This is a genomic window from Pseudomonas sp. BS3767 (assembly GCF_900099665.1).
Classification (GTDB): domain Bacteria; phylum Pseudomonadota; class Gammaproteobacteria; order Pseudomonadales; family Pseudomonadaceae; genus Aquipseudomonas; species Aquipseudomonas cerasi.
Window position 1 is genome coordinate 336,601 of the sequence record NZ_FNCX01000005.1, and the last position, 115,343, is coordinate 451,943.

The following is a 115,343-nucleotide window of genomic DNA, read 5'->3' on the forward strand; positions in this document are numbered from 1 at the left end:
AATAGGGAGAGTCCTGCAGAAATGCTTCGTCCGCCGCCAGCGCCTGCTCCAGACCTTGCTCGATACGTTGCGGCGCCACGGCGGCAGTCGGGTCGACGCTGCGCCAGCCCACGCCTGGCTGCCAGTATTCCACCCAGGCATGCGCATCGAACTGGCGAACAGTCAGGTACTGCCCGTCGGGGTTCAGCTCACCGCCCTGATACCCGGCCACCACCCGCGCCGGAATGCCTGCCGCGCGCAGGACAAAGGTCATGGCACCGGCGTAGTGGGCGCAAAAACCCTGACGACTGGCAAACAGGAATTCATCGATGCTGTCATTGCCCAATGGCACCGGTTTGAGGGTGTAGTGAAACGGCTGATCGCTGAAGTAGCCGAGCAGCGCCGCGACCATAGCGTCTGGTGTGGTGTAGCGCCGGCGCAGTTCATCGGCCCATTGCCGCGCCTGATCATTGCCCTTGGCAGGCAGTTGCAGGTCCTGACGCTGGATCTGCTCGCTGGACAGCGGATCACGGACGCTCTGCGGCCATGAGTTGACGGCGTACAACAACGACTGCTCGATGGGGCGTCTGCGCTGCAGGCGGAAGTCGCTCATCTGCCGCACGTCCGGCAACGTGGTTTCTGCCACGTCGAGGCTCGGCAACCAGGGCCGGCCGCTGGCTTCCATGACAACGCTGTAGGCCAGCGGCTCACCGCGTTTCTCCCACTGCGCAATCTGCACGGTCTGGGCACGTGCCGACTGCGACCAGCGACGTCCATCGAACTGCTCAAGGGTCAAACCGCGCCAGTAAAGCTGATTGCGCGCCGGGATCGGCCCCTCAAAACTGGCGCGGAACACCAGTGCAGGCGATTTGCTCAGTTCCGCCATGTCGCCGGGTGCCATGTTGTCCGACAGGCCGGTGACGCCTTTGTTACTCGGCTGCGGCAGCGACCAGAGCGGGTCCAGGCGCGGAAAGAATAGAAACAGCAGGAGCATCAATGGCAGTGCCTGCGCCATCAGCTTGAACGCCAGCTTGAGCGTGTCCGCCGACCTGCCGGCCAGGTCTGTGTGTTGCAGGCCGATCAACGCAGCCAGCAGCGCGCTGACCGGCAGCAGACTGAAGAGCGCCCACAGCAGGTTGTCTTCGAACAGATAGCCAACCGCCACGCAGAAGAAACCGAGGAAAATCAGCACGCGCGCGTCACGGCGACTGTTCATTTCCAGCATTTTCAGAACGAATGCAGCCACCAGTAACGCAGCCCCGGCATCCAGCCCGACCAAGCTGCCGCGCGCCAGATAAACGCCACCTGCGGTGCCCACCAACAGCCCGGACTTGACCCAGGTGCCAGGCAAGCGCACGCGCATCCGGAACGCCTGCACGCGCCACACCGTACAGCCGAGCCAGAGGATCGTGATTGACACCGGCACATGCAGCGCGAACGGCAACACCACCAGTGCCTGCGCCACCAAGAGCCAGGTGAGGCTGACGCGCGGAATGGGCGCGGATTGAACTGTCTTGACCTTGTCGTTCATGATCGATGGCCGTACAGCGCAAGGGCGCGCAGACAGACTTCGCGGTGTGCATCGCCGCTGTCCACCGCCGACAAAAAGCCCGGTAACCGCAGGGCAAACGGCTGCTGCCGCTGCGACAGCTCCAGCACCCAGTAACACAGGCGCGACAGGCGCTCTTCGATATCGCCGCCCAGCGCCATGAAGTCCAGGCACAGGTCATGGCCACTGAGGTCGGTGAAATCCTTGATCAGCAGCCCCTGCCCGCGGGAATACGCTTTCCAGTGCAAGCGACTGCGATTGTCACCCGGCTGGTAACTGCGCAAGCCCTGATAATCATCGACACCGGCCCCTTGGGTGGCATGGCCATCGTCCTCGGCATGCGGCTGCACGCCCTTGAGCAGCGGCATGGTCCCGGACAAGGGTCGAGGGTAGATCAAGGCGCTCTGCTCCAGGTCTAGCCAGCTCCAGGCGCGAAAGATACCCAGCGGAAACACACTCTCGATGCGCAGCCTTGGCGCACGCAGCCAGCCGCGCTTTTCGGCGGGCAGAGTCAGTTCCAGGTCGGTCAGCCCACGGGGCTGCACGTCGCCTGACTGCAATGCTGTCGCACTCCAGCCCAATCCCAATGCCTGGTGGGCCTGCCCGGCACTTTCCAGGCGCAGGCGCAATTGCACCGGCTCGCCGACGAATACCGAACGCGCCACGCCCGCACTCAGAACCAGACCGCTGATGTTGCGGTAGGTGTGCAGGATGGCCAGCACGCCTATCGACAGCAATAGAAAGGTCAACCCGTAGGCCAGGCTATTCTGATAATTGATCGCCACCAGCAGCATAAGCACCAGCACTAGCGCGTAAATCATGCCGGTGCGTGTCGGCATGATGAAAATGCGCCGGTGGTCGAGGGTAATGCGTGACGCTGGAGGAATTCGCCTCGACAGCCAGCGTTGCCAGAGCGGTTTGAGCGGTTCGATCAAAGCACGGGCACCTCGCGCAACAGCCATTGAACCAGCGCACCGCCGCCATGCCCGGTCGGATCGCTGCGTTCACGCAAACGGTGTCCGATAACCGATGGCAGCACCGCCTGCACGTCTTCGGGAATCACGTACTCCCGCCCCAGCAACATCGCCCAGGCCCGTGCTGCGGCCAGAATCGCCAGGCTCGCCCTGGGTGAAAGTCCGTACGCGAACTGCGGCTGACTGCGCGTCGCCTCGACCAGTCGCAGGACATAATCAACCAGCGCGTCACTGGCACGCACCTGCCGCGCCTGCGCCTGGAGCTGGCCAAGCAGGGCGTGATCCAGAATCGGTTGCAGACGCGGCAACAGCTCGCGGCGCGACTCGCCCAGCAGCAGGGCTTTCTCTGCGGCTCTGGCCGGGTAGCCCATGGAAATGCGCATCATGAACCTGTCCAGTTGCGACTCGGGCAACGCAAAAGTGCCGCCGGAACTGAACGGGTTCTGGGTCGCGATCACAAAGAACGGATCGGGCAACAGACGCGTCGCGCCTTCGATGGACACCTGCCCTTCTTCCATCGCTTCCAGCAACGCGCTCTGGCTCTTGGGCGTGGCGCGGTTGATCTCGTCGGCAAGCACCAGCTCGGCGAAAATCGGACCGGGATGAAAGGTGAACTGCCCACTGTCCCGATCAAATATCGAAGTCCCCAGGATGTCACCTGGCAGCAGGTCAGAAGTGAACTGAATACGCTGATAACTCAGGCCGAGAATTTTCGCCAGCGCATGACTGAGGGTCGTCTTGCCCATCCCCGGCAAGTCCTCAATCAACAAATGCCCGCCGCCGACCAGACACGTCATCGCCAACCGTACCTGCGCCTCCTTGCCCAGCACCACCTCATTGATCGCGCTCAGGCACGCATCGAGTTTTCTACCCATCGAAAGCCCCTTCCGGCAACTGCTTCATGACTGTGGGACTGCAAGCGATGCCAGTGTCCGAACACTTTAAAGTGAGCGTAGGCCGTTTCGCCAGAGTTGGTTAGGCCTACCGTCTCGCCAGACTGAAAGATTTGTGACGCAGAGCGTCACCAACGGCATTCCACGCGGAGCGTGAGGAACGATAGCCATCAGCTCCCGGGCCGTGCCTTTAGCCAAATGGCCTAAAATGCTTTTCGAGCGCGATGGCACAGACGACGCAGAGTGCGACGTCAGTGACAGGGAAAAGGAACCCGACGAAGTCGGGCCGGAAACGGAGCTTGGGGGTTTGCTTACTTTGGCCCCTCAAAGTGAGTCGCCGAGGGGCGAAAAGGCGACTTGAGCCAGATGGAGAAGTCACTGAAACCACAGAACAGCTGCGTGACGCAGAGCGTCACGAACTGCATGCCAACGCATTGGCACGATAGTCATTTTCCGGACGCCCCATTTTCAGGGGCTTTACTGGCCTCTTCGCGAGCAAGCTCGCCCCCACGGCCTTCGGCCAGAATCAAGAGCAGACCTGTGTATCGTCAGGTATCAACGGCCAGCGCGGGACTCGCGGATGTAGAAGCGGGCTTTCTCGGACTTCTCGGTGCAGCCTTCAAACGCCTCGAACTGCTGCTGAGTCTTGGCACCCGTCAGCAGCGACAGGGCCTTGGAGTAACTGACCGTTCCGGCGAAGCCTTCAGCCTTGGCCAGATCAAGCTCATGCCAGGCAGCGTCGAGCTGAGTGGCACAGCTGTCGCGATATCCAGTCTTGCCAGCACAACCTGCAAGAACCAAAACAAGCAATGGCAGACAGATAAGGGCTTTCATGCGGGTGTTACCTCAGAGTGAACAGGGAGTGTGCGGCTTTGACGGTGCGGGGCAGTAAAAGTGCCGCAGCACGGGGCTATGCTCGCTTTTTTCATCTAGTGATCAGCCAGCAGACGATACCCTATTCCAGGCTCGGTGAGGATGAACCGCGGAGCGGTCGGATCGTCCGCCAGCTTCTGCCGCAAATGCCCCACCACGATACGCAGATAGTGACTGTCTTCGGTGTGCGTGGGCCCCCAGATATCCTTGAGCAACTGCTGCTGGGTAATGACCCGCCCGGGATGCCGCGCCAACTGCGCCAGCACCGCGTATTCCTTGCGGGTCAGCGCCACTTCCTGGCCGTCGAGCAGCACACGCCGATAGACCAGGTCCACGGTAAGCGGCCCGAACTCAAGCGCAGACTCGGGCTTTTCGCTGCCCGACGCCTGCCTGAGCAGCGCCCTGATTCGGGCCAGAAACTCCTGAATGCCAAACGGCTTGGTCACGTAATCGTTGGCGCCGGCGTCCAGCGCCTGAACTTTCTGAGCCTCGCTGGCGCGCACCGAGAGCACCAGCACCGGCACTCCCGACCACTCGCGAAACTCACTCAGCACCTGCTGGCCGTCCATATCCGGCAACCCAAGGTCGAGCACCAGCAAATCCGGTTTGTTCAGGGCAGCTTGAGTCAGGCCCTCAGCGCCAGTGGCGGCTTCCAGCACCTTGTAGCCCTGCGAAACCAGACTGATGCGCAGGAACTTGCGAATCTGCGGCTCATCATCGATGACCAGAATGGTGGTCGCCTGGCTCAAGCGGATTCCTCCAGTTCTACGTCCGGCTGCGCCTGCAGCGGCAGAAACAGCGTGATGCGCGTGCCCAGCCCGTCAATGCCGTCCTCGACCGTGAGCCGTCCACCGTGTGCGCCGATCATGCCCTGACAGATCGCCAGGCCCAACCCTGTGCCCTGCCCGCCCCGATCGCCGCGCGCGGCGGTGTAGAACATGTCGAAAATCTTCGCTCGCTCATCCTCGGGAATGCCCGGGCCTTCGTCACTGACCGAGAAAAACAGTTCACTGTCGACCACACCGGCTGCTACCTGCAAGCGCCCGTCGACGGGTGAAAAGCGCGCAGCGTTCTCAAGCACATTGACCAGCGCCTGCTCGATCAGCGCCGCGTGCACATACAGCAGCGGCAGCTCGCCGGTCACCTGGGTGCTGACCTGCAAGGGCGCCAGTACGGCACGCAGCCGGTTGAGCGCGCTGCCGACGATATCGGCGGGCGACACCCAGTCGCGGGCGAGCTTGAGAGCGCCATGCCCCAGACGCGTCATGTCGAGCAGGTTCTGGATATAGCGGTCCAGGCGCTCGGCTTCGTCACGGGTACCCTCCAGCAGCTCGCGGCGATCCTCCAGTGGAATGGCTTCGCCCAGAGCCAGCAGGCTGTCGATGCTGCCGCGCATCGAGGTCAGCGGGGTACGCAGGTCGTGGGACACCGAAGCCAGCAAGGCGCTGCGCAATTGCTCGGTTTCGCCATGCAGACGCGCCGCCTCGAGTTCCTGAGCCAATTGCGCACGGGCCAGTGCCTGCGCCAGTGGCTGGGTAAGCGCGGCCAGCAGACGTCGATGCTGCGCGGTAAACGACTGGCCTTCTCGCGCGCAGACTCCCAATAGAGCCAACGGCCCTTCTTCTGCGGTGATCGGCCACCACCACCAGCGCCCGGATGGCAAGGTGCCGGTGCCGCTGCCCGCGGGTTGATCGTGCTGCCAGGCCCAATCGGCAGCAGCGCGCTCGGGCTCCGAAAACGTCAGTGGCCCACCGGTTTCGACCACCCAACCGCCCTGCCCGTCGCGATCGACCAGGCACAGATGCAGTTCCTTCCAGCCGGAAAAATGCTGTTCGGCGGCGGCGAGCACCGCCTTGCGATCCGTGGCGGCGGTCATCTTGCGCGACAGGTCGAGCAGCTCGCTGGTCTGTTCCTGGGTATCGCGCAACGCCTGCAACTGCCTGCGCTGGCGCGCCGCGAGCTTGCCGGTCAAGGCCGACATCAACAGGAAGAACAACAGCGTCAGCACGTCTTCTTCGCGCTGGATGTTCAGGGAAAAACTCGGCGGAATGAACAGAAAGTCATAGGCCAGGAACGATAACCCGGCACAGGCGAGCGCTGGGCCCATGCTGCTGCGCACGGCGACCAGCAATACCGCAGCAAGAAAGATCAGGGATATGTTGGGCAGCGCCAGCACGCCTGCAACGCCCCAGGCGACCAGACTGGCGATCAGCGTGGCGACGAAGGCCAGACCGTAATCGAACCACACCACTTCGTGAGCCGGACGGGCACGCGGCGGCTGATCAGGTAGTTCCTCGCTGTCGTCGAGCACCGAGATTTCCAGCCCGTGCCCTTCGCGCAATAAGCGTGCCGCGACGCCGCCACCAAACACGCGACGCCGCCAATGCCGTCGCGACTGGCCGACCAGCACCACGCTGGCGCGCCGTTCGATGGCATGCTGCACCAGCGTTCGGGCGACCTCCCCGGCGCGCAGCGAAACCGCCTCGCCACCGAGCCGCTCGGCCAGTTGTTGGGCGCTTTGCAGACGCGCGCGAGACTGCTCGTCGAGGGTTTGCCCGTCGTCCACATGCACGGCGCTCCACGGCAGATGGCGACGCTGGGCAACCCGACTGGCGTGACGCACCAGACGCTCTGCATGGATATCACCGTCGATGCCCACCAGCATCCGCCCACGAACTGCCGGGGCCGACTGGCCCAATTGCCGGTAGCCCTGCGCCAGATCGTTATCGACCTGGGCAGCCGCCGTCTGCATGGCCATTTCACGCAGTGCAGTGAGGTTGGTCTGGGTGAAGAATGCGTCGATGGCCGCGCGTGCCTGCTCAGGCACGTAGACCTTGCCGTCGCGCAGGCGCTCCAGCAGTTCGCGGGGCGGCAGGTCGATCAGCACCAGATCAAAGGCTTCCTGCAACACCCAGTCCGGCAGCGTTTCGCGCACCTGCACGCCGGTGATGCCGCGCACCTGGTCATTCAGGCTTTCCAGGTGCTGGACGTTGACGGTGGTGTACACATCGATGCCGGCCGCCAGCAGTTCCTGAATATCCTGCCAGCGTTTCGCGTGGCGACTGCCGGGCGCGTTGGTGTGCGCCAGTTCGTCGACCAGTACCAGGCTCGGCGCAGCCTTGAGCAGCGCGTCGAGGTCCATTTCTTCGAGGGTCATGCCGCGATACTCAGTGCGCAGCAAGGGCTGTTGCGGCAGACCGTTGAGCAGCGCCTCGGTTTCTGCGCGGCCGTGGGTTTCGACCACACCCGCCAGCACCTTCACGCCTTGGCGCAGCTGCGCGTGAGCCGCCTGGAGCATGGCGTAGGTCTTGCCGACGCCTGGCGCGGCACCCAGAAACACCTTCAGCCGCCCGCGCCCCTCGCGGGGCAACTGGGCCAGCAGTGCGTCAGCTCGACCGGAATCACTCACGTTGGTTACCACCCTCTTTCTGATCAGCTACAGCTTAGTGAATCTGCTGCGTACAAGGCGTACTTTGTTACAACTGCGCGTTGCGCGGTGCAGACGGTAACTGATTCAGGCTCATATTCAAGGCCAATACGTTGACCACGGGTGGGCCGATCAGCGGACGCTGAGTATTGGCGTCGATCAGCGCCTGAACCTTGTCCAACGGCAACTGGCGCGCCGCTGCAACACGACCGGCCTGCCAGGCAACCGCTTCAGGCGAGAGGTGCGGGTCCAGTCCGCTGCCGGAGGTGGTCAGCAAGGCCATTGGTATCGGTTCCTGAGAAGCGTTGGCCAGTTTCGCAGCGTCCTCTTTCACGCGAGTCGCCAGCGCCGGATTGCTCGGGGCAAAGTTACTCGCGCCGCTGGCCACGGTCGCGAATGCGCCCGCCGAAGGACGCGACTGGAACCACTCATCGCCGGTGAACGACTGGGCGATCAGCGTCGAGCCGCGCACCTTGCCCGACGCGTCATACACCAGGCTGCCGTTGGCCTGCGCCGGAAACGCCACTTGCGCAACCCCGGTGACCACCAGTGGGTAGGCCACGCCGGTGATCAGGCTCATCAACACGATCAGGCTCAAGGCCGGACGCAATACATTGGACATCTGCACATCCTCAATCAGGTGAGGCTGCACGCCGACCGGCATGCAGCACAGGCTTCAAACAAGGCCGAGTGCGACCAGCAGCATGTCGATCAGCTTGATGCCGAGAAACGGCACAACGATGCCGCCCAGGCCATAGATCAGCAGGTTGCGACGCAGCAAGTGAGCGGCGCTGGCCGCCTGCACACGCACGCCACGCAGGGCCAGCGGAATCAGTACGACGATGATCAGCGCGTTGAAAACGATGGCCGAGACAATCGCGCTCTGCGGGCTGGCCAGCTTCATGACGTTGAGCACGCCCAGTTGCGGGTAGATCGAGGCAAACAGTGCGGGCAGTACCGCGAAGTACTTGGCCACGTCGTTGGCAATCGAAAAGGTGGTCAGCGCACCGCGGGTAACCAGCAGCTCCTTGCCGATCTGCACCACGTCCAGCAACTTGGTAGGGTCGCTGTCGAGGTCAACCATGTTGGCCGCTTCGCGCGCCGCCTGGGTGCCGTCATTCATCGCCATGCCGACGTCGGCCTGCGCCAGTGCAGGTGCATCGTTGGCACCGTCGCCACACATCGCCACCAGACGCCCTTCGCCCTGCTCCTGGCGAATGCGCTCCAGTTTTTTCTCCGGCGTGGCTTCGGCCAGCACGTCGTCGACACCGGCCTCGGCAGCAATCGCTGCGGCAGTCAGCGGGTTGTCGCCGGTAACCATCACGGTACGGATACCCAGTTTGCGCAGCTCTTCGAAGCGTTCGCGAATACCTGGCTTGACCACATCCTTGAGATGGATCGCGCCCAACAACCGACTGTTGGCGCAGACCAGCAGCGGTGTGCCACCGGTCTTGGCAATCTTGTCGACCTCACGGGCCAGTACAGGCGGCAGCTCGCTGCGCTGCATGTTGATGAAAGCCAGCAGCGAATCCACCGCGCCCTTGCGGTACACATGGCCCTGATAATCAACGCCGGACAGACGTGTGTCAGCGCTGAACGGCACGGCCGTCACCGAGCTCAGGGTCGGCTCGTTCATCGGGTGCAGGTTGCGCAGAAACTCGACGATGGATTTGCCTTCTGCCGTATCGTCGGCCAGCGAGGCCAGCAAAGCACCCTCGCCCAGCTCCTTGGGCGTCACACCCGGTGCAGCGTAGACAGCAGCGCAGCGACGGTTGCCGAAGGTGATGGTGCCGGTCTTGTCCAGCAGCAGCACATGCACATCGCCCGCGGCTTCCACGGCGCGACCGGACTTGGCAATCACATTGAGGCGCACCAGGCGGTCCATACCGGCAATGCCGATGGCCGACAGCAAACCACCAATGGTGGTGGGAATCAGCGTGACCAGCAGCGCCACGAGAAATACCAGCGGCAGGCTGCCACCGGCGAAGTGGGCGAACGGCTGCAAGGTGATGACCACCAACAGGAAGATCAGGGTCAGGCCGATCAGTAGAATATCCAGCGCGACTTCGTTGGGGGTCTTCTGCCGTTTGGCGCCTTCGACCAGCGCGATCATGCGGTCCAGCGTCGATTCGCCGGGGTTGGCGCTGATGCGTATCAGCAGCCAGTCGGACACCAGCCGGGTATTGCCGGTCACGGCCGAGCGGTCACCACCGGATTCGCGGATCACTGGCGCAGATTCGCCGGTAATCGCGGCCTCGTTGACGGCCGCGATGCCCTCGATGACTTCGCCGTCACCGGGAATCATTTCGCCGATCTCGACCCGCACCACGTCGCCCTTGCGCAACTCGCTGGCATTGATGATGCGCAGGCTGCCGTTGTCGTCCCTGATACGAGCCTTGAGCCCTTCGCTGCCCGCCTTGAGGCTGTCGGCGCGCGCCTTGCCACGGCCTTCGGCCAGCGCTTCGGCGAAGTTGGCGAACAACACGGTGAACCACAGCCACAGAGCGATCTGCACGCAGACCGAAGTCGGCACCTGCGGGTTGGGGATCACGCACAGCACGGTGGTCAGAATGGCGGTCAGTTCCACCACCAGCATGACTGGTGAACGCTTGAGCTGACGCGGGTCGAGCTTAACGAACGCCTGCACCAGCGCTGGACGCCACAGGGCCGCGATTCCGGTTTTTGCCGATTCGGCGGCCTGCGATTCAGTAGATTTCGCAGCAGCATTTTTTGCGGGATTAATAGGTAAGTTCATGATCGGTTCCTCAGAAACCCAGGCTCAGGTGTTCGGCAATCGGCCCCAGTGCCAGGGTCGGCAGGAAGGTCAAGCCACCCACCAGCAGAATCGTGACGGTCAGCAGGGTGACGAACAGCAAGCCGTGGGTCGGGAAGCTGTTCTGGCCCTGCGGCGCGGTCTTCTTCATGGCCAGGCTACCGGCCAGGGCCAGCACCGGCAGGATGTAACCGAAGCGGCCGATGAAAATCGCCAGGCTGAGCATCAAGTTGTGGAACACGGTGTTGGCACTGAAACCGCCGAACGCCGAGCCGTTGTTGGCCGTGGCCGAGGTATAGGCGTACAGCAACTGACTGAAACCGTGTGCGCCAGGGTTGCTGATCGCACCGGCCGGGCCTGGCAGGCTGGCAGCAATCGCGGCCAGCACCAGCACGCCCACCGGCATCACCAGCAAGGTGGCGACCAGCAGTCGGACTTCCTGCGCTTGCAGCTTCTTGCCCAGGTATTCCGGGGTACGGCCAATCATCAGACCTGCGAGGAACACAGCGATCAGTACGTTGAGCAGCATGCCGTTGAGGCCGACACCGACGCCGCCGAAGATCACTTCGCCAACCATCATGTTGACCAGCGCGACCATGCCGGTCAGCGGGTTAAGACTGTCATGCATGCCATTGACCGAGCCGTTGGAGGCCGCAGTGGTAGCGACTGACCACAGCACCGTGCCGGTGGTGCCGAATCGGGTTTCCTTGCCTTCCAGCGGTGCGGTCTGTTCGACACCGGCGATGTTCAGTGCCGGGTTGGGCTGGTACTCGGCCCACAGCGAGACCGCGCCGCCGATCAACAGCAGCGCCAGCATGCAGCCGAGAATCGCGCGGCTCTGGCGCATGTCCTTGACGTAGTGACCAAAGGTGAACACCAGTGCAGCCGGGATCAGCAGGATCGATACCAGCTCGAACAGGTTACTCCAGGCAGTGGGGTTCTCGAACGGATGCGCCGAGTTGACGCCGAAGAAGCCGCCGCCATTGGTGCCCAGTTGCTTGATCGATATCTGACTGGCCGCAGGGCCCATCGGCAGGCTCTGGTCAGCGCCTTGCAGGGTCAGTGCGTCGATGTAGTGGCCAAAGTTCTGTGGCACGCCCTGCCAGACCAGAAACACCGCCAGCACGATACTGATCGGCAACAGGCCGTAGAGCGTGGCGCGGGTCATGTCGGCCCAGAAGTTACCCAGGCTCTGCGACGAGCGACGGCTGATACCGCGACACAGCGCGACCAGCACTGCCAGGCCGGTCGCGGCGCTGACGAAGTTCTGCACGGTCAGGCCGACCATCTGGCTCAGGTAGCTGAGCGACGCTTCGCCGCTGTAGGCCTGCCAGTTGGTGTTGGTGATAAAGCTCATCGCCGTGTTGAAGGCCAGCGACCACTCCATGCCCGGCAATTGCTGCGGGTTGAGCGGCAGCATGCCTTGCAGCATGAGGATGGCGAACAGCACGACAAAGCCCGCCAGGTTGAACGCCATCAACGCCCAGGCGTATTGCTTCCAGGACTGTTCGGTTTTCGGGTCGACGCCGGAAATCCGGTAGCAGGCGCGCTCGACCGGCCCCAGCACCGGGCTCAGCCAGGTGCGCTCGCCTTCCATGACCCGGTAATAGAAACGTCCCAGCCACGGCGCGGGGGCCAGCAGCAGGACCAGAAAGGCCAGGATCAACAGATAATCGTAACTGTGCATGATCACTCCTGACTCTGGTCGGCGCGCAACAGCGCCACCAGCAGATAGATGAACAGCCCGACTCCCATCAGCAGAGAGATACCATCCATAACGCTCATTGAAATTTCCCCCATCAGGCAACACCGGTACGGCGCAGGCCGCGTGAGGTGATTGTCCGCAGGCAGGGTGTAAAGGCGCGAGATCGACAGGCTGGCCGGGGCGTAAAGAAGCTGTAAAAAAGCGCTACAGCCTTGACGGCGCAAGGCGTTCACGGCCCTGCGGCGCTGTCATTTATGTCAGGTTCGCGTTAGGGGATGCAGGGGTATCGTGGTGCGGCGATCTTCAGGGAAAGGACTTCACCATGCTTCGCGACAATGGAAAACCACCCGGCATCACGCCGCCTTCCCAAGCCACACCCGCCACTGTCCAGTTGACTGTCAAGGAACGACAAGTCCTGCAATGGGTGGCGCTCGGCAAATCCGCCTGGGAGATATCCCGGATACAAGGCTGCTCGGAAGCGACCGTGCACTTTCATACCAGCAATATCCGCCGCAAGTTCGGCGTGACGTCATTGAAGGCGGCGCTGGTGATGGCGATCAGGCAGGGGGTTATTTTGGTGGAGTGATGCAGACACATAAAAAAACATAAAGATAACAAGCGTGGCTTTAACAGCCACGCTTGTCTGACACAGCTAGTTGAAACTATTGATTGAACCTGTCACCAGGATGAGGTGTTCCAACGAGCTCTCGTCTTTTACGTCCATTCCCAAGTCCTGTAGCTGCTCGACTTCGATAATTATTGATAAACCGAATTTCTCTCATTGCTTCAGCAAACGCTCCGCTGTTAATTTTATTGTTCTTTTCAATTTTAGCACTCAGCCTCTTGGCCGTTTTTCTGGAAGGTCGCGTTATACCCAAACGGCCAACATTGTTTTGTGCATAGTTTCTTGCCAGATTTGCTTGTTGAGACTCAGCTCCTGCCTGATAAAGCTCATCAATCCCGGACGTGAACCAAGACTGACGCTGTATTGCCTCTTCGACACCAGAGCCTTTTAATCCACTCGCAGCAGGAGTTATTTTTGTTTGGAGAGCCTCTTGAAGAGTCGTAACTCTGCCTGCTTTATCGCTCGCAATTTTATTAAGATTACTGACATCATTATTATCAATAGGATAAAAAGCCCTCTTAGACTTACCCCTTAAAAACTTGAGATCTCTTGGAATCTGCTGTGCGAGCTCAGATTTTGTAGTTGCAACCTTACTAAATTTTCTGACAACAGCTTTGAACAATCCAGAAAAAATACCATGCCCCGACGGATCCACCCTGTTCACCGGATCGCCCTCGACATACGCATACCCATTCACCCCACCCTCCCCAAACGGACTCCAGCTATCAGGACTGTTGAAGCGCATCAACACCGGGCTGTAGGCCCGATAGCCATTACCCAGCATTTGCCAGCCGGTATGCGCCTCGGCCAGTTCGCCGTTGAACCCCAGTCTGCCGTGCGGTGGACTTTCGCCGCTAGCGTGGCCGTAGGCCGTATACCACCTCCGATTGATCCCGTTGGCATCGACTTCACCGAGCACGCTGTCACTGTCGTTGGTAGCAAGCAGCACCGTCCGATCACTCTGCTGTTCGGCCAGCAGGTAGTCGTCGCCACGCATGAAGGTGCTCTGGGCATGGCTACCGAGTTGATTGGCCAGCTCTCCGTCACGATAGAAGCGCAGATCCCTGTCCGCTCCGCGGGTCTCCCCTGTCAGTTGGTCCTGGGGGTCATACTGGTAGTGAATGCCGGCTGACGGCGTGCCTACTTCGATCAGGCGGCCGAGGGGATCGTATTTGAGCGTGCGCCCGGCTTCGTCTATGTCCAGATTGCCGTCCAGGTCATAGCGAAGTTTGATTTCAGCCGGGTAATATTGATCATTGCTGTTCGTTACCCGGCTCAACTGCACGGGATCGTCACCTTCGTAAAAATACCGGGCATTGTTGGTACCGCCATCGAAGCGGGTCGTGACAACCGTCAGGTTGTTCGCGCCATCGAAAATGAAATTCTGCGCGAGCAGGGTCCTGCCATAGGGGTCCACCGGCCGTTGAGTTCCCGTGCATTGGTATTGAATCAGGCGACCGGACGTATCGTAGCGGTAGGTTTCGTCACGGAGTATTTCCGTGCCCTGGCTCAGGGTACGCTGGACCATGTCATCCACATCGTCATAGACCTGAACCATCTGTTGCTCGACACCGTCGAGGTCAAACGTACGCTTTACTTCCCGACCCAGGTCATCATATTCAAGGCTGATCGCGACGGTTCTTTCGCGGCTGCTGTCGGCTTTGTCGGTGGTGGTGATTTTTGCGAGGCGACCAAAGACAGTGTCGTAGTCGAACGTTGAATAGACCTCACCCAGCGAGGTTTCGTAAAGACGACCGCAGTTGTCATAGCGATTGACCTGCTCCTGTCCCAGTACGTCGGTGTAAGACAGCAGCAGACCCTGTCGGCTGTAGCTGTAGAACATGTCGTAGGTTTTGCCTGCCGAGGTACGCTTCTCGCTTTTCAGCGATCCGGTACTGTAATACGTGCGATCCAGTGTCTCGCCCTGCTCCGAGGAATGAATCAGACGAGCATTCTGCTCATCGTAAGTGTAATCGGCAGCCACACCCGGCTCCGCAATCCGGGCCGGCCCCGACTCTTTCAGCGGATCGACTTCGCGAGTGGTTTCAGGTTCAGGCACAGCTTCGGACTGCACCCTGCGCCACGGCTCATCGCCGACCTGGGGCTTGTATTCATAGTCGATTTTCCGCTTGCTGGGCAGGGTTACCGTTTTGGGTTGCAGCAGACCGGGGTCGTAAACAAGCGTACGTTTACGCCCACCGGTGACAGAACTGACCAGACGATCCAGCCCATCGAACTCCTGCTCTCCCAGCACAATGCTTTTGCCGTTGTGCTCGATGCCGATACTGACGGGCAAGTCTTCGCTGCTGTAGCTTGCATAGCTGCGACGCACGATGGCCCGGCTTGGTAATGTGGACTCGATCACCCGATCGAAGACGTCGTAAACAGAGGTGGTGCGCCGCCCGCCGTTTGCCTCCCCGACAATTTCCTCGACACGGCGGCCAAGGCCGTCGTAATGGTACTGGCTCAGGCTGACCGAGTTTTCAGCCTGATCCTTTCGCTCGCTGCGGGTCGGCTGTTCGAACAGGTTCATCCAGGTCTCGGCGAACTCGCTCTTCCCGCCACCGTTGCCTTCGATCCAGCTACGCTGAATCGGGCCCTGCGATTGCGCCGTACCAATGGGGTCGGTCTCTTCGAACGTCTTGACGTTATCCGGGCCGGTGACGCAGCGCTGTTCGCCCCAATCGTCGTATTCGAAGACGCTCTTGATCGCCAGATCCTGCTGGCCCAGCCAGTCGAACTCGGTTTCACTGACCATGAGCCCCCACGCATCGTAAACAGCCGCGTAGGTCTGGCGAGGCTTGCCGGCGCGCGCAGGGTTATCTGCGTCATCCCGCTCCTCATAGACGACTCGGTTGAGGCCATCGAAATGACTGCAGGTTTTTACCCCCTTGACGTCGATGAGCGTCTGCATGGCCCGATCAGTCGCCTTGGCACATAGCTGATACTCGTAACTTCTGGTCGCCCTGTAGGTTTCATCATTTGGTGCCACGGTTTCACTCAGTACACGCCGCAGGCTGTCGTAGACGTAGCGAATTTCCACATTGTTGTCATCGCGATTGAGCAAGGGTTCGCCGTTGAGCAGAGAATCCTCCAGCGTGATGACCTTCTTCGCGCCATCGAAGCCGGTCACGGTCTGTACGGTTTGCAGCACCATCGCGGCGTAACGGTTGCTCTCAGGGGAACCCTTAACGAAGCGCTCAGCGAAGCCATCAGGCGAGCCTTGGGCCGGGGTCTCGAAGGAGCGCTTGAAGATGCTGTAGGCATACGCTGTGCTGGTCACCTTCCCGCCCATGATCACTTGCTGCAGTTTGAGCCGACCGTGCAGGGCTGCGTTGCTCGGCTCATCGAAGTATTCATAGGTCGTGCGTTGCTGTTCCTGCTCAGGGGCCTGCGTCAATAAGGTCTCGCTTTGCGGTGCAAGCCATTCCTGTCGCTGGCCGCCATCCACCGCAGGCAACGCCAGGTAGCGATAGCGGGTGACAAGGACCGGTGCCTTGCCGTAGCTGGACAAGGCCGGGATGACCTTGCTGCTTTTCATCCAGCGGACGAAGCCTTCCGGGTCTGGCGGGCATCCGTCCTCACCGGCGGCCGGATACCACTCACTGACCTCGACCACACCGTTGGCCTGAGTCTGAGTGAGCAGATTACCGTGCTTGTCATACGTGCTGCTGACAGTCTCGCTGCGCGGCACACTGCCGTCTGACGACAGCCGCCAGGTGGTCTGTACCTCTTTGGGTAACTGACAATAGGCAGGCTGAGTCAAAAAGGATTCTCCCGGCACGATGTAGTAACGAGTGTCCACCTGCTTGACGGTGAGGTTCTTGCGCGTGGTTTCTCGAGTGAGCAGGTGAAACTGGTTGAAGGTCCGTTCGATGCTGCGCTCGGCATCAGCCTTGCCCGCGACCTGGACACGCCATGTTTCGGTCGACGAATACTCGTACGGCTCCGCCCCGAGGTATCGATACAGATTGTCCAGACCATTGTCTTCCCAGGCGATATCCAGCCCTGCGCCCAGAAAGTTGCGCTCGCGCCCGGCGCTGTCCTGGTAAGTGTAATAAACGTCCATTTGCGCCTGACCCAGGCCGGGCGTCGTGCGATGGCGCGTGACTCTGGGCAGAGCGGGACGTGCCGCCCTCGCAGGAAACTGATGGCCGCTGTCGGTATAAAAGACCTCTTCCCGACCGCCAACGGGTGTTTCCACCGACGTGATGCATAAATGCTCACGGATCGTGCTGTATGCAAAACGCCAGGAAGCAGCATTGTCGGTCGGCAATTCGATACGGTTGACATGGTGATTCGATCCGGCCAGCACCATCACGAAGGTCGCATCCGGGCCCTCGCCAGTGGTTATGCGCAGCTTCACCGACGTTGCGTCGCGGCTGATGCCGAGCAGGACCTGACCCGAGTCATCCTTGATTTCGCTGAGCATTTGATGCACGCCGAAAGAGGCATAACCCAGCGTGACACTGTGGCCTTCAGGGGCAAATACGCGCACCGGCAGCGCGACTCTGTTGGTGCCGCTGCCGCGCATTTCAAGCTGCTCAACCAGACCGGACTTGTGCATCACCCGGTAGTGGTTATCGTCCTCCTTGTACAAGTGGAAGCTGTCGATTTTCTTTTCCGACATCAGCATCTGGCCGTTGCCGGTACTATCGACCTTGAATGTCTCGCCGCTGCTCAGCGATACGATCTGGTTACCAGGATCGTACTGCGACAATGGCAGGTTCCAGCCAAGACCAAAGCCGCTGTCCAGGCGGTTGAGAGGGTTATAACTGAGTGCCAGCGGCATGCCCGGGCCACGCAATCCGTTGGTCTTGACATCGGGCAGGGTGATCGCCACCGTGTATTGCCCGGTGCGGGGGTCAACGCCGCTCTGTACATAACTGAGAAAGTTGAACGCGTTGGAGTGTACGGAAGTCGATGCTGTCATGTTCCATGAACCTCGAACGTTATGTATTAAGATAACCGCCGCCCACGGGGGCGACGATTAAGCAGGCCTGACAAGTTCAGTTGTACTAACGACTAACTCGATACATCGACACGGACGCAGGACAACTTGCCTTTTATATTTTCATCACCGTCATACGCCTTGATCATAACAACGCCGCGACTGACGATGGTGCCGACCGGTTTGCTTCTGAGCTGGTCGATGGATATCCATTTTGTTGTCAAGGGGTCGATATACGTCTCGAGCCCAAATACCCAGCCTCCCGAATCATTACAGTCTCTGGATTCCAGGTAAATCTTCATGGCTGAGCGCACATTATCCAGCTTGATAAAACTCATCTCATCGTTCGTGCACGAATGATCGCGCTCGTTGAGATAAACCGTGTCGTCCTGGGCGGTAAAGGTGCAGTTCTTGCCTCCGCCATCAGCGTTTGCTGCGAGCATGATCAGTCGAACCGCCTGTGCCTGGGGCTTTGGCACGGGGCTGTGGGACGGGACGAGCGTACAGCCTGTCAAACCCGTAAGCGCCATGCAGGCCAAGGTTTTACTTAACGCATTCATGATAATGACTCCCTGTCAGTGTGTTGCATCAATGCCTCATTCGGGCAGCGTTTCCGAATAGAAGGTATGCATGAGACGGTTGCGCCTACCGGCGCCGTCGGCCAGAAAACCGATTCGCCGTTTATGGGCATTGCCTTGCTTATCGACCAACAGAACTACCAGTTCACCCGTCAATTTGTCGCGTGCGGGGTCACCTTCCGGGATGTATTGAAGGCCCCGGAGGCGGTGCAGGCTGATGACCAGTTTGCCGGCCTCGAATACGGACATCTTGACGTCAATGTCCAACGACTTAATATCGCCCATCACGTCCTGAAGCGCGTCGTCGAAGTGCACTTTGCTTACATCACCGGGAACCGCCGGGTCGTCGAAGATAAATCCCGTCCAGCTGAACATGACTTCGTTTTCCTGCTGGCTCTCCCAAAGAATGATCGACGTATTGATCACATCACTGTCAGGCTCGGAGGGCAGAAACTTCAGCGTCTGGAAACTCACCCATTGCTGGGTATCGGGGTTAATGGCAGCCAGCGTCCAGTAATCAGTAGTTTCGAACTGGTAATCGAAATGCACATCCTCACCGAAGTCCGGAGGCCCCTCCACCGGCGGCTCAACCGGAGGATCTCCGCCATCCCCATGAGCACGCCGCGGAAGGAAGGTGTAATTGCGGGAATCGAACGTTGGCAAGCGTCGCGGCGTTATTTCAACCGTGCTGTTCACATCTTCATACCGCACAGAGGTCCACCAAAAGCCGGTAGCGTCGGCCCGGAAGGTCGCGTGGAAGACGCCGACAAAACCCGTTTCCGCCCGACTGTGCAGGTAGAAGTCCTGCACGACTGGCCGTTGCGCATCCAGGCCCGATTCAGCAGCGGAGATGCCGGTCCCGGACAGCTCGAAACGGTTATGTTGACTGCGCACGCGCCACGCCTGCTTATCGCCCTCGGACATGCCGTCGAGAGGGGGGAGTACTGACTCGATATTTTGGCCGGTTTCATCGTCTACCAGACGCATGGAGGCCCTTTCAGTGGGACTCAGCTCGTACTCGATTTCGTTGTCCGGCATCACCTGGGTCTTGACCTGCAGCCTGATTTGCTGATAACCGTTGGGGTACAGATTACCTTTGGTATTGTCAGGTGATGACGAGCCAGGGACCGTGATGGTAAACATCGACATTTCGGTCCAACTGCCTTCATCGATGACCTCGGATAATTCGATGACGCTATAGCCGCACGCCAGAACCACCCCGTTGTTCACCACTTCACAGCTCACCACGCTACTGGCGACAAGCGTCTGATCGGGAGGCATGAAAAGCCCCTGCCGATCAACAGTGCCTGGCCCCCCCACCACCTTCCAGCGTCGCTCAAGCCCGGGCAGCAGTGCGCGGTCATCCTGTAGCTGCACCGCTACCTTTGGCCGTGCTCTGGGTACGAAAGCCGGCTCGACACGCAGCATTTGCTGCCCGTTGGCAACAAGCACCGTTGCGATGCCAAGGTCATTGCCCGACGCTTCTATCTGTTGCACGGCCAGCGCTCTTTTCCCGGACCTGGCATCCGGACTGAAAAGCGCGCCCTTGCCGGCCTCACTCAACCTGCCAAGCTCGGAGCCCAGCAACGCCCAGCTCACCGGGCTGCCGTCAAGCGTCGAAGCCGCCAGCGAGACCGTTTGCAGCGCAGCCCCCCCTGGCACTACCGTTACACGTGGCGCCAACTCCATGCTGCGTGATACCACACCCACCAGCGCCGAGACCTTGACGACAGCGCCTGACTCTTCATACGTGGCTGTGATTACCACGCGCAGCGCGTCATGGCCGATCGCCTCAATACCCGCCGCCGTGTAGACGCCGCTGGAAGAGATGCTGCCGCTTCCGGCAGCCAGGTGGCTTTGAATGCTTAATGCACTCCAGCTGGTGGCCGGTATTTCTTCGCCTTGCGGGTTGCACAGGACAAAACGCTGCGTCTGCCCGGCCGTCAGGGTCGAGAACAGGGGTGTGATACTGGCCTGTTTCGACCGAAGGCCGCCAAACAACAGCAGGTCATCCGGGCGGTGCTGCTCAAGTGGTTCGAATACGCATCCACCGGTGAACTTCAGGCTGTCCGCCACCTGCAGGCCTTCACGCTCGATCATCGACTGAGTCTCCTGCGAGAGCATCAGCACCGTGCCGTAGGTTGACTGACCGTCTGCCCCACGATCATCAGGTATCGGATAAACGAAATCATCTGTCGGCGGAAACACGCCTTCGGCGTCGCTATCCTGCGCGTGCATGAACAGCACAAGCGCGCCATCACCGGTCGTGTCCATGCGCGCATCGCTTGAACGCGGCGCGGCGCGGGCAACAAGCCGCAAGCTGCCTGGAGTCTGAACATGGTAGCGATTGAGCTGTGCCTGCAGCACTGAGAAAACCCGGCGATGAAGCGCAATGTCCTTGAACGCCTCAGCAAAGAAATCCGCCAGTCGCTGGTTGATCGCCTCATTGACGCCCCCCAGACTACAGGCAACGCCAGCCCCGCCGGCCAGATCGAGCAGCACATGCCCCTCCTCATCCACGAAGAGCTCGACAGTCATCGCCAGCCTGAAGCCCATGGGCTCGCTGATGATGAAGCTGCCGGACACGGTAGTTACACTCCCCTCCGGCTGATGCAAGCCGCTGTAACGGCCAGACACGATGTTCATCGTGACGAGGACACTGCTGGAGCCCGGCGAGTCAGGCAGAAACGACAGGACCGGCACGCCCAGCTCGACCTGTTTCAGACGAACAGTGTCGCCTTGTCGCTCATCCACCACGATGTCGCCGGTGAACAACGGCAAGAAGGCCAGATCCTGATAGCGCTCGATGTATTGTTGCTCTATATGCCGGTTGAGCTCGCTGCGACTGACTGCCGCGACGGCTCCCCAGCCTTGGGTCAAGGTACCTGCACCCGCTCGCTGCACAATACCGCTCAATGAACGGGGCATTGCGTTAGCCGCCGTGCCCCCCGCTGTCCCGGTCAGTGCCTGCAACACACCGGAGGAACCACTCAATGGCAGCGGCAGAATCAAGTGCCCGGCCATTGTGCCAAAAACCTCGTCTTCAAATTCTGCAAACACGACAACGTAGCGTTCGGGTGCTTTGGCATCACTGCTGTACACACCCGTGGCGTCTATAGAGCCCGGCCCATCAATACTCCAGGTGACTGGAAGGTCACGGCCATTGACGACGACTTTCAGCTCGGCACGCTGATCATTGACGCTGGCAAGCGTTATGAACAGCATCGGAGGGTGGCGAACGACCAGTACCTGAATCGATTGGGTGTGCTGATCGTCGCTGACCGTTATTGTGTCAAGGACATAGGTATTCCCTGCCCCCCCTGCACCGGCGACGTAAAACTTCTCATGCGATGCATCAACGCCGTCCTCAAGCGTCCCGCTTTCTCCGGCTACCGGATCGACCACCGTCCATTTCAGGCTGGTTGCACGCGAACTGCGTGCTGTAAGCGCTACCCGCTGACCGTGATTACACACCTGAATCAACGGGCTGACGCTGACGCTGCTGGTGAGCACCGTCACCACAGCGGTACTGTAATGCCCCGACACCGGGTCCATCGCCTTGATCAGTACACGCTGAAAGCCCTGCTTTGCGGGCAGCGCTGCGGGCGCCGTATACCGACCCTGCTTATCGATTTCTCCCAAACCTTCAGTACCGTCATCCGATGGATCTTCCAGGGTCCAGACGATGCCCGACCGCGCAGGCTGGGTGGTCAATTGCAGCGCTTCTCCCGTAGCGATCAATGCCTGGTGCCCGGCGATACTGAACGTCGACGCACCGGGATCGATGCGACCGAACACGACCTGGTCATAAGGCAGGCGCTTGAGTACAGGTTGCAACACTTGCTCGTCGGGCAATAACCAGCCGCCCAGAAAACGCTCGGCGCCCGTTGCATCCAGGGTTTTGCTCAACCCTTGCAGCAACGCGTGCTTGACGGTGTAGGCCACGAAACCGTTGACCTGCTCCAGCTCCCCGGCACTCAGGTTGTCCAGTGTTCCTGGAACGGCGCTGACTTCATGGTCGAACAGGTAAGGTGTATAAAGATGCCCTTCCACTGCCTGACCATCCGACCCACCTTCGGTCAGATGAAACTCATGCCTGAGGCTGATGTTGAAGGTAGCGTTGTGCGATTGCCATTCATCGCTGTCCAGCGCTCTGTAGCGAAAGCCCAGCGTGCAGGGAAATTCCCAGGTCTGCGTGGTCTGGGCGTACTCGAAGTCAATGGTCAGGGGATGCTGGGCGTTGAAGGCCTGAACGCTGAACGGTTCCGATTCAAAGACGAATTCCGCGCTGCGATATTCTCCAGCCGGAACTGCAAACGTGCCGGCCTGAGCGACCATCCGCTGCAGCGGTTTATCGTCCGGAACGCTGAAGCTGAAGTCAGGCGCTTGCAGCATTTGTATCACCGCATGGCCAAAGGCAGCACGGTGCAGTGCGTGAGAGGAAAACACAGCGGTCGCCGAGTACGACTGCTGAGCATCGTTGGGAATCAGGTAACGGAAGTCGGAGTCGCCACCCGGAATCCCGCCCGTCACGCCGTATTCCATGGTCGCAAACAGCAGCAACGCGCCTTTTTTATGGACCGATACAGCATCGGGGCTTTCAAGCTGTGATCGCACATCGATTCTACGTACATTGAGCAATTCGTTGCTCTGCTCGTTGAAAATACCCAGCCTGAACTGCTGCTCATGATTTTCCGGGTTGCTGAACCAACCCTGAAAAAAGTCGCCGATCTTCTCTCGTTCGGTAGAACCGCCCGGAAAATCCAGTGAAAGGTTTTCAGCCAGACCAAGGTCCACCACCAGATCCGCGCTTTGACTGCTCAGTTCCAGATCGAAATCCAGGCCTGGCGCGTTCAGTGGGTCGTAGGCTGCGATTCTGTGAACATTGTGCTGCCCTTGAGCGTTCTCTACCACGGTATGCAAACCGGCGATAACCGGAATGCGCCAGGCCAGCAGCGAATGCTCCAGAACGCTGTGCTTGAACGACAAGCCTGGTGGCCCGAGAACGCAGCCCGAGAAAATATGGCAATCATGTGTATCGGGAATCGTGATACTTCCGTCCGGCACCGGACGCGACATTCCCTGGGCCAGACTCTGTTGGTAAACCTGGTCGAGGAGCTCGTTGACCTTGTCGCCATCCAGAGCAATGATCGCGTCCCAGCCTCTGAGACGCGTGGTATTTTTCATCCATGCCAGCAGACTTTCCGCTGAATAACCAGCCATGACATCACCTCCTGTGATGTTGATATACAAAGACCGATGCGCATTCGGTCAGGACGCCGGTACTTCTTTGCCCTTCATCAATTCCAGCTCCGGGGCAAACCCGCCCACCGGTAGCGGCAATATGATATGCCCCTCCATGACGTCAAAGACTGGATGATCGGCCTCGGCAAAAATAAGCACAAACCGGTCAGTCGACGATATGTCGGGGGTGTACAAGCCGTCACTGATGCTCCCGCTCCCGGCGCCTACTCTCCATTTGACGCCAGGCAGCGCAACGGCATTGGCAAACGCTTGCAGTTGAACCTGATCGGCACGAATGGTCACAACGTCCACGGGCTTGTCGACCTTCGCAACCTCCAGAACTTCAGAAACCTCCACGGTTTTTACGACTTTCACCGTTATCAATGGGGTCTGATGCTTTACCAATACCCACGACGAAACACTCGCCTGCCCGCCGGTCACGACTATCTGATCCAGAACATAGGTTTTGCCGGGCACCTTGTGCGCCGCGACGTAACGGTGATCACCATCAGCCAGTGCACTGCCCTCCAGAACACCGCTTTCGCCGGGAACCGGATCCTTGAGCGACCAGTGCATTTCTTCTGTGCCGAGCGAACCTGCCTCAAGCTCCACAATCTGCCCGGCGTCACACACCTGAATCAACGGATTGACGGTGATCGGGTTGGTCACGATCGTGACCAGCGCCGAACTCTGATAGTTGGAGTTCATGTCAGTGGCCGTCACCCGAACACGCGTGAACGCAAGCTCGGTCAAAGAGGCTTCTGGCGCGTAATATCGGCCGGTGCCATTGATGGCACCGAAGTTCTGCGCATCGCCCTGCAGACGTTCGACACTCCAGGTCACATTCGCACCCGGCGGTTGAATAGAGAAGGTGGTGGAACTGTCGACCACCATCAGATGCTCCGCCGGGCTGACGACAAAGTCTGCCCCGGAGCTGTTGATGCGGCCGAAGGCGGCTATGTCTCTGGGCCCACGCAGTACATCAGGCACAATGGCTTCGTTGAAATTGAGATCGATACTGTCCCGGATGAACGAACTGATCGGCACACGAGTAGCGAGTTTGCGTGCCAGTGCGGCTTTGATGTCGGACTCGAACGGGTCCTTGTTCAACTTCTCAAAATTGCTTTTTACCGCCTCTATTAAAAACAGTAATGAAAAGCTGTTTGCTGGTGGAGGGATCTCCACGAAAGTCAGGCCATCGATGATGGTGTTTATCGTGAGGCTGGGGATCAAAACCAAGTCGTTGTTTTCTTCGGCGAAGGTATAAATGCACCGTACATCGACCGTGACGACCTTGCTCATGACCAGCAGCGCCCCATGGCCTGGCAACGTAAGCACAACGCCGGGGGTTGCTTTGGACTTCCAGGTCAATGCCACCGTGCCATCGGCAATGAGCTCCACAGACAAAGGCGTGCTCCCCAACGCATCAAGCCAGGTCTCGGTTTTGTAAACATTTGCCAGGACTGACACGCCATCGATTTGAACCTGGACATCCTGGCTGCTCGACTCGGACGTCTTCAGTCTCCCCGACGTGGCAGTCGCCTTGACCAGTCGGCCGGAGCCATCATGAACAGGTTTGAACACCACGCCTTCAATAACCGAAGCAATGGTCTTGGTCACTTCACCTATGAACAGTGCCGCCTTGAACGTACGCTCCGCACTGAACAACACGGTGGCCGAGTAATCTTTCCCGACATCATCCGGTATCAGGTATTGGTACTCTACCGGGATGTCGCCGCCTTCCTGACTGCCTTCCAGACGAATGAACACCAACACGGCCCCGTCGCCGTAGTTGGCGGCATGCGGGTCGAGAGATGCAGCGGGATTGGTCTGGGTGCGCAGTTTGAAAGACTGTGGGTGCATCAGATTATTCGTGCCACGCTTGATCACGCCAAGCGTCCATATGCGCTCCTCGTCCGGCAACGCATTGAACAAGGCTTTGAAAAAAGCTCCGCCGAGTGCCCGGTCAGTCCTGTCAGCCGCGAAGGTAAGAATGAAATTGTCACTGTCCTTGAGGTCGAGCCGCAGCCGGCCATCGCTCTCGATATTGCCCGGGACCCTTTCCAGCGCGAGATCCAGTGTCAGCTTCGGACCTTGCAGCGCATCGATATGGATGACCCTGTAGGCTTCCCAATTATCGACGTTATTCTTCATCGTCAATTGGGTTCCGCCCAGGATCGAACAGGTCAATGTCGCATGAGACTGACCGAGGTTATCGTTCGAGAAGGCCAGCCTGGGCGCATCCAGAATAAAATTGTGAATGCATTCTTTAAACCCTTCGCTCAGTCTCACCTCTCCGCTCACAGGCTTTAGATAGGTATCCGACGAAAAACGCGCGACATACTCCTGAAGCAACAGGTTATTCACCTTGCCTCGGGCCATTGCAGCGATGGAGTCCCAACCCCACATCACATTATTGTCGAGGTCTTTCATCCACTCGGTCAGGTGGTTCAGCGTGTTATTGGCCATGGGGTTACGTCCGTGTATGTGTGGGGTCATGCCAGTGGCTGTTGCGTCCTGCGCCAGCCTGCCGGCCTATAAAAAAAGACCGTCCAGTACGATGAAATCAATAGACGGAAACTGTGTGTAATTCGCCCCGTCATCAAAGCTGACTTCGACCGTGACGATGTTGGTCAGACTCTTTCTTTGCAGACTGTCCAGGAAATCCCTCGGGATGATCACCGGCACCTGCCTGGCATCGTATTCCGCCTCAGTGAGCGGTTCGGCGGCGCCGGTACGTAGCCCGAGCGCTTGTGGCGAACCCGACTGGGACAAGCCAGTAACCTTGATTCGTACCCGTTGCCCGGGTGCCATGTAGGCCCAGGATGCCAGCTCGAGAAGCGCACCTTCCGGTGGCACACAGTCAAGGTAAAGCAGGGTATCGGTAACGCGTGGTCGCATGATCTGGATATATGGCCAAACGGGGCCCAGGCCTCTGACTTCCAGCTTGAAGACTGGCGAAGTGCCTGATTGCAACGGTGAAACGACGCTGTAATAGACGCTCACCCACTTGTCCATATTGGCCGGGACCGCTGTGGACGGGATGATGAACAGGTGCGGGTTGTCTGGCGAAGGATCGGCGATAAAGCTGCCCGTGCCTGTATTGCCCTCCCAGTGCATCTGTATCGTGTAGTCGTCGCCGATGAACACATCTTTCGGTATGCGAATTTTCACCCCGCTCAGCAGCAACGAGGCATAGATATAGCCCACTACTCCCCATTCTTCAGCGCTCTCGATCTGGGCGTCGTCGATAACGGGCACAGGAAGATCGAGCGGACGGCTCAGCGTTACCTTGAGCGGCAACGAGCTGGCGGCATGGCCCGGTCGCGCATACTGATACATCAGCTCGATGTTCTTGCCGTTATTGGCAGAAAGCCAGGCCTTCGCCAGCGAGAACTGCAGCACGCCACTGTCGATATTGGATATGTCGGCCCTCAGGGTCTGCACCAGCTGATTGCCGCTGGAGATGTAAACCACGACATCGTCATTGATCTGCATGCCGAAAGGATCGATCAGCAGGGTGATGCCGCCAGGGAAGGCTTCCGGGTCCAGTGAGCCGCCGCTGAAATCCTTGATCTTCAAGGCCGGCAATAACGCCAAGGAGGGTATGACCATGGCCAGCGACTGGGTGACCGAAACCGTTGTCAATGCGGGATCGCCGTACTCGATGAGGTAGCTCATCAGCGCGAAGCCACCCGTTTCAATTGGCACCAGTTCGTTAGTCGGTATCGACCACTGCAAAGGCTGGCCCACCTCTTCCAGCGCCAATACCCGGGACAGGATAACAGGGAGCGCGAAACTGCCGTCACTGTAATAAAGATCCAGTGTGAGGGTCACTCTGTCGCCCTCGCGCATGGCCAGATACGACGGCGTCACGATCGACAGCTCAGAAAGATCCCACAGCAGGCCGGGGTCAAGCTTCAGATCGTGAGACTCCTTGCATTGCGGCACCCCCAGCCCGGCGGCGGCTGACGGACGTTTGCCGACATAGAAGAACAGGCGCTGGGATTCCTCGATGCTGCCTTCGACTACATACGAGTAAAACACCCAGCCCTGGTCAAGCCTCATCAGCAACGGGTTAGTGATCATCAGCAGCATACCTTCAGGCTGCAGCCCCGCGACCTCGATCAAATCGTTGACGTAGTCGTCCACTTCGCCCAGGGCGCCGCAACCTCGCCAGTTGGGCATGAACCGATCGCCGTTCTTGATCCCTGGGTAGTCGATCCAGGTGGTCAGGTCGGCACTGCCCAACTGATCCAGATCGAGGTAGTTCCCGGGCTGCTGCAAGTCAGGCACCTTGGGGGCGGGGAAATTCAGCGCCATGAGTGAGACTCCTTTCTCGTTTCCGCTGAAATGGGTAGGTCGCAAGGGTTGACCCTGCAAGTGCGGATAGGACTTTTTTTACGCCGATGCCCATCGGTTGCCCACTAGCACTACTGCTAGGTTGTTGCCCGGGTAAGGACTGTTAGGGTTAGGCAAGACTTCCAGCCACACGGACGCCTCAGGGCGTTCAGGCTTGGGGGTCGTCAATGACCAGAGCGCAAGGACTGCACAATCGTCAGACACCGCTGCGCTTGGCACGCATCAATCAGCGAGGTCCGCTCCATGGCTGCTTCCACTTCCGTGCACTCCAACGCGCTCAATTTCATGAGTTGTCTGAAAAGCGGCGTCGACCCACGCACCGGGCTTTACAACATATCGATCAGCATGCCCGATCTGCAGAGCAATGACCTGCGCGGGCCAGGGTTCCGACTCGACCTGTCCTACAATCAGCTCAATACGCTGGACAGCGGCTACGGCCTGGGCTGGAACCTGCAGTTGTCGCAGTACGACCCTGCCACCCAGATCCTGTCCCTGAGCACAGGCGAGACCTTCCGGGTCGACGGCACCGGCAGCAACGGTCTACTGACGATGACCGAGAAGAAAATTGACACCTTCCACTTCTACAAACAGGACGATACGTCTTACCGGGTGGTGCACAAATCAGGTCTGATGGAAATCCTCAAGCTGCACAGCAGCGGTAATAAAAAAATGGCCTGGGCGGTAAAGATCATCGCCCCGTCGGGACACAGCATCGCGCTCGAGCACACGGTGTTCAACAGCAGCACCTACAGACTTGCTTCGATCACTGACGACCTGGGTCAGACGCTGTTGGCAATTGCACGCAGCAGTACATCCGTCGAGCTGAAACTGCATCCGTACGCGGGCACTGGCGGTACTCCACTGGCGCGCTTTTTGATGACCCTCACCGGCACAAAACACGTAACGTGCATCACCCTGCCCACCGAGAACAATGCGTCGTGGCGCTTCGAATATGCCCTGAAGAACGGCAATCAGTTATGCATCAACCATGTAGAGACGCCCTCTGGAAGCAGCGAAGAAATTTACTATCAGGATGAAGGCCATGCGTTTCCATCCAGCGCCGCTCGCCAGCCCATACCCAGAGTGACAAGACACATCACCGATCCCGGCCTCAGTCAGGCAAAGGTCGATGTGCGATATACCTACAAGGACGGCCAGCAACGCTCACGAAATTTTCTCGGTGCCGGGTTGCCCATCGCCTGGAAAGACGACGGCCTGGACAACCTCTATAAATATCTGCAGGAGTACAACTATGTCTGTACCGAAAGCCTGTGGGTCGACAACAAGGCCGTGCGCAGCATAGAGCGCACCTTCAACCGCTTTCACTTGCAGACCCGCGAAGTCACCACCCAGAACAAAAACCAGCAAACGGTCACCACCGCCTACAACATCCTGGAGGACGTGCATTACTCCAGACAGCCCGACGATTGTCAGCTACCCAGCGAAGTCACCACCCGTTGGCAACGGCTGGACGAGCCTGAGCGCACGCGCACAGAAACCGTCACCAATACCTATGACCGTTACGGCAATCCGCTGGTGCATACACGCGCCGACGGGATCCAAGAAGTCAGCAGTTGGTACCCGGCCGCCGGTGGCGACGGTTGCCCGGCCGATGCGGAAGGGTTTGTCTCACGACTGAAAGAAAAAGTGGTCAAACCCGCCCTGTCGTCGCAGCCAGGGGCCCCTACCCTGTCCAAACGTTATCGCTACAGCGCGCTGCCTGCACTGACCGGCAGCGAGTTACCCGACTGGATCGTGCCGGAAACCGAAACACTGCTGCAGCTTGAAAGCGATGGAACCTCTGTGGAGTTGCAAAAGATCCTGCTGGAGCACATCAACCAGCCGGACGCGCCTTTCCAGCATGGTCGAACCGGGAAAAATATCGAGTCCCTGAATGGAAAGGACACCGTTACCGTCTACGAGTACAGCCACGCCAGCATCAGTCACAGCAACAGCAGCAACCGCAAGAACAAGGGTAAGGGCAACAACAAGGACAACAGCGAACACTTGCAGGTCCCGGTACAGCTGATAGAGATCACCACTATCGGCTTCGACAATGCCCGCATAAGCAAGCAGCAACAGCAGTCGTTGTTGACCGGCCAGGTGCTGATGACCCTGGAAGAAGGCGTGGAGATCCGCTATGCCTATGACGCGCTCAACCGGCTTACCAAGGAAACGATCGCACCGAATTCAAGTGCTGGCTATGAAGCCAGTCGCGAGTACGAGTACACCCTGTGTTCCGCTCCGGGACAGCATGCAGAACAAGTGCTGACCGACGCCCGCAAGGTCAGGACTCGCTCTGTCATGGATGGCCTGGGCCGGGCAATACTCGAGGAACGGGACCACATCGACAGCAATGATCTGAAAGCGATGCGCATGATCCATACAGCGCAATACAACGCCTGGAACAATGTGCAATACGAAATGGATTACGACTGGTTCGACAACCAGCAACGGTTCACCACGCAAAGTACCTACACCTACGACGACTGGAACCGCCAGTCTGTCATTACCTCGGATCACGGCGTACAGACCCACCAGTACTACGACCCCATCGGCAGTGAAGAACATAACGGTCCGGTCCAGAAGACGTGGGTGCAAAGCAGTGACGCAGAACCTCTGATCAGTGGTCGTAGCGAGACCTGGCTGAACATGTTCGGCAAACCGGACAAGATCAAGAGCCAGAACGCAGCAGGAGAAGATCTGGGCTCACAAACCTTTCTCTACGACGGAATGGGGCGCTGCACGCAGCAGACTGACGAGTCAGACGACACAACCCTGTTCAGCTATGACGCCTGGTCGCGCATGGTCAGAACACGCTTGCCGGATAGCAGCGAGGCACATCGTGAATATGAACCGTTCAGCACCACCGAGCTGCCGACCAGCCTGAGCGTGATTCATCGGGACGGTATTACCAAAACCCTGACAGGCGAACAGAAGTTCGACGGGCTGGGCCGTCTGACACGGACTCAGGCAGGGCAACGTGTGGAGCACTACAAGTACGAGGATGGTCAAATGCAGGTCAAAACCCGCACGACGGCCATGGGTGATGCCATCAGCTACACCTACAAGCGGGAGCTCACCGACCAGATCGTCTCCAGAACTGCACCGGATGACGCTGCCCGTTTCGACTATGACAACGTCAGTGCCCGCCTGGTCTCTGCCACTAATCAGCAGGGCAAGCGCGCTTACGCTTATGACGCGCATAACCAGCTGACCAAAGAGACCTGGGAAGATCTGCAAGGCCGGACCTGGCAAACCCTGCATCGGACATCCTTGCAGGGCCGTACGATGTATCGCACCGATGTCGAACAAAAAGAGGTCAAAAATCCGGTTAAAGACGTAGTCAAGGGCCGGGTTAGAGGCGGCGTCAAAAACAGTGTCAAAGGCGTGGAAACGACTTACCGGTATGACACGTTCGGCCGACTCGAAAGTGCCGCTCAGGGCAACGTGGAGGTGACCACCCGGTATGACACACTGGGTCAGCCCTGCGAGATGACAACCCATGACATCGTCGCCGGGACCCGCCTGATAAACCGTATGGAATATGACGACCAAGGGCAGGAAGTGCTCAGGACGCAGATTGCCGACAATCACCCTGTACGTACGCTGGAACAGCAATGGCAACCGGACGGGCTCATGCGAAGCCGCCACTTGCGGGAAGCGGGCAACACGCTGCTGCTGGAAGAGTTCAGGTATGACACCCGAGCCCGGCTGACCGGCATCACCTATTCAGGCAGTAAGTTGCCAGTGCACGCTTCCGACAAGGCGATGCTCAGCCAGACGTTCACCTTCGACGAGCTGGACAACATGACCCTGAGCTATACCAAATTTGCCGACGGCAACACTGAAACAGCCACTTTCCGCTATGGCAAAGAGGGTGACCCCGACTCCGAGGACCGATGCCAGTTACTGGGCATCACCTACAGGCCTCCACGGGACACGCCGGACCCGACGTTCAGCTATGACGCCAACGGCAATCAGTGCACTGACGAGCATGGCAACCAGTTGCACTACGACAGCCAGAGCCGCCTTCTTCGGGTGGCAAAACCGGCGGGTGAGCCCATCAACACCTACACGTACGACGGCCATAATCATCTGGCCACCACCCGCAATGGCAGTGACAGCGAAATACTGCGTTTTTATCAGGGCCAGCAGTTGAGCAGCACGGTGCAGGACGACCGACGTACTCAGTTTCTGCACATTGACGAGCAACCCATAGGCCAGCAGATCATCGGAGAACCTGCCAAAACCCTGCTGTTGCTGACGGATGCGAACCAGAGCGTTCTCGGTGAGTTCCAGCAGGACATGTTGCGAACGGCTGTCTACAGCGCCTACGGAGAACGCCACAGCGATGACGTGCTGCTCAGCGTTGCCGGGTTCAACGGCGAGGTGTGCGAAACAGATACGGGCTGGTACCTGCTGGGCAACGGCTACAGAGCCTACAACCCGGGCATGATGCGTTTTCACAGCCCTGACTCCTTGAGCCCCTTTGGTGCAGGCGGGGTCAACCCCTATACCTATTGCCTGGGCAATCCCATTGCCTGGCGCGACCCCACCGGGCATGACGCCAGCTCCCAGAGTGGCAGGCTGCGACGACCCGATGAGGATGAGATACCTGCAGAGATGTCGGGGGGTATTGGAATGATGACCTGGGTCATGCTTGCGGTTGGCGTAGCGTTCACGGCAGCAGGTGCCTACGCGACATATGCATCGTTTGGATTGGCCGCGCCCGCCTCGGTTCCTGTAACGGTCCTGGGTATCACGATGACCTCACAGGCGGCGGCCTACGTCGCAACCGGGGTGCTGGCGGCAGGGACCGTTCTGGGTGCTGCATCAACGGCTGCCACTGCTTATGGTGCGGCGAAAGGAGACGACACAGCCCTTCGGATAGGGGAATACGTCGGCTACGCCGCGATACCTTTGGACGTCGGTGGGATGCTATTGAAAAGTGCGGTTAAAAGCGCGCTCAAGGCTACGACCAAGGCTTTAGACCAAGGAAGTAAGATATTGAGGAGATCACTTGACGATTTGCAGGCCGCGCCTGGAATAGCTGCGCGACGTGGGTCTGCCCCAGCGAATTTGGCCGTACCCGGATTGGTTAGGGATGGGGAGATTCCAAGAGCGTCCATCTTGAGGGGTGTGCCACCTCAACCGAACCCGCGGCCGACGAAAGGGCCTAACGCCAGGGTCAACCAGCAATCGGCAACTAATACAGCAGCATCCAGTGGCCCTTCATGGCTTCTACAGCGAACGGCTTTTCTTAAACCGATTCCCGGCTTAGGGCCAGACGTATTCCAGGTTATACGCGATATTCGCATGTACTAAAGCTGAACTTCCCGCCGCTGACAAAAAACTCGTGACTGTCGGCGGCATTTCAGTCATCGCCTCTAATTCTATACCGTTACATTTGCCCTTCGGGTTCTCTGCCCGAACAAAAAATCACAGCCCCATGAAAAACCCGGAACAACATAAAACTCAAGATTTTAAATGTATGACACTAGTTTAGGAAATATCCTACACCTCCCGCCATTAAACAAAGTGCTTCAGAGACTTTGCAACTAACGCTCCTGCTGTAAACTCCCGCCCCGTCATGACACACAACACAAACCGTCTACCAAGACACCATTAATAGTTACATTTTTAGTCCTGCAACTTTAATACTTATAAGGTTTTAATCGTGAACAAAATGCTATCCGTATTGGGCCTTGCTCTGGCGACTACACTGACCGGCACTGTCGCATCCGCCAACCCCGGCCCCGGCACCATCCGTTTCGAAGGCAAGATCACCGCCACCACCTGCCCTATCGAAGTGGTCAATCCGGGCGATGGCTCTATCGGCAACGTGGTGAACATGGGCTCTATCGAAGCCAACCGTTTCACCGGCATCGGTGACGAACTGTCTGGCAAGAGCTTTGCCCTGCGCGTCAATGACGACGGTAGTTGCGGTCTTACGTCTGGCGGCGCCGCGAACACTGCCAAAGTCACCTTCATCGGCGCCCCTGACAGCAGCGGCGACTACTTCGGCGTCACCCCTACTGTCGACGGGGCAAAGGGCGTTGCGATCGTGATCAAGGACCAGACCGGTACCTCCATCAAACCAGGCGACGCCTCGGCGCCTTATCCACTGGTCGAGGGGGGTGTCACCGACATGGTGTTCAACGCCTACTACCGTTCGACACTGGCTACCGTTCAACCCGGTGCTGCTTCGGCGGATGTCCAGTTTGTTGTCGCGATCAACTGATACATCGACCCACTCGCTCACTGTGTAAGGATCAATAGTCTTTTCACGTGAAGCATCTTCACTACGTTCAGGTCCGTTCGGATCTGAACGTACAAGGTAACTTTCCATGATTTGCCAACAGGCTTTTAAAAGACCTGCCCTCGCGGGGTGCATGATGTTATTCATATGCGCAGCTTATATACCCGCCAGCCAGGCAGCACTGACCGTCAACGCAACGCGTATAGTGTTCGACGGCGACAAGCGCAGTACGTCGGTGGTCATATCCAATCCTAGTGATCGCCCGTTCGCGGTGCAGACCTGGGTAAATACGGAGGCAGACGACACTGTCACCGTCGTTCCATTCGCACCTTCGCCGCCACTTTTCCGCCTTAATCCGGGCAAGGAACAACAGGTACAGATCAATGGCCTGCCCCACGACCTGCCCTCTGATCGTGAGTCATTGTTCTACTTTAACGTGCAGGAAATACCTCAAGCCGACTCTTCGCAAGGCAATGTACTGAATATTGCCCTGCGTACCCGTATCAAACTGTTTTATCGCCCGGTTCTGCTGACTGACAACCCCATTGCCCGCCTCAAGGACCTGCAATGGTCGGTCCGGCAGATTGCCGGCAAGGCAGAGCTGACCGCCATGAATCCGACGCCCTTTCATGTGTCGTTCATTCGCCTCGACGTCTCCGGCGGTGGCAGGACTGAAAAGGTCAGTGAAGTCGCCATGCTTGGCCCGTTCAGCTCTCGCCATTACACGCTCAACGAAACGAAAGCGGTACCGGGCCTGCAGGTGGTGTTTGCCGCGATCAACGATTACGGCGGCTACAGCCAGCCGCAGACAGCTACGGCCACGCTGACTGACTGAAACAGCGCTGGCACGCTTCATCCCCAGGACATTGAACATGACCCTATTACCCGATTCCGGGTTCATACCGGTGCGCCTGCGTTTTATGCAGGTGCTGATTGTGTGCGGCAGCGTGACCGTTCCGCTGGAACTGACCAAGGCGGCAACCCCTGTCAATTTCCAGTCCGGCTTCCTGCGTCAGGGCCAGGACTATGACAGTGCGGCCGCGGCCAGCGTGCTGAACCAGTTGTCAGTTGTCGAGAGCCTCGGGCCAGGCGACCATTGGGTAGAAATCCACGTCAATATGCGCTATTTCGGCCAACGGCAAATCCGTTTCGATGCCGACCCGCAAGGCAACGGCCTGCTGCCCTGCCTGTCGTCGGAATTGCTGGAGCAGATCGGCGTACGCCTCGACAGTCTGGCCGACCCGGCCTCGTTGCAAGTCGCCTGTGTCGCGTTGGGGCAATTGATTCCGGACTCCAGGGTCGTACTCGACGGCGGCAAACTGCAACTGTCGATCTCGATACCGCAGATCGCCATGCGCCGCGATGCCAACGGTCGAGTGGACCCGGCGCTTTGGGATTACGGCATCAACGCCGCCTTCATCAATTACCAGACCTCGGCGCAACAGACGACCCACAGGGAGACAGGCACCAGCAGCAGCGCAGACCTGTACCTAAACACCGGTATCAACCTGGGATCATGGCGATTGCGCAGCAATCAAAGCGTGCGCCAGGATGCACAGGGACATCGCGAATGGACCAGAGCCTACGCTCATGCACAGCGAGACCTGCCCGGCACGCACGCTAACCTGACCCTGGGTGAAACCTACACCGGCGGCGATGTCTTCCGGAGCGTGCCGATCAAGGGCGGGTTGATCAAAACCGATCAGGAGATGCTCCCCGATTCCCTGCAGGGTTACGCACCGGTGATTCGTGGCGTGGCGCAAAGCAGGGCCAAACTCGAAGTGCTGCAGAACGGATACCCGATCTACTCCACGTATGTCAGTGCGGGCCCCTATGAAATAGATGACCTGAACACGGCGGGCAGCGGCGAACTGGAGATCGTGCTGACCGAGGCCGATGGTCAGGTCCGGCGCTTTACCCAACCTTACTCGACTATCAGCAACCTGTTGCGCGAAGGCGTCTGGAAATACAGCACAGCCCTGGGCCGCTTCAACGGCGCCTACGCCACCGAGCATCCCTGGCTGTGGCAAGGCACGCTGGCGGTTGGAACAGGCTGGAACTCGACCCTTTATGGCGGACTGATGACCAGCGACTTCTACCACGCCGCTGCAATGGGCGTGTCGCGGGACATGGGCCTGCTGGGGGCGATGGCGTTCGATGTGACCCGGTCACGCGCCAATATCGATCAAACCGGTCGGTCCAGCGTGCAGGGCATGAGTTACGCCATCAAGTATGGCAAGGCGTTCACTACCCATACCAATCTGCGCTTCGCAGGTTATCGCTACTCCACCGAAGGCTATCGGGATTTCGACGAAGCCGTCAGTCAGCGCAGCAACGACGCTACGTTCACAGGCAGCCGCCGAAGCCGCCTGGAAGCTTCGGTTCATCAAAGAATCGGCGCACGCAGCAGCGTAGGTCTGACGCTGTCGCAACAGGATTACTGGGGCCGCGATATCGAGCAGCGGCAATTTCAACTCAACGTCAACACCCATCGTGCCGGGATCACCTACAACTTCTACGCCTCACAGTCACTGAGCGTAGACAGTAGCCGCGGCAACGACCGGCAGTTCGGCCTGAGTATCTCGATGCCTCTCGACACCGGCCATTCGAGTAATGCCACACTCGACCTGCAGAGCAGCGCCAATCGCCACAGTCAACGGGGCAGCCTGAGCGGCAGCTTCTATGAAAACCGCGTCAATTATCACGCCAGTCTTAGCAACGATGACGGCAAACAGCAAAGTGCAGGCCTTGCGGCAGGCTATCAGGCGCCCTTCGCCAGCCTCGGCGCCGGCGTGACCCAGGGCAATGATTATCGAAGTGCATCAGTCAACGTCAGTGGCGCCTTGTTGCTGCATGCGGACGGCATCGAGTTCGGCCCGAATCTGGGCGACACCATCGCCCTGATCGAAGTACCCGATACACCCGGCGTTGGCATACAGAACGCTACCGGTGTCAGGAGCAATAGTCGCGGCTACGCATTGATGCCCTATCTGCGCCCCTACCGCTATAACCCGATCACCTTGCAAACCGACCGACTGGGGCCCGAGGTGGAAATCGATAACGCCAGTACTCAAGTGGTACCTGCCAGGGGGGCCGTGATCAAGACCACCTTCGCTGCGCGCAAGGTGACGCGCCTGGTCATCAATGCAGCCACTGACAGTGGCAAGCCGCTGCCATTCGGCGCCCAGGTCAGCGATGCGCAGGGCAACATCCTGGGCATCGCAGGGCAAGGCGGGCAGATTTTGCTGTCTACCGGCATGCAGGCCCAAACCCTCGATGTCCGCTGGGGTGAGAAAAGCGACCCTCAGTGTCGTCTGCACATAGACCCCGCGGGCATGCCTCTGGCCAAGGGTTACCGAATGCAAGACATGACGTGTACCCAGTGACATCAGATCTGAGCCGTCCGCGACATTGTTATTTCAGGAATCACCCCATGAACACTGCATTGAATGCCCTGCTCCCCAGTCTGATCCTTTTGGGGACCAGCTATAGTGCTGCGGCTTACTCCGAAGAACCGGATGACACACCGAGCAACGATTGTTATTGGGTTTCCTCACCGGGAATAAAGGATTACCGGCGCGACATCGGCACGCTCTACGTCCCCAAAGACGCCGCAGTGGGTACCTTTATCGGCAGCATCGATATGCTTAACGCCACACCAGACCAGGCAGGTCTGGAGGCGGCCTGCAAAAATGACGGCACGGCGCTTCTGGAATTCAACGCTACGGCAACGGCTCCGATCTTTCCGGGCACGGTGGACCCTATAAACGGGGAAGACCTCACAGGCAAGATACTGCAAACCAATATTCCGGGCGTCGGGGTGCGGGTAAGACTGGAGTTTCCGTATGACAGGAACTGCCCCAATTGCTTCACGCCTGTAGGTGGCAGCGCCTCCGTTCCGTTCATCGGCCTCAACGACCACGAGAAAATGCTCACGAGCCTGCGTTTTCTTCATCTGAACAACTATGTCACGCTGGTCAAGACCGGACCGATTCCCTCCGGACCCAATGTGCTCAATGGCAGTGAACTGTTCTCCGGAAGCGTGACAACGCTTGGCAGGATCATGAAGTTCGGGCTAACCGGCACAATACTTCAGGCACAGTGCAGCGTCGGTGCAGATCCGGTCAGTGCCGACACGGTGCAGTTGGGTGAGTGGGACAGCGCTGACTTCACCGGTCCCGGTTTCACCACACCTGCGGTGCCATTCAGTATTGCGTTGAGCAACTGCGAGACCTATACGGGTGACGGCTTCGTGGCAACGGCGCATATCCAGCTCGATGGTGTCGAAGGCTCGGTCCCCGAGGGCCCTGTCGGCAGCGGGGTTTTCACCCTGACCAGCGATTCGGACGCCAAGGGCATGGGGATTCAGGTTCTCAAAGGTGATGGAGTCACGCCCATGGAGTTGCAGACCGAAGTGCCAATCATGGCGATCACACCCGGTAACGTTGTGCTGAACTTCTACGCCCGCTTCTATCAGACACAGGCCAGCAGCGCGATCCGGCCGGGCAAGGCCAAAGGAGCCCTCAGCTTCACGATGACCTACAAGTAGCAATGCATCATGGACTGCCAACTGGCGGTCCATGACCTCCTCCTCAGGGGTACAACGTTGGTCTGAGCGAAGGAAAAGACTGCCAGGAGAGCGTCTGGTCGAAACTCACACGCACCCGGACATCGAGCTGAGTGCCTATATTAAATGCCTTCAAATCCGTTTTGCTGATAACACCGGCGTCGATTTTATCGTCCACCCGCGGCACCGGGTATTCATCCAGAACGTTAACGATCAACAATTGATTATCAGCACTGCTGACACCATGCACCTCGATGGTGAGGAACTGGTCAGTGCCCATGAATGACCAACTGTCGAGCGTGAACCGTGCGTAGCCTCCCTCTGCAATGTCCTGCAGGCTCAGACGCCCCCCGGAGACTTTGTCACACTGCACCACCGGAAAGCCTGTCATGACCATGATACTCAGCGTATGCAGGTCCGAAAGATAAGGCGGGGCGGCGCTTTTTTCGAATACCTCATAATAAACGGGGATCGACTTGCCGAAATGCTGGGCAATCTGTGTGGAAGGAATGTTGAACAGTCTCGAGTCTGCTACCTCCGTAAGAAAGGCCCCCACACTGCCGGGCTCGGCCCATTGGACGCGGACGGTGTCACCGGGAGCAATCACGGCACTCTCAGGTATCGATACCACGGCGCCCTGATAGGCATCCAACGGATCGAGCGTACTGGCGCTTGCCGAGCCTGACGCCTTCTGAACCCGCGGGGGTGGCAGCACACGCGGTACTGGCTGAGCACGCACCAGCAGCGAAACAGCCAGCGCACGGGGCCCGGCATTCCCCGAGCGATCCTTCAACCTGTAGGACACATAACGAATGCCATCGCCACTCTCGAGAACCATTTGCTTGTCGAAGCCAATATTGATCGTGCTACCGATGTCGGACGCTTCAAGCGTCAGGGTTCCGGTGTGCTCCGAGCCCGTCATCGTACTGCTCCAGTACCAGATAATGAGATCCCCGGCGCTCGGCGAAAAATACGCGGGCACTTCGGCCAGCACGGTGTTGCCATGAGAGTCCAGCCAGGCCGAGGTAAGACCATCCCTGATGATTTCTTCCGGAAAAATCAGCGCCCCTTCGTCTGCGAATACCGGTGCCGTTTTATCAATGACAAAGGCCAGTGTTTCGGATTCGGTCTGCACCTGATTGGCGGTCTCGACGCTATAACGGAGTCGATGCTGGCCTTCGCCCAGGTATTGCTGCGCGATCATGATGAACAGATCGACAGGCTGTACAGGTTTGGTCCAGACCTTCTCCTCCAGCAGCAGGTCATTCCAGTACACGCGCAGATACTCAGGGTCGCCCGGAGTGGGCTCGGAGTTTTGCCACATGGGAAAATCGACCCGCAACGGCACGAGCCAAGCACTGCTGGGAAGCAGATTGGGTTCACCGCCGGGTATGTCAGGCAGGAGTTCGGCGATCACAGGCGGCGCAAGCAGCATGCTCTTGCGTCTTGAAGCCGGCCAGAAGAGGACTCTGATCCGTTCGATCCACTTTGAAATGACAGACATGAGCCAGGCCTCCAGTAGGAGAAAGCGGTGGCCGACCCGTTTGCCGACCGCCATGCCCGTCAGTTAACACCCTGTTTTTTTTTGCGGATACTGGCACAAGTGATAGGACCGTTGGCGCATCAGCGCCATCGATCAAGCATCAGCCCCCCGCTTCGCTGTCGCTACCAACTGTAACGCAAGCCTGCACCGGCGCCCCACGGCTGCTCGATGGCATCGCCATTGCTGTAATCGAAATCAGCATGCAACTGCAGGTTGTCAGACAGTGACACCGAAACGCCCGCCCCCAACTCGCCACGGGAACCGGAGAGGTCGTTATTGAAGACGTTGTCGTTGACCTTGACCTCGTTCCGGTTGACGAATTCGTGAGCCACGGCAACCCGCACGTAAGGTTGCAGCGTACGTCCCTGGCCCAGATCGAAACTGCGCCCCGCCGTCGTACCGACCTTGCCGAGCAGCGACCGGCTGCGGTCACCCTCAGCGCGCATACCGTTGTCCAGTGCGTAGTCCTTGCCCTGAACGACCAGGCCCGCCAATTGGGTGTAGGGTTCGAGAAAATAACCGTTGTTCAGTTTGATGAGCCGACCCAGTTCCAGCGACGCGCCAACCCCCAGATTGTCGTAGTTGCCGCGCGTGCGGGAACCATCGCTGAGATTGACTCTGGCCTTGTTTTTGAACTGATTGAGTTTGATCACGCCATCGACGTAGTAGCCGCTCTCGCTGTCCAGCCAGGTGCTGTAAGCGCCCAGCGAGTAGCTGTCGACCTTGCCACTGGCACCGTGATCCAGGCTGAGGTCGGACGAGCTCTGCCCGATCATCACACCCGCCAGCCATTGTCCCGACCCCACAGGCAGCTTGCCATCTGCGCCGAGAGCAACACCGTTCTGAACCTGCCGATATCCGAAGCCCGAGGCGTCGGCCACGTTGAATTTGTTGCCGTAGGTCCGTATCCAGCCGCCGGAACGGGCCTCGTCCATGCGCAACTCGCCCATGCGCGAACGCAACGTGCTCAACTCCCCATACCAGACAGTCGGCGCCGTGTTGAACAACGCCATGACAGTCTGTGCACCCGGGCTGATGGTCCGGGTGGCGGTATCCAGATACCAGTCGTTATCGCCCTGTTTGATCAGGTCATAGGACCAGGCGCCCAGGTCCACTGCGCCGCCTGAGAGCGAAAAGCTGGCATCGCCGGCTGCCGCATGCACGACGTGCAAGCTGGTATCGCTGAGCGGATCAACCCCCGTGCTACCGATAAGCAAGGTATGACTGCCGGTCGCACTGCCCGTGATGTCAAGAAAGTCAGTGGTCTTGCCACCGAAATCCACGTCCATCATGAACGTACCATTCCCTGACAGGCTGGCGAGCGACAAGGTGTAAAACGAGCACGCGTCGCCAAACCTGACCGATCCGCCGTCCATGGACAATTCATTCACCTGACCATTCTCGACCATCACCCACTGGCCCTGGCTACTGAGCGACAGGCTGGATACGTTCTCCAGGCGTCCGGTCAGGGTCGCGTTATTTTGCAGTGACAGGCTGGCGGTACTGCCCTCACCCGCCGATACATCGCCCTGCAGATGGCTGTTGTCCACGGTCATCTGCGCCGTTGAGCCGTTGATCAACTCCAGTATCTTGCCATTGCCGCCGGTCAGCGTAGAACCATTGTTGACCTGGATATCGGCAGTCGCGGGCGCACCGGTGGGCGTTCCGACGATCAGCGCCGACCCGGTGATACCTTCGACCCGGGTTCCCTCAAGGACCAACAAATTGCTTGAGGGTACGGCCGGGTCAGCGCGCAAGCGCACGCCATATTGCTGCCCGGTGAGGGTACTGCCGGACGCCTTCACCGTGGAGTCAAACATCTCCATGCCTCTGCCATTGGTGCCGGTGGCCGTCACCGAAGTACTTTCCAGGGTCAGGTTGCTGAGCGAGCCAGCATTTATCCCGCGATTCGTGGCAGTGATCGTGCTGCCGATGACGGTGGCAGTGGAACCGACCAGTCGTGCACTTTCATTGCCCATCCCCAGGCCATCCGCACCACCTGTCAGGGCGCTGCCGACAATCAACGCATCTGCCCCGGTCAACGAGACGGCTGAAGAGCTGGTGCCTGCACTGACCTGACTGCCAGTGAGCGTCAGCTGCGCCCCGGTGATCGTGGATATTTGCAGGGTTGTCGCGCCGTTGGCCGTCAGATTTCCGGTGCTGACAACCCGATAGCTGTCCAGCGGACCTGTTGCATCAATGGTCTGCGGCGTGTTGACAAGGATTTGCGCAAAGGCATGACTGCCAGGCAGCAAGGGAGAGAGAAAAATAACGGTTTTCAATGTCCATGAAAGCGGACGCAGCACGAATGGAGCATTCATGACGATGCATTACCTTGAGGTAAACCTGGTTGAACCCCGTGAAGACTGCCCGAAAGCGGTCTCGGGAGAGAGGCCGAAAGACTACGGGGATCCAACCGAATGCTCTGTAGGACGTTTCCTAGGTAAACGTAGGGAGGTTCTGACAGCAGAAGATCGTCGGGGAAAATACCAATAAGCGTAGGTGACATGACCCGGTACGCGCCGGCCTTCCTAAACCGTTTGGGAGCAACCTGAGCCTGCTTATACCCCACAGGGTGCCTGCCGCCTGCCGCAGGCACCCTGAACCGGCGACCTTCCTTACTTTTTCTTCGGTTTACGTGACTTGAACACGATAGGACACGCCCCAACTGCGTCGTACATCCCTACCCGGGCGGTGGTTTCCAACGAGGTAATGGTTTCGGTTGCGCCGCTCATGATGAAGGAGTACTTGATCCTCGCGCTCCCGTTCGGGCTGCCGCTTGCAGGATTATAGACAGGCAGAATGTGTGTCGCGTAGGGCGTGACCAGCCAGGTGAAACCGGTAGCCGGATGGTCGGCTCCCAGCACGATAGCCTCCTCTTTTTCTGTGCCCGGAATAAGAGCGTCGCCTGTAGTTCCTGTAGAGGCGTACCAGTGCAAAGTAACAGTCTCACCGTCCGACAGATATTTCGAAAGATCCGGAACGCGGACCCGTATCCCCGGCTCACCCGTGGCCGGATTTCCGATGCCGTTGGCGAAGAGTGAATCGCAGTTCAGCCAGCCACTTGTACTGGTGCCCTCGAAAAGCGGTGCGTCCGGGGTGATGACAATGGCGCTTACGTTGACCAGAGTCTCTTTCGAGTGCTGGGTGTTTGCTGAACCGGGCGCATGGATGCGGTAATGAACCGGCAAATCAACGCGATTGCCTTCCGCAAAGATATCATCCCAGGGTATTTCAACCTCACGATCGGAACCCGCTGCGTCTGAAGGCAGTACGGTGTAGGTGGCCGATGAAGTGAGCCTTGTGCCCCAGTAGAAATCGATCATTTCACCCGGCTGAAGATTGATATACAGCTTGAAAAGGACCCTGGCAGCCTCGCCTTTATCCGCTGCTGTCAGGACGTTCGCTGAATCGGAAGTCTTGCCACGGACCTCGACCAGCGGCAACGCATCGTTGACTGGATCCGGCCATACAGGATCGGTTATGGGATCAGGTCCGATAGTGGAGAAATTGACATTGACGCTGGTGCTTTTCACTGCGGAAGGGAGAATGCCACGCAGGATTCGATAACTCACATTAGTGGCCTGGTCACCGCCAGTCGCTAAATTGTATTGAGCACGCAGAACCTCACCAGGGACCCTGATCAAAAGCGGAAACTCTGGATAGCTGCCGACTTCCTCGGATCTCAGCATTCCTGCGCCCCAGGTGACTTCGATACGGTCGGTCGGCTTCCAGTTATCGAACGACTTGATCGATACCTGGACCCCGATTCCTGCGTCAGGCAGGTCGATCAAGTTATCATTTTCTGCCAATGGCACGACGGGGTCTTGCAGGTTGTCGGGCAACAGTCCCAGCGCTACGTCTATGCGCTTGTAGTTGGAGAGCGGAGTGCGGTTGGTGGCCTTGTCGATCAGAAAGTAGGCGATGTAGTAGGCATCGTCCCTGGACGCTCCAATGACCGAAACCGGGAATTTCAGCGTATTGTTAGTCGGGCCGGGCAGGTTAACGACATCGACCGGAGGCGGCAGATCTTCGGGTTTTTCGGGCAACGGATTGCCGACGTAATAGAAAGCTACCCTGTGGTCAGGCGCCCAGTCGTAATAGTCAGGCAGCGTGCCGACCAGACCGTCCGGATGTTCATCCAGATACGCCTGGGTCAACTGATCTGTATCCAGAATCATCTGCTCTGGCTCAGAATGCCCGCCCGGCGGCGTGGTATCGACGATCAGGTTGATCGACGGGCTGGTGGTCTGTTGATCATTCGGTTGTCTGATCCGGTAGCGCAAACTGTAAGTACCGTCTGCAGGCTTTTCCAGGCCTTGCATCAAACTGCTCAACGGAATCTGGATCTTCTTGGGAAAGGTGCCAGGAGCCACCGGTGCGGTAATGATATCGCTAAACACCTCTTTAAACGCGTCCGTCTCCGCCTCTGCACCGATGGCCCAATCGATGAAAAAAGTATCGAAGTCGCCCGGATCAGTGACCAGTCCTGCCCACTGAAGCAAGGTGACCTCAAGAAACTCACCGAGCAGGACATCTTTGTTCAGCGTTCCATCGACAGGGTCCACAACGCCCGTCACCTCTGCCAGAGCAAGGTCTGCGTCGAGCTCCGAATCGGGTCCACTGCCCGCCAGCCCATGGGCGATACGCTCTTTTTGATTGTCATCTAAAGCCGTTGTTGTTTTTGAATCGACCATCATCAGCACTCCTTTGCTATCCGATTGCCGCCCCTGTTTATGCAGAAAACGTACGGGCGGATTGATCATGCCCCCAAGGACTGTCGTCCTTTCATCCCGAGCCGCGATGAAACGGCAACAGACCTTGGCTTTCTCGACAAAAACTTGTCTGCCCAGAACCAGCCATCCAGGCCGGTAGCCCGTTCGATTAAACGGCAGTTGCGCGACACTGGATACTGTCATAACTATCAGGGTGAGCTTCGCAGGGCAGGCTCGACAGGCGCTCGTATCAATCTCGATACATTTATGACATGCGCACGACATTCGGTCGCGCCACCCTACCGCCGAGCCTCCCGGCGAAGTAGCATGAGGGGCAGCGTTGATCTTCAACAGCAGCCAGTCCATGGCGGCACAAGCAGGCGACAGACGCATTATGCAAGCACTTCCCGATACCCCCCTGGATGCCACATCGACCGAGCAGCGCTGGAGCGTTCGTGCGCTGATCGTCGATGACGATGTGGCCATTCGCGAGCTGCTCTGCGATTACCTGACGCGCTTCAATATCAACGCTCGTGGCGTCACCGATGGCACGCAGATGCGTCAGGCATTGACCGATGAAACCTTCGATGTCGTGGTGCTGGACCTGATGCTGCCCGGTGAAGACGGGCTGTCACTGTGCCGCTGGCTGCGCAGTACATCGGATATCCCCATTCTGATGCTGACCGCACGCTGTGAACCGACTGACCGGATCATCGGCCTGGAACTGGGTGCCGACGATTACATGGCCAAACCGTTCGAGCCGCGTGAACTGGTCGCGCGCATCCAGACCATTCTGCGCCGGGTCCGCGACGAACGCAGCGATCAGCGCACCACCATTCGCTTTGACGCCTGGCGCCTGAATAGCGTCCTGCGTCAGTTGACCGCCGCCGACGGCCTCGTGGTGCCGCTGTCCAACGCCGAGTTTCGCCTGTTACGTGTGTTTCTCGAACGGCCGCATCGGGTGCTGAGCCGCGAGCAGTTGCTCGATGCTGCCCGAGGCCGCTCGATCGAGGCGTTTGACCGCAGCATCGATTTACTGGTCTCGCGCCTGCGCCAGAAGCTCGGCGATGATCCGAAGAATCCGCAACTGATCAAAACCGTGCGCGGTGAAGGCTATCTGTTCGATGCCAGGGAGCTGGGTTGATCCGCAGATTCGATACACTGTTTGCGCGTCTGTTTGGTGGCGCCCTGCTGGCCATTCTGCTGGCGCACCTGCTGGCCTTCATCTGGTTCACCCAGTACGGCATGCGCCCCCCGCCGCCGCCGTCCAACGAGTTCAACGCCGAACATGGGCAATTCGATCAGCGGCCCATGCACAGACCGCCGATGCTCGGTGGCCCGGTCATCTTGCTGTTTTTCCAGTTCATCACCCTGATCATTGCTGCGTGGTACGGCGCCAAGGCCCTCAGCCGTCCCGTGCAGAGCCTGAGCGAAGCAGCCGAGCGCCTGAGTGAAGACCTCGACAGCCCGCCACTGGAAATCAGCGGTCCGCAGGAAGCCCGACAGGCTGCGCAGACCTTCAATCTGATGCAACGCAAGATCCGCGAACAGATGCAGCAGCGCGGGCGCATGCTGGCTGCGGTATCCCATGACCTGCGCACCCCCCTTTCGCGGCTCAAGCTGCGTGTCGAACAGATCGAAGAGCCCAGGCTGCATGGCCAGATGACTCAGGACCTCAATGACATGATCAGCATGCTCGACGCCACGCTCGCCTACCTCAATGAACACCGACGCAGCGAAGGCCTGCAGCAGTTCGACCTGCAGGCACTGATCGAGTCGCAGGCCGAGAATGCCCAGGACAATGGCGACGACGTACAGTACGAAGGCCAGTGCAAACCGCTGAAGACGCAGCCGATGGCACTGCGCTCGTGCCTGCAGAATCTGGTCGACAACGCTCTGCGTTATGCCGGCAGCGTACACATCGTGATCGAGGACAGCAGCGAGCGGGTGCGCATCTCCGTGGTCGATCACGGGCCTGGCATTGCACCTGAGTTTCACGAAGCCGTGTTCGAGCCGTTCTACCGACTGGAAGGTTCTCGCAACCGCAACTCCGGCGGTATAGGCATGGGCATGAGCATTGCGCGGGAAGCGGCGCGGCGTATCGGCGGCGAGCTGTCGCTCGCGCAAACGCCAGGCGGCGGCCTGACGGCGATACTGGACCTGCCACGACTGTGACGCACTCTGTAACGCTCCGCGTACAAAGCCTACATCCCCTCGACAACTGACGCCCCGAGTCTGCAAAAGCCGGTACACCGTTACCGGGTACATTCATCTCAGGGGAGTGAGACCAATGATCAGTGGGATAAGCAGCAGTTTCTCCAGCTACACCAGTTCGACCAGTGCAACCTCCAGCACCAGCAACAAGAAGTTTCAGGAAGAGCTGCTGGCCAAGCTGGACACCGATGGCGACGGCAGCATTGGCAAGAACGAGCTGAGCTCGGCCCTGTCGTCGAACAGCAAGGATGGCATCACTGTGAGCCTGAGCAAGGCATTCAGCGATCTGGACAGCAACGACGATGACAGCCTCGATGCCGACGAACTGGCCGCGATGACACCACCTCCGCCGCCGCCCATGCAGTCGGTCGATGAACAGGCAGAAGATCTGCTCGGCGTGCTGGACAGCGATGGCGATGGCGCCATTAGCAGCGACGAGCTGACCACCGGCCTGAGCAATGCGGGCAGTACGGCGAACAGCAGCCAGGTGTTCGATGCACTGGACACTGACGAGGACGGCACAGTCAGCCTTGAGGAGCTGGTCGCCGGTATGCAACCGCAACAGCCTCCTGCCGGTATGCCGCCTGCGCAGATGAGCACCTCCGGCAGTACTGACAGCGCCAGCCTGTTCAGTGCGCTGGACAGCGATAGCAACGACAGTATCAGCGCCTCCGAGTTGTCTGCCGCGTTGAAACAGAGTGACAGCACCATTGATCAGGGCAACACCAACCAGATTGCGACTCAGGCCTTGAACAAGATGATCGCCGCACTCAGCGAAAAATATGACACCCAGAGCAGCAAGCCGGTCGGCAAGTACCTGGATACCGCTGCGTAAAGCGAGGCTCCGCCGCCCGTCATGGCGCGGCGGAAACTTTCGCCGTCAGCGGCTGCGGGCACGCTCGCTGCCGACCCAGTCGGTCAGCAGGCTGTAGGCGACTGCCAGCAGCGTCGGGCCGATGAACAGGCCGATGAAGCCGAACGCCAGCAATCCGCCGAACACACCCAACAAGACAATCACCAGCGGCAGATTGCCGCCCCTGCTGATCAGGTATGGCTTGAGCACGTTGTCCACGCCACTGATGATGAACATCCCCCAGATGCCCAGAAATATCGCCATGCCGTACTCGCCCTGCCAGACCAGCCAGGCAGTGGCAGGCAGCCAGACCAGGGGCGGGCCCATCGGGATCAGACTGAACAGAAAAGTCAGAATACCCAGCACCAACGCGCCGGGAATGCCCGCGATCAGGAAGCCGATCAGCGCCAGTACCGCCTGGGCCGCTGCCGTACCGATGACCCCGTTGACCACGCGTTGCACCGTGCCAGCGACCAGATCCAGATAATACTGGGCACGCTCCCCGATCAGGCGCTCCAGCAGGCTGAGCACGAATGCGGCCAGGCGCGGACCGTCCCTGTAAAAAAAGAAGGCGAAGACGATGCTCAGGGTCAGTTCCAGAATCCCGCTGCCAATCTGCGCACTGCGTGCCAGCACCCAGTTGCCGACCTGACCCAGATGCGGTTTGAGCGTCGCCATGAACGCCGCGCCTTGCTGATCGATGGTGGCCCACAGCGCTACCAGTCGTTCGCCCACCAGCGGAATACCCGCCAGCCATTGCGGTGGATCGGGCAAGCCGTCGACCTGAATATCCTTGATCAGGCCTGTAGCGTCACGCACATGGTCGGCGAGATTGAAGCCCAGCCATACCAGCGGCGCCGCGACCAGCAGCATCCAGCACAGGCACATCACCAGCGCGGCCAACGACTCACGGCCCTTGAACCAGCGGGTCAGCAAACGCATCAGCGGCCAGCTGGCGAAGGCCAGTACCGCGCCCCAGACCAGCGCCGACCAGAACGGCGCCATCACCCAGAGACAGGCACCAAACAGCGCCAGCAGCAGAATCTGCACCAACAGACGGTCATTGTTGAACATGCGCTATCCACTAAAAAGGATCGGAGGGAGCGAGCATAATGGCGAACCTGCGCGTCCGCCATCGCTGTTCTAACGGATAACCTCGATCTTGAGCCCTTTGCCTTCAGTGACGCCCGCCTCGAGCCGGGCAGCGCGAACACCTTTGGCGACCAGGGCGTCAAGCCAGGCGCCGGCACTGGGTCCGGACACCGTGGCGCGCAGGCTGCTGTCCTGATTGAGGGCGCGGGAAACGAGGGTAATCCAGGCATCCTGTGGTTCGCCGCTCAGACGGGGCAGTTCCAGCTTGCCGGTGCTTCGCAGCTGGCGCAGCAAGGTGGCCGAGGTCGGCAGCAGTTCGCCCAGTGGCGCAGAGGATTCAAACTGCTCGACATGCAGGTAGGCCCGGCGGTTGCCACGGGTGATGCTGTAAAGCGCTACCAGCGTGTCGCTGCGCGGCTCTGCCAGACGCAGCAACAGGTAAGCCTGGCGGTCATCCGCGCCATACAGTTTGGCGTTGCCGAACACTTCGTTGGCCCACAGGCTGCTTTCTCCGCAGTCGCGCGCCTGGCACCAGAACAACAGCTCGGTGCCCTGCTGCTGCAAGGTTTCACGAGCCGCGGTGAAGGCGTCGTCGGAAGTCCGCTCTGCAGGTAACTGATAGGTGACCGACGTCAGATTGCCACGCGCACTGACCTGGCTGTCGAAACGCAACTGGCCGCTGATCTTGCGGATCGAGCCCATGGGATAGACCCGTTCGAGCTCGGCAGCCGGACGATAATCGACGATTTCCGTGTCGGCCAGACGCGGCAGGATCTGCAGATCGCTGCTGCCTGGTACATCGGCGGCGCACAGCACAGCGCTGAACATAGACATGCACAAGGCAACAACGGGAACACTTGATAAACGCATGAGTGCTCTCATTGGCAGGCAAGCAGGGAGTGAAAATATAAAAGATCGCCAGCGAGGCGGTCACCAGAGGCTGCGGATTGATCCATCACGGTTGACTCCTGTTTCAACCCGTCCAGCGTCGGCAGTTGCCGGTCTCAAGTCAAGAAGCAGCGAAGAAGCGATTGATACAGTGTGCAACAGCGCTCGCACCCTGCTGGTCATCCAGGTGCAGATGATGACCACCTTCAAGCTGCACGACGTCGAAAGGCAGTCCGGACAGCACAAGCTGGTTTTTCGCCAGCATACCGCCCGCAGCGACCAGCAGTTGCGTCGGGCAACGGATAGCATTGACGAAAGACATTGCCTGCTGATGCGTGAGACGTATCGCAGACGGCAAGGTCAGGCGACTGTCGCTGCGCCAGGTATAGCCGCCGGGTACCGGCATCAGGCCGCGCTGCGCGAGTAATTCTGCAGCCTCGCGACTGACCGGAACGGTGCCTTTCATTCGCGCCTGGACAGCGCGTTGTAGATCTTCGTAAACCGGCTTTTTCTTGCCCGACAGCCTGAGCTGTGCCTGCATGGCCGAGCCCATGCGCTCGGCAGCGGATTCGGGGTCACTGGTCAAGGGAATCAAACCATCGATCAGTGCCAGCCGCGTGATGCGCTCCGGCAACGACCCGGCCAGCAATACCGAAATGATCGCGCCCAGCGAATGTCCCATCAGGGCGAAGCGCGGCCAGCCCAATTGCTCGGCGACCTGCAGCACATCAAACACATAGTCGGCCAGCGCATAGGACGCCCCGGCAGGCCGATGCTCTGAATGACCATGCCCGGCCAGATCAAGCGCCACAATGCGCAGGCCCTCCAGTTGCGGTGCCAGACGGGCAAAGCTGTTGGCGTTGTCGAGCCAGCCATGCAGGGCAATCACCGGCTGGCCGTCCTCGGGGCCGTAAAGATGCGCCGCCAGTTCGATATGGCCCAGATTGAAACGCACCTCCTCCACGGTAAACGTCACGCCGTCCCCCTTGAGGCGCTGCGCGCGTCCCAGCGAGCCAGCAGCGCCTTGAGCAGCAATGCGGTTTCATCCGGTCGTTCAAGGGGAAACATGTGCCCTCCGGGCATGGACAGGTATTCGCCTTCGCGCATGCGTCGGGCCAGATAACCATGATGAGGCATGATCACCCGGCTGTGTTTGCCGCGCACCATGGCCAGCGGCACCTTGAGTTGCCGTGACGGCATTGGGCTGGTGTGCGGGATACTGCGGTAGATGCTGATCTCGGTCGCCGGGTCGAAACGCAGACGCCACTGCCCGCCGTCTTCGCGCAGACCATGTTGCAGGTAGGCGGTCAGGCAGTCGGGATCGAAGCGGCTGAACAGGGTCTTGCCCGCGAAGTAGGCGCGTGCCGACTGCAGATCGTCAAACGCCTCACGCCGGCCCAGGGTGCGACCCGCTGGCGTGATGCGGTCGATAAAACCCAGCCGCTTGGCAGCGCGTATGACTAACTGATCAGCCAGCCCCAGGACCGGTGAGTCGAGCATCACCACGCCCCGATAGAGTTCCGGGCAGCGCAATGCGGCATGCAGGTGCAACACGCCGCCGAGCGAGTGCCCTACCCCCCACACCGGGCCCGGCTGCTCACGCAGATGGTGGAGCAACTCATCGACCAGATTCAGCCAGTTGTCATCTACCGGAAAACGCGGATCATGGGCGTGTTGCTCAAGATGAGCCACCGAATACTCCGGTGCCAGCGCGCAAAACAGCTTGTTGTACGTCGCTGAAGGGAAGCCATTGGCGTGAGCAAAGAACACGGGTTGCGACATGCCAATACTTCCATGAGCGGGCGAGTCACGATTGTGCCAAGTTGCTTCGCAGATCGGCAATGACTGGAACCGCCATCGCAGGTGTCACTCCGGCCATCAGGATTACCCGATACGGCGGTCGGAGCGGCGTGAAGGCCTATAAAGCTTGGGTAAAACGGTCCAGACAAGCCTTTATATAGGCGACCTGAAAACCAAAAGACTGTTTGGCAAGGGCCTTGGCCTCAGCAGAGGGCTTGGCCTTTCTGAAATCCAGGATGGCTAACTGCATGGCTTGTACTGCGACATCCGACAACGGCTGGAACAGCGCGAGGGCACCATTGTCGGGAAACTGGACCTTCAGCTTGTCGAACAGCATGTCGGCATCATCACGCAAGGCCATGAACTCGGCTGAGGTCATCAGGTTATCCGCATAGACCGACTTCAAGCGCTTTTCCAGATTCAATTCACCGTGTTGCGGTGGAGCCTTGGCAGCAGGCGGAGTTGCAGCAGATATCGGTTGACCGGTGAGTATTCCGCCAAAGGGCGGTGAACTGCCCGGCAAAGCAGGCGTTTCAGACGCAACCGTGTGTTCAGGCGCAGGGCTCTCTCCGGGTGAGGCTGGCTTTTCTTCGGTCATTATCAATCCTCCTGAGAATGAGTGCTCCTTCCAGGGAACACTCAAACACTAAGAGAAAAGATACCCTCTCACAACGGCCAAACCGGACCTGAGAATGCGTCCGTAATAGCTGAAAACACTCAATTGACTGGAGGCTCTTTGCCATGCGGTACAACGGCCACCGTCAAGCGCGAAATGCAGCTTGGCTTGCCTTCGTCGTTGCTGATACGGATGTCCCACACATGCGTGGTCCGGCCTATATGCACGGGCCTGACCACACCGGTGACACGGCCGGCACGCACACCGCGCAAATGGTTGGCGTTGACCTCCAGCCCGACGCAAAAGTACTTGCTCGGGTCGACTATCAGATAACTGGCCATCGATCCCAGCGACTCGGCCAGGACCACGGATGCGCCGCCGTGCAGCAGTCCGAAAGGCTGGTGGGTACGTTGATCGACCACCATGCTGGCCGTAAGGGAATCATCGGTGAAAGACTCGAAGCGAATGTCCAGCACCTCGCCAATGGTGTTCTTTTGAGCCGCCATGAGGGCTTCGATATCGGGAGCCTGACGCCATATGCTCATGCTAAATCCTTTTTCCGGAAGAGCCGCATTCGCGGCGGTCATTCATTGCTCGCACAGACCGTTCAGACGTGCCTGACGCTGTTGAGGCGCATCCCGCCTGCCACTAAGAACTCGCCTTCCAACTCGGCAAGACTGGCCGTGCTCATCGGCTCGGCCTGCTGCGGGCTGCCGTGCGCCAGTACCCCGATCAGTTCGCCCACCAGAGGCTGATGGCTGACCAGCAGCACTTCGTCGACACCCAGCTTGTCCAGTTGCGCCAGCACCTCACGCGGGCTGCTGTCGGGTGTAAGCCAGAGCGCGGTGACGATCGAGTCATCGAATGCCAACGACTGACGCACCAGCTCGGCAGTCTGTTGTGCTCGCACGTAGGGACTTGCGATGATCCGTTGCACGGGCTTGTCTGTCAGGTGCAGCGCACTTTTCAGCACTTCCTCACGTCCGTGTGCAGTCAACTCGCGTTCGGCATCACTGCGCGCCCGCGACTGCGCTTCGCCATGACGCAGTACCCAAACCTTCATGGCCTTGGCTCCTCATCGCGCACCGGCTGGGCCGCTGACGGGACATGATGGGCCGCCTCGCCTTCGGGCGCGCGCGGCGCTGGCCAGTCTCCGAAAGGCCAGGGTTTGTGGTCGCTGTGAAAGGTGCCGAAACGACCGATCTGCGCCAGGTACTGGCTGATGCTGTCGCCGAAGTTCATCAGGCCGCCATTCGGCGCGCCGTAAATCAGGCGATAGACCAATTGCACCAGCACCACGCCCGCCAGAATGATTTGCGCGACGTGCCATACACCCAGAAACAGCAGCATCCACAGAATGCGCAGCAGGATCGATTCGTTGTGCTGGATTTTCGATTCGTTCAAGACCTTCTCCTGATCAGACTGAATTCAATTAAAGCCGGTAATCGAAATGAAATCGACGTCCGTCTTGGGCTCGGCCCGCATCAGTGCCTCGATGACCTGGCTGAGCGTACGGCCTTCAAAAAGAATCGCATGCAGCCCGGCGACCAACGGCATGTAGACCTGCACTTCCTGCGCCTTGACCTTGAGCACCTTGAGGGTGTTCACGCCCTCGGCCACCTCGCCCAGGCGGGTGACCGCTTCATCCAGCGTCAACCCCTGGCCCAGCGCAAAGCCGACCTGATAGTTGCGGCTTTTCGGCGAGGAGCAGGTGACGATGAGATCGCCCACCCCAGCCAGGCCGAGAAAGGTCATCGGGTTGGCGCCCTGGCTGACCGCAAAACGGGTCATTTCCGCCAGCGCCCGGGTGATCAGCATGCTCTTGGTGTTTTCGCCCATGTCCAGCGCCACCGCCATCCCGGCAATAATCGCGTAGACGTTCTTCAGTGCCCCGCCCAGCTCGACACCAAAGCGGTCATTGCTGGCATAGACGCGAAAGGTGCGCCCGTGCAATGCAGCCTGAACCGCCTGACACAGCGCTTCGTCTTCACTGGCAACCACTGTTGCAGTCAACGCATGCTCCGCGATTTCCCGCGCCAGGTTGGGCCCGGACAACACGCCGATACGCGCCTGCGGGACGATCTCTTCGAGGATCTGACTCATCAGCTTGAAGCTATGCGCTTCAATTCCCTTGGTCAGGCTCACCAGCATCTTGCCATTGAGGCGCTCGACGTGAGGCGACAGCACCGAGCGCAGGGCACTCGATGGCAAGGCGACGAAGATCAGTTCGCTGGCGTCGAGCACAGTCGTCAGGTCGGTGACCGGCTCGACTTCAGGACGAATCTTGATACCCTTGAGGTAACGGGGGTTTTCACGATTGACGCGAATGGCCTCAGCCTGCTCCGGATCGCGCATCCACTGACGAACCTGATGGCCGTTCTCGGCCAGCAGATTGGCAATGGCCGTACCGAAGCTGCCACCGCCAAGCACCGCGACGGGTTGCTGTGTGGTCATAAAACTATCCATCCAGAGCCATTCAAGTGGCGATGCCGTCATTATACGGAGCAACACGTTATCAGCCAGCGACAAAGCTGATCTGTTATGCACGCAGGATGGCATCCATCAACAAGTTCGCTGGAAACACGCGCCATCTCGGTTAACATGCGCGCACAGCATGAATCATCACGAATCGGCCCTGCCTTGTGCAGCCGGAGCGATTCGCGACCACCGGGCGAACAGGCATGGACGCATCAATCGAACCACCTCCGCAGTGCGTTGCGCGCGAGGCCCACAGTCGATGAAGTTTCGGCATTGGGACATCAATACCCGCACACAGATCATCAGCCTTGGCCCTGCCCTGTTGCTGACAGCTCTGTTGATCAGCTTTTTTACGTTCGTACGTATTCAGGACCTGCGTCAGGAGCTCAATCACACCGGGCAACTGATCGCCAATCAGCTGGCGACTGCGGTCGAGCCAGGCGTGACCTCGGGCGATATCGAAGGGCTCAAGGCGTTGATGCGCGCCACCTTGTCCATGCCCAGCGTTCGCTATGTGGAAATTCAGGACAGCTCCAACACCGCCGTAATCTACATAGACCAGCCGCGCGAAAACGAGCAGCAGACCCGGCAGATGGAAGTGTTTCTGGCCCCCGTTCAGCCGCAGCGCACCACCATTCATGGCAATCCAGGCATCCCCGCCGCAGGGAAAAGCCAACCCGCGCAGGGCGCTTCACAGAGTTATCTGGGCCGGGTGCTGGTAGGTATGTCCAGCGAAGCATTCAGCCGACGTCAGCAAGAGATCCTGCTCAAGGCTGGCGTCCTGGCGATGGTGGCCTTGCTGTTCGCCTTTCTGCTGGCGCGCAGCCTGGCCTTGAGCCTGTCCAGACCCATCAGCGCTATGGGCGAAGCCCTCAAGGCGATTCAACAGGGCGATTACCACACGCCCATGCCGGTCAGCGATGATGCCGAGCTGGGTGCGCTGGCGCGGCACATCAACAACCTGGCGGAGAACCTGCACCGTGCCAGCCTCGAGCAGCAACGCTCGGTGGCACAACTGATCCAGACCCGGGAAGAAGCCGAACAGGCCAACCGCGCCAAATCGGATTTTCTGGCCATGATGAGTCACGAACTGCGTACGCCCATGAACGGTGTACTGGGCATGCTGCAGTTGCTCGAAACCACGCAGATGACCCACGAGCAGAGCGAGTACGCAACGCTGGCGACCGAATCCACCGAGCATCTGCTGCGGGTCATCAACGACATCCTCGATTTTTCCCGCATCGAGCGCGATGCCCTGCAAATGGAAGGCATACCGTTCAACCTGGCTGAACTGGTCAGCGCCTCGACCCACGCCTTCAACCACAGTGCCGCGCAACGCAAGCTGCTGTTGGAACGGCACATTCAGCCAGGTCTTGAGGCGATAAACGTCATAGGCGACCCGACACGCATTCGCCAGATTCTGGTGAACCTGATCGGCAACGCGCTTAAATTCACCGAGCAAGGCAAGGTCTGCGTCGACGCCAGGTGGGCAATGCTCGACGATGAGCGGCTGCACTTTACCTGCGCGGTTCAGGACAGCGGCATCGGTATCGACGCCGAGCGACTGGAATCGATGTTCGATGCGTTCAAGCAGGCCGACAGCTCGATTTCCAGACGTTACGGCGGCACGGGGCTGGGGCTGCCGATTGCGCGGACCCTGGCCGAACGCATGGGCGGCACCTTGCACGCCGAAAGCGCGGAAGGTTCGGGCTCGCTGTTCACACTGCAGATCCCCCTGCCCGTCTCGCGCGACGCTTCGGTGGATATTGCCAAGCCACTGTCGATACTCGATGCTCATGGCCGGGAGCGCAGCATTCTGCTGGTCGAAGACAACCCTGTGAACCGCACGGTGGTGCAGGCCATGTTGCGTAATCTGGGGTGCGAGGTCGACATCGCTGTCGACGGTGCCGAAGCGGTGGCGAAGGCAAGCGCAGGCAACCACGCGCTGATTCTCATGGATTGCCGACTGCCGGTCATGGATGGCTATGAGGCCACCCGTCGAATCAGGCAACTTTCCGGGCTGGAGCGAATCCCAATCATTGCCCTGACGGCCAACGCGTTACAGGGTGATCGGGACGCCTGCTTGCAGGCAGGAATGGATGATTACCTGCCCAAACCCTTCAAACATGCTGATTTACAGCAGGTTTTACAGCGCTGGCTGTCCTTTGAAGCACCTGTGACTGGCGATAAATGTTAAATTGCGGCAGTCTTGGCATCCAGATCGGCCAGCAAAATCGGCTGAATGACAAAATTCAGTGTACAGGTGTACCTTGATTTCACCTGCGCTGTGACTTTCATTACAACGCAACAGTCTATGAGTAGGCTGCCGGACAGGGTCCTGGCGAAAATAACACGCCAGAACTGGCGTTCGGGCCAGTGGCGCCACAACCTGCCGCACAAGATTATTGAGGAGCTCGCATGACCAAACAACACGCCTTTACCCGGGAAGACCTGCTGCGCTGCAGTCGTGGCGAGCTGTTCGGCCCAGGTAATGCGCAACTGCCCGCCCCCAACATGCTGATGGTTGATCGCATCACGCACATCAGTGATGAGGGCGGCAAGTTCGGCAAGGGTGAGTTGGTCGCCGAACTGGATATCAATCCGGACCTGTGGTTCTTTGCCTGCCACTTCGAAGGTGATCCGGTCATGCCTGGATGCCTGGGCCTCGACGCCATGTGGCAGTTGGTCGGTTTCTATCTTGGCTGGCAGGGCAACCCCGGCCGTGGTCGTGCCCTGGGTTCAGGCGAAGTGAAGTTTTTCGGTCAGGTGCTGCCTACCGCCAAGAAGGTCACTTACAACATCCACATCAAGCGCGTCCTGAAGGGCAAACTGAACCTGGCCATCGCCGACGGTTCGGTCAGTGTCGACGGTCGCGAAATCTATACCGCCGAAGGCCTCCGGGTCGGCGTGTTCACTTCCACTGAAAATTTCTAAGGGTACTCGCATGCGCCGCGTCGTTATCACTGGTCTGGGTATTGTTTCCTGCTTGGGCAATGACAAAGACACCGTCACCGCTAACCTGCGTGCTAACCGCCCTGGCATCCGCTTCAACCCGGAATATGCCGAAATGGGTCTGCGCAGCCAGGTTTCCGGCTCCATCGACCTGAACCTGGAAGAGCTGATCGATCGCAAGATCTTCCGTTTCGTCGGCCATGCGGCAGCCTATGCCTACCTGGCGATGAAAGACGCCATCACCGATTCGGGCCTGACCGACGAGCAGGTTTCCAACGTGCGTACCGGTTTGATCGCCGGCAGCGGCGGCGCCTCGACCCTGAACCAGATGGAAGCGCTGGACACCCTGCGCGAGAAAGGCGTCAAGCGCGTCGGCCCGTACCGCGTCACGCGGACCATGGGCAGCACCGTTTCGGCCTGCCTGGCCACGCCGTTCAAGATCAAGGGTGTGAACTACTCCATCTCGTCCGCCTGCGCCACCAGCGCACACTGCATCGGCAACGCTGTCGAGCAGATCCAGCTGGGCAAGCAGGACATCGTCTTTGCCGGTGGCGGCGAAGAAGAGCACTGGAGCCAGTCGTTCCTGTTCGACGCGATGGGTGCACTGTCCACCCAGTACAACGAAACGCCGGAAAAAGCCTCGCGTGCCTACGACGCCAAGCGTGACGGTTTCGTCATTGCCGGTGGCGGCGGCATGGTCGTTGTCGAAGAACTCGAACACGCTCTGGCGCGTGGCGCGAAGATCTACGCAGAGATCGTCGGCTACGGCGCGACCTCCGATGGCTACGACATGGTCGCACCAAGCGGTGAAGGCGCCATTCGTTGCATGAAGATGGCGCTGGGCGACATCGATTCGGGTGCCATTGACTACATCAACACCCACGGCACCTCGACTCCGGTCGGCGACGCCAAGGAGATGGAAGGCGTGCGCGAAGTATTCGGCGCCAACGCTCCGGCGATCAGCTCCACCAAGAGCCTGTCGGGCCACTCGCTGGGCGCCGCAGGTGTCCACGAAGCGATCTACTGCCTGTTGATGATGGAAAACAACTTCATCGCAGGTTCGGCCAACATCGACGAACTGGACCCGGTGGTTGCCGACATGCCTATCCTGCTCAAGACTAAGGAAGATGCGAAGATCGATCTGGTCATGAGCAACAGCTTCGGCTTCGGCGGCACCAACGCCACGCTGGTCTTGAAGCGCTGGGCGGGCAAGTAATACCGCTTTTGCGACAAACAAAGAAGGCGCCTTTCGAGGCGCCTTTTTTGTGAATGGGGAAAAGTGGCTGGTGTTCTCCGGTATGCCCACGCGGAGCATGGGCACGATAGTGTTCTCCGGCACGCCCTAAGCGCGATAGGTATTCATTCAGCCGAACACTTCTTTCAGCAAATCATGCATCGACTTGAACGCGCGGTTCGACACTTTGGCGTCGTACATCATCATGCCCGGCACGTTGGCGTGCGGATCTGTGAAGGAGTGGAATGCACCACCGTAGCTGTACAGTTGCCAGTCCACGCCAGCGGCATTCATCTCGTCTTCGAAAGCCGGCAGTTGCTCTTTCGGCACCAACGGGTCAGAAGCACCGTGCAGGACCAGCACCGAGCCCTTGATGTTTTTGGCGTCAGCCGGGTTAGGCGTATCCAGCGTGCCGTGGAAGGAAATCGCGGCTTTCAGTTCAGCACCGGTACGCGCAAGCTCCAGAGAGCAGCAGCCGCCGAAGCAGAAGCCGAAGGTTGCGATTCTGCTTGAGTCCAGAGCCACATCCCCCTGGCTCAACAACTGGTCGAGTCCTGCCTGCATACGCTTGCGCAGCAGGCTGCGATCGTTCTTGAGCGGCGTCATGGCAGCGCCCGCCTCGTCATTGTTACCGGGGCGAATCTGCTGACCATACAGGTCAGCCAGCAACACGACATAGCCCTCGGCTGCTACCGCTTTGGCGATGTCTTCGGCGCCCTTGCTGACGCCCATCCAGTTGGGCGCCATCAACAGACCTGGCTGTGCAGCAGTAGCATGGGTGTCGTACACCAGACGGCTTTCATAGGGCTGACCATCAATCTGATAGACCACAGAACGAATTTCGATATTGCTGCTCATTACTGACTCCTGATCGTTGGAGAGATGAAAGACGTGTCGCGGGAACTGAAACAAAAAACCCGCCGAGGCGGGTTTCTTGTCAACCGGCTATCAAACCGACAGTTCTACCAGCAACTTGTTCAGACGGCGCACGTAAGCGGCCGGATCCTTGAGGCTGTCACCGGCGGCCAGCGCGGCCTGATCGAACAGGATGTGCGACAGATCGCCGAAGCGGTCTTCGCTCTGTTCGGCATCAAGCTTGCCGATCAACGGGTGAGCCGGGTTGAATTCGAAGATAGGCTTGGAGTCTGGCACCTTCTGCCCGCTGGCCTCCAGAATCTGACGCATTTGCAGCCCCATATCCTGCTCGCCAATGGCCAGAATCGCAGGCGAATCGGTCAGACGATGGGAAACCCGCACTTCGCTCACCGACTCACCCAGCGCGGCTTTCAGGCGCTCGATCAGACCTTCCTTGTCCTTGGCGATCTCTTCCTGAGCCTTCTTGTCCTCTTCGGAGTCAAGATTGCCCAGATCCAGGTCACCACGCGCCACATCCACAAAGCCCTTGCCATCGAAGTCGCTCAGGTAGCTCATCAGCCACTCGTCGATACGATCGGTGAGCAGCAGCACTTCGATGCCCTTCTTGCGGAAGACCTCAAGGTGCGGGCTGTTCTTGACCTGTGCGTAGGATTCGCCAGTGAGGTAGTAAATCTTGTCCTGACCTTCCTTGGCACGCGCCAGGTACTCGGCCAGAGAAACGCTCTGTTCGCCGCTGTCGTCGGACGTCGATGCGAAACGCAGCAGACCAGCAATTTTTTCCTTGTTGGCGAAGTCTTCTGCAGGACCTTCCTTGAGGACCTGACCAAAGTTTTTCCAGAAACCCTTGTACTTCTCGGGCTCGTTTTTCGCCAGCTTCTCCAGCATGTCCAGCACGCGCTTGGTCAACGCCGACTTCATCGAGTCGATGATAGGGTCTTTCTGCAGGATTTCGCGGGAAACGTTCAGCGACAGGTCATTGGAGTCGACCACGCCCTTGACGAAGCGCATGTACAGCGGCAGGAACGACTCTGCCTGATCCATCACGAACACGCGCTGGACGTAAAGCTTGAGGCCACGCGGGGCTTCACGCTGATACAGATCGAACGGCGCACGCGCAGGCACGTACAGCAGCGAGGTGTATTCCAGCTTGCCTTCGACTTTGTTATGGCTCCAGCTCAGCGGGTTCTCGTAGTCGTGCGCGACATGCTTGTAGAACTCCTGATACTCCTCGTCCTTCACCTCGGTGCGCGGACGGGTCCAGAGTGCGCTGGCGCGGTTGACGGTTTCCCACTCCAGCGCCGGCGCCTCCTCGCCTTCGGCTGCCGGAGCCTGCTCTTTGGGCAGTTCGATCGGCAAGGCGATATGGTCGGAGTATTTCTTGATGATGTTACGCAGGCGGTAGCCGTCAGCGAATTCCTCTTCACCGTTTTTCAGGTGCAGAACAATGCGGGTGCCACGATCAGCCTTGTCGACGGTGGCAACTTCGAACTCGCCTTCGCCCTTGGAGGACCAGTGCACGCCTTCGCTCGCTGGCGTGCCGGCACGGCGGCTGAACACTTCGACCTGATCGGCTACGATGAACGCCGAGTAGAAGCCCACGCCGAACTGACCGATCAGGTGTGAGTCCTTCTTCTGGTCGCCCGACAGGTTTTTCATGAAATCAGCGGTGCCGGACTTGGCGATCGTGCCCAGGTGGGTGATCACGTCTTCACGGCTCATACCGATGCCGTTGTCTTCAAGCGTAACGGTCTTCGCGTCCTTGTCGAAGCTCACACGAATTTTCAGCTCCGCGCCGCCTTCCAGCAACTCGGGCGTGGACAACGCTTCAAAACGCAATTTGTCGACCGCGTCAGACGCGTTCGAGATCAATTCGCGAAGGAAAATTTCCTTGTTGGAATACAGCGAATGGATCATGAGGTGCAGCAGTTGCTTTACCTCGGTCTGGAAGCCCAGGGTTTCCTTTTGAGTTTCCACACTCATAATCATCAAACTCCGATCTGGATGGTATAAGCCGTCACGGTCAGGCAGCAGCCTGTGTGACAGCGGGTAGTCATCAAGGTGGGGGCTGGGTCGGGGATTTCAAGAGCCAATGATGCGTGGAGCATGTTTCGTGCACCGGTCACAAGGCGAACCGGCTTGCTCGGCGCTCACCGGAAAGGCTCATGATCGGCCCGGTTTCATGAGTGTGTAACGGCCGTGCAACAGCGCTCCCCATTATTGTCGTCACGGGTGGAACTTAACTCGCGGGGGCAGGCTCTTAGGCTCGTGAATACTTAATAAGGAGAAACACCCCATGCGTAAATCTTTAGCCTATGCCTTGATGCTTTCTGCCACCCTGGGCCTTGCCGCCTGTGACAAAAAGTCCGAAAACACTCAGCAAGATGCCAACAAGGCAGCTCAGCAGTCCCAGGAGTCGATGGAAAAGGCTCAGGAAAAAGTGAATGACGCGGCCAAGGAAAGCCAGGAAGCCGCTCAGGAGAACGCTGAAGCCGCTCAGCAGCGCGCCAATGAAAACGCCGACAAGGCGCCAGAAGCAGCACCAGCCACCAAGTAAGGCTGATACGCTCGCAGAACTAAAAAGGCCCGCATATAGCGGGCCTTTTCATGCAACACGGTTTTTCCTGCGCAATCGTCTAACGCACGGCCTTCAAGCCAGCGCTTCGCTACGCTTGCCCATGGCCCTGTCGACCACCACCGCGACCGCCAGCGTGACAACAGCAGGCACCAGCCACGCGAGACCCTGATCACCCAGCGGCAGATGGCTCAGAACATCGGGCAGCGCGTCGGCGAAACCGGCGCCCTTCAGCGCATCGATCAGGCCAAACACCAGCGAAACCAGCATCACAGGTGCCACTACGCGTCCCTGGCTCCGCCAGAGCTCCTTGCAGAAGCTCAGCGCGACCAGAACGATGCACGGCGGATAAATCGCCGTGAGCACCGGAATCGAAAACTGGATCAGTTTGGTCAACCCGAGATTGGACACCAGCAGCGAGAACACGGCGAGGATAATCACCAGCGTTCTGTAGGACAGCGGCAGCACCTTGGTAAAGTATTCGGCGCAGGCACAGGTAAGGCCTACTGCAGTGACCAGACACGCCAGGGAAATCAGCACGGCAAGGAACCCGCTGCCCAGCGAACCGAAGGTGTGTTGCACGTAGGCATGCAGAACCGCTGCGCCATTGCTCGCACCGGCCGCCACGGCGTGGCTGCCGGAACCAAGGCGAAACAGACTGACATACACCAGCGCCAACCCCACCCCGGCGATCAGCCCGGCAATGATCGCGTAGCGAGTGATCAGACGGGGCGATTCGACACCGCGAGAGCGGATCGCATTGACGATAACGATACCGAAGACCAGCGCCCCCAGCGTATCCATGGTCAGGTAACCATTGATGAACCCCTGGGAAAACGGTGCTGCGGCGTACGCGGGCTCCGCCTCCCCTATTCCGCCCGCCGGCAAGGCGAATGCCGCAATGCCCAGAACCGCCAGCGCAATGATCTTCAGCGGCGCCAGAAAGCGTCCGACGGTATCGAGCAAGCGCCCCGGGTACAGCGAAACCCAGAACACCACCAGAAAATACACCAGGCTGTAGAGAAACAATGCCATCGGGGTGTCGCCGGTCAGAGGCGCCAGGCCGACTTCGAACGATACCGTGGCGGTACGTGGCGTGGCGAACAACGGACCGACCGCCAGATAGCAGACGGCAGCGAGCGCCCCGCCAGCGATCTTGCCAATCGGACTGCTCAGGGCATCCATCGCGCCGCCGACCCTGGCCAGAGCAATCACGGTAATGACCGGCAAGCCAACCGCAGTGACCAGAAAGCCCAGCGCCGCCATCCACACATGCGGCCCGGCTTGCAGGCCGACTATAGGGGGAAAGATGATGTTGCCAGCCCCGACGAACAGGGCAAATGTCATAAAACCGAGTGCCAGGATGTCCTGGCCTTTCAACACTTTCATTACGAGGGACCACACGGAATCGAAAAAGGGATGGGACGTCACCCATGAATGGGGCAGACGCAGCCCGTCGGCGTAAGACGTGGCAGTACCTTGCGAAACGCCCCTCGTGAGGGCAACGCAAAAACGGCGGACAGGGTAGCCAACTTCGCTCGAAAATGCACTGTCTCAGGGCGAGCCACCCGACGACGCACCCTGAACTGGCAGCTGCAAAAGCCGCTGTAAAACGAGAAATGCCTGACAGACCAACCGTTTCCTGACAGATAGATTGGGCCTCCTCTCTTTACCCGGCAGCTTATTTCCATGCCTGACATCACCCATCCGAGTGCGATACCCACCGACCCTGTATACGCCACGCCAGGTCCTGCGCCCCTTAATGAAGCGTCGTGCCGCCTGTCGCGGCGCGAAGGCATGCGCCTTGTGACCGTTCAGGAAGCACAGTTTGTTTGCGGGACCACTCAGGAACAGATATGGGAATTGACCTGTCAGGAATGGCAGATGAATAACAATCGATAGACGCAAGCAGCACAAGGACGCACCGCTGCGTTTTTCAGCGGCCCAAACAAAAGCCACCCGAAGGTGGCTTTTGTCGATTACCCGAAAAGCAAGCGAGGCTTACTTGGTCGGCCAACCGGTCAGCTCGGCCAGGGCCTTGCCGATGTCTGCCAGGGAGCGCACGGTTTTCACGCCAGCGTCCTGCAGTGCAGCGAACTTCTCGTCTGCAGTACCTTTACCACCCGAGATGATTGCACCGGCATGGCCCATGCGCTTGCCCGGAGGAGCAGTCACACCAGCGATGTAGGAAACAACCGGCTTGGTCACGTGCGCCTTGATGTAGGCAGCGGCTTCTTCTTCAGCCGAACCGCCGATCTCGCCGATCATGACGATCGCTTCGGTCTTCGGGTCTTCCTGGAACAGCTTCAGGATGTCGATGAAGTTCGAGCCCGGGATCGGGTCACCGCCGATACCGACGCAGGTGGACTGGCCGAAACCGGCGTCAGTGGTCTGCTTCACAGCTTCGTAAGTCAGGGTGCCGGAGCGCGACACGATGCCTACCTTGCCTGGCAAGTGAATATGACCTGGCATGATACCGATCTTGCACTCGCCCGGAGTGATGACGCCTGGGCAGTTAGGGCCGATCAGGACCACACCCAGCTCGTCGCACTTGACCTTGGCTTCCAGCATGTCGATGGTCGGGATGCCTTCGGTGATGCACACGATCAGCTTGATGCCGCCGAACGCTGCTTCAAGGATGGAATCCTTGCAGAAAGGAGCCGGAACGTAGATGACGCTGGCGGTTGCGCCAGTGGTGTCTACCGCTTCTTTCACAGTGTTGAACACTGGCAGGTTCAGGTGCGTGGTGCCGCCCTTGCCTGGTGTCACGCCGCCAACCATCTTGGTGCCGTAGGCAATGGCTTGCTCGGAGTGGAAGGTACCTTGCGAACCAGTGAAACCCTGGCAGATAACCTTGGTGTCTTTATTGATCAGGACGCTCATTACTTGCCCTCCGCGGCTTTGACAACTTGTTGAGCAGCGTCGGTCAGGCTGGTAGCCGCGATGATGTTCAAACCGCTTTCTGCCAGTACTTTAGCGCCCAGCTCAGCGTTGTTGCCTTCAAGGCGAACAACAACCGGGATTTTAACGCCGACTTCTTTCACTGCGCCGATGATGCCTTCGGCAATCATGTCGCAACGAACGATACCGCCGAAGATGTTGACCAGAACTGCAGCGACGTTGGCGTCGGACAGAATGATCTTGAACGCTTCGGTAACGCGTTCCTTGGTGGCACCGCCGCCAACGTCAAGGAAGTTTGCAGGCTTGCCGCCATGCAGATTGACGATGTCCATGGTACCCATGGCCAGACCGGCACCGTTGACCATGCAGCCGATGTTGCCTTCCAGCGCAACGTAGTTCAGTTCGAACTTGGCGGCGTGAGCTTCGCGAGGATCGTCCTGCGAAGGATCGTGGAAGCCCTTCAGCTTTGGCTGACGGTACATGGCGTTGGCGTCGATGTTGATCTTGGCGTCCAGGCAGTGCAGATCGCCGTCAGCCTTGATCACCAGCGGGTTCACTTCCAGCAGTGCCAGGTCATGGTCCTGGAACAGCTTGGCCAGACCGGTGAAGATCTTGGCGAACTGAGTGACCTGCTTGCCTTCCAGACCCAGCTGGAAGGCCAGATCGCGACCCTGGAACGGCTGAGCGCCAACCAGTGGATCGATGGTGGCCTTGAGAATCTTTTCAGGAGTGTCGTGCGCGATCTTCTCGATGTCCACGCCACCTTCGGTGGAAGCCATGAACACGATACGACGGCTGGAACGATCGACCACAGCGCCCAGATACAGCTCTTTGGCGATGTCGGTGCAGGACTCGACCAGGATCTTGGTCACTGGCTGACCGTTGGCGTCAGTCTGGTAAGTCACCAGGCGCTTGCCCAACCACTGTTGAGCGAACGCTGCAGCGTCTTCCTTGCTGCGAACCAGCTTTACGCCGCCCGCTTTACCGCGACCACCTGCGTGAACCTGGGCTTTGACGACCCACTCGGTCCCGCCGATCTTGTCGCAGGCTTCTGCTGCTGCTTCCGGGGTGTCTACCGCGTAACCCTTGGATACTGGCAGGCCGTACTCAGCGAACAGCTGCTTACCCTGATACTCGTGAAGATTCATGCTTATTACCGTCTTCGTTTAGGTACTGCGCATTCGGTGCTGCACGTCGGCGTGCCGCACCACCTGTGACCGCTACTCCGGGTGGACTCCGCAAGTGCCGTGGGACACTCATGAAGCCGCCTGAGAGGTCGAGTCCGGCGCAGATTCCGCGGTAAGCCCTGCTTGCAAGGCCAACGACGGGCACTGCGCCGTGGTTTCTCTTGTTGTCTTAGCGTTTCTTGCGATTCTGGATATGGATGGCGCCGCCATTCACAGCCAGTGCAGCTTCATGCAGCGCTTCGGACAGGGTCGGGTGCGAGAAGACCATCATGCCGATGTCCTCTGCGCTGCTGCCGAATTCCATCGCGATTGCGCCCTGCTGTACCAGTTCTGCAGCGCTCGGGCCAATAACGTGAACACCCAGTACGCGATCGGTCTTGGCGTCGGCAATGATCTTGACGAAACCGCCGGTGTCATTGGCTGCCATGGCACGGCCGCTGGCTGCGAACGGGAACGTACCGACATTGACTTCAACGCCCTCGGCCTTGAGCGTCTGCTCGGTCTTGCCGACCCAGGCGATTTCCGGGTGGGTATAGATAACCGACGGGATCAGGTTGTAGTTCATCTGGGCCTTGTGGCCCTTGATGCGCTCAACAACCATGATGCCCTCTTCCGAGGCCTTGTGCGCCAGCATCAGGCCGCGAACCACGTCACCAATGGCGTATACGCCCGGAACGCTGGTGGTGCAGTAGTCATCAACGTAGATGAAACCGCGCTCGTCCAGATCGACACCGCTGTCCGAAGCCAGCAGGTCAGTGGTAACCGGACGACGGCCCACGGCAACGATCAGACGGTCGAAGGTGATCGACTGTTCGCCGGCAGCGTCGGTGTAGCTGACCACAACCTGCTCGCCTTCGACCTTGGAACCGGTCACGCGAGCGCCCAGCTTGATGTCCAGGCCCTGCTTGTTGAAGGTTTTCAGCGCTTCCTTGGAAACCGCTTCGTCGGCTGCCGGGATGAACTTCTCCAGCGCTTCCAGAACGGTAACCTGGGCACCCAGGCGAGCCCAGACAGAACCCAGTTCCAGACCGATCACGCCAGCGCCGATCACGCCCAGACGCTGTGGAACCTGTTGGAATTCAAGAGCACCAGTCGAATCGACGATGACTTTCTGGTCAACAGGCGCTGGCGGAATGTCGATAGGACGCGAACCCGAAGCCAGGATCACATGATCCGCTTCAATGATTTCGACAGTGCCATCGGCTGCGGTCAGTTCAACCTTCTTGCCGGCCAGCAGTTTGCCGTGGCCCTGCAACGTGGTCACGCCGTTGGCTTTGAACAGGCTGGCAACGCCGCCGGTCAGGCCTTTGACGATGGTCGACTTGCGGCCGATCATCGCTGGAACGTCGATGTTCAGTTCAGAGGTCGAGATGCCATGCACGCTGAAGCCGTTCTTGGCTTCATAGAATTTCCAGGAGCTGTCGAGCAGTGCCTTGGAAGGAATGCAACCCACGTTCAGGCAGGTACCGCCGAGGGCCAGTTTGCCCTCCTTGTCCTGATACTTCTCGATGCAGGCAGTCTTGAGACCAAGTTGCGCAGCCTTGATGGCGGCAACATAACCGCCAGGGCCTGCGCCAATCACTACCACGTCGAATTTCTGGGACATAAAAAAGAATTCCTCTATAGCTGCGAGCTTTAACCTGCAAGCTGCAGGCAGGTCTGTGATGCTTTACAGACGAGCGTTGCAACCTGTTCATTAGATGTAATCTGCAAGACCCGGGCTGTGCGACAGACTGCGCTGTTGCGCAGCCTGTCGTGTGCAGCCCGGGGCTGCGTCATCAAATATCCAGCAGCAGACGAGCCGGATCTTCCAGCAGGTTCTTGATGGTCACGAGGAAGGTTACCGCTTCCTTGCCGTCGATCAAACGGTGATCATACGACAACGCCAGATACATCATCGGGCGAATCACAACCTGACCATTGACCGCCATCGGACGCTGCAGAATGTTGTGCATGCCCAGAATTGCAGCCTGTGGCGGGTTGACGATCGGCGTCGACATCATCGAACCGAAAGTACCACCATTGGTGATAGTGAACGTACCGCCGGTCATCTCGTCGATGGACAGTTTACCGTCACGGGCTTTCTTGCCGAAGGTGGCGATGCCGCCTTCGATTTCAGCCAGGCTCATGTGCTCTGCGTTACGCAGAACCGGTACGACCAGACCGCGATCGCTGGAAACCGCGACACCGACGTCAGCATAGCCGTGGTAAACGATATCGGAACCGTCGATCGACGCGTTGACGGCCGGGAAGCGCTTCAGCGCTTCAGTGGCAGCCTTGACGAAGAACGACATGAAGCCCAGGCGTACGCCATTGTGCGACTTCTCGAACAGGTCCTTGTACTTCGAGCGCAGTGCCATGACTTCGGTCATGTCGACTTCGTTGAAAGTGGTCAGCATCGCCATGTTCGACTGGGCTTCGACCAGACGCTTGGCAACGGTTGCACGCACGCGGGTCATCGGCACACGCTTCTCGGTGCGATCGCCAGCAGCGACCACAGGAGCCGCGGCGGCAGCAGGCTTGGCGGCAGGCGCGGCGGCCGGAGCGGATTTCTTCGCTTCAACTGCAGCAACCACGTCTTCCTTGGTGATACGGCCGTCTTTACCGGTGCCCTTGACGCTGGCCAGGTTGATGCCGTTTTCTTCAGCCAATTGACGCGCAGCAGGCGCAGCAATCGGGTCTTCTTCGCCAGCGCCAGCAGGTGCAGCGGGAGCCGCAGCAGGAGCCGAGGCAGGCGCGGCCGCTGGCGCAGCAGAAGCAGTAGCACCAGCGTCCAGCGTTGCAATCACTTCGTTGGACAGGACAGTGCTGCCCTCGCCTTTCACGATCGATACCAGCACGCCGTCGGCTTCGGCCAGTACTTCGAGAACGACCTTATCGGTCTCGATGTCGACCAGCAGCTCGTCACGTTTTACCGCATCGCCCGGCTGCTTGTGCCAGGTGGAAATGGTGCCGTCGGCAACGGATTCCGGGAAAGAGGGGGCTTTGATCTCGATAGCCATTATCTGTAATTCCTTAATTCGGTTTCTAATGCTCGAAGGCGTTAAACAGTGAAGGCATCTTGCAGCAGTTTTTCCTGCTGCTCGGCGTGCATCGAAGCGTAACCACATGCTGGAGCGGCAGAAGCATCACGACCGGCGTACTCGAGAACGAGTTCACGTTTGTGGTTGCCCATGCTGCGACGCAGATGGTGTTGGCTGCTGTACCAGGCACCCTGGTTCATCGGCTCTTCCTGACACCAGACCACATGCTGCAGGTTGGTATAAGGCGCGATGGTTTCCATCAAATCATCTTCAGGGAACGGATACAGCTGCTCGAGGCGAACGATGGCGATGTCTTCACGCCCTTCGGCACGGCGTTTTTCCAGGAGATCGTAGTAAACCTTGCCGCTGCACAGCACCAGACGCGTGACCTTGGCCGGATCGAGGGTATCGATTTCCGGAATGACGGTCTGGAACGAGCCTTCGGCCAAGTCTTCCAGAGTCGAAACAGCCAGCTTGTGACGCAACAGCGACTTCGGTGTCAGCACGATCAGCGGCTTGCGCAGCGGACGGATGACCTGACGACGCAACAAGTGATAGATCTGCGCCGGAGTCGTCGGTACGCACACCTGAATGTTGTGCTCGGCGCACAATTGCAGGTAACGCTCCAGACGGGCCGACGAGTGCTCTGGCCCCTGCCCTTCATAGCCATGAGGCAACAGCATGGTCAGACCGCACAGACGGCCCCACTTGTGCTCGCCGCTGGTGATGAACTGGTCGACAACCACCTGAGCGCCGTTGGCGAAGTCGCCGAACTGGGCTTCCCAGATAACCAGCGCATCAGGCTGGGTAGTCGAATAACCGTATTCGAATGCCAGTACGGCCTCTTCCGAAAGGAAGGAGTCGTACAGGTCGAAACGTGGCTGACCGGAGTACAGATTCTGCAGCGGGATATAGGTCCCGGCGTCTTTCTGGTTGTGCAGCACGGCGTGACGGTGCGAGAACGTACCGCGACCGATGTCCTGCCCCGTCATGCGGATCGGGTGACCTTCGAATGCCAGTGTGGCGTACGCCATGGTTTCGGCGTAACCCCAGTTGATCGGCAAGCCACCGGCCTGCATCTTCTGGCGGTCTTCGTAGATTTTCTGAACCTGACGCTGCACGACGAAGCCTTCCGGCAGCTCCATGAGCTTGGCGGACAGTTCCTGCAGGGTCTTGAGATCGAAGCGGGTGTCGTGACGCGCAGTCCAGGCATGGCCCAGGTATGGACGCCAGTCGACGAACAATTCCTTGTTCGGCTCCTTGACCAGACTTTTCACCACGTGCAGACCGTTGTCCAGCGCGCTGCGGTAGTCGTCGACCTTGGCCTGAACGCGGGCATCGTCGAGAACGCCGGTCTTGATCAGATGCTCGGCATACAGCTCGCGCGTGGTGCGCTGCTTGGTGATCTGCTGATACATCAAAGGCTGGGTGCCGCTCGGCTCGTCAGCTTCGTTGTGACCACGGCGACGGTAGCAGACCAGATCGATCACGATGTCGCGCTTGAACTGCATGCGGTAATCGATGGCCAGCTGGGTCACGAACATCACGGCTTCCGGATCATCACCATTCACATGGAGGATCGGCGCCTGGATCATCTTGGCAACGTCGGTGGCGTACTCGGTAGAACGCGAGTCCAGCGGGTTGCTGATGGTGAAGCCCACCTGGTTGTTGATGACGATGTGGATCGTACCGCCCGTCTTGAAGCCGCGAGTCTGCGACATCTGGAAGGTTTCCATGACCACGCCCTGGCCGGCAAAGGCCGCGTCGCCGTGGAGGGAAATCGGCAGAACCTTGTCGCCGTTCGGATCGTTGCGACGATCCTGACGCGCACGCACCGACCCCTCGACCACCGGAGACACGATCTCCAGGTGAGACGGGTTGAAGGCCATGGCGAGGTGAACCTCACCGCCTGCGGTCATGACGTTGGAAGAGAAGCCCTGGTGGTATTTGACGTCACCGGAACCCAGTTCCACTTTCTTCTTGCCTTCGAACTCGTCGAACAGGTCGCGAGGATTCTTGCCGAAGGTGTTCACCAGTACGTTGAGGCGGCCACGGTGGGCCATGCCGATCACGACTTCCTTGGTGCCATAGGACCCGGAACGCTGAATCAGCTCGTCCAGCATTGGAATCAGGCTTTCGCCGCCTTCCAGACCGAAACGCTTGGTGCCCGGGTATTTGGTACCCAGGTATTTCTCGAGGCCTTCAGCTGCGGTAACACGCTCGAGCAGGTGGCTCTGAATGTCAGCCGAGAACACCGGACGGCCACGAACACTCTCGAGACGCTGCATGAACCAGTTGCGCTGCTCGGAATCCACGATGTGAGTGAACTCGGAGCCGATGGTGCGACAATATGTCTGCTGCAACGCTTCATGAATTTCGCGTAGGCTCGCTTCCTCTTTGCCGATGAACAGGTCGCCGGCACGGAAGGTCGTATCAAGATCGGCATTGGTCAAGCCGTAATGATTGATGGACAGATCCGCAGGCGCAGGGCGCTGCCACAGGCCCAGCGGATCGAGTTGGGCAGCCTGGTGGCCACGCATCCGATATGCCTGGATCAGTCGCAGCACTTCAACCTGCTTCTTCTCGTGTTCGCTGCTCACACTGCCGGCGGACACCGGTTGAGCGCGGCGCTGGTTTTTGGCCAGCAACACGAAATGATCGCGAATGGTCGAGTGCGATACATCAGTGGCAGAGCTGCCGTCTGCTGGCAACTTCTGAAAGTAGGTGCGCCATTCTTCTGGCACAGCGTTAGGGTCGTGCAGGTAAAGCTCATAGAGCTCTTCCACATAGGCAGCGTTACCACCGGATAGGTGGGCACTGTTCCACATGCGCTGCATCACGCTTTCTTGCATGCTTGGTCACCCTCGGTAAGGGGACACCACCGGCGAAGACACCAGAGCAATCCTGAAATAGTCGTGTGCAGCGACTGTATCAAGTCACCAGGGATCACGCAGATAGTCCGGGTACCAGCCCGGATGCCCCTGCTGGTCTCATTTCTTCAAAATAAGAGCCGCAGCTTTGCGAGCTACTGCTCAGGTTAAAACTACGGCGCCGGTTGAAGCCTGCGCCGTAGCCACTTCAGTACAACGGTGTAACAGATAAAGCGATGAATCAGACGCCGTTCTGCAACAGCATGTTGCGTACGTGACCGATAGCCTTGGTTGGGTTAAGGCCCTTCGGACAGACGTTGACGCAGTTCATGATGCCGCGGCAGCGGAATACGCTGAACGGATCATCAAGCGAAGCCAGACGCTCACTGGTGCGGGTATCACGGCTGTCAGCCAGGAAACGGTAGGCTTGCAGCAGTGCAGCAGGACCCAGGAACTTGTCAGGGTTCCACCAGAAGGACGGGCAGGAAGTCGAGCAGCAAGCGCACAGGATGCACTCGTACAGACCATCGAGCTTTTCGCGCTCTTCCGGTGTTTGCAGACGTTCGATGGCCGGAGCCGGCGTGTCGTTCTGCAGGAACGGCTTCACCTTCTCGTACTGCTTGTAGAAGATGCTCATATCGACGACCAGGTCACGAATAACCGGCAAACCAGGCAGCGGACGTACGATCAGCTTGTTCTTGGCAACGACAGCCGACAGCGGCGTGATGCAGGCCAGGCCGTTCTTGCCGTTGATATTCATGCCGTCGGAACCGCAAACGCCTTCACGGCATGAGCGACGATAAGAGAACCCTTGATCCTGTTCTTTGACCAGGGCGAGCACGTCCAGCACCATCAGGTCCTTGCCACCGGTATCGACCTGAAACTCCTGCATGAACGGCGCGGCGTCCTGCTCAGGGTTGTAACGATAAACACTGACTTGCAACATATCGGCCACCCCTTAATAAGTCCGAATCTTGGGTTCAAAAGTCGGAACAGTCTTCGGCGAGAAGTTCACGGCACGCTTGGTCACGCGCTTGTCACCCGGGAAATACAGGGTGTGGCACAACCAGTTCTCGTCGTCGCGATCTTCGAAGTCTTCGCGAGCGTGAGCGCCGCGGGACTCTTTACGATGCTCCGCAGCAATCGCCGTGGCTTCGGCAACTTCCAGCAGGTTTTGCAGTTCAAGCGCTTCGATACGGGCGGTGTTGAACGCCTGGCTCTTGTCGTTGATCTTGACGTTGGCGATACGCACGCGCAGATCAGCCAGCTGGGCAATACCCTTCTGCATGTATTCGCCAGTACGGAATACACCGAAGTAGTTCTGCATGCAGCTCTGCAGTTCTTTACGCAGCGACGCAACGTCTTCACCAGTGGTGCGTTCGTTCAGGCCGGCAAGGCGCGCGAGGGCAGCATCGATGTCGGACTCGGAAGCGCGCGCATAATCGACGCCTTCACGCAGCGCCTGCTCGAGGTGGATACCCGCAGCGCGGCCGAACACCACCAGATCGAGCAGCGAGTTGCCGCCCAGACGGTTTGCGCCGTGAACCGATACGCAAGCCACTTCACCTACCGCGAACAGACCTGGAATGATCTGATCGACGCCCGCCGCATCCTGAGTGATCGCCTGACCATGAATGTTAGTGGCAACGCCGCCCATCATATAGTGGCAGGTTGGTACGACAGGGATCGGAGCGGTCGCAGGATCGACGTGAGCAAAGGTCTTGGACAGCTCCATGATCCCTGGCAGACGGCTGTGCAGCACTTCTTCGCCAAGGTGATCGAGCTTGAGCATCACGTGATCGCCATCGGGACCACAGCCATTACCGGCAATGATTTCCTTGACCATGGAACGTGCCACAACGTCACGACCGGCAAGGTCCTTGGCGTTCGGAGCATAACGCTCCATGAAACGCTCGCCGTGCTTGTTGATCAGGTAACCGCCTTCACCGCGGCAACCTTCGGTGACCAGTACACCTGCACCGGCAATACCGGTCGGGTGGAACTGCCACATTTCGATGTCCTGAACAGGTACACCGGCACGCAGCGCCATGCCGATACCGTCACCGGTATTGATCAGGGCATTGGTGGTCGACGAGTAGATACGGCCTGCACCGCCAGTCGCCAGCACGGTTGCATTGGCGCGGATGTACGAGGTTTCGCCTGTCTCGATGCAGATTGCGATGATGCCGACAAAGGCGCCGTCGTTGTTCTTTACCAGATCCACTGCATAGTATTCGTTGAGGAATACAGTGCCTGCCTTCAGGTTGGCCTGATACAGGGTGTGCAGCAGTGCGTGACCGGTACGGTCGGCGGCAGCGCAGGTACGGGCAGCCTGCCCGCCCTTGCCGAAGTCCTTGGACTGGCCACCGAACGGACGCTGGTAGATACGGCCCTGCTCGGTACGGGAGAACGGCAGGCCCATGTGCTCGAGCTCGAAGACCGCTTCCGGACCTACGGAACACATGTATTCGATAGCGTCCTGGTCACCGATGTAGTCGGAGCCCTTGACGGTATCGTACATGTGCCAGCGCCAGTCATCGTTCGGATCGGCGGAAGCGATTGCACAGGTGATGCCACCCTGGGCGGATACGGTGTGCGAGCGGGTCGGGAAAACCTTGGTGACCACGGCAGTCTTGTGACCGCCCTGGGCGAGCTGCAGCGCAGCGCGCATGCCGGCACCGCCACCACCAATGATGATGGCGTCGAAAGAAAGCGCATTAATGTTAGCCATGGATCAGATACCCCAAAGAATCTGCACGCCCCAGACGAAGTAGGCGAACATCAGAACGCCGCATACCGCCTGGAACAGGAAACGTACTGCAGTTGCGGACTTGCCCAGCGCCATCGGCGTCAGGTAGTCGGTCGCGATGGTCCACATGCCGACCCAGGCGTGGGCGCCAAGGGCAACGAGGGCCAGGAGACTGAAGATACGCATTCCGTTGTGAGCGAACAGACCATGCCATTGGGCGTAGCTCAGACCCGGGTGAAAGACCATGTAACCGATCAGGAAAATGAAATAAGCCGCGAGCACGACTGCGGAGACACGCTGAGCCATCCAGTCATAGAGGCCCGAACGCGACAGGTTGGTGACGTTGGTTACCATATCCATACTCCCGCCAGAAGAATCAGAATCACGGAAACCGCGATAACGATTTTGGAGCCCAGCTTTCCGCCTTCAAGCGTCTCGCCTACCCCCGAGTCCATGATGAGGTGACGAATACCGGCCACCAGGTGGTACAGCAGGGCAGACAGAAGTCCCCAGATGATCAGCTTGGCCAGCGGACTGGTCATATACGCCTTGACTTCACCAAATCCCTCTTCGGAGGCCAGCGACTTGTCCATTGCATACAGCATGATTGCAATACCGACAAAGAGGATGACACCGGAGATGCGGTGAAGGATGGACGTGTAAGCGGTGACTGGGAGCTTGATGGTCCTTAGGTCTAGATTTACAGGTCGTTGGCTATTCACGGCTTTTTTTCACACTGAAGAGCCCCTAACAATCAGGGCAAGTTGTTGGGAAGTGCACTGGTCAGGTACCCACCACCCAGGAAGTGACGACCCCCTTGAAACAGGCCAAAAGCCTCTGGCGGTCGGACGCCGAGTATAGACAGTTAGGTTACTAATGACAACGCGCAGACGTACCGCCAATAGCGGATTGCGTTGCCGAGACAAAAGGCGTAAATGGCAGTAAACCGTCTGAAAAATCCACGGCCGAGCCCTTGCGGAACACGACTTTAGGCAAATTGACTTTAGAATTTATCTCACTATAGTGATGCGGGCCCTGCGTGGGGGGCCTGTCTGATGATTTGAAGCATAAATAGGAGGCCACATGGCTGACAAAAAAGCGCAGTTGATCATCGAGGGCGCTGCCCCCGTCGAGCTGCCAATTCTGACCGGTACAGTGGGTCCGGACGTGATCGACGTACGCGGCCTGACCGCCACCGGCCGCTTCACATTTGACCCTGGTTTCATGTCCACGGCCTCTTGCGATTCGAAGATCACCTACATCGATGGTGATAATGGCATTCTGCTACACCGCGGCTACCCGATCGAACAACTGGCCGAGCAGTCCGACTACCTCGAGACCTGCTACCTGCTGCTCAACGGTGAACTGCCCACCGCCCAGCAGAAAGCCCAGTTCGTGGCCGTGGTCAAGAACCACACGATGGTTCACGAACAACTCAAGACCTTCTTCAACGGTTTCCGCCGTGACGCCCATCCGATGGCCGTCATGTGCGGCGTAGTCGGTGCCCTGTCGGCGTTCTACCACGACTCGCTGGACATCAATAACCCGCAGCACCGCGAGATTTCCGCAGTCCGTCTGGTCGCCAAGATGCCGACCCTGGCAGCGATGGTCTACAAGTACTCCATGGGTCAACCCATGATGTACCCGCGCAACGACCTCAGCTACGCGGAAAACTTCCTGCACATGATGTTCAACACCCCGTGCGAGATCAAACCGATCAGCCCGGTGCTGGCCAAGGCGATGGACAAGATCTTCATCCTCCACGCCGATCACGAGCAGAACGCTTCGACCTCCACCGTGCGCATGGCGGGCTCTTCGGGTGCCAACCCGTTCGCCTGTATCGCAGCCGGTATCGCAGCGCTCTGGGGCCCTGCCCACGGCGGCGCCAACGAAGCGGTACTGACCATGCTCGATGAAATCGGCGACGTGTCGAACATCGACACGTTCATTGCCAAGGCCAAGGACAAGAACGATCCGTTCAAGCTCATGGGCTTCGGTCACCGCGTGTACAAGAACCGTGACCCGCGCGCCACCGTAATGAAGCAGACCTGCGACGAAGTATTGAAAGAACTGGGCATCACCAACGATCCTCAACTCGAACTGGCCATGCGCCTCGAAGAGATCGCCCTGACCGACCCGTACTTCATCGAGCGCTCGCTGTACCCGAACGTCGACTTCTACTCGGGCATTATCCTCAAGGCCATCGGCATTCCGACCAGCATGTTCACCGTGATCTTCGCCCTGGCGCGGACTGTCGGCTGGATCTCGCACTGGAAGGAAATGCTCTCCAGCCCCTACAAGATCGGTCGCCCTCGCCAGCTGTACACCGGCAACGTGCAACGCGACATCGTCGCCCTGCAAGACCGCAAGTAAGCGCCACACGCAAAAAAAGGGCTGCCATTGGCAGCCCTTTTTTGTGCGCGCTATCCGATGCACATCATGGGGTTTGCGCAGCACGCTCCCTGAGGGCTTTCAAGGTGTTGAACGGCGCATCGACAACGAACTTGTTGGCCAGCATAGAAGGCACACTGCCACCCGGCTCGGTGTGAACCTGATAGGTCACTTCAGTCTGGTTCGGCCCTTTGGGCACCATTTTCCAGAAGCCCTTGACCTCGGTTACGCGCACATAGCCCTTTTCTTCGGGGATGTACGAAGGCTGCTCTTCAAGATTACGGGTAACACTCCCGTCAGGGCCTTCCTGAGTGGTGATCAACAGCACAGAATCGCGAGGCGTCACTGGCCAGGGAGTGTTGAACTGGCTGTAGGTCCAGGTCTTGTTGCCTTCGTGCTTGAGCACTTTCTGCAACTTGCACTCATGAATCCAGGCGCAGGCGCCCGTGACATCCTCCTGAAGCGCGCGCAACTTGCTCACGCTGGCATTGATCAGCGCAATGCCCTGATAAGCCTTGTAATCAGACCCGGGCACGTCGCTCAACGAAACCTTGATGCCCTCCTGATTCTTGACCTCTTTCCACTCTTCAGCCTGCGCCGTTCCGGCAAGCATTACAGTCAAACCACAAGCAACAGCCATGCGATACAGCGGACCCATTGTTTTATTCCTTGTTTTGAAGTTCCGAAGAAGCATTTGTGCTCGAAAACACTTTTTCAGGCCACCGCAGTGGCTTTTTCCCACCAACCGATCAGGCGAATGGCATCCGCCTGGTCGACACCGCAGACATCCTCTGCCGCCTTGAACTGACTGCATACGGCGGGCCGCTCAGCCCTGCCAAACAAGGCGCACAAAAACTCGACCGACAGGTGCAGACAACGCTCGCCTGCAGGCTTTCCGTCGGGCATACCGGGTATGGGAGACGTTATGGAAGGCGCTATGCAGCACGCTCCACAACCGGAACGGCAGTCCATGACCAGACACCCTTTTGTGAAAATTGAAAAAGAGGAAGGATATTAACCGTCAAAACGTCTGTTTGAAAACGCCGTATCGGACGACAGGCAGGGCTTACTGCTTGAATTTGAAGTCCAGCGCAGCGCCTTCCACGTCGCGACGGTTTTCGTTGCGCATCTGCAATTGCATTTCGTTGGTCAGCAATCGCCCTTCGAGCTCGAACGGACCAGGGTTCGCAGAGTCGCCCTTGTCGCTGAACATCTGCGGCAATATCGGCTTGCGCTTGCTGGTAATCACCTTGGCAGGCGGGTCGAGTTCCTTGACCAGTTCGGGAGGCAGGCTCAGATCCAGCTTGGGCGATTTGATTCGCACATCCTTGACGCTGGCCGTCTTGGCATCCTTGGCGTTCTTGCGCTTGCTCGCAGGCGCCTTGGCTGCCGCGACCTTGGAAGACGCTTTTTCGGACGCCGCCGATTTGGCGCTTTGGGGTGCTGCAGGTTCTGACTTTTCCTTTCCGACCACCACAGGCACGACTGGCACCCCCGGCATCAGCTTATGCATGGTGTCCGGCGCCTTGATTTGCCTGGCATCGGTGGCGGCTGCCTCCGCAGGTGCCTCAGTCTTCAGATGCACCTCGGGCGATACCGGCGCTGTGATGACCGCCTCGGTCTTGGGTTTGGGCACAGAGGTATCCGGAGCGTCACAACCACTCAGAAGTACGACGACAAGCAATCCGAGACAGCGAAAAACATTCATAGGCAAAAAGTCAGGCAAGACAGTGGCAAAAAGCCGGAAAGAAACACATGCTGTCCTTTTGAGGCCAACCTGACAAGACAAGAGTTCCGAAGAATTGACAAATATCTTTGCCAATCAATAAGCCTGGACAGCTTCCTGACATAACTGCTTGGCCAGAATCCCCAATGTCATCAATGCCCGCTCGGCTTCCTTGTTCCATTTCATGCCGCAATTCAAACGAATACAGTGGTTGAACTGCTCGGTATTACTGAAAATCAGCCCGGGTGCAATGCTGATGCCCTGCTCGAGCGCACGCACGTGCAATTCCTGGGTATTGACCCTGCCCGGCAGACTGACCCAGAGGATAAAGCCCCCTGCGGGACGGCTCATCTGCGTGCCTTCGGGAAAGAACTGCTGCACCGCCAGCTGATACGCACTGAGGTTCTTGCGGTATTCGAGCCGAATGAAGCGCAGGTGTCGATCATAGCCGCCGTTTTCGAGGTACGCGGCGACGGCCATTTGCGTGACACTGCACGCAGAGTGAGTACTGAAGGTCTGCAGGCGCTGAATTTCCGCCTGGTATTTGCCGGCTATCATCCAGCCGATGCGCACACCCGGTGACAAGGTCTTGGAGAAGCTTGAGCAGTAAATCACCCTCCCCAGCCGGTCGAAGGACTTGAGCGCCTTGGTCCGCCCTACTTCGAACATCAACTCGCCGTAGACGTCGTCTTCAACCACCTGGATATCGAAATCCGAGGTCAGCCGCAGCAGGTTTTTCTGCCGCTCCTCGGGCATGGTGCCGCCCAGTGGATTGCTCAGCCGTGAGGTCAGCACCAGGGCCTTGATGGACCATTGATTGGCCGCCAGTTGCAAGGCTTCAAGACTGATGCCGGTGGCCGGATCACTGGGAATTTCGATGACTTTCAAACCCAGCAGGTCGGCAAGTTGCAGCAACCCGTAATAAGCCGGTGATTCGGCGGCTATCAGATCGCCGGGCCGGGTCAGCACCCGCAGGGCCATCTGCAGCGCATCCACGCAGCCGTGAGTGATGACCACTTCTGACGGGTCGACCACTACACCGGCGTCGCGCATGCGGATCGCGACCTGCCTGCGCAAGGGTTCGAAGCCAGGGCTGAACATGTAACTGAAGGCCCGTGGGCTGTGAAAACGCGTGACCTTGGCCAGCTGCTGATGCAGCGCGCGCACCGGCAAGTAATCCACATGAGGCACGGCAGCCCCTAGGGCGAATACGCCTTCGCGGCGCGACTCTTCGAGCACTTGCTGGATAATGCTGCTGCGTGTGACCAGGCCGGGCCGCTCGACCCGCGCGATATCCGGGGTGGACGCTGTCAGCGCGGGCGTTTGATGGACGTAGTAGCCGGATTGAGGACGCGCCCGGATCAGCCCCTGGTCTTCAAGGTTCGCGTAAGCCTGCAATACAGTCGCATGGCTGACGTTGAGCTGCGAACTCATTTTGCGAACGGACGGCACACGCTCGCCGGGCTGATACACACCACGGCGGATGTCTTCGGCCAACTGCTGAGCGATACGCTGGTAGAGCAAGAGATTGGTCATGACACAGCCTCGAAAAGACCGGTGATTTATTATTTTTGAAAATACAGATGCGTAATAACCGGCACAGATCGGAAGTGTACGGGAACAGTTTGAAGACAGGCCAGCATTGATGGCTGCTGAGTGAAAATAAACGCGGGCAGAAACGCCATAATCAATGTGATTAAAGACAAAAAAGCCCGAGGCCGTTTCCGGCATCGGGCTTTTTATCGTCTATTTATCAGCGAGCTGCGCCCAGCTGACCTTTTTCATCCGAGAAAACGATCTCGACACGCCTGTTTTGCGCGCGGCCCCGCTCGGAGGTATTGGCATTCACAGGAAACTCCTGGCCATAGCCTTCGACCTGAATGCGTTTTTCGTCGATGCCCAGGTCCATCAGCACATCAGCGACTGCTTGCGCCCGGTCTTTCGAGAGCCTCAGGTTTTCCTGACGATCGCCCGTGCTGTCGGTATAGCCTTCGATGCGGACCACTCGGCGCGGATTGATCTGCAGAAACTGCACAACCTTGAGAATGGTACGGCTGGCCGAGTTTTTCAGCTCGGCATGTCCGGCGTCGAACAGCACATCGCCCAGGGTCATGACCAGCCCGCGGTCGGTTTCGGTGGTGGCCAGGCTGAGGATCTGATCCTCCAGCCAACGGCCCTGTTGCTGGGCGCTGGCCAACTTGGCTTCGCGCAGTGCCAACTGCATACGCTGACGTTCCATGTCCATTTTCGCCAGACGCTCCTGACTCAGCATCAGGTTGCTGTGCTCACGCGCGATCTCGCTGTAGCGGCTGCTGAGGTAGGCGTAGTGAGCGACATCGGCGCCACTCCCCAGGTAACTGGACAGACGCTCGGCGCGAGCCAGCGATTCACCCGCACGAATGACATCCTTGGGTGCACTGCGCAGCACATCGGTATCTTCCTTGACCTTCTGGAAGTCGGCACTGGCCTGCTGCAACGCCTGGCCGCTGTCCTGGTGACCGGCACAACCATAAAGGCCAGCCGCACCCAGCAACAGACACACACTCAGGACACGCGGAATACGCTTCATTGCGCCTCCCCCAGCTGCTTGCGCAAGCGATTGAGGCGGGTATTCAACTGATTGACCTGCTCCTGGCTCTTGAGGGTCAACACTCGCGCTTCAGCCAGGCGCGCATCAAGCTCGGCCTGCTCGGCTTTCATACGCGCGTCCTTGTAGGCATGGCTTGCCATGGAAGCGCGGGCTTCGGCAAACCCTGCCTGAGCGACTTCCATCTCGGGTTGATCATCACTCGCGCCGACCGCCTTGGCCTGCTCCAGCGCCTGCTCGGTCAGCTTGAATTGCTCGGTTGGTACCGGATCACTGGCGCAACCGGCCAGCGTGGCGATTGCCATGACGGCAATTGAAAAACGAATACTCACAAAAACATCCCTACTTGTTGGGTGCGCTGGCGCTGGCGGGTTGCAACAGTTGGGCTTTCCACAACTCCAGGTTGTGCCTGATGACATCGCCCGCAAGGCCAGAGGCGGCCGATTCTGTCATCTTTTTCGCCAGCTGTCCGCGCAACCATGGTTCATTGCAGGCCGAGTTGAACGATAAGGCCAGATAGAAACCCGGCGTATCGACCGGTAGAGGCTGTGCCGTCAGGTCTTTGGAAAGACCCAGCGTCTGCACCATGACCATACCGGCATAACGCCCGGCAAGTACGTAATCCACCTCACCCAATGCCAGCTTCTGAAAGGCAGGTGTGAGTGCGGGCAGGCGCTCCAGGGTCAGATTCTGCCTGGCCAGCACCTCGAAGGAAGGCGTCAGGCGGGTCTTTTCCGACATGGCGCCGGGATGGCCCTGCAGCTCGCTCACGGCATTGAACGGCACGCTGTGATCGTGACGCGTCCAGACCATGATCTCGTTCTGCACGATCGGCGGATGAATGTAATCCAGCGCTTCGAGTTGTGCGGCATTCAATGGCGCGTCAGCCAGCAGGTCCATGCGCCCGGTGCGCACCTCTTCGAGCGCCTGACTGCGCTTGCCGCCATACAGAAATTCGACCTTGATACCCAGCTCGCCTGCCGCCTGGGTGAGCAGATCGGCATTGGCCCCCATCAGGTGGCGCGGATCCTGGGGATCACGCCACAGATACGGCGGCGCGTCCGGGCTGCCGGTCACGATCAGACGCTCGCACTTGCCTGCGGCGGATGCCAGCGTCGGCAGCGTGATCAGCCCGAGGAGAAGCGAAGACAGCAGCCGGGAATGCACCATGAAAAGTCCTTTCGATACGCAATAAAAAACCCGCTTCACCCAGGCAGGCGCACCGTAAACCGCTGGTGCGCAAACCCCGAATGGAACGGGTTCTCTTTATAGTGGAAGCGCGTGGCTTAAACCAGCTTCTCCAGCTCGGGGATGGCTTCGAACAAGTCAGCCACCAGACCGTAATCGGCGACCTGGAAGATCGGCGCCTCTTCATCCTTGTTGATCGCAACGATCACCTTGGAATCCTTCATACCGGCCAGATGCTGAATGGCGCCGGAAATACCGACTGCGATGTACAGCTGAGGAGCAACGATCTTGCCGGTCTGACCGACCTGCATGTCGTTGGGTACGAAACCGGCATCGACCGCAGCTCGGGAAGCGCCCACTGCCGCACCGAGCTTGTCGGCCAGCGTGTACAGGTGCCTGAAGTTGTCGCCGTTCTGCATGCCGCGACCACCGGAAACGACGATCTTGGCCGCGGTCAGTTCCGGACGATCGGATTTGGCCAGTTCTTCACCGACGAAGCTGGACTTGCCGGCATCGTGAGCAGCCGACACCGCCTCGACAGCGGCCGAGCCACCCTCTGCAGCCACCGGGTCGAAGCCGGTGGCACGTACGGTAATGACCTTGACCGCAGCCGTCGACTGTACGGTGGCGATGGCATTACCGGCATAGATCGGACGAGTGAAGGTGTCAGCGGAAACCACCGAAACGATCTCGGAGATCTGATCGACATCCAACTGAGCAGCGACGCGCGGCAGGATGTTCTTGCCATTGGACGTTGCCGCAGCCAGAACATGGCTATGGCCTGCAGCCAGCTCCACGACCAGCGGTGCAATGTTTTCAGGGAGTTGGTGCGCGTAGGCTTCGTGGTCGGCCACCAGCACTTTCGTCACACCGGCAATTTTGGCGGCGGCGTCGGCAACGGCGCTCACGCCGGACCCGGCCACCAGCAAATGGATGTCACCGCCGATCTTCTGGGCAGCAGCAAGAGTGTTGAGCGTAGCCGGGGCTACGGTCGCGTTGTCGTGTTCAGCGATAACCAGGATCGTCATTTAGATTACCTTCGCTTCGTTTTTCAGTTTCTCGACCAGTTCGGCCACCGACTTGACCTTGATGCCGGCGCTGCGTGCAGCCGGCGCTTCAACCTTGAGGGTCTTGTTGGTCGAGGCCGTGGAAACGCCCAGCGCATCCGGGGTCAGCACTTCGAGCGGCTTTTTCTTGGCCTTCATGATGTTGGGCAGTGAAGCGTAGCGTGGCTCGTTCAGACGCAGGTCCGTGGTCACGATGGCTGGCAGGCTCAGGGAAACGGTCTGCAGGCCGCCGTCGATTTCGCGGGTCACGGCAACCTTGTCACCGGTCACTTCAACCTTGGATGCGAACGTACCCTGCGGGTAGCCGCTCAACGCAGCCAGCATCTGGCCGGTCTGGTTGTTATCACTGTCGATGGCCTGTTTGCCAAGGATCACCAGCTGTGGCTGCTCCTTGTCGACCACGGCCTTGAGCAGCTTGGCCACGGCCAGAGAAGTCAGCTCCTCGGCGGACTCGACCAGCACGGCGCGGTCGGCACCCAGCGCCAGGGCGGTACGCAGTTGCTCCTGAGCCGTGGTCGGACCGATGGTGACGACGACGATTTCGGTGGCTACACCCTTCTCTTTAAGGCGAACAGCCTCTTCAACGGCGATTTCGCAAAACGGGTTCATGGACATTTTGACGTTGGCAAGATCGACGCCGGAGTTGTCCGCCTTGACGCGAACCTTGACGTTGTAGTCGACCACTCGTTTGACAGCTACAAGAACCTTCATGGATTCCTCACTCTCCGGTGAAAAGAAGTCGCCCGGCGGCACCAGGCGATCGATATGTGTCCTCAACAAGCAATCGCAATGCGTGCAGGCCACCCGGACGACTTTAAAAAGCCATATAAAAGCCGGGAGTCACCCGTCAAGCAGCGGCTGGGTGTGTAAAATGCGCCGTGCGACGTTGACCTGTTGCCTGCAGCGCGTCTGCCTGATGCCTTTTGAGAGATTGCCCGCAATCCGGAAACCTCGTTTCAGCCTACGGCAAACGCAAAACCGCCCGTATATTGACCGCAACGCCTTTTCCGGTCAATACGCCAAATCGGCCAGTTCCGAGTCTGGTGTCTTTGATTTATCTGGCCTGCGGCCGATTCAAACAAACGTTTGTATTGGACCCGCGCAGTGGTGTAGATATAATGCGAACCATTAAAAGACGGGACGGTTCAATACCTCCATGCGTCGGCCTGCAGCGACCAAAAAAGCAGTGCCCATAAAAACACCGTGAGCCTTGAGAGTAGGAGATAGCCTGTGGAACGCGAATACATGGAATTCGACGTCGTTATCGTCGGAGCCGGCCCGTCCGGGCTTTCTGCCGCTTGCCGCCTTAAACAGAAGGCCGCTGAAGCTGGCCAGGAAATCAGCGTCTGCGTGGTGGAAAAAGGCTCCGAAGTCGGCGCGCACATCCTCTCCGGTGCGGTATTCGAGCCCCGCGCGCTGAATGAACTGTTCCCCAACTGGCAGGAACTGGGCGCTCCGCTCAACACGCCGGTCAAGCGCGACGACATCTATGTGCTGCGCGATGCTGAAAAAGCTCAGAAAATACCGGACTTTTTCGTCCCCAAGACCATGCACAACCATGGCAACTACATCATCTCGCTGGGCAACCTGTGCCGCTGGCTGGCTCAGCAGGCTGAAAACCTCGGTGTCGAAATCTATCCTGGCTTTGCCGCTCAGGAAGCGCTGTTCGACGAAAACGGTGTAGTGCGCGGCATCGTCACCGGGGATCTGGGTGTCGACCGCGAAGGCAATCCGAAGGAAGGCCTGTACACCCCCGGCATGGAACTGCGCGCCAAGTACACGCTGTTCGCCGAAGGCTGCCGTGGTCACATCGGCAAGCAGCTGCTCAAGCGCTTCAACCTCGACGACGAAGCCGACGTGCAGCATTACGCTATCGGCCTCAAGGAAATCTGGGAAGTCGACCCGGCCAAACATGAACAAGGGCTGGTGGTGCACACCGCAGGCTGGCCGCTGGACGATGCCAATCCGGGCGGCTCGTTCCTGTACCACCTGGAGAACAATCAGGTAGTGGTCGGCCTGATCGTCGACCTGTCCTACAGCAACCCGTACCTGTCGCCGTTCGACGAGTTCCAGCGCTACAAGCACCACCCGGTCGTCAAGCAATACCTGGAAGGCGGCAAGCGCATCAGCTACGGCGCCCGCGCGATTGCCAAGGGTGGCTTGAACTCCCTGCCGAAAATGGTCTTCCCCGGCGGCGCGCTGATCGGCTGCGATCTGGGCACGCTGAACTTCGCCAAGATCAAGGGCAGCCATACGGCCATGAAGTCGGGCATGCTGGCCGCCGATTCGGTGGCCGACGCGCTGCTGGCCGGTAAGGAAGGTGGCGACGTGCTGACTTCCTACGTGGATGCCTTCAAGGCCAGCTGGCTGCATGAAGAACTGTTCGCCAGCCGCAACTTTGGCGTGGCGATCCATAAATATGGCGCGATCAAGGGTGGCGCATTCAACTTCATCGATCAGAACATTTTCGGCGGCAAGCTGCCGTTCACGCTGCACGACACCAAGCCGGATTACGCCTGCCTCAAGCTGGCAGCCGACTCGAAGAAGATCGATTACCCGAAACCCGACGGCAAGCTCAGCTTCGACAAGCTCAGTTCGGTGTTCCTCTCCAGCACCAATCATGAAGAGGAACAACCCTGCCACCTGAAGCTGACCGATCCGAGCATCCCGATCAGCAAGAACCTGCCGCTGTACGACGAGCCGGCTCAGCGTTACTGCCCGGCTGGCGTGTATGAAGTCATCACCAAGGAAGACGGCGAGAAGCGCTTCCAGATCAACGCGCAGAACTGCGTGCACTGCAAGACCTGCGACATCAAGGACCCGTCGCAGAACATCACCTGGGTAGCACCGGAAGGCGCTGGCGGACCTACTTACCCGAATATGTAATGAGCCGCAGCAAGCCTCAATAGAGAAAGCCCCTTTCGGGGCTTTTTTTATTCAGGCAGGGACACGCAGATTGCTGCTCTCCTCCCCCGGGCTGCGCTCGAAGTAGCGCTTGTATTCACGACTGAACTGCGACGCGCTTTGATAGCCGACCTTGAGCGCGACCTGCGCCACCCCCAGGCCCTCGGCCACCAGCAATTGCTGAGCCTTGAGCAGGCGCAGACGCTTGAGGTATTGCACCGGCGACAACAGCGTGCTGCGCTTGAAATGCTCATGAAAGGTCGACGTGCTCATGTTCGCGCAACTGGCCAGCGTGTCGACGTTCAGTGCGTGATCATAATGCTCATGCAGGTAGGTCACCGCAGAAGCAATTCGTGCGAACTGCCCCTGCTGCTCGACCAGCGCACGCAAAACCCCTGACTGCGGTCCGCGCAGCGCGCTATACAGCACCTCGCGAATCCGTGCCTGGCCCATGGCCTGACACTCCAGCGGATCATGCAGACAACGCAGCAGACGCTCGACACTGTCGCGCATGCTGTTGTCGATGCGCACCGAGGTCATCGATTCCGGCGTCTGCACCTGACTCTCCTGGCCGGTGACCGGGCCCATCGCCTGCACCAGCTCACCGAGCAATACCCGGTCGATGGCCACTGAAACGCCGTAAAGCGGCTTTTCCGGAGTAGCGAAGGTTTCACACTTGAACGGCACAGAGAGCGCCTGAATCAGGTAGTGCCCGGTGCCGTATTCGAATGTGCGCGGCCCCAGGCACGCGACCTTGCTGCCCTGTACCACGATCATCAGGCTTGGCTCGTAGATCTGCGGGCTGCTGGCGACATAACCAAACGCCGAAAGCACACGTACCTCCGGCAACGGCGTCGCGACAAACCCCGGGCGCACCGCCAGCGGCTGGATCAGGGACACAAGGGTGGCATTGCCATCCAGCACAACAGGTAAGTTCATGAGCACCGCCTGACAGAGAAACAGACAGTCATATCATCGCAGATTTGCGCCTCAGCGCCGACCCCGAACTATCAGACCGGAGGAATAGGCATGAAACACGGAGGATTCACCATAGCCGCGAAGGGCCCGTATCAGGACAATGGTTCGCCTCTCTTCCGTCACACCTTGCGAGGTCAAACATGTACACAGCTATCGGTTACGCCGCACAGTCAGCTACCTCACCCCTCGCCCCGATGACCTTCGAACGTCGCGCTCTGCGTGCCGACGACGTTGCCATCGAAATCCTTTATTGCGGCGTCTGCCACTCCGATATTCACCAGGCACGCAACGAATGGGGCATCGCCGTCTACCCGCTGATGCCGGGCCATGAAATCGTCGGTCGTGTCACTGCCACCGGCAGCAGTGCAACCCAGTACCAGGTCGGTGACATGGTCGGTGTCGGCTGCATGGTCGATTCGTGCCGCGAATGCTCGGCTTGCAAATCAGACCTCGAGCAGTATTGCCTGGAAGGCCCGACCATGACTTACGCCACGCCAGACCGCGTGGACGGCAGCAACACCATGGGCGGTTACTCGAACAGCATCGTGGTCGCCGAGCACTTTGTCGTGCGCGTCCCGGAAAAACTCGATCCGGCCGCCGCTGCACCGATTCTCTGCGCAGGTATCACCACTTATTCGCCGCTCAAGCACTACGGCGTCAAGGCTGGCGACAAGGTCGGCATTCTGGGCATGGGCGGCCTGGGCCATATGGGCATCAAGTTCGCCAAAGCCATGGGCGCTGAAGTGACCCTGTTCACTCGTTCCGCCGCCAAGGCGCAGGAAGCGCGTCGCCAGGGCGCCGATCATGTGATCGTATCCACCGACGCTGAACAGATGAAGGCTGCTGCCGGGCACTTCGACTTCCTGCTCGACACCATTCCGGTCCAGCATGACCTGAACCCCTACCTGGAAACCCTGCGTTTCGATGGCGTACATATCCTCGTCGGCCTGATCGAGCCGGTCGAGCCGCCGGTACATGCAGCCAATCTGGTGATGAGCCGTCGCGTGCTGGCCGGTTCGTTGATCGGCGGTATCGCGGAAACTCAGGAAGTACTGGATTTCTGTGCCGAGAACGACATCACCTGCGACATCGAAATGCTCGATATTCGCAACATCAACGAAGCCTACGAGCGCATGCTGGCCGGTGACGTGAAGTACCGCTTCGTGATCGACATGGCCACGCTGAAGGCCTGATCGACTGCCGATCAGCCGCCGAGATCGGCCGAGAGTTCCGCTGCGATGGTTTTGATCAGCGGAACCAGCTCGGCCATCTTCTCCAGCGGCATGTAGGGCACGGTACTGGCGACACTGATGCCGGCAACGATCTGTTTGCTGGCATCACGTACCGGCGCTGCAACACAACGGATCGACGGTTCGTTGTCCTCCAGATCGAATGCATACCCCCCTTGTACATACTCCTCGCGCCGTGCCTTCAACTGCTCCCAGGTTTGCTGCTCATGAGCAGGCCATAGCGGATTTCTACCCGTGCTCGGCATGCTGATTTCATACAACCGTTGCCACTCGGACTGAGCACTGTCCAGCAGCAGCGCCTTGCCGATACCGGTGCGCACCAGCGGCATCCGATGCCCGACCCGCGAACGCATTTCCGGACCATTGCGACCGGGATTCTTGTGCAGATAGAGCACGTCGTCCCCTTCCCGTACTGCCAGATGCACGGTATCGCCGGTCAGCTCCGACAAGCGATCCAGATACGGCCGGGCGAGCATCGCCAAGGGCACCTCTTCACGCGCCTGAAACCCCAGCTCGATCAATTTCGGGCCGAGCAGATAGCCCACCTGAGGAACGACCCGCAGGTAACGCTCCTCGACCAGGCAACTGGCCAGGCGGTGCGTGGTACTGCGCGTGGTGCCGATCAGCCGGGCGATCTCCTTGAGGTCCCGTGCGCCACCGGCAACCGCCTGCACCACCCCCAGCCCGCGCAGCAAGGTCTGAGTCCCGGTGGGTACGGAATCCTTGCCGGTGATTTTTTCAGGGGTGATCGAATCGTTGTGCATGAGAGGCCTTGCTCGGATCAAAAGGGTTCGGATCGAAAACCGGCGGCATTATCGCCGCCTGAGTCCAGAGGCGTCGACATCAGAGCTCGATACGCTCCACTTTCCCTACCAGCAGGATGTACGACAGCGCGCCCAACAGTGCCAGGGCAGAAATGTAGGTGATGGCAGGCGCGAACGAGTCTCCCGATGCCAGAAAGCCGATCACGATCGGGGTGGCGATGGCAGAGAGGTTGCCGATGAAGTTGAACGTGCCACCGGTCAGGCCCAGCAGGCGCGCCGGTGCCAGTGTCGAGACCAGCGACCAGGTGATCGACGCCAGGCCGTTGCCGAAGAACGCCAGCGCCAGAAAGGTGATCACCAGCGGCGTCGAGTCGACGAAGTTGGCACCGATGATCGAGGTCGAGATCAGCAGCCCGGCAATGATCGGCAGCTTGCGCGCAAAGCCTACGCTATGCCCGCGGCGGATCAGCCAGTCGGAGAAGAAGCCCGAGCACAACACACCGACAAACGCGGCGAGGAACGGCAACGACGCCAGCAGGCCGGACTTGATGAAGTCCATGCCCCGGTATTTCACCAGGTAGGTCGGAAACCAGGTCAGGAAAAACCACAGCGTGGAGTTCAGGCAGAACTGCCCCAGGTAGATGCCCCACAGCTTGCGTTTGCTCAACACAATGCCCAGGTCCAGCCAGCTGAACGCCTGCTTCTGTTTTTCGACATCCTTCTGGATGTCCACCAGCCCGCCGCCCTCCTGGATCAGCTCGATTTCCTGCTGATTGACGCCTTTGAAATCACGTGGCTCGCGATACACCGTGTACCAGATCACCGCCCACAGCACGCCGACTCCCCCTGTGGCGACAAACACCATGTGCCAGCCGTAGTGCGCCTGCAACCAGGCCAGCACCGGGGTCAGAAACGCCAGGCCGACGAACTGCCCGGAGGTATAGACGCCGATGGCAGTGGCCCGCTCGCGCTCGGGAAACCAGGTGGTGACTACACGGCTGTTGATCGGATAGGCAGGTGCTTCCAGCGCGCCGACCGCCATGCGCAGTACGAACAGGGCGATAAAGCTGGCCGCGAAGCCGAGCATGATGGTCGCGATGGACCACAGCAGCAGGGCTGCGGTGTAGAGAATGCGTGGCGGCACGCGGTCCACCAGCCAGCCACCGGGCAGTTGCATGGCGGCGTAGGTCCAGCCGAACGCAGAAAAGATCAGCCCGACATGCACCGGGTCAAGGCCCAGTTCGGAGGTCAGCGCTGGTGCGGCAATCGACAGGTTGCTGCGGTCCAGGTAGTTGATCACCACCGTGATGAACAGCAGCACCATGATAAAGAAACGTTTGCGGGACGGCGTCACCAGGGATGCCGCACCCTCCAGAGTTCGAGTGCGCATGGAATGTAGCCTCTTGTTGGATTTATTGAGGTCTGTGTTTCGATATAACTGAGCTGAAGGCACGCCGGTTCTCGTTCCCGCGCAGAGCGCTCATCGTTATGCACCAGTGCGCTTTTGATTCTGGCCAAAGGCCGTGGGAGCGAACGTGTTCGCGAAGACATTGTTCAAACGAAACATTTTCAGAGAACACGTCGGCCTTTTCGCGAATACGTTCGCTCCTACGCCCTGCGGGCAGAAGCCTGAACGCCCATTTTCCGGGCTCTTCAGGGCTTATGTATGGCGATGAGCGCAGGGCGCCGAAACGATGGTTAGCGGAGTTGTTGCTCTACCACTCCGCAAAACTGCCATCCGCATGCCGCCAGATCGGGTTGCGCCAGCGGTGGCCGATGGCGGCGCGTTCGATGACGTACTCTTCGTTGATCTCGATGCCCAGGCCGGGGCCGTTGGGGATCTTGACCATGCCTTGGTCGTAGTCGAAGACTTCCGGGTGCTTGACGTAGTCGAGCAGGTCGTTGCTTTCGTTGTAGTGAATACCCAGGCTCTGCTCCTGGATGAAGGCGTTGTAGCAAACCGCGTCCAGTTGCAGGCACGCTGCCAGCGCGATAGGCCCCAGCGGGCAATGCAGCGCCAGCGCGACGTCGTAGGCTTCGGCCATGTTGGCGATCTTGCGGGTTTCGGTAATGCCACCGGCGTGCGAGGCATCGGGCTGGATGATGTCGACGTAGCCTTCGCTCAACACGCGCTTGAAGTCCCAGCGCGAGAACAGCCGTTCGCCCAGCGCAATAGGCGTACTGGTCAGCGGTGCCAACTCCTTCAGTGCTTCATAGTTCTCGCTGAGCACCGGTTCTTCGATGAACATCAGCTTGTAAGGGTCCAGCTCCTTCATCAACACCTTGGCCATCGGCTTGTGAACCCGGCCATGGAAGTCCACACCAATGCCGACATTCGGCCCAACGGCATCACGCACAGCGGCCACGTTGGCCAGCGCCAGGTCGACCTTGTCGAAGGTGTCGAGAAACTGCAGCTCTTCGGTGCCATTCATTTTCACCGCAGTAAAACCGCGCTCTACCGCCTCCTTCGCGGCGCGTGCCGTATCGGCGGGCCGATCACCGCCGATCCACGAATAGACGCGAATCTTGTCACGCACCTGTCCACCGAGCAGGTCACTGACCGACACCCCCAGCGCCTTGCCCTTGATGTCCCACAACGCCTGATCGATACCGGCCAGCGCACTCATGTGGATCGCGCCGCCGCGGTAGAAGCCGCCGCGGTACAGCACGGTCCAGATGTCCTCGATGTTGCGCGGGTCCTTGCCGATCAGGTAATCGGAAAGCTCTTCCACCGCGGCAGCAACCGTGTGCGCGCGGCCTTCGACCACTGGCTCGCCCCAGCCGACAACGCCCTCGTCGGTCTCGACCTTGAGGAAGCACCAGCGCGGCGGAACGATGAACGTGGTGAGTTTGGTGATTTTCATGGGTGCGGTTTCTCTTGTTGATTCTCTTGTTGGATAGCGGCTGCTGCACGGCGGCGTCTGCTGCGCCACTCAGTCTGCAAGCGCTGCGCTGTGCTGCTTCCAGGCCGCCACATAAGCCTGGGCACGCTCTGTGACGTCTGCGACGCTCATGCCGGGTTTGAACAGCCCGGAGCCCAGGCCAAAACCCTTCACGCCGGCGTCGAGAAATACCTTCATGTTGTCCGGTGAAATACCCCCGACCGGCAGCAGAATCGTGCCCTTGGGCAGAACAGCCAGCCACGCCTTGACCACCGCCGGCGACATCTGCTCGGCAGGAAACAGCTTGAGCACATCAGCGCCTTCGGCCAGCGCGGCAAAGGCTTCGGTCGGCGTCGCGACCCCTGGCGACAGGAACAGCCCGGCCGCCTTGGCCGCACGCAGCACCTTGGCATCGCTGTGCGGCATGACAATCACCTGCCCGCCGGCGTCCTTGACCTGAGTCACCTGTTCAGCGGTGAGCACGGTGCCAGCACCGATCAGGCAATCGGCAGGCAACTGCTGACGCAACAGGCGGATGCTGTCGAACGGTTGCGGGGAGTTGAGCGGCACTTCGATGACCCGAAACCCCGCCTCGTACAGCACATCGCCCATGGCAGGCGCTTCTTCGGGGCGCAGGCCGCGCAGAATCGCGACCAGACCATTTTCTTTCAATGCTTGCTTGAGCATGTCAAACCTCTCGAATGTGTTGGGACGAGCGGCGCGCGATCAGGCCGGCCTGAACGGCGACCTGCCAGAGGCCGCGCTCGGTCGCCTGCTCGGCCAATGTCACCCCGGGAAAGCCACAAACGGCCAGCCCGCGCGCATAGCGCGTGCACAGCGAATCGCTACCGATGAGGATCACCGCAGGCAATTGTTCGTGGTTGTGCAGATGCAGCCTGGCGATGGCGCCCAGTTCATGGCCAATCAACAGGCCGGAAAGATAGTCAGATTGCGCACTGGCAGCCAATTGCCCGGTCAGGCCGAGCGTTCGTGTGCTGAAAATCGTCGACAGCGGCCCCGCAGAGCCCGCGTCGGCAAGGGCAATCGACAAGCCGCGGTCAAACGCCTGCTCGTCGAACGCCTCCGAAGGCTGCATGGTGCGTCCCAGAATGGTGTGCGCGCAGAGCGCGGCGTAGACCTCGCCGGTCATGAAGGTATCGAAGTGAACGATGCGACCCCGTTCTACCTGCACCCATTTGGAGTGGCTGCCGGGCAGACCGATCAGCAGAGGCTGGCTGCCCTGCCCGTCTTCGCGCCCTGCCAGCACACCCAGCACCTGGGTTTCTTCGCCACGCATGACGTTGGGCAGGGTCGAGCGCTGCAGGACGCCGGGGATGATGTGCACCGTCACGCCGCGCACGCTGCGCACCGTCTGCAACGCTGCGCTCAGCTCATTGACGCTGGCCGGCGTTTCCCGGTAGGCCGCCTCGCGCCAGCCCTGTGCGCTGCCGACCATGCCACAGGCAATCACCTGCAGGTCCGGCTGGGCATCGAGCCAGTCGCCGCACGCCTGGTCAAAGGCCAACTCGAAACCGTCACTGCAGAACTGCCCCGCGATCAGCCGCGGCGTGGTCGGCAACTGCATGATGCCCGCGCTCAATGCGCGCTGTTCCAGTACCTGGCCGTGTTCGCCAAGTCGATAAGCACGAAGTGAGGTTGTCCCCCAATCGAGCGCGATCAATTGCGCCTGCATTGCGTCACCTGTTGTTTTTTTGGAAGTGAGTGCAGGACGACTATAAACCTGTTGTTACACTTATCTCAATATGTAAATTTCAATCCCATATATAGGGATTAAGGGCGATCAATCAAAAGTATCAGGCATTAAAAAACCCGCCTTCCTTTCGGAAAGCGGGTTTGCTGTAAAACCGAGCCTCAACGCTCCAGCAGGATTCTCAGCATGCGACGCAGCGGCTCCGCAGCGCCCCACAACAGCTGGTCACCCACGGTAAAAGCGCCCAGGTACTGCGAACCCATGTTCAGTTTGCGCAAGCGCCCCACGGGAATGCTCATGGTCCCGGTCACCGCCGTCGGGCTCAGCTCATGCATGCTGGCTTCGCGATTGTTCGGCACCAGCTTGACCCACGGGTTGTGCTGGCTGATCAACCCTTCGATATCCGCAATCGGCACATCCTTGTTGAGCTTGATGGTCAGCGCCTGACTGTGGCAGCGCATGGCGCCGATGCGCACGCAGATGCCGTCCACCGGGATCGGGCTCTTGAAGCGACCGAGGATCTTGTTGGTCTCGGCCTGGCCTTTCCACTCTTCGCGGCTCTGGCCGTTTGGCAGCGCCTTGTCGATCCACGGGATCAGGCTGCCCGCCAGTGGCACACCGAAGTTCTCGGTAGGGAACGACTCGCTGCGCATGGCTTCAGCCACCTTGCGGTCGATATCCAGAATGGCGCTGGCCGGGTTGGCCAGATCATCGGCCACCGAGGCATGCACCGCGCCCATCTGCCTGATCAGCTCACGCATGTTCTGCGCGCCGGCGCCGGAGGCTGCCTGATAGGTCATGACATTCATCCACTCGACCAGACCGGCATCGAACAGGCCGCCCAGCCCCATCAGCATCAGGCTGACGGTGCAGTTGCCACCGATATAGTTCTTGGTGCCCGCGTCCAGTTGCTGGTCGATAACCTTGCGGTTGACCGGATCCAGCACGATGACCGCGTCATCCTGCATGCGCAGGCTGGACGCCGCATCGATCCAGTAACCCTGCCAGCCCGCTTCGCGCAGCTTGGGGAACACCTCATTGGTGTAGTCGCCACCCTGGCAGGTCAGCACCACGTCCAGGGTTTTCAGCTCGTCGATGCTGTAGGCGTCTTTCAGGGGCGCAACATCCTTGCCCACCGAAGGCGCCTGGCCACCGACATTGGAAGTAGTGAAGAACACCGGCTCAATGAGATCGAAGTCCTGCTCTTCCCGCATCCGCTGCATGAGCACGGAACCGACCATGCCACGCCAACCGATCAGACCTACACGTTTCATCGCAACTACACCTTGAATAAAAGTGGGACCGCCGCTCTGCGCGTACACAGCAGGCGGCGGGCCAGAGAGATTACAGATTCCGCAGCGCGGCGACTACCGCATCGCCCATTTCCTGCGTACCGACTTTGACTTTGCCTTCCGACCAGATGTCGCCGGTGCGGATACCCTGATCCAGAACCAGGCTGACAGCCTTTTCGATGGCGTCGGCCGCATCGGTCAGATTGAAGCTGTAACGCAGCATCATCGACACCGACAGAATGGTCGCCAACGGGTTGGCAATGCCTTTGCCGGCGATGTCCGGCGCCGAGCCGTGACATGGCTCGTACATGCCCTTGTTGGCCGTGTCCAGCGAGGCCGACGGCAGCATGCCGATGGAGCCGGTGAGCATCGACGCCTGATCGGAGAGGATGTCGCCGAACAGGTTGTCGGTCACGATCACATCGAACTGCTTGGGTGCACGCACCAGTTGCATGGCGGCATTGTCGACGTACATGTGGCTCAGTTCGACTTCAGGGTAATCCTTGGCGACCTGCTCGACGATTTCACGCCACAGCTGGCTGGACGCGAGTACGTTGGCCTTGTCCACCGAGCAGAGCTTCTTGCCACGCACCATGGCCATATCGAAACCGACCCTGGCAATGCGGCGGATCTCGCTTTCGCTGTACGGCAGCGTGTCGTAGGCCTGACGCTCGCCATTATCCAGCACCCGCGTACCGCGTGGCGCGCCGAAGTAGATACCACCGGTCAGCTCGCGAACGATCAGGATATCCAGGCCGGCGACGATTTCCGGCTTCAGGCTCGACGCGTCGGCCAGTTGCGGATACAGGATCGCCGGACGCAGGTTGCCGAACAGGCCCAGTTGCGAACGGATTTTCAGCAGACCGCGCTCAGGACGGATGTCGCGCTCGATGGTGTCCCATTTCGGGCCGCCGACTGCACCGAGCAGCACGGCGTCGGCCGCACGGGCACGATCCAGGGTTTCATCGGCCAGCGGCACGCCGTGCTTGTCGATGGCCGCGCCACCGATCACGTCGTGGGTCAATTCAAACCCCAGTTGATACTTTTCGTTGGCCAGCTCCAGCACCTTGACCGCTTCGGTCATGATTTCCGGACCAATACCATCACCTGGGAGAATCAGAATCTGCTTGCTCATAACATCCTCGATTTTGTGCATCGGCGTCTTTGACAACGCCTGCTTGAAACGCTCAATACCACAGAAAATTTAGCGTCCGGCCAAAACACTTTTGCCAGCAAGGCGCAATTGCACCTTACTGGCAAACATGCAGCATCCGCTGTTGATCGATCAGTCGCGGAACAGCCATGGCTGGCTGGCGCGGTGCCTGCTCTCGAAACCGGCGATTGCCTCAGCGTCCATCAGCGTCAGGCCGATGTCATCCAGGCCATTGAGCAGGCAATGCTTGCGGAACGCATCGATTTCGAAGCTCAGGACCTTGCCATCCGGACGGGTCACGGTCTGCGCCTGCAGATCGATATTCAACTGATAGCCGGGCGTGGCTTCCACCTGCTTGAACAGTTGATCGACGTCTTCTTCGGACAGGATGATCGGCAACAAGCCGTTCTTGAAGCTGTTGTTGAAGAAGATGTCCGCGTAGCTCGGCGCGATGATTGCGCAGAAACCGTACTCTTCCAGTGCCCACGGGGCGTGTTCGCGGCTGGAGCCGCAGCCGAAGTTTTCCCGGGCCAACAGCACGCTGGCACCCTGGTAACGCTCGTGGTTGAGGACGAAGTCAGGGTTCAACGGACGCTTGGAGTTATCCTGGTAAGGCTGCCCCACGTCCATATAACGCCATTCATCGAACAGGTTCGGGCCGAAGCCGGTGCGCTTGATCGACTTGAGAAACTGCTTGGGAATGATCTGGTCGGTGTCGACATTGGCACGATCCAGAGGAGCGACCAGGCCATGATGCTGGGTAAAGGCTTTCATAGAGGACTCCTCAGTGCTGGATCAGGTCGCGAACATCGATGAAACGGCCATTGACCGCAGCGGCAGCGGCCATTGCCGGGCTCACCAGATGCGTCCGGCCACCGGCCCCCTGACGACCTTCGAAGTTACGGTTGGAAGTCGACGCGCAGTGCTCGCCGGACCCCAGGCGGTCCGGATTCATCGCCAGGCACATGGAGCAGCCCGGTTCGCGCCATTCAAAGCCAGCATCGATGAACACCTTGTCCAGCCCTTCCTTCTCGGCCTGCTCCTTGATCAGCCCCGAGCCCGGCACCACGATGGCCTGCTTGATGGTCGTGGCCACCTTGCGGCCCTTGGCAACATCGGCCGCAGCACGCAGGTCTTCGATACGCGAGTTGGTGCAGGAACCGATGAATACCCGGTCCAGCTGGATATCGGTAATCGGCTGATTGGCTTTCAGGCCCATGTACTTGAGCGCACGCTCGATGGAGCCACGCTTGACCAGATCCGGCTCTTGCGCAGGGTCCGGCACGTTCTGATCGACCGCCAGGACCATTTCCGGCGAAGTGCCCCAGCTGACCTGCGGCTTGATCTGTGCGGCATCCAGCCTGACCACGGTATCGAACACAGCGTCCGGGTCGGACACCAAGTCCTTCCAGGCTTCGACAGCGAGGTCCCACTCCGCGCCCTTGGGTGCGAACGGACGGCCTTTGACGTACTCGACGGTCTTCTCGTCGGTGGCCACCATGCCGACCCGGGCACCCGCTTCGATGGACATGTTGCAGATGGTCATACGGCCTTCGATCGACAGGTCGCGAATCGCGCTGCCGGCGAACTCGATGGCGTAACCGTTACCGCCTGCCGTGCCGATCTTGCCGATCACCGCCAGAACGATGTCCTTGGCCGTCACGCCGAAGGGCAATTGCCCTTCGACCGACACCAGCATGTTCTTCATTTTCTTGGCGACCAGGCACTGGGTGGCGAGCACGTGCTCGACCTCGGAAGTGCCGATGCCGTGGGCCAGCGCACCGAAGGCGCCGTGGGTAGAGGTGTGCGAGTCGCCGCAGACCACGCTCATGCCTGGCAGGGTTGCACCCTGCTCCGGGCCGATCACGTGGACGATGCCCTGGCGCGGATCATTCATCTTGAATTCGGTGATGCCGTACTCGTCGCAGTTATCGTCGAGGGTCTGCACCTGCAAGCGCGACACCTGATCCTCGATGGCACCGATGCCACCCTTGCGTTCGGCTGTGGTCGGCACGTTGTGGTCAGGCGTGGCGATGATCGAGTCGATCCGCCACGGCTTGCGCTTCGCCAGCCGCAGACCTTCGAACGCCTGCGGCGAGGTCACTTCATGGATGATATGGCGGTCAATGTAGATCAGCGCCGAACCGTCGTCGCGCTGTTTGACCAAATGCGAATCCCAGAGCTTGTCGTAGAGCGTTTTCCCGGCCATCGGACGTACTTCCTCATCAGCTTGTTTCTATGCCTTGGGCAATCGTTGCGATGACCCCTTGGCTTGTGCGGTCATCCTATGGAATATGCTTAAATAACTCAAATTCATAATTTTCATACTTTGGATAACCAACTGGAATCCGACCATGGACCTCGCCAACCTCAATGCCTTTATCGCCATCGCTGAAACGGGCAGTTTCTCCGGGGCAGGCGAACGCCTTTACCTGACCCAGCCGGCTATCAGCAAACGTATTGCCGGTCTGGAGCAGCAACTCAACGTACGCCTGTTCGATCGCCTGGGCCGCGAAGTCAGTCTGACCGAGGCCGGACGCGCCCTGTTGCCGCGCGCCTACCAGATTCTCAACGTGCTGGATGACACACGCCGGGCCCTGACCAACCTGACCGGGGAAGTCACCGGGCGGCTGACTCTGGCGACCAGCCACCACATCGGCCTGCACCGTTTGCCGCCGATATTGCGCGCCTTTACCCGCACTTACCCGAAGGTTGCACTGGACATCCAGTTCCTGGATTCGGAAATTGCTTATGAAGAAATTCTTCACGGGCGCGCCGAGTTGGCAGTCATTACACTGGCGCCCGAGCCGCATACGCTGATCCGCGCCGTGCCCGTCTGGGACGATCCGCTGGATTTCGTCGCGGCCCCCGAGCACCCGCTGGCCAACAGCGGCCCGATGAAGCTGGAGGATATTGTGCGCTATCCGGCGGTATTTCCCGGCGGTAACACGTTTACCCATCATATTGTCAGCGGATTGTGCGAGGCTCAGGGCCTCAAGCCCAACATCGCGATGAGCACCAACTATATGGAGACCATAAAAATGATGGTTTCCATCGGCCTGGCCTGGAGCGTTCTGCCGCGCACCATGCTCGACGAACAGGTGGCGCGCATCCCGCTGCCGGGCGTACAGCTCAATCGCCAGCTAGGCTACATCCTGCACACCGAACGCACGCTCTCAAATGCGGCACGGGCATTCATGAAACTGCTCGATGCGCAGACACAGTGAACAGATGCTGCAGCAGGCCGCAGGCAGATCGCTCTGGCCGCCCTATCGATCAAAGGCTCGGATAACATGCCCAACCCACCGGATAACGCCGTGCCGAATGTTGCCGCACAGTCGGTCTCTGCCAGGCTGCCGCTGACAGACGCAGAGCGGATCCTGCAGGAAACCCGTGATCGCCTGGAGCTGGCACTGGAACTGGCGCAAATGGGCACCTGGGATCTGGATATCGTCCGCAACCGGCTGCAAGCCTCAGCACGCGCGGCGCTGCTGCACGGCATGCCGGCAATGCCCTTCAATGAGTCTGGCGGGCAGTTCTTCGGCAGCCTGCCCGGCGAAGAACGCCGCCGAATGCGCGCGCTCTATGCCGCGGCGCTCGAAACCGGGCAGGACTGCCTGCAAGTCACTTACCGGTTCCGGCTGAAAAACGGCACGTCACGCCTGCTTGAGAGCCGCGCGCGGATTTACCGGGATGAACAGGGCCAGCCCGTCAGGCTGTCCGGCACACTGCTGGACATTACCCAGCAGTGTGCTCAGGTCGCACTGGAGGCCAGCGAGGAGAAATTTGCCAAGGCGTTTCATTCAAGTCCCGACTCGATCACCATCACTGAAATCGACTCGGGCCGCTATGTCGAGGTCAACGATGGCTTCAGCCGCCTGACCGGTTTCAGCGCCCAGGAAGTGCTCGGCCGTACAGCGCATGAAGTCGGCATCTGGACCGACACCTTGCAGCGCGAACACATGCTTGAAGAACTGCGCCAGAAAGGCCGCGTGCATCATCGTGAAATGAACGGGCGAGACAAGCACGGTGCGCCCCTGGTGCTGGATATATCGGTCGAGTTCATCACCCTGAACAACACCGCCTGCCTGCTGATGAATGCCCGCGACATCGGCGAACTCAAAAATGCCCAGGCGCAGATCCAGCACCTGGCTTATCACGATCCACTGACCGGGCTGCCCAATCGCGCGCTGTTGCTCGACCGCCTCAGCCAGCAAGTGTCGCTGCTCCAGCACCAGAATCTGCGCGGCGCCCTGTTGTTTCTCGATCTGGACCATTTCAAGCACATCAATGACTCGCTCGGCCATCCGGTAGGCGACAGCGTTTTAAGCATCATCGCCGCGCGCCTGGAAGCCAGCGTGCGCCAGGAAGACACCGTGGCACGCCTCGGCGGCGACGAATTCGTAGTATTGATCTGCGGCCTGGAAGGCTCGCAGGACGAGGTCACCCGGCAAGTCCGGGAGCTGGCCGACAACCTGCGCAACCTGCTGGCCGAGCCGATGTTTCTCGACGGCCATCGTCTGCAGGTCACGCCGAGCATCGGCGTGGTGCTGATTCCGGATGATGGCCTGACCCCGGCCGATCTGCTCAAGCGCGCCGATATTGCCCTGTATCGGGCCAAGGATTGCGGGCGTAACGCCTCACAGTTTTTCCACGTATCCATGCAACAGGCCGTCAGCCAGCGCCTGCGCCTGGAAAATGACTTGCGCCTGGCGCTGACCCGCAACGAATTTCACCTGCACTTCCAGGCCCAGGTCGACTGTCGTAACGAATACATCACAGGGGCCGAGGCCCTGCTGCGCTGGCAACACCCCGAATACGGCCTGCTGGCGCCCGATCAGTTCGTGCAGATACTTGAAGAAAGCGGGATGATTCTGGAGGTCGGCAGCCATATTCTGAACGAGGCCTGTAAAACCGGTGGCCTGCTGTTAAAGCAAGGGCTGATCCCGGAAAACAGATTCCTGATGGGCGTCAATATCAGCCCGCGACAGTTTCTGCAGCACGATTTCATCGAGCGCGTGGAACGCAGCCTGACCCTGCATCAGTTGCCTGCATCCATGCTCAAGCTGGAAATCACCGAAGGTATCGTCATCCAGAACCTGGACGACACCATCCTCAAGATGCTCAGCCTCAAGGCACTGGGCGTCAGCTTTGCGATGGACGACTTCGGCACCGGCTACTCGTCCCTGACCTATCTCAAGCGCTTGCCGGTGGATACGCTGAAGATCGACCAGTCCTTCGTCCAGGACGCTACCAGTGATCCCAACGACGCAGAAATCATCCGTGCCATTGTCGCCATGGCGCAGAGTCTCAACCTGAACGTAATCGCTGAAGGCGTTGAAACCTCAGAGCAGTTGGCGTTTCTGGAAAAAGTCGGCTGCTACACCTATCAAGGCTATCTGTTCAGCGAACCGCTGCCAGGCCCACAGTTCGAGTCCCTGCTGGAGCTCAGGGGGCCTGCGCAGCAAACCGCACATCAGGACTGAAAAAAGGAAGGCGCCCCGCAGGCGCCTTCCCCGTTACATGCCGCTGACTCAACATCACCTGTCGGATCAGTTTTCCAGCGCTTTCTGGCTATTGAGCGGAATGCGTTTTGGTTTCGCTTCTTCCGGCACGTTGCGCACCAGGTCAATATTCAGCAGGCCGTGAGACAGATCGGCCCCTTTGACTTCGATATTGTCCGCCAGCCTGAATGACAGCTTGAATTCACGCCGGGCAATACCCTGATGCAGATACGTCACGTTTTCGGCTTCTTGCTCGCGCTTGTTGCCGATCACGGTCAGCACACCTTTTTCAACCTGCAACTCGAGATCCTGCTCTTGCATACCTGCTGCAGCAATCACGATTCGATAATGGTCATCGGTGTGCCGCTCGACGTTGTAGGGCGGATAGCCGCTGGTTGTCTCATTTCGCGCCGCCGACTCGAAGAGGTCGTTGAAGCGGTCGAATCCCACTGAGTTGCGAAACAGTGGAGCCAGAGAAAATGCAGTAGCCATAACAATTCTCCTGTTTATCAGCGAGTGGTTTACGCGACCCGTGTTCGGCATCGCTTGGTCACCAAAATAGGGACAGCCATTCGCTTTTCAAGAGACTTTTTTCAGGATTTTTTTGACCGTTCGTCGGGATCAGCTTCTGGGTAAGCAACCGGGCGCGCAATCCAGCAATACGCTGATGCGATCGCAGTCGGTTTCGCGGCGCAACGTATTGAACATGAGAGTCGCCTCGGGGTAGCTTTTGGTCAGCAGCACCAGCCACTGCTTGAGCCGGCCCGGCGCCTGAATCAGTGTCATCTTCGCCAGACAGTCCTGCCAGAAGACCCGCAGCATCGGCTGCAACTCGTCCCAGGTCATGGGCACGACCTCGTCGCCCTTCTGCGCTGCAGCGATCTGCCGGGCCAGATCAGGACGCGCCACCAGACCGCGACCGATCATGATGTCCCGCGCACCGCAGATTTCACGGCAACGGCGCCAATCCTCAACGGTCCAGATTTCCCCGTTGGCGACCACCGGGACATTGACCACTTCCTGGATGCGCGCAATCCACTCCCAGTGCGCGGGAGGCTTGTAGCCGTCGACCTTGGTGCGCGCATGAACGACGATTTGCTCTGCCCCGCCGTCAGCCAGCGCTCTGGCGCAGTCCAGCGCGCCATCGGTGTTTTCGTAACCCAGGCGCATCTTGGCGGTAACGGGGATAGGTCTGGGCACGGCACGGCGCACCTGGCTGACGATCGAGTGCAGCAGTTCCGGCTCCTTGAGCAGGATTGCGCCGCCCCGTGAGCGGTTGACGGTCTTGGCCGGGCAGCCGAAGTTGAGGTCCAGCACGGGTGCACCCAACTCGCAGGCGAACGCGGCGTTTTCGGCCAGGCACACCGGGTCAGAGCCCAGCAACTGAAGGCGCAACGGCGTGCCTGCGTCAGTTTTCGCGCCCTGATGAAATTCCGATGCGTACTTGTAGAAGTAATGCGCTGGCATCAAACGCTCGGACACCCGGATGAATTCGGTCACGCACCAGTCGATGCCGCCGACTTTCGTCAGCACATTACGCAGGATGTCGTCGACCAACCCCTCCATGGGCGCCAGAGCAATTTGCATGGGTCACACTCGAAAAAAGTCCGGCAGTTTACTGCCCGGCGTGCGGATTGGGAACGGCGCTGTCAGAGATGGCTGCGCCATAGCCCTCGATGAACTCGGCAGGCATGCGCTTGGGCTTACCAGTGGACAGTTCGATGCAGACAAAGGTGGTTTGCGCGCGCAGCAAGGTCAGGTTGTCGGCAGGACGCTTGAGCTGAAAGCAGCGGGTCATTTTCAGGCGGCGATCCCAGTCGACGATCCAGGTCGCCAATTGCAGCTCGTCGTTCTCGTAGGCGCTGGCGAGGTAGTCGATCTCATGCCTGACCACCGCCATCGCCCGATCCAGACGCCGGTATTCGGTAAGGTCCAGCCCGAGGAACTGCGAATGACGCCAGGCACAGCGCTCCAGCCAGGACACATAAACAGCGTTATTGGCATGCCCCAGCCCGTCGATGTCTTCGGCGGCGACGTTCAGATCGATGACAAACGGCGTTGCCCGGTCCCAGACCATGCGTGCTCCTGCTTGAGTGGATGTAATTGGCGGGAGTGTAGCGGGTCATGGCGCGCGTTCACACGCGTTGGCATGAAAAGCGCCCCTCCGAACGCCTTTTGCTCTTCACGCTACAGCGCTCAGAGTCATACACAAGTCTGGATAAGCCCGGATAAAAGGCCTGAAACCGTACGTGCAGACTGGACACAGACCTGTGGGAGTGAGCTTGCTCACGAAGACGATGCATCCAACCCCTATTTCCTGGGGGCTATACCGGCCTCTTCGCGAGCAAGCTCGCTCCCACAAGATTTGTGTATAACCAAGAGGGCTACAGCGCGAGGATGTAGTTCGCGGCGCACTGCGTTGCGAACACATAGAGGACGCGGAGTGTCCTGAACGGCATGCCAACGCAGTATCGGCACGAGAGTCGGTTACAGTTGAGTGTGGCAATAGATAAAAACAGAAAGGAGGGGTTTTCAAACCCTGAAAAAACAAAAGGGCCATTCAATAATCGAATGACCCTTGGTCCCGCAGAGCGGGAAATCGTGGCGTCCCCTAGGGGACTCGAACCCCTGTTACCGCCGTGAAAGGGCGGTGTCCTAGGCCACTAGACGAAGGGGACGCAAAACCTTCAGTCAGGTTCATCGAACGATGAACCCTGGCAAAATTGGTGGAGCTTAGCGGGATCGAACCGCTGACCTCCTGCATGCCATGCAGGCGCTCTCCCAGCTGAGCTAAAGCCCCGGATTTACGCCTCTCGGCGGAGATCAACCTTCCGGCATCCCTCGGTGAAACTGGCGTCCCCTAGGGGACTCGAACCCCTGTTACCGCCGTGAAAGGGCGGTGTCCTAGGCCACTAGACGAAGGGGACAAAACCTTCTTGCAAAACAAACGGTCGCTGGATCCGCTTGTTTCACATCATTTCAGAGCAGTGTAGCAGCACTCTGAAATGCTAAATTTGGTGGAGCTTAGCGGGATCGAACCGCTGACCTCCTGCATGCCATGCAGGCGCTCTCCCAGCTGAGCTAAAGCCCCACATCAGTGGACGGGGCGCATATTAAGCGTGAGTGACAGGGCTGTCAAATTTATTTTCTACAATTTGCAAAGTTTTTTGTCGGTAATACAACCACTTACCTTTCAACCCCCGGAAAACCGGGGGCGATTCACAGGAACAGGTAATGCCTCAGGCAATCGAGCCCAGTAGCTTTTCCCATTCCTTGTTTTCTTTCTTGGAAACGCCGCCCAGCAAATCGAGGGCCTGACGCAGGCGGAAGCGAGTCAGGTCCGGGCCGAGGATTTCCATCGCATCGGTCACCGAGACCGAGTTGGCCTGACCGGTGATCGCAGCGAACATCAATGGCATGGCGTCTCGCAGCTTGAGCTCGAGATGCTCGACCACGGCCTGAATGCAGCCCATGATCCGGTCCTTCTCCCACTGACGCAGCGATTCCAGCTTCCACAGGATCAACTGAATCACCTGGCGCACCTGCTCCGGGGACAGCTTCTTGTGTTCGAAGAGCTTCACATCAGGCGTGACGCCACCTGCAAAGAAGAAGCCGGCCAGCGGTGCAACCTGACTGAAGGTCTCTACCCTGCCCTGCACATGCGGTGCGATCTTCATCATGTAGTCAGGGTTCAGCGCCCAGGTCTTCAGACGCGAGGCAAACTCCTCGACCGGCAGATCACGCAGCCATTGGCCATTGAGCCAGGACAGCTTTTCTATATCGAAGATCGGCCCGCCCAGCGAAACACGCGACAGGTCGAAGTTGTCGACCATCTCCTGCAAGGAGAACTTCTCGCGCTCGTCAGGCATCGACCAGCCCATACGCCCCAGGTAGTTGAGCATCGCCTCGGGCATGAAGCCCATGCGCTCGTAGAAGGTCACCGACGTGGGGTTCTTGCGCTTGGACAGCTTGCTCTTGTCGGGGTTACGCAGCAGCGGCATGTAGCACAGCTGCGGCTTGTCCCAGCCGAAGTATTCGTACAGCAGGATCAGTTTGGGTGCCGATGGCAGCCATTCTTCGCCGCGCAGTACATGGGTGATGCCCATCAGGTGGTCATCGACGACGTTGGCGAGGAAGTAGGTCGGCAGGCCGTCGGTCTTCATCAGGACCTGCATGTCCATGCGGTCCCACGGGATTTCGACTTCGCCACGCAGCATGTCAGGGACGACGCAGACGCCTTCGGTCGGCACTTTCATGCGGATCACGTGTGGCTCGCCGGCGTCCAGGCGGCGCTGGACTTCTTCCTTGGAGAGCAGCAAGGCGCGACCGTCATAGCGCGGGGTTTCGCCCTTGGCCTGCTGTTCGGCGCGCATCTGGTCCAGCTCTTCGGCGGTGCAGAAGCACGGGAAGGCATGGCCCATGTCGACCAGTTGCTGCACGTATTTCCTATAGATGTCGCCGCGCTCGCTTTGGCGGTATGGGCCATGCGGACCACCGACGTCGGGGCCTTCGCTCCAGTCGATGCCCAGCCAGCGCAGTGCGTCGAAGATCTGCTGTTCGGACTCGCGGGTAGAGCGCAGTTGATCGGTGTCTTCAATGCGCAGGATGAACTCGCCGCCGTGCTGTTTGGCAAAGCAGTAGTTGAACAGCGCGATGTAGGCCGTGCCGACGTGGGGGTCGCCTGTGGGCGATGGCGCGATGCGGGTACGAACGGTGGTCATGGAAAATCCCGAATTAGGTCGATCAAGCGCGGAATGTTAACAGGCCGGGGGCATGAGGCTCCAGCAACAAAGGCAATTGCCCGGACGCCTCTCGTTCCGCAAGCTCCGCGCCCGGAGTTGTAAACAAATTCAGCTGATTATCGTGCCAGTGCTCCGCGTGGGCATGCAGTTCGTGACGCTCTGCGCCACACGGCGGTTTTTCTTTGTCAGGTAAATGGGGGTTCGACTCAGGTCACCTTTTCGCCCCTCGGCGAGTCACTTCGAAGGGGCCAAAGTGACTAAAGCCCCCTGCTCCGTTTCCGGCCCGACTTCGTCGGGTTCCTTCGCCCTGACACTGATCCGGGGGTCGCCGCACCGGCATGAGAGGTGGCGTGTCCAATGCTTCAAACCGCCAGCAACCGCTCGCGCAGTTTGCCGATTTCGTCGCGCATTTGTGCGGCGGCTTCGAATTCCAGGTCGCGGGCCAGTTGGTACATTTTTTCTTCCAGTTGGCGAATGCGTTTGTTGATCTCGCTCGGCGAGCGCAGTTCGTTTTCGTAGCGGGCGTTTTCTTCGGCGGCTTTGGCCATGCCTTTGCGTTTTTTGCTGCGCGAGCCGGGGACGGTGGCGCCTTCCATGATATCGGCGACGTCCTTGAACACACCTTTGGGGGTGATGCCATGTTCCAGGTTGAACGCCAATTGCTTCTCGCGTCGCCGCTCGGTCTCGCCGATGGCGCGCTCCATCGAGCCGGTAATCCGGTCGGCATACAGAATCGCCCGACCATTGAGGTTACGTGCCGCCCGGCCAATGGTCTGGATCAGCGAACGGTCGGAGCGCAGGAAGCCTTCCTTGTCGGCATCGAGAATTGCCACCAGCGACACTTCCGGCATGTCCAGGCCTTCGCGCAGCAGGTTGATGCCCACCAGCACATCGAACGTACCCAGGCGCAGGTCGCGGATGATTTCGACACGTTCCACCGTATCGATGTCCGAGTGCAGGTAACGCACGCGCACCCCGTGGTCGCTCAGGTAGTCGGTCAAATCCTCGGACATGCGCTTGGTCAGCGTGGTGACCAGCACCCGCTCTTCCAGCGCGGTGCGCTTGTGGATTTCCGACAGCAGATCATCGACCTGGGTCAGCGCCGGACGAATCTCGATCTGCGGGTCCACCAGGCCGGTCGGACGCACCACCTGCTCGACGATACGCCCGGCGTGCTCGGCCTCGTAGTTACCCGGGGTCGCCGAGACGAAAATGGTCTGCGGGCTGATCGCCTCCCACTCGTCGAAACGCATCGGGCGGTTATCCAGTGCCGATGGCAGACGGAAGCCGTACTCGACCAGGGTTTCCTTGCGCGAACGGTCACCTTTGTACATCGCGCCGACCTGCGGCACGCTGACGTGGGACTCGTCGATCACCAGCAAGGCATCCGGTGGCAGGTAATCGAAAAGGGTTGGCGGCGGCGCACCGGAAGGACGGCCCGACAGGTAGCGCGAGTAGTTTTCGATACCGTTGCAGTAGCCCAGCTCCAGCATCATTTCCAGATCGAAACGGGTGCGCTGCTCCAGACGCTGAGCTTCCACCAGTTTGTTCTGGCTGCGCAGGTATTCGAGGCGCTCCTGCAGCTCGACCTTGATCCCCTCCATCGCCTCAATCAGCGTCTCGCGCGGGGTGACGTAGTGGCTTTTCGGGTAGAAGGTGAAGCGCGGCAGCTTGCGAATCACCTCGCCGGTCAGCGGATCGAACGCCGACAGGCTCTCGACCTCGTCATCGAACAGCTCGACCCGGATCGCTTCCAGATCGGATTCGGCCGGGTAGATATCGATCACATCACCGCGCACCCTGAACGTCGCACGGGCAAAGTCCATGTCGTTACGGGTGTACTGCAGGTCGGCGAGGCGGCGCAGCAAGGCACGCTGATCGAGTTTGTCGCCACGATCGATGTGCATGACCATGCGCAGATAGGTTTCCGGACTGCCCAGGCCGTAGATGCACGACACCGTGGTGACGATGATCGCATCCTTGCGCTCCAGCAGCGCCTTGGTCGCGGACAGACGCATCTGTTCGATGTGGTCGTTGATCGAGGCATCCTTCTCGATGAAGGTGTCGGACGACGGCACGTAAGCTTCCGGCTGGTAGTAGTCGTAGTAGGAAACGAAGTACTCCACGGCGTTGTTCGGGAAAAACGCCTTGAATTCGCCATACAACTGCGCCGCCAGGGTCTTGTTCGGTGCCAGCACCAGCGTTGGACGCTTGATCTGGGAAATCACGTTGGCGATGCTGAACGTCTTGCCCGACCCGGTCACCCCGAGCAGGGTCTGGTGCGCGAGCCCGGCGTCGATCCCTTCGACCAGTTGGCGAATGGCCTCGGGCTGATCGCCGGCTGGCTCAAAGCGGGTAACGAGCTGGAACTCGGACATAACTGACCTCTTGAATGGTGCGCGTGTGACGGGGTTCGCGTGAAACCTTCCGCGACCTGACCGCCTCGACGGCACAACTGGAAATATTCGTCGGCGCATGACGGCGCGCAACGACGAAATCATCGCAAACAGCCGTTCCCGCCGGGAAGCAGGCGTGCGATGTTTTGAAGTGATGGCTAATAGATGGAGTCATATATCAGCCTTTCAAGGCACGCACTTAAAGCATTGAGGTTTTAACCGAACGAACGTTCTACAAATATGCGCAAAAACCTGTAAAAAACCCGCCCTGCACTGTCGATCACCGAGGGGATGCTCTCTATACTACGCTCAGTTTGCGCACCGCTTTGGCGCATCGAGCCTCAGCGTGTCCCCTTCCCACTCTTCACCAAGAGCCGCCGCACCATGAGCCTGTTTTCCGCTGTCGAAATGGCACCCCGCGATCCGATCCTGGGTATCAACGAAGCCTTCAACGCCGACACCCGCAGTACCAAGGTCAACCTTGGCGTGGGCGTCTACTGTGATGAAGACGGGCGCATTCCCCTGCTGCGCGCCGTGGCCGAAGCCGAAAAGATCCGCGTGGCCCAGCATGCGCCGCGTGGCTACCTGCCGATCGACGGTATTGCCGCCTACGACCAGGCCGTGCAAAAACTGTTGCTGGGCGCTGATTCGCCGCTGATCGCCTCGGGCCGTGTGCTGACCACCCAATCGGTCGGCGGCACCGGCGCACTGAAGATCGGTGCCGACTTCCTCAAGCAGTTGCTGCCCGATGCCGTCGTCGCCATCAGCGACCCGAGCTGGGAAAACCACCGCGCGCTGTTCGAAACCGCAGGCTTTGCGGTGCAGAACTACCGCTACTACGACGCTGCCACCCACGACGTGAACCGTGCCGGCATGCTCGAAGACCTGCACAACCTGCCGAACAACTCGGTAGTCGTGCTGCACGCCTGCTGCCACAACCCGACCGGTGTCGACCTGAGCCTGGATGACTGGAAAAAAGTGCTGGAAGTGGTCAAGGCCAAGGGCCACGTACCGTTTCTGGACATGGCCTATCAAGGCTTCGGTCAGGGCATTCAGGAAGATGCCCTGGCAGTGCGCCTGTTCGCCGAGTCGGGCCTGACCTTCTTCGCCTCGAGCTCGTTCTCCAAATCACTGTCGCTGTATGGCGAACGCGTCGGCGCGCTGTCGATCATTACCGAATCGAAGGAAGAAACCACTCGCGTCCTGTCCCAGGTCAAGCGCGTGATCCGCACCAACTATTCCAACCCGCCGACCCACGGTGCGATCATCTCCGCTGCGGTGCTTAACGACCCTGCGTTGCGTGCAATGTGGGAAGAGGAACTGGGCGAAATGCGTCTGCGCATCCAGGGCATGCGCAAGGCGATGGTCGAGCGCCTGGCTGACAACCCGGCCGTTCAGGACTTCAGCTTCGTCGCGCGCCAGTGCGGCATGTTCTCCTACTCCGGTCTGACCGCCGAACAGGCCCAGCGCCTGCGCAGCGAGTTCGGTATCTACGCGCTGGACACCGGGCGTATCTGCGTGGCCGCGCTGAATCAGAAGAACATCGACGTGGTGTGTGACGCGATCAAAAAAGTGCTCTGACTGCGCTGAAGCGCACTGGTAGAAGCGAACCTGTTCGCGAAGGCTGCTCTCCGGTCGATGCATCTCATGCAACGTACGGGCCTTTCGCGAACAGCGCTTATCCAACAGCCTTGCACGCAGCACTTCCCACTGCATCACCATTCGGCAACTGAATCGAACGATCCCCATTGCTACCCCTCGAAACTGTGTCAGAACATTTTCTGAAACCGATATCGAGGTACTCATGTCTATCGAACCGCAACGTCAGAAAGAACCGACGCCAAATCAGGACGCACCTGCCAGCCCGGGCCCGGACCGCAACGATCCGGCAATCGAGCCGCAAGTCGGGGACGTAAAACCCGAGACTGAAAAGGGCAATGGCCAGAGCCAGGGCCAGACGCCTTCCCCAAGTCAGTCACAGACTCAGTCGCAGGGCCAGTCAACCAGCGACAGCGCCTACGTGCCTGACCATGAGCCGGAAGAAAAAACCGAGGATTTACGCAATCATCAGCCCACCACTGGCGTTGACGCCGATATCGACACACCGGGCGGCTGATTACCGATAAGCGCATTTGGGCCGCATGGCCCAAACGCTTTTCTTGCCTCTTTCAGCGATCAGGCTCCTCGCTTATCACCTGCACCTCATACGCAGGATCAGCCTTGATCTGTTGTTCAGTGAACGGCAACGCCTGCCATTGTTTTTTTGAAAATGCTTCAGTCTGGTCGCTTGAATGGGCTGACTGTGGATTGCTCGACTCAGAGAACGCCAGCAAACCCTGCGCCCTTGGGCCGTGCTCGTCGAACGTCACCACCTGCAGGTAACTGGTGCCACTGACCACCTCGCGCTTGCCGTCCTTGCCTGCCACGGTCTGCATGGCGTTGTAGATGCCAAGCCCGGCCGGACCACCGTGAATCGGGATCTGCTTGCCGCTGATGCTGGAAACCTGAATGTCGCCCCATTGACTGCTTGCCGAGAGGCCTGCCTTGGCCACTTCATCCACTGTGGCCCGCATGGCGGCGCGCAATGCAGTGGCGACCTGCGGGTTCTCAATCGCCAGCCCGCTCGGCGTGTGAACCGGGTCGCGCGGGTCGAACGCAACACGCCAGCGCGAGGCAACAGCCTGCATGGACGTCATGATTCTCTGGAAGTACACGAACCCGATGCCACTGTTCAGGTCAGCGCGCCCGTCCCAGGCTTTCAGTGCGGTACACAGCGGTGTCAGCCGCGCAGCATCATCACCCAGCTCCGAGGCACAGAACCTGAGCAGATCCGGCAGCACTTGCCCGGCCTGATAGACCTCGTTGTCCATGACCATCGCTTGCAGGTTCTCGACGCTGATCTTGCCCGCCTTCTTCAGGCTGCCCAGCCGATCCAGCGCAAAACGTGCTCGCTGCCCCAGCGGCTGGCTGTCCTGGCTGATCAGTGGCGAAAAGTCCTTCAACGGCGCAGCGGGATTGACCATCCAGGCCGAGTCATTGGAGTGCTGCACGAAGTCGGTCCGCAATAACTGCGGCTGACGGGAAGAGGGATAAATACCGGCCTGTGCCGCCTCTGCGGAAACCTCCCAGTTGCATTCACTGCGCGAGCCGTCGAGCACGATCAGTTCCGTGCCGATGCGCGGATCACTGCATCGGGCAAACCTGACGGCGTCGACGTTTGGCACCACCGAGAGGTTCATGTACAGCGCCTGCCCCCGCGCATCGACTGCCAGGGTGTTGACCCACGGGATGCCCTGGATCTTGCGCACCGAATCCTGAAACGCCTTGAGGCTGTCAGCCTTGTCCATTGCATACCACTGCTGCAACACACGGTCGTTTTGCAGATTGGCATCACGCAGGCTGAAGGCAAACTTTTCGTCCCAGTCCAGCTTGCCCGGCCACTGCACCACCGGACCGAACCTGGACGAATAGACAATGCGTGGTACCGACTTCAGGCTGCCATCGGCTTGCTTCACGTCGACACTCACCTGCTGCTTGTCCATGGCAACCGATTTGCCATCCAGCAGGTAACGGGTGGAATCCTTCGGGTCGAGCTGCAGGCGATGCAGCGTGAAGTGTTTCGACGTGTCGACGGTATGGCTCCAGGCCAGATGCTGATTGAAGCCGATATTGATCAGGGGCAGGCCCGGCAAGGCTGCGCCCATCACGTCGAGCTTGCCGGGAATGGTCAGGTGCATTTGATAGAAGCGCAGGCCGCCAGCCCATGGAAAATGCGGATTGGCCAGCAGCATGCCGCGCCCGTTGGCCGATAGCTCGCGCCCTATTGCCACGGCATTGCTGCCGCGCTCCAGAGCAAACCGCTGGTTGCGCGCAGCAGCCAGTTGCAGCGCCTGAACCTGCTGAGCATTTACCTGCACTGGCTTTTGCAGCGCAGGCGGCGTAGCACCGGCCAGCGCTTCGGCGAACTGCCCCACGCCCCCCTCTACCAGCAGGCGACGGGTCAAGCGCACCAGATCATCGGTACTGATCGGCCGAACCCACTCGGCCGCACAGGGCTGCGGCAGGCCCTTGGCCTTCTGTTCATCGAGCGAGCGGTTGTAACCGGCGACATAGCCCTGCATCAACTGGCGAATCTCCAGCGGCTGCGCATTCCAGAAATCCGCCAGTGCCTGCGGCGTATTGAGCCACTGGAACAACAGGTCGCTGGCCATATTGTTGCGCTGCTCAAGGGTCGCCTTATCGGGGCCAAAATAGCGCGAGCGCTGGCCGTTGACGGTGACGATCTCATTGGCCAGCAGGCACAGGTTGTCCTGCGCATAGGCATAACCGATGCCGTAACCCAGACCGCGCTCATTGGCGGCAACGATATGCGGCACGCCAAAACCGGTCCGCCTGATCTCGGCACTGGCCGCCTGTTTTCCAGGCTCAACCAAGGCTTGCGCAGGGAAAATCACAGCGAACGAAAGACCTGCAAACACAAAACCGCACAGAGGTCTGGACATAATCACGCTGACTCCAACTCGACAAGACGACCCGAATTAGCCGCTCCCGTTAAACGAAGCACGGACGCTGATGTTTAGCCGAAGCGGGTAACCCGTGATCAACGCTAAATTCCTGCTGGCATGCCTCGTTTAAAGGGCAGCTCTCGTGGCCGTCGTTCACCGACCGACTGATCTCCCAGCGCAGGAATCTGCATGAAACGCTCTCGACATCCTCGCCGCGCCCTCCTGGTGGCGCTGTGCCTGTTCCCGGTCATTGCCGTATGCGCCTGGCAGATCCTGCCCGACGGCAAAAGCAGCGCCGCGACCGTGACGGTGACCCGCGGCACGATCGAAAACAGCGTCACGGCGCTCGGTACCCTGCAGCCGCGCAGTTACGTGGATGTGGGCTCGCAGGCCAGCGGGCAGATCATGAAAATCCATGCCCAGGTCGGCGATCAGGTCAAGGAAGGCGACTTGCTGGTCGAAATCGATCCTTCGACGCAAAAGGCCAGACTCGACGCCGCACGCTACGCCATCGATAACCTCAAGGCGCAATTGCAGGAGCAGCGTGCGCTGCACGAACTTGCAGAACAGAAGCAGCAGCGCCAGAAGCGCCTCGCCGCAGGCGGCGCCACACGGGCCGAGGACGTTCAGGCTGCGGAATCGGAATTTCGCGCCACCCAGGCACGGGTCGATATGTTCAAGGCGCAGATTCTCGAAGCTCAGGCCGCGCTGCGCAGCGACGAAGCAGCGCTGGGCTACACCCGTATTTTCGCGCCCATGAGCGGCACAGTGGTCGCCCTCGATGCACGTGAAGGCCAGACGCTGAACGCGCAACAACAGACCCCGCTGATTCTGCGCATCGCCCGATTGTCACCGATGACGGTCTGGGCCGAGGTCTCGGAAGCCGATATCGGCCATGTCAAACCCGGCATGACTGCCTATTTCACCACCTTGAGCGGCGGCAACCGGCGCTGGAGCAGCACCGTGCGGCAGATCCTG

85 protein-coding genes, 4 tRNA genes and 1 pseudogene (2 of these 90 only partly in view) are annotated in these 115,343 nt (G+C 59.3%); 22 read left to right on the forward strand and 68 right to left on the reverse strand.

Annotated features, from left to right (window positions below):
• From BLR16_RS17145 to kdpF, 10 genes are all read right to left on the reverse strand, one after another.
• Positions 1–1,510: the 5' portion of a transglutaminase TgpA family protein gene (locus tag BLR16_RS17145; RefSeq protein WP_092194436.1), read on the reverse strand. It extends 500 nt beyond the left edge of the window; the window shows 1,510 of its 2,010 coding nt (coding positions 1–1,510); the start codon lies at positions 1,508–1,510; its stop codon lies off the left edge, out of view.
• Positions 1,507–2,490, reverse strand: a complete 984-nt coding sequence (locus BLR16_RS17150) for a DUF58 domain-containing protein (RefSeq protein WP_032609408.1) — start codon at positions 2,488–2,490, stop codon at positions 1,507–1,509. Before BLR16_RS17150 ends, BLR16_RS17145 begins: the two co-directional genes overlap by 4 nt.
• Positions 2,460–3,377, reverse strand: coding sequence for an AAA family ATPase (locus BLR16_RS17155; protein WP_003433070.1), 918 nt, complete (start codon positions 3,375–3,377; stop codon positions 2,460–2,462). The genes BLR16_RS17150 and BLR16_RS17155 overlap by 31 nt, the downstream gene beginning before the upstream one ends.
• 573 nt (positions 3,378–3,950) lie before the next feature.
• The gene (locus tag BLR16_RS17160) at positions 3,951–4,229 is read right to left on the reverse strand and encodes a lipoprotein (RefSeq protein WP_003316607.1); all 279 of its coding nucleotides are present in this window, start codon (positions 4,227–4,229) and stop codon (positions 3,951–3,953) included.
• Positions 4,230–4,324: 95 nt separating this feature from the next.
• Positions 4,325–5,017: a response regulator gene (locus BLR16_RS17165; protein ID WP_074808560.1), complete on the reverse strand. Its 693-nt coding sequence runs from the start codon at positions 5,015–5,017 to the stop codon at positions 4,325–4,327.
• Positions 5,014–7,677 (reverse strand): sensor histidine kinase, encoded by a 2,664-nt coding sequence (locus BLR16_RS17170; RefSeq protein WP_044308249.1) that lies wholly within the window; start codon positions 7,675–7,677, stop codon positions 5,014–5,016. Before BLR16_RS17170 ends, BLR16_RS17165 begins: the two co-directional genes overlap by 4 nt.
• A gap of 67 nt (positions 7,678–7,744) precedes the next feature.
• Complete coding sequence (gene kdpC / locus BLR16_RS17175; protein WP_032609430.1) at positions 7,745–8,317, reverse strand: potassium-transporting ATPase subunit KdpC; 573 nt, start codon at positions 8,315–8,317, stop codon at positions 7,745–7,747.
• 54 nt (positions 8,318–8,371) lie between these two features.
• Positions 8,372–10,450, reverse strand: a complete 2,079-nt coding sequence (gene kdpB, locus BLR16_RS17180) for a potassium-transporting ATPase subunit KdpB (RefSeq protein WP_074808563.1) — start codon at positions 10,448–10,450, stop codon at positions 8,372–8,374.
• Positions 10,451–10,460: 10 nt separating this feature from the next.
• A complete protein-coding gene (kdpA, locus tag BLR16_RS17185; RefSeq protein WP_072364673.1) occupies positions 10,461–12,155 on the reverse strand; it encodes a potassium-transporting ATPase subunit KdpA in 1,695 nt (564 codons plus the stop codon).
• A 2-nt stretch (positions 12,156–12,157) separates the two neighbouring features.
• Positions 12,158–12,253, reverse strand: a complete 96-nt coding sequence (gene kdpF / locus BLR16_RS17190) for a K(+)-transporting ATPase subunit F (RefSeq protein ID WP_003406089.1) — start codon at positions 12,251–12,253, stop codon at positions 12,158–12,160.
• A gap of 242 nt (positions 12,254–12,495) precedes the next feature.
• Between kdpF and BLR16_RS17195 the strand changes: the two genes are divergently transcribed.
• Positions 12,496–12,759: a helix-turn-helix domain-containing protein gene (locus tag BLR16_RS17195; RefSeq protein WP_074808566.1), complete on the forward strand. Its 264-nt coding sequence runs from the start codon at positions 12,496–12,498 to the stop codon at positions 12,757–12,759.
• A 76-nt stretch (positions 12,760–12,835) separates the two neighbouring features.
• On the opposite strand, the gene BLR16_RS17200 is transcribed toward BLR16_RS17195, so the two are convergent.
• From BLR16_RS17200 to BLR16_RS17220, 5 genes are all read right to left on the reverse strand, one after another.
• Positions 12,836–17,731 carry an RHS repeat-associated core domain-containing protein gene (locus BLR16_RS17200; protein ID WP_241689266.1) on the reverse strand — a complete coding sequence of 1,632 codons (4,896 nt, stop codon included), beginning with the start codon at positions 17,729–17,731 and terminating at the stop codon, positions 12,836–12,838.
• Positions 17,732–17,823: 92 nt separating this feature from the next.
• The gene (locus tag BLR16_RS17205) at positions 17,824–18,309 is read right to left on the reverse strand and encodes a hypothetical protein (RefSeq protein ID WP_074808568.1); all 486 of its coding nucleotides are present in this window, start codon (positions 18,307–18,309) and stop codon (positions 17,824–17,826) included.
• A 36-nt stretch (positions 18,310–18,345) separates the two neighbouring features.
• The gene (locus BLR16_RS17210; protein WP_074808571.1) at positions 18,346–23,550 is read right to left on the reverse strand and encodes an imidazole glycerol phosphate synthase; all 5,205 of its coding nucleotides are present in this window, start codon (positions 23,548–23,550) and stop codon (positions 18,346–18,348) included.
• Positions 23,551–23,598: 48 nt separating this feature from the next.
• Entirely contained in the window at positions 23,599–26,040 is a 2,442-nt protein-coding gene (locus tag BLR16_RS17215; protein ID WP_074808574.1) for a hypothetical protein, read from the reverse strand.
• 66 nt (positions 26,041–26,106) lie between these two features.
• A complete protein-coding gene (locus BLR16_RS17220) occupies positions 26,107–27,894 on the reverse strand; it encodes a hypothetical protein (RefSeq protein WP_074808577.1) in 1,788 nt (595 codons plus the stop codon).
• 282 nt (positions 27,895–28,176) lie between these two features.
• Between BLR16_RS17220 and BLR16_RS17225 the strand changes: the two genes are divergently transcribed.
• The 5 genes from BLR16_RS17225 (at position 28,177) to BLR16_RS17245 (ending at position 38,744) form a co-directional block, all read left to right on the forward strand.
• On the forward strand, positions 28,177–33,261 hold the full coding sequence (locus tag BLR16_RS17225; RefSeq protein WP_074808580.1) for an RHS repeat-associated core domain-containing protein: 5,085 nt from the start codon (positions 28,177–28,179) through the stop codon (positions 33,259–33,261).
• A gap of 352 nt (positions 33,262–33,613) precedes the next feature.
• On the forward strand, positions 33,614–34,177 hold the full coding sequence (locus tag BLR16_RS17230; RefSeq protein ID WP_003366760.1) for a fimbrial protein: 564 nt from the start codon (positions 33,614–33,616) through the stop codon (positions 34,175–34,177).
• A gap of 106 nt (positions 34,178–34,283) precedes the next feature.
• On the forward strand, positions 34,284–35,030 hold the full coding sequence (locus BLR16_RS17235; protein ID WP_032609410.1) for a fimbrial biogenesis chaperone: 747 nt from the start codon (positions 34,284–34,286) through the stop codon (positions 35,028–35,030).
• A gap of 37 nt (positions 35,031–35,067) precedes the next feature.
• Positions 35,068–37,581: a fimbria/pilus outer membrane usher protein gene (locus BLR16_RS17240; RefSeq protein WP_074808583.1), complete on the forward strand. Its 2,514-nt coding sequence runs from the start codon at positions 35,068–35,070 to the stop codon at positions 37,579–37,581.
• Between the two features lie 47 nt (positions 37,582–37,628).
• On the forward strand, positions 37,629–38,744 hold the full coding sequence (locus BLR16_RS17245) for a fimbrial protein (RefSeq protein ID WP_003366756.1): 1,116 nt from the start codon (positions 37,629–37,631) through the stop codon (positions 38,742–38,744).
• 43 nt (positions 38,745–38,787) lie between these two features.
• Here the strand turns inward: BLR16_RS17245 and BLR16_RS17250 are convergent, their stop codons facing one another.
• The 3 genes from BLR16_RS17250 to BLR16_RS17260 form a co-directional block, all read right to left on the reverse strand.
• The gene (locus tag BLR16_RS17250; protein WP_054081891.1) at positions 38,788–40,320 is read right to left on the reverse strand and encodes a hypothetical protein; all 1,533 of its coding nucleotides are present in this window, start codon (positions 40,318–40,320) and stop codon (positions 38,788–38,790) included.
• Positions 40,321–40,427: 107 nt separating this feature from the next.
• Positions 40,428–42,626 (reverse strand): autotransporter outer membrane beta-barrel domain-containing protein, encoded by a 2,199-nt coding sequence (locus tag BLR16_RS17255; RefSeq protein ID WP_074808586.1) that lies wholly within the window; start codon positions 42,624–42,626, stop codon positions 40,428–40,430.
• Positions 42,627–42,923: 297 nt separating this feature from the next.
• The gene (locus tag BLR16_RS17260) at positions 42,924–45,005 is read right to left on the reverse strand and encodes a hypothetical protein (RefSeq protein ID WP_003366745.1); all 2,082 of its coding nucleotides are present in this window, start codon (positions 45,003–45,005) and stop codon (positions 42,924–42,926) included.
• A gap of 409 nt (positions 45,006–45,414) precedes the next feature.
• On the opposite strand from BLR16_RS17260, the gene BLR16_RS17265 reads away from it, so the two are divergent.
• From BLR16_RS17265 to xopAW, 3 genes are all read left to right on the forward strand, one after another.
• Entirely contained in the window at positions 45,415–46,164 is a 750-nt protein-coding gene (locus tag BLR16_RS17265) for a response regulator (protein WP_004661894.1), read from the forward strand.
• Positions 46,161–47,195 (forward strand): sensor histidine kinase, encoded by a 1,035-nt coding sequence (locus BLR16_RS17270; RefSeq protein ID WP_003433089.1) that lies wholly within the window; start codon positions 46,161–46,163, stop codon positions 47,193–47,195. The genes BLR16_RS17265 and BLR16_RS17270 overlap by 4 nt, the downstream gene beginning before the upstream one ends.
• A gap of 115 nt (positions 47,196–47,310) precedes the next feature.
• Positions 47,311–48,069: a XopAW family type III secretion system calcium-binding effector gene (xopAW, locus tag BLR16_RS17275; RefSeq protein ID WP_074808589.1), complete on the forward strand. Its 759-nt coding sequence runs from the start codon at positions 47,311–47,313 to the stop codon at positions 48,067–48,069.
• A 45-nt stretch (positions 48,070–48,114) separates the two neighbouring features.
• Here the strand turns inward: xopAW and BLR16_RS17280 are convergent, their stop codons facing one another.
• From BLR16_RS17280 to BLR16_RS17320, 9 genes are all read right to left on the reverse strand, one after another.
• Entirely contained in the window at positions 48,115–49,161 is a 1,047-nt protein-coding gene (locus tag BLR16_RS17280; protein WP_074808591.1) for an AI-2E family transporter, read from the reverse strand.
• A gap of 69 nt (positions 49,162–49,230) precedes the next feature.
• Positions 49,231–50,049 carry a DUF4892 domain-containing protein gene (locus BLR16_RS17285; RefSeq protein ID WP_161437867.1) on the reverse strand — a complete coding sequence of 273 codons (819 nt, stop codon included), beginning with the start codon at positions 50,047–50,049 and terminating at the stop codon, positions 49,231–49,233.
• 139 nt (positions 50,050–50,188) lie between these two features.
• The gene (locus BLR16_RS17290; protein WP_072364656.1) at positions 50,189–51,043 is read right to left on the reverse strand and encodes an alpha/beta hydrolase; all 855 of its coding nucleotides are present in this window, start codon (positions 51,041–51,043) and stop codon (positions 50,189–50,191) included.
• Positions 51,040–51,849, reverse strand: coding sequence for an alpha/beta fold hydrolase (locus BLR16_RS17295; RefSeq protein WP_065350102.1), 810 nt, complete (start codon positions 51,847–51,849; stop codon positions 51,040–51,042). Before BLR16_RS17295 ends, BLR16_RS17290 begins: the two co-directional genes overlap by 4 nt.
• 136 nt (positions 51,850–51,985) lie before the next feature.
• Positions 51,986–52,465, reverse strand: a complete 480-nt coding sequence (locus tag BLR16_RS17300; RefSeq protein WP_054081894.1) for a hypothetical protein — start codon at positions 52,463–52,465, stop codon at positions 51,986–51,988.
• Positions 52,466–52,584: 119 nt separating this feature from the next.
• The gene (locus tag BLR16_RS17305) at positions 52,585–53,028 is read right to left on the reverse strand and encodes a hotdog fold thioesterase (protein WP_003366728.1); all 444 of its coding nucleotides are present in this window, start codon (positions 53,026–53,028) and stop codon (positions 52,585–52,587) included.
• 62 nt (positions 53,029–53,090) lie between these two features.
• The gene (gene sixA, locus BLR16_RS17310) at positions 53,091–53,546 is read right to left on the reverse strand and encodes a phosphohistidine phosphatase SixA (protein WP_003433097.1); all 456 of its coding nucleotides are present in this window, start codon (positions 53,544–53,546) and stop codon (positions 53,091–53,093) included.
• Complete coding sequence (locus BLR16_RS17315) at positions 53,543–53,887, reverse strand: DUF4389 domain-containing protein (protein WP_003433099.1); 345 nt, start codon at positions 53,885–53,887, stop codon at positions 53,543–53,545. Before BLR16_RS17315 ends, sixA begins: the two co-directional genes overlap by 4 nt.
• A gap of 24 nt (positions 53,888–53,911) precedes the next feature.
• Positions 53,912–54,937 (reverse strand): NAD(P)H-dependent glycerol-3-phosphate dehydrogenase, encoded by a 1,026-nt coding sequence (locus tag BLR16_RS17320; RefSeq protein ID WP_074808597.1) that lies wholly within the window; start codon positions 54,935–54,937, stop codon positions 53,912–53,914.
• Positions 54,938–55,220: 283 nt separating this feature from the next.
• Between BLR16_RS17320 and BLR16_RS17325 the strand changes: the two genes are divergently transcribed.
• From BLR16_RS17325 to fabB, 3 genes are all read left to right on the forward strand, one after another.
• Positions 55,221–57,158, forward strand: a complete 1,938-nt coding sequence (locus tag BLR16_RS17325; protein WP_074808601.1) for an ATP-binding protein — start codon at positions 55,221–55,223, stop codon at positions 57,156–57,158.
• Positions 57,159–57,379: 221 nt separating this feature from the next.
• Positions 57,380–57,895, forward strand: a complete 516-nt coding sequence (gene fabA, locus BLR16_RS17330) for a 3-hydroxyacyl-[acyl-carrier-protein] dehydratase FabA (protein WP_003316569.1) — start codon at positions 57,380–57,382, stop codon at positions 57,893–57,895.
• Between the two features lie 10 nt (positions 57,896–57,905).
• The gene (gene fabB, locus BLR16_RS17335; RefSeq protein ID WP_003433104.1) at positions 57,906–59,129 is read left to right on the forward strand and encodes a beta-ketoacyl-ACP synthase I; all 1,224 of its coding nucleotides are present in this window, start codon (positions 57,906–57,908) and stop codon (positions 59,127–59,129) included.
• Positions 59,130–59,276: 147 nt separating this feature from the next.
• Here fabB and BLR16_RS17340 read toward each other — a convergent pair whose 3' ends face one another.
• A complete protein-coding gene (locus tag BLR16_RS17340) occupies positions 59,277–60,005 on the reverse strand; it encodes a dienelactone hydrolase family protein (protein ID WP_003366714.1) in 729 nt (242 codons plus the stop codon).
• A gap of 90 nt (positions 60,006–60,095) precedes the next feature.
• A complete protein-coding gene (gene htpG / locus BLR16_RS17345) occupies positions 60,096–62,003 on the reverse strand; it encodes a molecular chaperone HtpG (protein WP_003366712.1) in 1,908 nt (635 codons plus the stop codon).
• 313 nt (positions 62,004–62,316) lie between these two features.
• Between htpG and BLR16_RS17350 the strand changes: the two genes are divergently transcribed.
• Positions 62,317–62,577 (forward strand): hypothetical protein, encoded by a 261-nt coding sequence (locus BLR16_RS17350; RefSeq protein WP_092194440.1) that lies wholly within the window; start codon positions 62,317–62,319, stop codon positions 62,575–62,577.
• Between the two features lie 93 nt (positions 62,578–62,670).
• Here BLR16_RS17350 and brnQ read toward each other — a convergent pair whose 3' ends face one another.
• Positions 62,671–63,984 carry a branched-chain amino acid transport system II carrier protein gene (brnQ, locus tag BLR16_RS17355; RefSeq protein WP_074808604.1) on the reverse strand — a complete coding sequence of 438 codons (1,314 nt, stop codon included), beginning with the start codon at positions 63,982–63,984 and terminating at the stop codon, positions 62,671–62,673.
• Positions 63,985–64,353: 369 nt separating this feature from the next.
• On the opposite strand from brnQ, the pseudogene BLR16_RS28940 reads away from it, so the two are divergent.
• Positions 64,354–64,497 (forward strand): annotated as a pseudogene (locus tag BLR16_RS28940) (GNAT family N-acetyltransferase); the annotation flags it as partial.
• Positions 64,498–64,596: 99 nt separating this feature from the next.
• Here the strand turns inward: BLR16_RS28940 and sucD are convergent.
• The 9 genes from sucD to sdhC all read right to left on the reverse strand — a co-directional run bounded on the left by sucD (position 64,597) and on the right by sdhC (position 76,047).
• On the reverse strand, positions 64,597–65,478 hold the full coding sequence (gene sucD / locus BLR16_RS17365) for a succinate--CoA ligase subunit alpha (protein ID WP_003316562.1): 882 nt from the start codon (positions 65,476–65,478) through the stop codon (positions 64,597–64,599).
• Positions 65,478–66,644: an ADP-forming succinate--CoA ligase subunit beta gene (gene sucC, locus BLR16_RS17370; RefSeq protein ID WP_003316561.1), complete on the reverse strand. Its 1,167-nt coding sequence runs from the start codon at positions 66,642–66,644 to the stop codon at positions 65,478–65,480. Before sucC ends, sucD begins: the two co-directional genes overlap by 1 nt.
• Before the next feature lie 208 nt (positions 66,645–66,852).
• On the reverse strand, positions 66,853–68,289 hold the full coding sequence (gene lpdA, locus BLR16_RS17375) for a dihydrolipoyl dehydrogenase (protein WP_003409846.1): 1,437 nt from the start codon (positions 68,287–68,289) through the stop codon (positions 66,853–66,855).
• 172 nt (positions 68,290–68,461) lie between these two features.
• Positions 68,462–69,685, reverse strand: coding sequence for a 2-oxoglutarate dehydrogenase complex dihydrolipoyllysine-residue succinyltransferase (gene odhB / locus BLR16_RS17380; protein ID WP_072364651.1), 1,224 nt, complete (start codon positions 69,683–69,685; stop codon positions 68,462–68,464).
• Between the two features lie 41 nt (positions 69,686–69,726).
• Positions 69,727–72,558 carry a 2-oxoglutarate dehydrogenase E1 component gene (locus BLR16_RS17385; protein ID WP_003366703.1) on the reverse strand — a complete coding sequence of 944 codons (2,832 nt, stop codon included), beginning with the start codon at positions 72,556–72,558 and terminating at the stop codon, positions 69,727–69,729.
• A 259-nt stretch (positions 72,559–72,817) separates the two neighbouring features.
• Positions 72,818–73,522, reverse strand: coding sequence for a succinate dehydrogenase iron-sulfur subunit (locus BLR16_RS17390; RefSeq protein WP_003343563.1), 705 nt, complete (start codon positions 73,520–73,522; stop codon positions 72,818–72,820).
• Between the two features lie 12 nt (positions 73,523–73,534).
• Positions 73,535–75,307: a succinate dehydrogenase flavoprotein subunit gene (gene sdhA / locus BLR16_RS17395; RefSeq protein ID WP_003419913.1), complete on the reverse strand. Its 1,773-nt coding sequence runs from the start codon at positions 75,305–75,307 to the stop codon at positions 73,535–73,537.
• A 3-nt stretch (positions 75,308–75,310) separates the two neighbouring features.
• Positions 75,311–75,679, reverse strand: a complete 369-nt coding sequence (gene sdhD, locus BLR16_RS17400) for a succinate dehydrogenase, hydrophobic membrane anchor protein (protein ID WP_003316551.1) — start codon at positions 75,677–75,679, stop codon at positions 75,311–75,313.
• A complete protein-coding gene (gene sdhC, locus BLR16_RS17405; protein WP_003423585.1) occupies positions 75,673–76,047 on the reverse strand; it encodes a succinate dehydrogenase, cytochrome b556 subunit in 375 nt (124 codons plus the stop codon). The genes sdhD and sdhC overlap by 7 nt, the downstream gene beginning before the upstream one ends.
• 361 nt (positions 76,048–76,408) lie before the next feature.
• Between sdhC and gltA the strand changes: the two genes are divergently transcribed.
• Complete coding sequence (gene gltA, locus BLR16_RS17410; protein ID WP_074808611.1) at positions 76,409–77,698, forward strand: citrate synthase; 1,290 nt, start codon at positions 76,409–76,411, stop codon at positions 77,696–77,698.
• 64 nt (positions 77,699–77,762) lie between these two features.
• Here the strand turns inward: gltA and BLR16_RS17415 are convergent, their stop codons facing one another.
• From BLR16_RS17415 to BLR16_RS17455, 9 genes are all read right to left on the reverse strand, one after another.
• Complete coding sequence (locus BLR16_RS17415) at positions 77,763–78,374, reverse strand: START domain-containing protein (protein WP_003366696.1); 612 nt, start codon at positions 78,372–78,374, stop codon at positions 77,763–77,765.
• 56 nt (positions 78,375–78,430) lie between these two features.
• Positions 78,431–78,688 carry a YkgJ family cysteine cluster protein gene (locus tag BLR16_RS17420; protein WP_003366694.1) on the reverse strand — a complete coding sequence of 86 codons (258 nt, stop codon included), beginning with the start codon at positions 78,686–78,688 and terminating at the stop codon, positions 78,431–78,433.
• A gap of 94 nt (positions 78,689–78,782) precedes the next feature.
• A complete protein-coding gene (locus BLR16_RS17425) occupies positions 78,783–79,424 on the reverse strand; it encodes a translation initiation factor 2 (RefSeq protein WP_092194442.1) in 642 nt (213 codons plus the stop codon).
• A gap of 114 nt (positions 79,425–79,538) precedes the next feature.
• A complete protein-coding gene (locus BLR16_RS17430) occupies positions 79,539–80,978 on the reverse strand; it encodes an aminotransferase-like domain-containing protein (RefSeq protein ID WP_058415980.1) in 1,440 nt (479 codons plus the stop codon).
• 217 nt (positions 80,979–81,195) lie between these two features.
• On the reverse strand, positions 81,196–82,011 hold the full coding sequence (locus BLR16_RS17435) for an OmpA family protein (RefSeq protein WP_058415979.1): 816 nt from the start codon (positions 82,009–82,011) through the stop codon (positions 81,196–81,198).
• Positions 82,008–82,361 (reverse strand): DUF4398 domain-containing protein, encoded by a 354-nt coding sequence (locus BLR16_RS17440; RefSeq protein ID WP_003345625.1) that lies wholly within the window; start codon positions 82,359–82,361, stop codon positions 82,008–82,010. Before BLR16_RS17440 ends, BLR16_RS17435 begins: the two co-directional genes overlap by 4 nt.
• 10 nt (positions 82,362–82,371) lie before the next feature.
• Positions 82,372–83,199 carry a substrate-binding periplasmic protein gene (locus tag BLR16_RS17445; RefSeq protein ID WP_054081898.1) on the reverse strand — a complete coding sequence of 276 codons (828 nt, stop codon included), beginning with the start codon at positions 83,197–83,199 and terminating at the stop codon, positions 82,372–82,374.
• A gap of 116 nt (positions 83,200–83,315) precedes the next feature.
• Positions 83,316–84,245: an electron transfer flavoprotein subunit alpha/FixB family protein gene (locus tag BLR16_RS17450; protein WP_003366683.1), complete on the reverse strand. Its 930-nt coding sequence runs from the start codon at positions 84,243–84,245 to the stop codon at positions 83,316–83,318.
• The gene (locus tag BLR16_RS17455; RefSeq protein ID WP_003394537.1) at positions 84,246–84,995 is read right to left on the reverse strand and encodes an electron transfer flavoprotein subunit beta/FixA family protein; all 750 of its coding nucleotides are present in this window, start codon (positions 84,993–84,995) and stop codon (positions 84,246–84,248) included.
• Between the two features lie 519 nt (positions 84,996–85,514).
• Between BLR16_RS17455 and BLR16_RS17460 the strand changes: the two genes are divergently transcribed.
• A complete protein-coding gene (locus BLR16_RS17460; RefSeq protein WP_003366679.1) occupies positions 85,515–87,170 on the forward strand; it encodes an electron transfer flavoprotein-ubiquinone oxidoreductase in 1,656 nt (551 codons plus the stop codon).
• 51 nt (positions 87,171–87,221) lie between these two features.
• Here the strand turns inward: BLR16_RS17460 and BLR16_RS17465 are convergent, their stop codons facing one another.
• Positions 87,222–88,127: an AraC family transcriptional regulator gene (locus BLR16_RS17465; protein ID WP_003433116.1), complete on the reverse strand. Its 906-nt coding sequence runs from the start codon at positions 88,125–88,127 to the stop codon at positions 87,222–87,224.
• Between the two features lie 179 nt (positions 88,128–88,306).
• Here BLR16_RS17465 and BLR16_RS17470 point away from each other — a divergent pair, with 179 nt between their 5' ends.
• Positions 88,307–89,359: an NAD(P)-dependent alcohol dehydrogenase gene (locus tag BLR16_RS17470; protein ID WP_074808614.1), complete on the forward strand. Its 1,053-nt coding sequence runs from the start codon at positions 88,307–88,309 to the stop codon at positions 89,357–89,359.
• Positions 89,360–89,370: 11 nt separating this feature from the next.
• Here BLR16_RS17470 and BLR16_RS17475 read toward each other — a convergent pair whose 3' ends face one another.
• The 9 genes from BLR16_RS17475 to leuC form a co-directional block, all read right to left on the reverse strand.
• The gene (locus BLR16_RS17475) at positions 89,371–90,180 is read right to left on the reverse strand and encodes an IclR family transcriptional regulator (protein ID WP_003433120.1); all 810 of its coding nucleotides are present in this window, start codon (positions 90,178–90,180) and stop codon (positions 89,371–89,373) included.
• A gap of 79 nt (positions 90,181–90,259) precedes the next feature.
• Positions 90,260–91,570 (reverse strand): MFS transporter, encoded by a 1,311-nt coding sequence (locus BLR16_RS17480; RefSeq protein ID WP_003433121.1) that lies wholly within the window; start codon positions 91,568–91,570, stop codon positions 90,260–90,262.
• Positions 91,571–91,895: 325 nt separating this feature from the next.
• A complete protein-coding gene (gene dgoD / locus BLR16_RS17485) occupies positions 91,896–93,044 on the reverse strand; it encodes a galactonate dehydratase (protein WP_003366667.1) in 1,149 nt (382 codons plus the stop codon).
• Positions 93,045–93,113: 69 nt separating this feature from the next.
• Positions 93,114–93,749 carry a 2-dehydro-3-deoxy-6-phosphogalactonate aldolase gene (locus BLR16_RS17490; protein ID WP_072364638.1) on the reverse strand — a complete coding sequence of 212 codons (636 nt, stop codon included), beginning with the start codon at positions 93,747–93,749 and terminating at the stop codon, positions 93,114–93,116.
• Position 93,750: 1 nt separating this feature from the next.
• Positions 93,751–94,755 (reverse strand): 2-dehydro-3-deoxygalactonokinase, encoded by a 1,005-nt coding sequence (locus tag BLR16_RS17495; RefSeq protein ID WP_003433124.1) that lies wholly within the window; start codon positions 94,753–94,755, stop codon positions 93,751–93,753.
• 179 nt (positions 94,756–94,934) lie between these two features.
• A complete protein-coding gene (asd, locus tag BLR16_RS17500) occupies positions 94,935–96,047 on the reverse strand; it encodes an aspartate-semialdehyde dehydrogenase (RefSeq protein WP_002552957.1) in 1,113 nt (370 codons plus the stop codon).
• 70 nt (positions 96,048–96,117) lie between these two features.
• Positions 96,118–97,200 carry a 3-isopropylmalate dehydrogenase gene (leuB, locus tag BLR16_RS17505; protein ID WP_003366657.1) on the reverse strand — a complete coding sequence of 361 codons (1,083 nt, stop codon included), beginning with the start codon at positions 97,198–97,200 and terminating at the stop codon, positions 96,118–96,120.
• Between the two features lie 150 nt (positions 97,201–97,350).
• Complete coding sequence (gene leuD, locus BLR16_RS17510; protein WP_003366655.1) at positions 97,351–97,992, reverse strand: 3-isopropylmalate dehydratase small subunit; 642 nt, start codon at positions 97,990–97,992, stop codon at positions 97,351–97,353.
• Positions 97,993–98,002: 10 nt separating this feature from the next.
• Entirely contained in the window at positions 98,003–99,427 is a 1,425-nt protein-coding gene (leuC, locus tag BLR16_RS17515) for a 3-isopropylmalate dehydratase large subunit (protein ID WP_058415976.1), read from the reverse strand.
• Between the two features lie 145 nt (positions 99,428–99,572).
• On the opposite strand from leuC, the gene BLR16_RS17520 reads away from it, so the two are divergent.
• Together BLR16_RS17520 and BLR16_RS17525 are read left to right on the forward strand one after the other, a co-directional pair.
• Positions 99,573–100,445 (forward strand): LysR family transcriptional regulator, encoded by an 873-nt coding sequence (locus BLR16_RS17520; RefSeq protein ID WP_003433130.1) that lies wholly within the window; start codon positions 99,573–99,575, stop codon positions 100,443–100,445.
• A gap of 66 nt (positions 100,446–100,511) precedes the next feature.
• Complete coding sequence (locus BLR16_RS17525) at positions 100,512–102,704, forward strand: putative bifunctional diguanylate cyclase/phosphodiesterase (protein WP_058415975.1); 2,193 nt, start codon at positions 100,512–100,514, stop codon at positions 102,702–102,704.
• Between the two features lie 66 nt (positions 102,705–102,770).
• On the opposite strand, the gene BLR16_RS17530 is transcribed toward BLR16_RS17525, so the two are convergent.
• From BLR16_RS17530 to uvrB, 9 genes are all read right to left on the reverse strand, one after another.
• A complete protein-coding gene (locus tag BLR16_RS17530) occupies positions 102,771–103,214 on the reverse strand; it encodes an Hsp20 family protein (protein ID WP_003316521.1) in 444 nt (147 codons plus the stop codon).
• A gap of 129 nt (positions 103,215–103,343) precedes the next feature.
• Positions 103,344–104,309, reverse strand: coding sequence for a tRNA dihydrouridine synthase (locus tag BLR16_RS17535; RefSeq protein WP_060707542.1), 966 nt, complete (start codon positions 104,307–104,309; stop codon positions 103,344–103,346).
• Between the two features lie 28 nt (positions 104,310–104,337).
• Positions 104,338–104,799 (reverse strand): acyl-CoA thioesterase, encoded by a 462-nt coding sequence (locus tag BLR16_RS17540; protein WP_054081903.1) that lies wholly within the window; start codon positions 104,797–104,799, stop codon positions 104,338–104,340.
• 525 nt (positions 104,800–105,324) lie between these two features.
• Positions 105,325–105,400: transfer RNA gene (locus tag BLR16_RS17545), tRNA-Glu, on the reverse strand.
• Positions 105,401–105,446: 46 nt separating this feature from the next.
• Positions 105,447–105,522: transfer RNA gene (locus BLR16_RS17550), tRNA-Ala, on the reverse strand.
• Between the two features lie 51 nt (positions 105,523–105,573).
• A tRNA-Glu gene (locus BLR16_RS17555) sits at positions 105,574–105,649 on the reverse strand.
• Between the two features lie 88 nt (positions 105,650–105,737).
• A tRNA-Ala gene (locus BLR16_RS17560) sits at positions 105,738–105,813 on the reverse strand.
• Positions 105,814–105,961: 148 nt separating this feature from the next.
• A complete protein-coding gene (gene gltX, locus BLR16_RS17565) occupies positions 105,962–107,443 on the reverse strand; it encodes a glutamate--tRNA ligase (RefSeq protein ID WP_092194444.1) in 1,482 nt (493 codons plus the stop codon).
• 383 nt (positions 107,444–107,826) lie between these two features.
• Positions 107,827–109,842 carry an excinuclease ABC subunit UvrB gene (gene uvrB / locus BLR16_RS17570; RefSeq protein WP_003366641.1) on the reverse strand — a complete coding sequence of 672 codons (2,016 nt, stop codon included), beginning with the start codon at positions 109,840–109,842 and terminating at the stop codon, positions 107,827–107,829.
• A 402-nt stretch (positions 109,843–110,244) separates the two neighbouring features.
• On the opposite strand from uvrB, the gene BLR16_RS17575 reads away from it, so the two are divergent.
• Entirely contained in the window at positions 110,245–111,441 is a 1,197-nt protein-coding gene (locus BLR16_RS17575; protein ID WP_074808620.1) for an amino acid aminotransferase, read from the forward strand.
• 223 nt (positions 111,442–111,664) lie between these two features.
• A complete protein-coding gene (locus BLR16_RS17580; RefSeq protein ID WP_003366637.1) occupies positions 111,665–111,976 on the forward strand; it encodes a hypothetical protein in 312 nt (103 codons plus the stop codon).
• A 52-nt stretch (positions 111,977–112,028) separates the two neighbouring features.
• Here the strand turns inward: BLR16_RS17580 and BLR16_RS17585 are convergent, their stop codons facing one another.
• The gene (locus tag BLR16_RS17585; RefSeq protein ID WP_074808622.1) at positions 112,029–114,362 is read right to left on the reverse strand and encodes a bifunctional acylase PvdQ; all 2,334 of its coding nucleotides are present in this window, start codon (positions 114,360–114,362) and stop codon (positions 112,029–112,031) included.
• A 192-nt stretch (positions 114,363–114,554) separates the two neighbouring features.
• On the opposite strand from BLR16_RS17585, the gene BLR16_RS17590 reads away from it, so the two are divergent.
• Positions 114,555–115,343 carry the 5' portion of an efflux RND transporter periplasmic adaptor subunit gene (locus BLR16_RS17590; RefSeq protein ID WP_092194446.1) on the forward strand. Its footprint extends 384 nt past the window's final position, so only the first 789 of its 1,173 coding nucleotides appear in the window; its start codon is at positions 114,555–114,557; the stop codon falls past the right edge of the window.

What these genes read in the sequence shown, in the direction of transcription:
- BLR16_RS17150 (WP_032609408.1), bottom strand. Translation starts at nt 2,490, where the DNA reads ATGGCTGTTGCGCGAGGTGCCCGTGCTTTGATCGAACCGCTCAAACCG.
- BLR16_RS17155 (WP_003433070.1), bottom strand. Translation starts at nt 3,377, where the DNA reads ATGGGTAGAAAACTCGATGCGTGCCTGAGCGCGATCAATGAGGTGGTG.
- BLR16_RS17160 (WP_003316607.1), bottom strand. Translation starts at nt 4,229, where the DNA reads ATGAAAGCCCTTATCTGTCTGCCATTGCTTGTTTTGGTTCTTGCAGGT.
- kdpC (WP_032609430.1), bottom strand. Translation starts at nt 8,317, where the DNA reads ATGTCCAATGTATTGCGTCCGGCCTTGAGCCTGATCGTGTTGATGAGC.
- kdpB (WP_074808563.1), bottom strand. Translation starts at nt 10,450, where the DNA reads ATGAACTTACCTATTAATCCCGCAAAAAATGCTGCTGCGAAATCTACT.
- kdpA (WP_072364673.1), bottom strand. Translation starts at nt 12,155, where the DNA reads ATGCACAGTTACGATTATCTGTTGATCCTGGCCTTTCTGGTCCTGCTG.
- kdpF (WP_003406089.1), bottom strand. Translation starts at nt 12,253, where the DNA reads ATGAGCGTTATGGATGGTATCTCTCTGCTGATGGGAGTCGGGCTGTTC.
- BLR16_RS17195 (WP_074808566.1), top strand. Translation starts at nt 12,496, where the DNA reads ATGCTTCGCGACAATGGAAAACCACCCGGCATCACGCCGCCTTCCCAA.
- BLR16_RS17200 (WP_241689266.1), bottom strand. Translation starts at nt 17,731, where the DNA reads ATGACAGCATCGACTTCCGTACACTCCAACGCGTTCAACTTTCTCAGT.
- BLR16_RS17205 (WP_074808568.1), bottom strand. Translation starts at nt 18,309, where the DNA reads ATGAATGCGTTAAGTAAAACCTTGGCCTGCATGGCGCTTACGGGTTTG.
- BLR16_RS17210 (WP_074808571.1), bottom strand. Translation starts at nt 23,550, where the DNA reads ATGGCTGGTTATTCAGCGGAAAGTCTGCTGGCATGGATGAAAAATACC.
- BLR16_RS17215 (WP_074808574.1), bottom strand. Translation starts at nt 26,040, where the DNA reads ATGGCCAATAACACGCTGAACCACCTGACCGAGTGGATGAAAGACCTC.
- BLR16_RS17220 (WP_074808577.1), bottom strand. Translation starts at nt 27,894, where the DNA reads ATGGCGCTGAATTTCCCCGCCCCCAAGGTGCCTGACTTGCAGCAGCCC.
- BLR16_RS17225 (WP_074808580.1), top strand. Translation starts at nt 28,177, where the DNA reads ATGGCTGCTTCCACTTCCGTGCACTCCAACGCGCTCAATTTCATGAGT.
- BLR16_RS17235 (WP_032609410.1), top strand. Translation starts at nt 34,284, where the DNA reads ATGATTTGCCAACAGGCTTTTAAAAGACCTGCCCTCGCGGGGTGCATG.
- BLR16_RS17240 (WP_074808583.1), top strand. Translation starts at nt 35,068, where the DNA reads ATGACCCTATTACCCGATTCCGGGTTCATACCGGTGCGCCTGCGTTTT.
- BLR16_RS17245 (WP_003366756.1), top strand. Translation starts at nt 37,629, where the DNA reads ATGAACACTGCATTGAATGCCCTGCTCCCCAGTCTGATCCTTTTGGGG.
- BLR16_RS17250 (WP_054081891.1), bottom strand. Translation starts at nt 40,320, where the DNA reads ATGGCGGTCGGCAAACGGGTCGGCCACCGCTTTCTCCTACTGGAGGCC.
- BLR16_RS17255 (WP_074808586.1), bottom strand. Translation starts at nt 42,626, where the DNA reads ATGAATGCTCCATTCGTGCTGCGTCCGCTTTCATGGACATTGAAAACC.
- BLR16_RS17260 (WP_003366745.1), bottom strand. Translation starts at nt 45,005, where the DNA reads ATGATGGTCGATTCAAAAACAACAACGGCTTTAGATGACAATCAAAAA.
- BLR16_RS17265 (WP_004661894.1), top strand. Translation starts at nt 45,415, where the DNA reads ATGCAAGCACTTCCCGATACCCCCCTGGATGCCACATCGACCGAGCAG.
- xopAW (WP_074808589.1), top strand. Translation starts at nt 47,311, where the DNA reads ATGATCAGTGGGATAAGCAGCAGTTTCTCCAGCTACACCAGTTCGACC.
- BLR16_RS17280 (WP_074808591.1), bottom strand. Translation starts at nt 49,161, where the DNA reads ATGTTCAACAATGACCGTCTGTTGGTGCAGATTCTGCTGCTGGCGCTG.
- BLR16_RS17285 (WP_161437867.1), bottom strand. Translation starts at nt 50,049, where the DNA reads ATGCGTTTATCAAGTGTTCCCGTTGTTGCCTTGTGCATGTCTATGTTC.
- BLR16_RS17295 (WP_065350102.1), bottom strand. Translation starts at nt 51,849, where the DNA reads ATGTCGCAACCCGTGTTCTTTGCTCACGCCAATGGCTTCCCTTCAGCG.
- BLR16_RS17300 (WP_054081894.1), bottom strand. Translation starts at nt 52,465, where the DNA reads ATGACCGAAGAAAAGCCAGCCTCACCCGGAGAGAGCCCTGCGCCTGAA.
- BLR16_RS17305 (WP_003366728.1), bottom strand. Translation starts at nt 53,028, where the DNA reads ATGAGCATATGGCGTCAGGCTCCCGATATCGAAGCCCTCATGGCGGCT.
- sixA (WP_003433097.1), bottom strand. Translation starts at nt 53,546, where the DNA reads ATGAAGGTTTGGGTACTGCGTCATGGCGAAGCGCAGTCGCGGGCGCGC.
- BLR16_RS17320 (WP_074808597.1), bottom strand. Translation starts at nt 54,937, where the DNA reads ATGACCACACAGCAACCCGTCGCGGTGCTTGGCGGTGGCAGCTTCGGT.
- BLR16_RS17325 (WP_074808601.1), top strand. Translation starts at nt 55,221, where the DNA reads ATGAAGTTTCGGCATTGGGACATCAATACCCGCACACAGATCATCAGC.
- fabA (WP_003316569.1), top strand. Translation starts at nt 57,380, where the DNA reads ATGACCAAACAACACGCCTTTACCCGGGAAGACCTGCTGCGCTGCAGT.
- fabB (WP_003433104.1), top strand. Translation starts at nt 57,906, where the DNA reads ATGCGCCGCGTCGTTATCACTGGTCTGGGTATTGTTTCCTGCTTGGGC.
- BLR16_RS17340 (WP_003366714.1), bottom strand. Translation starts at nt 60,005, where the DNA reads ATGAGCAGCAATATCGAAATTCGTTCTGTGGTCTATCAGATTGATGGT.
- htpG (WP_003366712.1), bottom strand. Translation starts at nt 62,003, where the DNA reads ATGAGTGTGGAAACTCAAAAGGAAACCCTGGGCTTCCAGACCGAGGTA.
- BLR16_RS17350 (WP_092194440.1), top strand. Translation starts at nt 62,317, where the DNA reads ATGCGTAAATCTTTAGCCTATGCCTTGATGCTTTCTGCCACCCTGGGC.
- brnQ (WP_074808604.1), bottom strand. Translation starts at nt 63,984, where the DNA reads ATGAAAGTGTTGAAAGGCCAGGACATCCTGGCACTCGGTTTTATGACA.
- sucD (WP_003316562.1), bottom strand. Translation starts at nt 65,478, where the DNA reads ATGAGCGTCCTGATCAATAAAGACACCAAGGTTATCTGCCAGGGTTTC.
- sucC (WP_003316561.1), bottom strand. Translation starts at nt 66,644, where the DNA reads ATGAATCTTCACGAGTATCAGGGTAAGCAGCTGTTCGCTGAGTACGGC.
- lpdA (WP_003409846.1), bottom strand. Translation starts at nt 68,289, where the DNA reads ATGTCCCAGAAATTCGACGTGGTAGTGATTGGCGCAGGCCCTGGCGGT.
- odhB (WP_072364651.1), bottom strand. Translation starts at nt 69,685, where the DNA reads ATGGCTATCGAGATCAAAGCCCCCTCTTTCCCGGAATCCGTTGCCGAC.
- BLR16_RS17385 (WP_003366703.1), bottom strand. Translation starts at nt 72,558, where the DNA reads ATGCAAGAAAGCGTGATGCAGCGCATGTGGAACAGTGCCCACCTATCC.
- BLR16_RS17390 (WP_003343563.1), bottom strand. Translation starts at nt 73,522, where the DNA reads ATGTTGCAAGTCAGTGTTTATCGTTACAACCCTGAGCAGGACGCCGCG.
- sdhA (WP_003419913.1), bottom strand. Translation starts at nt 75,307, where the DNA reads ATGGCTAACATTAATGCGCTTTCTTTCGACGCCATCATCATTGGTGGT.
- sdhD (WP_003316551.1), bottom strand. Translation starts at nt 75,679, where the DNA reads ATGGTAACCAACGTCACCAACCTGTCGCGTTCGGGCCTCTATGACTGG.
- gltA (WP_074808611.1), top strand. Translation starts at nt 76,409, where the DNA reads ATGGCTGACAAAAAAGCGCAGTTGATCATCGAGGGCGCTGCCCCCGTC.
- BLR16_RS17415 (WP_003366696.1), bottom strand. Translation starts at nt 78,374, where the DNA reads ATGGGTCCGCTGTATCGCATGGCTGTTGCTTGTGGTTTGACTGTAATG.
- BLR16_RS17420 (WP_003366694.1), bottom strand. Translation starts at nt 78,688, where the DNA reads ATGGACTGCCGTTCCGGTTGTGGAGCGTGCTGCATAGCGCCTTCCATA.
- BLR16_RS17425 (WP_092194442.1), bottom strand. Translation starts at nt 79,424, where the DNA reads ATGAATGTTTTTCGCTGTCTCGGATTGCTTGTCGTCGTACTTCTGAGT.
- BLR16_RS17430 (WP_058415980.1), bottom strand. Translation starts at nt 80,978, where the DNA reads ATGACCAATCTCTTGCTCTACCAGCGTATCGCTCAGCAGTTGGCCGAA.
- BLR16_RS17435 (WP_058415979.1), bottom strand. Translation starts at nt 82,011, where the DNA reads ATGAAGCGTATTCCGCGTGTCCTGAGTGTGTGTCTGTTGCTGGGTGCG.
- BLR16_RS17445 (WP_054081898.1), bottom strand. Translation starts at nt 83,199, where the DNA reads ATGGTGCATTCCCGGCTGCTGTCTTCGCTTCTCCTCGGGCTGATCACG.
- BLR16_RS17450 (WP_003366683.1), bottom strand. Translation starts at nt 84,245, where the DNA reads ATGACGATCCTGGTTATCGCTGAACACGACAACGCGACCGTAGCCCCG.
- BLR16_RS17455 (WP_003394537.1), bottom strand. Translation starts at nt 84,995, where the DNA reads ATGAAGGTTCTTGTAGCTGTCAAACGAGTGGTCGACTACAACGTCAAG.
- BLR16_RS17465 (WP_003433116.1), bottom strand. Translation starts at nt 88,127, where the DNA reads ATGAACTTACCTGTTGTGCTGGATGGCAATGCCACCCTTGTGTCCCTG.
- BLR16_RS17470 (WP_074808614.1), top strand. Translation starts at nt 88,307, where the DNA reads ATGTACACAGCTATCGGTTACGCCGCACAGTCAGCTACCTCACCCCTC.
- BLR16_RS17475 (WP_003433120.1), bottom strand. Translation starts at nt 90,180, where the DNA reads ATGCACAACGATTCGATCACCCCTGAAAAAATCACCGGCAAGGATTCC.
- BLR16_RS17480 (WP_003433121.1), bottom strand. Translation starts at nt 91,570, where the DNA reads ATGCGCACTCGAACTCTGGAGGGTGCGGCATCCCTGGTGACGCCGTCC.
- dgoD (WP_003366667.1), bottom strand. Translation starts at nt 93,044, where the DNA reads ATGAAAATCACCAAACTCACCACGTTCATCGTTCCGCCGCGCTGGTGC.
- BLR16_RS17490 (WP_072364638.1), bottom strand. Translation starts at nt 93,749, where the DNA reads ATGCTCAAGCAAGCATTGAAAGAAAATGGTCTGGTCGCGATTCTGCGC.
- BLR16_RS17495 (WP_003433124.1), bottom strand. Translation starts at nt 94,755, where the DNA reads ATGCAGGCGCAATTGATCGCGCTCGATTGGGGGACAACCTCACTTCGT.
- asd (WP_002552957.1), bottom strand. Translation starts at nt 96,047, where the DNA reads ATGAAACGTGTAGGTCTGATCGGTTGGCGTGGCATGGTCGGTTCCGTG.
- leuB (WP_003366657.1), bottom strand. Translation starts at nt 97,200, where the DNA reads ATGAGCAAGCAGATTCTGATTCTCCCAGGTGATGGTATTGGTCCGGAA.
- leuD (WP_003366655.1), bottom strand. Translation starts at nt 97,992, where the DNA reads ATGAAAGCCTTTACCCAGCATCATGGCCTGGTCGCTCCTCTGGATCGT.
- leuC (WP_058415976.1), bottom strand. Translation starts at nt 99,427, where the DNA reads ATGGCCGGGAAAACGCTCTACGACAAGCTCTGGGATTCGCATTTGGTC.
- BLR16_RS17520 (WP_003433130.1), top strand. Translation starts at nt 99,573, where the DNA reads ATGGACCTCGCCAACCTCAATGCCTTTATCGCCATCGCTGAAACGGGC.
- BLR16_RS17525 (WP_058415975.1), top strand. Translation starts at nt 100,512, where the DNA reads ATGCCCAACCCACCGGATAACGCCGTGCCGAATGTTGCCGCACAGTCG.
- BLR16_RS17530 (WP_003316521.1), bottom strand. Translation starts at nt 103,214, where the DNA reads ATGGCTACTGCATTTTCTCTGGCTCCACTGTTTCGCAACTCAGTGGGA.
- BLR16_RS17535 (WP_060707542.1), bottom strand. Translation starts at nt 104,309, where the DNA reads ATGCAAATTGCTCTGGCGCCCATGGAGGGGTTGGTCGACGACATCCTG.
- BLR16_RS17540 (WP_054081903.1), bottom strand. Translation starts at nt 104,799, where the DNA reads ATGGTCTGGGACCGGGCAACGCCGTTTGTCATCGATCTGAACGTCGCC.
- gltX (WP_092194444.1), bottom strand. Translation starts at nt 107,443, where the DNA reads ATGACCACCGTTCGTACCCGCATCGCGCCATCGCCCACAGGCGACCCC.
- uvrB (WP_003366641.1), bottom strand. Translation starts at nt 109,842, where the DNA reads ATGTCCGAGTTCCAGCTCGTTACCCGCTTTGAGCCAGCCGGCGATCAG.
- BLR16_RS17575 (WP_074808620.1), top strand. Translation starts at nt 110,245, where the DNA reads ATGAGCCTGTTTTCCGCTGTCGAAATGGCACCCCGCGATCCGATCCTG.
- BLR16_RS17580 (WP_003366637.1), top strand. Translation starts at nt 111,665, where the DNA reads ATGTCTATCGAACCGCAACGTCAGAAAGAACCGACGCCAAATCAGGAC.
- BLR16_RS17585 (WP_074808622.1), bottom strand. Translation starts at nt 114,362, where the DNA reads ATGTCCAGACCTCTGTGCGGTTTTGTGTTTGCAGGTCTTTCGTTCGCT.